Here is a 115,343-nt window from a genome sequence, read left to right as displayed (position 1 = left end):
CCGAGGCATCGGTCGCGGGACGCGTCGAGTCAGCGACCCGAGGCGATGCAAGAATGCCGCCCATGAGCAGCGACGCAACGACGGGTCCCGGTTTCCGCATCGAGCACGACACGATGGGTGAGGTGCGCGTCCCGGCGGACGCGCTGTACCGCGCGCAGACGCAGCGGGCGGTCGAGAACTTCCCCATCTCGGGCACGCGCCTCGAGCGCAGCCACATCGAGGCCCTCGCCCGCATCAAGAAGGCCGCCGCCCTCGCCAACGCCGAGCTCGGGGTCCTGGACGCGAACCTCGCGGCCGCGATCGTCGCCGCCGCAGACGAGGTCGCTGCGGGCCTGCACGACCGCGACTTCCCGATCGACGTCTTCCAGACGGGCTCCGGCACGTCGTCGAACATGAACGCCAACGAGGTCATCGCGACGCTCGCGACCGCGCGCCTGGGCCGCGAGGTCCACCCGAACGACCACGTCAACGCCTCGCAGTCGTCGAACGACGTGTTCCCGACCTCGGTGCACGTCGCCGCGACGGCCGGCGTCGTCCGCGACCTCATCCCGGCGCTGGAGCACCTCGCGGGCGCGCTCGGCGCCAAGTCGACGGAGTTCGCGGAGGTCGTGAAGTCCGGTCGGACGCACCTCATGGACGCGACGCCGGTCACGCTCGGGCAGGAGTTCGGCGGCTACGCGGCGGCCGTCCGCTACGGGATCGAGCGCCTGGAGTCCGCGCTCCCCCGGGCCGCCGAGGTCCCCCTCGGCGGCACGGCCGTCGGCACGGGCATCAACACCCCCGCCGGGTTCCCGCAGCGGGTCATCGCGCTGCTCGTCGAGGACACCGGCCTGCCCCTGACCGAGGCGCGCGACCACTTCGAGGCGCAGAGCGCGCGCGACGGCCTCGTCGAGCTCTCGGGTGCGCTGCGCACGATCGCGGTGAGCCTGACGAAGATCTGCAACGACCTGCGCTGGATGGGCTCGGGCCCCAACACGGGCCTCGGTGAGATCTCGATCCCCGACCTGCAGCCGGGCTCGTCGATCATGCCCGGCAAGGTCAACCCCGTGATCCCCGAGGCCGTGCTCATGGTCGCCGCCCGGGTCGTCGGCAACGACGCGACGGTCGCGTGGGCGGGCGCGAGCGGCTCGTTCGAGCTCAACGTGCAGATCCCCGTCATCGCGCTCGGCGTGCTCGAGTCGATCCGGCTGCTCGCCAGCGCGACGCGGCTGCTCGCCGACAAGACGGTCTCGGGCATCACCGCCAACGTCGAGCGGGCCCGCGCGCTCGCCGAGTCGTCCCCGTCGATCGTCACTCCGCTCAACCGCGTCATCGGCTACGAGGCGGCCGCGAAGATCGCCAAGCACTCCGTGAAGCAGGGCATCACCGTGCGCGAGGCCGTCGTCGACCTCGGCTACGTCGCCCGCGGCGAGGTGACCGAGGCGCAGCTCGACAGCGCCCTGGACGTGCTCAGCATGACGCGCAAGCCGGTCTGAGCCGCTCCCGGCCCCGGCCTGTCAGCGGGAGACGAGCGTGAACTCCTCGACGCCCGCGTTCAGCTCGGTGGCGACCCGGCTCAGCTCCCCGACGACGAGCCGCACCTCGGCGGCGCTGTCGAACGACTGCGACGCGGCCTGAGCGACGGCCCCGGCGCTCTGGGCGATGTCGGTGGAGCTGTCGGCCGCGACGATGAGGTTGCGCTCGATCTCCCCGGTCGTGGCGGTCTGCTGCTCCACGACGACCGACATGGACGACTGGTGCTCGTCGACGGTCGCGATCGACAGCGAGATCCGCTCGACCGCGGACCGGACGTCGGCCGCGTCGCGTGAGACGGCTGCGAGCACCGGCTCGATGGTCCCGATCGCGGCGGACGTCTGCTCGGCCAGCTTCTTGACCTCGCCGGCGACGACGGCGAACCCCCGGCCCGCCGTGCCCGCGCGGGCCGCCTCGATGGTCGCGTTGAGGGCGAGCAGGTGCGTCTGCGTGGCGATCGACGTCACGGTGTCCAGGACGGCGGCTATCTGCGACGAGGAGTCGCCGAGCCGCGCCGCGATGACCGCAGCCTCGGCCGTCGCACCGACCGCGCGGTCCGCCTCGCCCGAGGCCGCGTTGACGTCGTGCGCCACCGACTCGATCGACGCGCGCATCTCGGTCATCGCGGCGGTGACCGCCTGCAGCTCGGAGCTCACGACGGTCGCGCTGCGGGCGGCCTCGTCGGCCTGGGCCACCGTCTGCCCGGCGACCCCCTCGAGGGTGCCGCTCGAGCCCTCGAGCCGACCGGCCGTGGCCTGCATCGCGTCGGCACCGGCCTGCATCCGACCGATCGCGGCGCGCATGCCGTCGATCGCCTCGCCGACGGCGTCGCCCATGACCCCGATCTCGTCGCGACCCTCGCCGCGCACGTCGAAGGACAGGTCACGTGCCGCGACACGACGCAGGGCCTGGGTGAGCCGCCCGACCCGCGCCACGATGCGTCCCGACGTCAGCACCACGACCCCGATCGCCAGCGCGGCGACGATGAACCCGGCGAGGAGCAGCGTGCGCACGAGCTGTGACGTCCCCGCGTCGAGGCGGTCCGGCACGGCCCGGAGGTCCGCGTCGAACCCCCACGCGGCGATGGTCCAGCCCCACGGGGCGTAGCGGCTGACCTCGACCTTCGCGGCACCGCCGGTGGCGAGGTCGACCCGTTCGGCGGCCACGGCGTGGGCGTCGAGCCCGGCTGCGGCGTCGATGAGGCGCTGCGCGAACGGCGTTCCGTCGGCGTCGACCGCGTCGAGCGCCGGACCCTCGCTCGCGCCGGGCGGCGGCACGACCCAGGACCCGTCGGCCGCGAGGACCGTCAGATAGCCGTGGTCGCTGACCTTCACGGTCGCGAGCGCGGTGCGCAGCGGAGCGTCGACGGTCGACTGGGGTGTCCCGACGAACAGCGCGCCGACGACCTTGCTGCCGTCCATGAGGGGCGCGTACGCCGTGACGTACGGCTGCCCGACGACCTGGGCGTTGCCGATGTACGTCGTGCCTGACAGGAGCGCCGCGATGACGGCGTTGGGGGTGCCGTCGGCGGCGACCGGGCTGATGACGGTGCCGATGGCCCGAGCGCCGTCGGCCGTCTTGACGTTCGTCGCGACGCGCAGCATCGTGCCGGCCTCGTCGACGCGCTGGAAGACGGTCGTCGCGGCGCCCAGCAGGTCGGCGATGCCGTCGACGACCGGCGAGAGGGTCGCGGGGTCGGCGTTCTGGCCGAAGCCCACGCCACCGACCAGCATGCGCGGCAGCGCGAGGTCGGAGGTCTCGCCGGTGGTCGCGTTCTTCAGGGACCAGGTCTCGGGCTCACCGAACGTGACGGGCCCGCGCAGCGCGAAGGCGGACTGCGCGACCCGCAGCTGGGACTCCATCCGGTCCTGGACCGTCGCGACCTGCGTCTCGACCAGCGTCATGGCCTGGTCGGACGTCTGGTGCAACGAGGCGGTGGTGAGCTTGTCGATGTCGACGCCCGCGGTCCGGGCCAGGCCGGACACCTGCAGACCCCCGATGGCGGTGAGCAGCACGGCGGTCAGGACGACCGAGCCCGCTCCGGTGGCGACGAGCTGAAGACGCAGGCTGGAGCCCAGCCGAGCTGATCCGCGACGCATGGTCGACTCCTGGTGACGGCGCTGTGACGTGACTGACGATCGCCAACAGCTGCCCTCCGTTGCACCAGCTCCATCGGTCGGCCGGGCCCTATCGTGAGGAGTCCGCCCACGACCGCGCCCGGAAGTCACGAAGCGATAACGATCCCGCGGACGGCCACCTCTCGTCGGTGACGCACCCCCATCAGCGTCGGGGCGCCGTTAGGGTCGAGCGAACCTCCAGGCGGAGGGCGTGACGACGTCGTCGGGGGTCTGGTGTCCTGGTCCGTGCGGATCATGCTGCGCCGAGCGGTCGCGCAGCGCACGATCCTCGCGACCGTGCTCGCCGTGGCCGTGGTCGGCAGCACGCTCCTGGGCGCCTTCGCCCTCCTGCTGTCGTCGAGCGAGCAGCGAGCGCTCGAGGTCACGCTGACGCGCTCCCCGCAGTCGGCCACCGACCTCGAGATCCGGATGTCGATCGGTCGCAACGATCCGAACGTCGCGGTCGCGGCAGCGCGGGCCGCCCTGGCGCAGGTCGCGGGCGACGTGCCGACCACGAGCAGCGAGTGGGTCGTCTCACCGCCCTACGAGCTGCCCGCCGACGGCGGCCCGAGCGTGCCGCTCGGATACGTCGCGGCCGTGCCGGACGTCGACTCCGTCGCCACCCTGCGGGCCGGCCGGTGGCCCGACGCCGCCTCCGACACGGCCGGTCGCGTCGAGGTCGCCGTGCCGAACGTCGCGGCCGAGCACTTCGGCTGGGCCGTCGGGACCGAGGTGCCGCTCGTCAGCACGTCGACGCTCGCACCGGCCGGCGCCGTCGTCGTCGGCGTGTACGACGTCACGAGCGACCGCACGCAGTGGACGCGTGACCTGCTCGCCGGCGCGGGCGTCGACCCCGACTTCCCCGTCCCGGGTTCGTTCGGCTTCCTGCTGACCTCGGCGTACGGGCCGTTCGTCGCCACCCCGGACGCACTGCTCGGCGGCGGCGTCGAGGTGACGAGCGCCGACGTCGTCCTCCACCCCCAGATCGATGGCACGTCGCACGCGGCGCTCGACGCCCTGCGAGCGCGTCTGGACTCGGCCGACCGTGATGTGGCCGTCGCGGTCGACCGGCACGTCACGAGCTCGACGTTCGTGTCCGAGCTCGCCGGGACGATCGACTCGGGGCAGGGCCAGCTGGCGGTGACGCGCGTCAGTCTCGTCGTCGTCGGCCTCATGCTCGCGGTCCTCGCGACCACCGTGCTGCTGCTCGCAGCGCGGCTGCTCGCCGAGCGTCGCGCCACCGAGCAGTCGTTGATGGCCTCCCGCGGTGCGACGGCTCGCCAGGTCCTCGTCCTGGCCGGGCTCGAGGCCGTGCTCGTGGCGGGCCTGACGACGGCAGTGGCGCCGGTGCTCGCCCGGCTGCTGTACAGGCTGACGACCGCGCAGGGCATCTTCCGACGCGCCGGCCTCGACACCGACCCGCACCTCCCGGGCGTCCTGTGGGCGACCTGCGCGGCGGCCTCGATCGCCTTCGCGGCGGTGCTCGTCGGCCCGCTGCTGCGCCGGTCGACGAGCGTCGTGGACGCCGAGCAGCAGCAGGTGCGCCAGGACCGCAGGGGTGCGCTCACCCGGTCGGGCCTGGACCTCGCGCTCGTCGTGCTCGCCGTCGTCGCCTACGGGCAGCTGCGCGAGTACCAGTCACCGGTGCTGGCGAGCGGCGGCCTCGACGTGGTGCTCGTCGCCGGGCCGGCGCTGTTCCTCCTCGCCGGTGCTGCCGTCGCCCTGCGCGCCCTGCCGCTGGTCGCCGCCGTCGCCGAGCGCTTGGCGGACCGGAGCCGACGCCTGGTCCTTCCGCTCGCGGCGTGGGAGGTCGGTCGCCGACCCGGGCGCGCCTCCGGCGCCGTCCTGCTGCTGACCCTCGCCGTGGCCGTCGGACTGTTCTCCCAGTCGTTCCTGGCGACCTGGCGCGCCTCCCAGACCGACCAGGCCGACGTCCAGGTCGGCACCGACGTGCGCATCGACCGGCTCGCCACCACCCCCCTCGAGCAGTCGGCCGCCGTCGCTGCCCTCCCGGGCGTCACGGCGCTCACGCCCGTCGCCACGCGCACCGTCGCCCTCGGTCAGGCTCCCGCGCCGGGCATGCTCGCGAGCGGGTCCACCAACGTCACGATGGTCGCTCTCGACACGCGGGCGGGTGCGGGCCTGCTGCGCGGGAGCGCTCCCGCGGGAACCGACTGGAGCACGCTCCTCGAGTCGATCGCCCCGACCGATGTCGTCACGGGCACCGAGCTGGCCGGCACGCCGACCTCGCTGCGGCTGTCCGTCACAGCGGCCGCGGTCCCCACGGCGCCCACCGTGCGACTCCTCGGGAGCGTCGTCGTGCAGGACGCGCACGGGCTACGCGTCAACTTCCGGCTGCCCACGCTCCCGGTCGACGGCCTCCCGCACGACGTGACGGTCCCGCTCACGACGACGCCCGACGCCCCGCTCGCAGCTCCCCTCTCGGTCGTCGGGTTCCTGTCCCAGCTCATCGACCAGCCCGACCCAGCGGTCGCCTCGACCGTGTCGCTCCCCGACAGGATCAAGTTCCGCGTCGGCATCGCCGACCTGCGCGCCGTCGAGGGTGACACCCAGACGACGTCGCCGCTCGAGCCGTCGGCCTGGCAGGCGCGGTCGCTCGCGTCGCGGTGGCGCCCGTCCGTGCTGGTCGAGGTGACCTCGGGCGACGACCTGGCGCTGAGCACCCTGAGCGACATCGAGAGCGCGGACATCCTGAGCGGCACTGCCGGCCTCACGATGACGTCGTTCACGCAGGACCCCGCGATGCGCATCATCGCGTCGGACGCCCTCCTCGACAAGCTCGCCGTGCAGGTCGGCGACCGGATCCTCGTCGACGTCGGCGGGAGCTCCGTCAGGGCGGAGATCGCCGCCGGCGTGCCCTACCTGCCGTCCATGCCGCGTGGCGCCGGGTTCCTCGTCGACCGGGACCTGCTGACCCGCTCGCTCGTGGCCGCAGCGTGGACCAACCCGCTGCTCGACGAGTGGTGGATCGGCGTCGGCGCCGACCAGGCCCCCACGCTGGCGAGCGTGGCGCGCACCGAGCTCAGCGCCACCGCGACCAGCCGGTACGAGCTCGGCGCGTCGCTCACCGACGGCCCGCTGCGGATCGGGGTCCAGGCCGCGCTGTGGACCGCCACGGCCGCGTCGCTCCTGCTCGCCGTCGCAGGGTTCGCGATGAGCGCGACGATCTCGGTCCGCCTGCGGCGCCTCGAGCTCGCACGGCTCGGGGCGCTCGGGGCGTCCCGACCGGCGCTCCTGCGGGCCGTGCTCGCCGAGCACACGCTGCTCGGGACGCTGGGGGTCGGCGCCGGCGCCGTGCTCGGCGCCCTGCTCGGCCGGCTCGTCGTCCCGCTGCTGACGGTCGCAGCGGACGGTGCACGCCCCGTGCCCGCCGTCGTCGTGCGCTGGCCCTGGCCCGCCGAGGGCGCCCTGCTGGCCCTCATGGTCACGCTGATCTGCATCACGGTGACTTCTGCGACCGTCGCTCTGCTCCGTCCCGCGGCGTCCTCTCTCCTGCGGCTCGGAGACGACCGATGAACCCCCGCGCCCTCGTCGCCGGGTCGGTGCGTGTCGCGTGGCGCCGCGCCGTCACCGATCGCGGGCTCCTGCTCGGCGCGCTGGTGCTGGTCGTGGTCACGGCGTTCCTCGCCCTCACCGGCCCCCGTCTCGTGGGGGAGGCCGCCGACGAGGGGGCGCGCGGGGCGGTGCGGGACGCCGGCGCGCGGGCCGACATCGTGGCCGACCTCGGCTCGACGATCCGCCCGAGCGGCAAGGTGTCGCGCGACGACGCAGCCGCGACGAAGCTGCGCACCGCGGCCACCGACATGCGGGCGCGACTCCCCGAGGAGGTCGGCGCCCTGACCGGCGAGCCGTCGGCCGTGGTGCGCAGCGGGCGCCTGACGCTCCGGTCCGCGGACGCGAGCGCCGTGGCGAGGTTCGCCTGGTTCTGGAGCGCGGCGGGCGCCGGGGTGACCTGGGTCGAGGGCGGGGCGCCGCAGGCCTCGCCGCCGCCGGCGGACGCGTCCGCGACGACCGCGACGACCTCGGACCCCACGCCGCCGCCTGCCCGCCTCGTCGAGGTCGGCCTGACGCGCGTGGTGGCCGACGTGATCGACGCCCACGTCGGCGACCACCTGACCCTCAAGGGTCCGACCCGCGGTCTCGTCCAGGCCGTCGTGAGCGGGATCTACCTCCCGGTCGACCGCACCGACCCGCTGTGGACGACCGTGGACGGCCTCCTCGAACCCACGGCGCCCGGCTCCGCCGTGGTGTCGCTGCCCAGCATCGGGCTGCTGCTGAGCGACGAGTCGCTGCCCGACCTCACGCTCGCGCTCCAGCCCGGCGCGATCACGACGAGCTACCGGTTCCCTGTCGACGGGAGCTCGCTCACGGCGGGCGACGTCGAACGTGTCCGGGCTCGAGTGAGCGCCGTCGTCGCCAACCCGACCCCCCTCACCGTCGCCGGTAGCTCGACGCCAGCCGTGAGGACCGAGCTCAACGCCGTCCTGGGCGACTTCCAGGTGCGGCTGCGCGGCGCCCAGGCGCTGGCCTCGGTGCTGCTCGTCGGCCTCGTCACCGTTGGCGGCCTGGCCCTGCTGCTCGCCGCCCGCCTCGTCGTCGGGCGCCGACAGTCGCTGCTCGCGGCCGAACGGGCACGCGGCTCCTCCGTGGCCTCGGTCGCGCTGCGGCTCGTCCTCGAGTCGGTTCCCCTCGCGGTGACCGGCGTCGGTCTCGGCGCGCTCGGCTCGTGGCTCGTGGACCGCGACGCGCCGTGGACGTGGTGGCCGGGGATCGCCGTGGGACTCGTCGCGGCGATCGCAGTCCCGGTCGGTGGCGCCCGGGTCGCGTCGACGTCGTGGACGGGGCAGCGCTCCCCCGCCAACCGCAAGGACCGCGACCGGCTCCGTGGCCGTCACCGGGCCCGCCGCACCGTCCTCGAGCTTGCCGTCGTCGCGCTCGCGCTCGCCGCCACGTCGGCGGCCCGCGGCCGCGGGTTGCAGCAGACCCAGACCCAGGGCGTGGACCTCCTGCTCGCCGGCACCCCGGTCCTGCTCGCCTGCGCGGCGACCGTCGTCGTCCTGCGCCTGTTCCCGGCGGTGCTCCGAGTGCTGGCGCGGGCGGCCGCACGTCGTCGCGGGCTCATCCCTCTCGTCGCGACGGCGCGCGCGACCCGCACCGGGAGCATCGGGCTCCCGCTCCTGGCCCTGACGATCGCCCTCGGCCTGGTGGTGTTCTCCGGCGTCACCGCCACGAGTGCGCAGCGCGGCGAGGAACGCGCCGCCGTCGAGGCAGTCGGGGCCGACGTGCTCCTCGACGGGGTCGTCCCGCCGGGCGCCCTCGCGACACTGCGGGCCGCCGACGGGGTGACCGCGCTCGCCGCGGGGGCACGGCTCACAGGTCGGACGTTCAACGGCGACTCCGGGCTCAAGGTCACGCTGCTCGTACTCGACGCGGCAGCGTTCGACACCATCGCCGCGGCGCAGGACTCGCGGTACGCAGGTGAGCTCGCAGGCCTCGGCAGCACGACGAGCGCTGCCGCCCCACCCCGAGCCGTCGTCAGCAGGTCGTTGACGGACGAGGTCGCTGCGCGCGGCGCCTCGGTGTCCGTCGGGGGAGCGATCGTCGACCTCGACGTCGTCGGCACGACCGACATCGGTCGCCCCGGTGAGTCGCTCGTGATCGTGGACCGCACCGCGCTGGCTCCGTCGACGCCCGACCCGGTCGAGCCGGACCTGACCTGGCTCGACGGCACCGGGGCGGCGGGGGCGGTCGCCTCGCTGCGTGCCGACGGCGCACTGCCGGGCGTCGTCGTGACGGAGCGCGAGGCCTGGCTCGAGCACCTGCGCGAGTCGCCCCTCGTGCGGTCCGTCGTCGCGCTCCTCGCTGTCGCCGCCCTCGTGCTCGCGCTCTACGCCGCGGTGGCGCTTGTCCTCACCGTCGTCGCCACCTCGACCGAGCGCGGCCGCACCCTGTCGTCGCTGCGCACGCTCGGTCTCGATCGGGGCGACACCTGGCGCATCACGCTCGGCGAGCTGGCGCCGTTGACGACCTCGGGCGTGCTCGCCGGAGCTCTCATCGGGCTCGGCGTCCCCCTGGCCCTCGGCGGCGCGCTGGGCCTCAACCACCTGACGGGCGAGGTCCGCGACGCGACGGTCGCGGTCACTGCCGGGCCGTTCCTGCTCGCGATCGGGGCCAGCCTCGTCGCCCTGGCCGTCAGCGTCGTCGTCGAGGCGGTCGTGCGGCGCCGCGAGAACCTCGGCGAGGTCCTGAGGGTGGGCGAGGGATGACGACTCCCGGCGGCGACCTCCGCACCCCCGCGCACGTGGCGGCCACCGCCCCGCTCGGCTCCCCCGCGCCCCGCACCACCCCACCCCTGCCGCCGCGACCTGCACGACCAGAAGGAGCCCGCCCGTGACGAGCACGTCGACCGACGACCGTGAGGCGCTCGACTCGCTCGAGCGTCGCGCCCGGCAGCGCCGGGGCGAGTACGGCGAGCATGCCCTCATCGCCTGCGACAACCTCGTGCGGATCTACCAGGCCGAGGGCATCGAGGTGCAGGCGCTGCAGGGCCTCGACCTGCTCATCGACTCGGGGGAGCTCGTCGCGATCGTCGGAGCATCCGGCTCGGGGAAGTCGACGTTGCTGTCCGTGCTGTCCGGTCTCGACGTCCCCACGGCGGGCCGCGTCCGCGTCGGCGAGTGGGACCTGATGGCGATGACGGGACGGGAGCGCGTCGCCTACCGGCGCAGCATGGTCGGCTTCGTCTGGCAGCAGACGGCCCGCAACCTCGTGCCGTACCTCACGGCGGTCGAGAACGTCGCGTTCCCGCAGGCGCTCGCCGGCGTCCGCGGCACGGCCCGGCGGCAGCGCTCGACGGAGCTCCTCGATGCGCTCGGCATCGGCCACTGCGCCGACCGACGTCCCGGGCAGATGTCCGGCGGGGAGCAGCAGCGGGTCGCGATCGGCGTGGCCCTCGCCAACTCGCCGCAGATCCTGTTCGCCGACGAGCCGACCGGCGAGCTCGACACGGCGTCGTCGGACGAGGTGCTCGACGCGCTGCGTGCCGCGAACCGCGAGCTGGGCGCGACGGTCGTCATCGTCACGCACGACTCCGGCGTGAGCGAGCACGTCGAGCGCACCGTGGCGATCCGGGACGGCCGGACGAGCTCGGAGGTCGTCCGACGCACGCACACCGACGAGCACGGAGCCGAGCGGGTCGTGGCCGAGGAGTACGCGATGCTCGACCGCGCCGGCCGGGTCCAGCTGCCGCGCGAGTACCTCGAGGTGCTCGAGCTGTCCGGTCGGGTCCGCCTCGCCCTCGAGGCGAGCCACATCGCCGTGTGGCCTGACCGCGCACCGAAGGCCGCACGCCATGCACGGACGGATTCGCCCGATCGCCCGGCCGGTCTCGTCAACGCCTCCGAGGAGCCGTCGTGAGCACCGCTGCTGAGCCCGTGGTCGCCCCCGGCGCCGTACCCCAGGGAACCGTCGTCGACGACCGCGACGTGGTCGACGTTCCACCGATCGTCGTCGTCTCCCACGTCGGCAAGACCTACGGCACCGGCCCCGCGGCGGTGCACGCGGTGCAGGACGTCTCGTTCGCGATCCAGCCGGGGGAGCTCGTCGCGCTCGTCGGGCGCTCGGGCTCCGGCAAGACGACGCTGCTCAACATGATCGGCGGCCTGGACCGGCCGGACGCCGGCACCGTGACCGTCGACGGTCACGAGGTCTCGGCGCTCACGGAGAAGGGCCTGGTCACGCTCCGACGGGACGTCGTCTCGTTCGTGTTCCAGACCTTCGGCCTCGTGCCCGTACTCTCCGCGACCGAGAACGTCGGGATCCCGCTGCGGCTGCGCGCGCTTCCGTCCGACGTGCGGGAGGCCCGGGTCGCCCTCCTGCTCGAGCTCGTCGGGCTGAGTGCGCACGCACGCCAGCGACCCGGCGAGATGTCCGGCGGGCAGCAGCAGCGCGTCGCGATCGCCCGGGCGCTGGCCAACTCGCCGCGGCTGCTCATCGCCGACGAGCCGACCGGCCAGCTCGACACCGAGACCGGGCTCGCGATCATGGCGCTGCTGCGGGCGGTCGTGCAGGCCGAGGGCATGACGGCGATCGTCTCGACGCACGACCCGATCATGATCCAGCTCGCCGACCGGGTCGTCCGGTTGGCGGACGGCCGACTGGTCGACGCCTGACCGGTTGACGCCCGACCGGTCGATGCCGGGCCGCTGCAGGTCTGCGGCGCGGGGCGACCCGCGCCGCCGGCTCCCCGGCGGTCAGACCTCGATGCCCTCGAAGAGCTCGGTCACGAGCGCCGCGACGGGCGACCGCTCGGACCGGGTCAGGGTGACGTGCGCGAACAGCGGGTGACCCTTGAGCGCCTCGATGACCGCCGCGACGCCGTCGTGCCGACCGACCCGGAGGTTGTCCCGCTGGGCCACGTCGTGCGTGAGGACCACGCGTGAGCTCTCCCCGATCCGCGACAGGACCGTGAGGAGCACGTTCCGCTCGAGCGACTGGGCCTCGTCGACGATCACGAACGCGTCGTGCAGCGACCGGCCCCGGATGTGGGTGAGCGGCAGGACCTCGAGGATGTCGCGGTCCATGATCTCCTCGACGACCTCCTTGCTCACCAGGGCCCCGAGCGTGTCGAAGACGGCCTGCGCCCAGGGGTTCATCTTCTCGGCCTCGCTCCCGGGCAGGTAGCCGAGCTCCTGGCCGCCGACCGCGTACAGCGGCCGGAACACCATGACCTTGCGGTGCTGGCGACGCTCGAGGACCGCTTCGAGGCCCGCGCACAGCGCGAGGGCCGACTTGCCGGTCCCGGCACGACCGCCGAGCGAGACGATGCCGATCTCCGGGTCGAGCAGGAGGTCGATCGCGATCCGTTGCTCGGCGCTGCGTCCGTGCAGCCCGAACGCGTCCTGGTCGCCGCGCACGAGCTGCACGTGCTTGTCGGGCGTCACGCGACCCAGCGCCGACCCGCGCGACGAGCGCACGACGAGACCCGTGTGGACGGGCAGCGACCTGCCGCGCAGCGGGCCACCGGGGGCCACGTCGACGCCGATCGCCGGGCTCTCCTCGCTCGTCTCGAGGTCGGCGAGCGCAAGCGACTCGTGCTCCCAGAGCAGGGCCATCTGCTGCTCGGTCACCTCGAGCTCGTCCATCCCGGTCCAGCCCGAGTCGACCGCGAGCTCCGCGCGGTACTCCTCGGCGCGCAGCCCGATGGCGGAGGCCTTCACCCGCATCGGGAGGTCCTTGGACACGACGGTGACGTCCGCCCCGCCGGCCGCGAGGTTCGCCGCGACAGCGAGGATGCGGGTGTCGTTGTCGCCGAGGCGGAACCCCTCGGGCAGTGCGCCCGGGTCGGTCTTGCCCAGCTCGACCCGCAGGGAGCCACCGTCGGTGCCGAGCGGGATCGGCGTGTCGAGACCGCCGTGGGCGATGCGCAGGTCGTCGAGCAGACGCAGGGCCGACCGGGCGAAGTAGCCGAGCTCGGGGTGGTGGCGCTTCGCCTCGAGCTCGGTGATCACGACGATCGGCAGGACGACGTCGTGCTCAGCGAACCGGAAGATCGCCTTCGGGTCCGACAGGAGGACGGACGTGTCGAGGACATGCGTCCTGCGGCCCTCGAGCTCGGGGGCAGGGTCGGGGACTGCGAGCACCTTCGTGACCACGGCTGACTCCCTCCGGCGCCTGCGCGCCGCACCGGCCGCCTCACGTCGCTGCCCCGTGGTGCTGCGGGGTGATGCGGCGCGCGGCGACGAGATGAGGGCGGCCGGCCACGAGGGGCCGGGACCGACCCTCCTCCCGGAGCTGGTGCTCCATGGGCTGGCCTCCCCTGGACGGCGGGCGTGCCGTCCGTTGTCCCAGGACGCTACGCGGCACCGGTGACACGGCAGACCCGACACGCACCGCGACACGCAGAGTTCACGCGCGTTTCACACGACGGACGCGCAGTCAGCGTCCGAGGCGACGCTCGCGCGCGGCGTACGAGCGCACGGCCCGCAGGAAGTCGACCCGGCGGAAGTCCGGCCAGTACGCCTCGCAGAAGTAGAACTCGGAGTGCGCGCTCTGCCACAGCAGGAAGCCGCCCAGCCGCTGCTCGCCCGAGGTGCGGATCACCAGGTCGGGGTCCGGCTGCCCCTTCGTGTAGAGGTGGTCGGCGATGTGCTCGACGTCGAACTCCTCGATGAGGTCGTCGAGGCTCGTGCCCGCCTCGGCGTGCTCGCGCAGCATCGACCGGACGGCGTCGGCGATCTCGCGCCGACCGCCGTACCCGACGGCGACGTTGACGTGCAGGCCGGTGATGTCGCGCGTGCTCTCCTGGGCGGCGAGCAGGGCCGCCGCGGTCTCGGGCGGCAGCAGGTCCAGCGATCCCACGACCTGCACGCACCAGCGGCGCGTGGCGGCGAGGTCGCGGACGGCGTCCTCGATGATGGCCAGCAGCGACTCGAGCTCCTCAGGGGTGCGCGAGAGGTTGTCGGTCGAGAGCATCCACAGCGTGACGACCTCGACGCCGATCTCCTCGCTCCAGGTGAGCAGCTCGGAGATCTTGTCGGCGCCGCGACGATGACCCGTCGCCGCCGACTCCCCGACGTTGCGCGCCCACCGCCGGTTGCCGTCGAGGATCACCCCGACGTGGCGCGGCACCTGCGTCCGGGGCAGCGACGCGGCGAGCCGACGCTCGTAGAGCCCGTACAGCGGGTGGGGCAGACGCACGCTCGAGGCTCCTCTTCCAGGCCATCGCACACCGGTCGCGCCCACGCTACCCGCCGCGGGCACGAGCTTTCCGCGAAGCGCGGGACCTCCTACCTACGCAGCCGTAACCTACGGCCGCGAAGGTTAGTCTTGACGCCAGTCATGCCCGGTCGGTCCGCACCCTGCGCCCACCGGTCGAGCCGTCGAGAAGGAGGACCTTCGTGGCACGGACCAGCCTCTCCCAGCACGCCGCTGCGGCCGCTGCCAACGTCAAGCCTCGTCTGCGCGGCTGGCTCCACGCCGGGATGTTCCCGCTCGCGGTCGCCGGGAGCATCGTCCTGGTCGCGCTCGCGCCCACGCAGAGCGCGCGCATCGCGAACACGGTCTTCGGCCTGACTGCCGCGATGCTCTTCGGGACGAGCGCCGTGTACCACCTCGGGACCTGGTCGCCGCGGGTCACGGGCGTGCTCCGCCGCCTCGACCACTCGAACATCTTCCTCATCATCGCGGGCACCTACACCCCGCTCGCGGTGCTCCTGCTGCCCGCTCACACCGCCACGGTCCTGCTGTGGACCGTCTGGATCGGGGCGGTCATCGGCCTGCTGGCGCGCGTCCTGTGGCTCGGTGCCCCCCGCTGGCTGTACACGCCCCTGTACGTGATCCTCGGGATGGCCGCGCTCGGCTACCTCCCGCAGTTCGCGCGCGCCGCCGCGGGCGGCCCGGTCATCGTCTGGCTCATCGCCGGCTGCGGGGTCGCCTACGTGATCGGCGCGGCCGTCTACGCCACGAAGTGGCCGAACCCGAGCCCGCGCTGGTTCGGGTTCCACGAGGTGTTCCACTCGCTCACGGTCATCGGCTACACGTGCACGTTCGTCGCCGTCGCGATCGCGACCGTCAGCTCGCGGTGACCGCCGGCTCGACCGTCACCTCGCGGTGACCCTCCGGGCCGGGCGGTCGGCCGCTCAGAGCAACGGCGACGTCGTGTAGCGACGGTTCCGGAGCGACGGGTTGCGTTCGCGCTCGCGGGCGATCCGCGCGAGGTCGACGTCGGTGCTGCCGATCTCAGGGGCCGCGCCGAGCTCGAGGTCGACGACACCGTCGGGCCCGACGACGAGCGAGCGTCCCACGACACCGGGACCGGCCTGCCCGACGGCCACCACCGCGCACGTGTTCTCGATCGCGCGCGCAACGGCCAGCGCTCGCCAGTGCAGCTCCTTGCGGTCCCCCGCGGCCCATGCCGCGGGCACGACGAGGACCTGGGCGCCGGCGTCGACCACGCGCCGGGCCGACTCCGGGAAGCGCAGGTCGTAGCACGTCAGCACCCCGAACCGCAGCCCGCCGACGTCCAGGACGAGCGGCGCGGCCTCGGGAGGTCCGGGCTCGAGGCGGTCCGACTCGCGCGTCCCGAACGCGTCGTACAGGTGCACCTTGCGGTAGACGCCGACCAGCTCGCCCGCCGGGTCGACCGCGACGACCGCGTTGACGGCACGCTGCGCCGATGCGCCCGGCAGCGTCGTCCCCGCGATCACCGCGACCCCCGTCCGTGCCGCCTGCGCACGCAGCGTCTCGACGAACGGCCCCGTGAGCGGCTCGGCGTGCTCGGGACCGACACCGTGGGGGTCGTAGGCCGAGGCGTACTCGGGCAGCACGAGCAGGTCCGCACGCTGGCGGGCGGCCGCCGCGAACGCATCGACCACCGACGCGCGGTTCGCGGCGCGGTCGGGCACCACCTGCAGCTGTCCGAGGGTGACGCGCACCGTCGTGACCTGCGCGTCGCCGGAGCTCACCGTGGCCCGGCCCCGGCGTCCCCGGCCCCGTCAGACCCGGCCTCGTCAGACCCGGCCCCGTCGTCCGCGGCCGGCGCAGGCGGCACGACACCCTCCTCGGCGCCCGGTGCGGAAGCGTCCGCCTCGTCCTGCTCCTCGCGCTGACGCGAGCGCCGGTCGACGATGCGCAGGTGGCGCGTGAGGGACAGGAACAACCCGATGAGGGCGACCGCGAGGACGAACGTCACGACGAACCCGGTGATCCCCGGGGAGCCGAGGCTCGTCGCCGCCGCCCCTGTCGCGGACGGCGACGGCGTCGGGGTCACGGCGACGACGAGCCCCGACACCCCGGCCAGCATTGCGGACACGGCGCTCATCGGACCACCTCGCGCAGCCCGGCGAACAGGTCGTCCTCGGGCAGCGTCGTCGGCACGCGTGACTCCGCGAGCTCGTACTCCTCGTGCGTCCAGACCTCGCGCTCGAGCTCGCGCGGCACCGCGAAGAAGAACCCGTCCGGGTCGATCTGCGTGGCGTGCGCGCGCAGGGCCTCGTCGCGGGCGTCGAACCAGTCGGCGCACTCGACGTGCGTCGTGACCTCACGCTCGGGCATCTCGCGGGCTGCCCGCGACTCGACCCACTCGCCGAACGGCGACTCGAGGCCGCGCTCGAGCAGCGCCTCGTGCACCGCGCGGATGCGCGCCATCGAGAAGCCGTGGTTGTAGTACAGCTTGAGCGGCGCCCAGGGCTCGCCCGCTCCCGGGTAGCGCGACGGATCACCCGCCGCGGCGAACGCCTCGACCGACACGTGATGGGTCATGACGTGATCCGGGTGCGGGTAGCCGCCCGTCGGGTCGTACGTCGTCACGACGTGCGGACGGAACTCCCGCATGACGGCCACGAGCGGCGCGGCCGCCTCCTCGAGCGGGACGAGCGCGAAGCAGCCGTCGGGCAGCGGTGGGAGCGGGTCGCCCTCCGGCAGGCCCGAGTCGACGAAGCCGAGCCAGCGGTGCTGCACGCCGAGCGCACGCGCGGACGCTGCCATCTCTCCGCGGCGGATCTCGCGCATCTGCTCGATCCCCCCGGTGACGGGCGGGTAGCTCGGGTTCAGCACGTCACCGCGCTCACCACCCGTGCAGGTCACGACGAGGACGTCGACCCCCTCGGACACGTACCTCGCCATCGACGCGGCGCCCTTGCTCGCCTCGTCGTCCGGGTGCGCGTGCACCGCCAACAGCCGCAGCCGCTCTCCGGTCACGTCAGGCCTCCTGTGGATCGAGACCGGGCACATCAGCACCCGGCACGAGAGACAATGAAACCGCACGCCAGGGCCGGACACCGCATGCACGCCCCCCGGGCACGGACGAGAGCTCGATCCGGGCCCGCCGGCCCGCCATACCCGAAGGACCCGCAGTACCCGAAGGACCCGCCGTACCCGAAGGAGCAGTCCCGTGAGCCAGCCGAGCGTGACCCAGCCGCCTGCTGGTCGTTACGGGCCCGACCGGGCGGCGCGGCGCCCGGCCTGGCTCGTCCCCGCTGCGGTCGTCGCGCTGATCGCGGCGGTCGTCATCGTCTGGCTCGGGGCGAGCGCCCTGCGCGACCCCGTCCAGTGGCAGGACGTCGGCTTCTCGATCGCCGGGCCCGAGCGCATCGACGTGACCTTCGAGGTGACCAAGGACCCCGCGGCGACCGTCCGGTGCGACGTCACGGCGTTGAGCCGGAGCTTCGCGGAGGTGGGCGTCGGGTCCGTCGAGCTCGGGCCGTCGGCCGACCGGGTCCAGCGCGTCACGGTCCCGGTCGCGACGGCGGAGCTTGCCGTCACGGGCACGGTCGACACGTGCGTGGTCGTCGCGGGCAGCTAGTAGCGAGCGAGGCCACCGCCACCACGGAACACCCCGGAAGAAGAACGGCCCCGGCGTCGTTCTGTCCGTGTTGTCCGTACTTGTCCATGCGGCAAAGGCCGTTCCGGTCACACAAGGGGGAGCATTTTGCTAGTCTTGTCGATTCAGCGCCGCCCCCGGCCCGGTGTGACCGCGAGGTCACCGGTCCGTGAGGGAACGGCGGCGTACCCGAGCACCGACCTCGCGTGACCGTGTGCGCATGGAGAGATGCGCGCCGATTGCTGTGAGCGTGATGTGAGCAAGGAAGGAGCGATCGTGAGCGAGACGACCCAGGTGACCTGGTTGACCCAGGAGGCCTTCGACAGGCTCAAGGACGAGCTGGCGCGACTCGAGGGCGAAGGACGCGCCGAGGTCACCGAGCGCATCGCGACGGCCCGCGACGAGGGCGACCTCAAGGAGAACGGCGGCTACCACGCAGCCCGCGAGGAGCAGGCCAAGCAGGAGGCCCGCATCCGCGAGCTCAAGGTGAAGCTGCGCAACGTCCAGGTCGGCGTGCCGCTCGACGACGGCGTCGTCGAGCCCGGCATGGTCGTGACGGCCACGGTCGCCGGTGAGGAGCTCGTGTTCCTGCTCGGCTCCCGCGAGATCGCCGGCTCGGCGGACATCGACGTGTTCTCCCCGACGTCCCCGCTCGGTGCCGCGATCAACGGGTGCACGGTCGGCGACACCGTGACGTACACGACGCCCACCGGCGCCGAGATCACGGTGGTGATCTCGGGCGCGAAGCCGTTCATCGGCTGACGACCCCCCGGTCCGACGCCGCGGCCACCCGCCGCAGCTTCCTGACGCCGCCTCCCGCCCACCCGGTGCGAGGCGGCGTCAGTCGTTGCGGGAGCCGGCGTCAGGCGTTCTGGACCCGGAACCCTGCGCCGCGCAGCTGCTCGAGCACCTGCGTGCAGTGCTCGGGGCCCTTCGTCTCGACCTGCACCTCGATCTCGACCTCGTCGATCGCGAGGTCGGTACCCGTGCGGACGTGCTGCACGTGCGCGACGTTGCCACCCGTGGCCGCCAGCGCCGCGAGCAGGCCGGCGAGCGCACCGGGGGCGTCGGTGATGACGACCCGCAGCTGGAGATACCGCCCCGCCGACGCGAGCCCGTGACGCACGACGCGCAGCAGCACGAGCGGGTCGATGTTGCCGCCGGACAGGACGGCCACGACCGGGCCGGCGAACGCACCTGGCGCCGCCATGAGCGCCGCGACCCCGGCCGCTCCCGACGGCTCGACGAGCAGCTTCGCGCGCTCGGCGACGAGGAGCAGCGCCCGGGAGAGGTCCTCCTCCCCCACCGTCCGGATCTCGCACCCGGTCTGCCGGATCACGTCGAACGGCACGACGCCGGGCATCCCGACGGCGATCCCGTCCGCCATCGTGTGCAGCTCCGTCGCACGCACCGGGTGCCCGGCAGCGAGTGACGGCGGGTAGGCGGCGGCCCGGGCCGCCTGCACGCCGATGACCTTCACGTCCGGGCGAAGCTCGGCGACGGTCGCCGCGATCCCCGCGGCGAGGCCGCCGCCACCCACCGGCACGAGGATGGTCGCGACGTCGGGCACCTGCTCGAGGATCTCGAGTGCGACGGTCCCCTGGCCGGCGACCACGTCGCGGTGGTCGTACGGGTGGATCAGCACGGCGCCGGTGCGCTCGGACTCGGCCAGGGCGGCGGCGAGGGCCTCGTCGACGCTCGTGCCGACGAGCCGCACCTCGGCGCCGTACTCGCGCGTGGCCGCGAGCTTGGGCAGCGCAGCGTCGACCGGCATGTAGACGACCGCGTCGATGCCGAGCAGCCGAGCGGCGAGCGCGACGCCCTGCGCGTGGTTGCCGGCGCTCGCGGCGACGACACCGCGGGCCCGCTCGGCCTGCGTCAGTCGAGCCATCCGCACGTACGCGCCGCGCAGCTTGAACGACCCGGCCCGCTGGAGGTTCTCGCACTTGAGCCAGACCTCGACGCCGGCGATCTGCGAGAGCGCACGCGAGTCCTGCACGGGCGTGCGGGTCGCGACGCCCTCGAGCAGGGCCGCGGCTGCCCGGACCTCAGTCAGCCAGCTCACGCGAGCTCCTCCTTCACGGCGGGGACCTGCCCGCGGATCTGCACGTGGTCCTCGTCGCCGAGGGCGGGGAACTTGTCGTGGCCGTGCAGGTAGAGCACGACGGTGTTGAGGACCGCCGCCACGGGCACCGCGAACAGCGCGCCGACGACGCCGGCCACGAGGGAGCCCGTGGCCACGACGAGCAGGACCGCGACGGGGTGCATCGACACGGCGTGCCCCATGAGGAACGGCTGCAGGACGTGGCCCTCGAGCTGCTGGACGGCCAGCACCACGATGAGCATGAAGACGGCCGCCGCGGGTCCCTGTGCGACGAGCGCGACGAGGATCGCGATCGAACCGGTCAGGACGGCACCCACGATCGGGATGAACGACCCGACGAACACGATGATGCCCAGCGGGAGCGCGAGCGGGACGCGAAGGACCGCGGCCCCGACGCCGATCCCGACCGCGTCGACGAACGCGACGAGGATCTGGGTGCGCGTGTACGCGCCCAGCGTGACGAGCGCCCGACGCCCCGCCTGGTGGACGGGCTCACGCGCGGCCAACGGGAGCAGACCGGCGACCCAGGCCCAGATCGCGCGACCGTCGAGCAGGAAGAAGAACGTGCAGAAGATCGCGATGAGCGTCCCGGCCGCGACGTGCCCGACGGTCGTCGTGACCGACAGCGCCCCCGTGACGAGACCGCCGCTGTCCTTGCTGATCGACGACCCGATCCGGCTGACGTAGTCGTCGACCTGCGCTGCCGACAGGTGCAGCGGGCCCTGCGCGAGCCAGGCCGTCACCTTACCTATGCCCTCGCCGGCCTCCTGCCACAGCTCGGTGATCCCGCTCGCGATCGAGCTGCCCGCGAGCCCGATCAGCAGCCCGACCACGGCGAGCAGGGACAGCAGGGCCACCCCTGACGCTGCCGCGCGAGGGAGGCGGGCGCGGCGCTGCAGCCACCTGACGACGGGTGTGAGCACGATCGTGACGAGCAGCGCGATCGCGACGGGCACGATGACCGTCTTGAGCACCGCGATCACCCAGAACAGCACCGCCACGGCCGCGGCCATCAGCAGCAGCCGCCACGACCACGCAGCCGAGACCCGGACGGGACGGGGGACCGCCGTCGTGACGTCGTCCGTCATGCGAGGGCGCCGGCGAGGTCGGCGATCAGGTCGGCGACGTCCTCGATGCCGACCGACAGCCGGACGAGGTCGTCGGGCACCTCGAGCGCGGTCCCGGCGACCGAGCCGTGCGTCATCCGCGCGGGGTGCTCGATGAGTGACTCGACGCCGCCGAGCGACTCGGCGAGCGTGAAGACGCGGGTCGCGGCGCAGACCGCGAGCGCGCTGTCCACGCTGCCGGTCCGGAACGAGATCATGCCGCCGAACCCGCGCTGCTGGCGCGCCGCGAGCTCGTGGCCGGGGTGGGACTCGAGGCCGGGGTAGATCACCTGCGTCACGCGCGGGTGGCCCGCGAGGAACTCCGCGACCGCCGCGGCGTTGGCGCAGTGCCGGTCCATGCGCACCGCGAGGGTCTTGAGGCCGCGCAGCGTGAGCCACGCGTCGAACGGGCCGGCGACCGCCCCGGACGAGTTCTGGTGGAACCGCACGGCGTCCGCGAGCGACGTCCCACCGGTCGGTCCGTCGAGTCCGACGGGCAGCTGCGCGCCGTCCGCGACGACGAGCGCGCCGCCCACGACGTCGCTGTGACCGCCGATGTACTTGGTCGTCGAGTGCACCACGACGTCGGCGCCGAGCGCGATCGGCTGCTGCAGGTACGGCGTCGCGAACGTGTTGTCGACCGCGAGGACTGCTCCGGCCGAGCGCGCGTGGGCGGCGATCGCGCCGATGTCGGCGATGGTGAGCATCGGGTTCGTGGGCGTCTCGACCCACACGAGCTTGGTCCGGCCGGGCTGGATCGCGTCGAGCACGGCATCGGTGTTCGTGAGGTCGACCGGCGTGTGCTCGATCCCCCACGGCCCGAACACGCGCGCGATCAGCCGGTACGTGCCGCCGTACGCGTCGTTGGGCACGACGACGTGGTCGCCGGGCCGCAGCGTCGCGCGCAGCAGCGTGTCCTCGGCCGCGAGGCCCGAGGCGAACGCGAACCCCGCGGCGCCACCCTCGGCCGCACGCAGGGCCTCCTCGAGCGCGGCGCGCGTCGGGTTGCCCGAGCGCGAGTACTCGTACCCGCCGCGCAGCCCGCCGACGCCGTCCTGCTTGTAGGTCGACACCTGGTAGATGGGCGGCACGACGGCGCCCGTTCCGGCGTCCGGGTCCTGACCGGCGTGGATCGCGCGCGTCGAGAACCCCGCCTCGGACCAGTCGTGGGAGCCGGGCAGATCAGGAGACGTAGTCACGTGCACAGGCTATGCGTCCGCCGGTCCGATGCGGGAACAGGGCGCACCCGCCCGCTGTTCCTCCTGCGTCGAGCAGGGACGCGTCCGGGTCCGTCGGGCGTGCGCGTGCGCGTCGAGAGGTGGTGTCCTGTGGCGGGCTGGCTGTTCGGATCTGCACTGAAGTCGACGATGGTGACGCCCGAGCGCGCCCTGCGCGGTCGCGACGGCTACCCGTACTCCGTCCCGACGACGCACGCCGTCCTCGGGACCCCGCTGCGTGGACCGTGGCCCGAGGGCACGCAGGTGATCTACCTCGCGCTGGGCTGCTTCTGGGGCGCCGAGAAGGAGATGTGGCAGCTGCCCGGGGTCGTCACGACCGCGGTCGGCTACCAGGGCGGCCTCACGCCCTACCCGACGTACGACGAGACGTGCACGGGCATGACCGGGCACGCCGAGACCGTCCTGGTCGCCTACGACCCGACGGTGCTGCCCACGGCCGAGCTGCTGCGCACGTTCTGGACGCTGCACGACCCGACGCAGGGGTTCCGGCAGGGCAACGACGTGGGCACGCAGTACCGCTCCGCGATCTTCACGACGACGCCCGAGCAGGCCGAGGCGGCGGCGGCGACGCGCGCGCTCTACGCCCCCGAGCTCGCCCGCAACGGCTACGGCGAGATCACGACCGAGATCCGCCCCGCCGCGGAGGCCGGGCCGTTCTACTACGCCGAGGAGTACCACCAGCAGTACCTGCACAAGGTCCCGAACGGGTACTGCCCGGTGCACTCGACGGGCGTGGCCTGCCCGGTCGACTGAGGAGCTCAACCGACGGCGTCGAGGTACGCCCAGCGCCCGTGGTCGCGCACGAACCGGCTCACCTCGTGCTGGCTGCCGGCGCCGTCGCCCGAGCGGAAGAAGGCGCGGAACTCGACGGTGCCCGTCGTGTCGCCCGGGCCGCCGAGCGACCCGCCGAGGACGTCGAGCCGGTACCAGCGGACGTCGTCGTCGAGCGCCAGGGTGCCGGGCCGCGTGCTGGGGTGCCACGTCCGCAGCAGGTACGCGGCGTCGCCGACCGCGAAGGCGCTGTAGCGCGAGCGCATCAGGCGCTCGGCGGTCGCCGGTGCCTCGTCGCCGCGGTGGAGCGCCCCGCAGCACTCGTCGTAGGCCTGTCCGCTCAGGCAGGGGCAGCGAGTCGAGGACACGGGCCCAGTATCGGCCCTAGCCTGGCGAGATGAGCCGACGCGACGAGCATCGGGCGGCGCTGCAGTCGCTCAGCCCGGACGAGGTCCCGGGCTACCTGACGGCCCACTCGGGGCTCCCGGGACCGCGTGGCAACCTCGAGCTGCTCGACGCCTTCGGGGACGTGGGCGACGCAGGCCTCGTGCGACGGCTCGCGACGGACCCGGACGAGTACCTGCGGTGCTGCGGCATCGTCGGCCTCGGGCGCCTGCTCACCCAGGGTGCTGCCGAGCTCGGCGGCGAGCTGCGCGAGCATGCGTGCGATCCCTCGTGGCGGGCCCGGGAGGCGGTCGCGATCGCGTTGCAGCGCCTCGGCGACGCCGACCGGGCACGGCTGCGGGCGATCGTGGCCGACTGGGCCGCGGACGAGCGGCCGCTGGTCCGACGCGCGGCGATCGCGGCGATCTGCGAGCCGCGCCTCCTGACGGACCCGACGACTGCGGCCGCAGCGCTCGAGGCGTGCGCGACGGCGACGGCGGGGCTGCTGGCTGTGCCCGCGGACGAGCGTCGTCACACCGACGTGCGGACGCTGCGGCAGGCCCTCGGATACTGCTGGAGCGTCGCGGTCGCGGCCGAGCCGGCCGGCGGGCTCGCGGCGTTCGCGACGCTGCGCGGACAGACCGACCCCGACGTCGTGTGGATCGTCCGGGAGAACCTGCGCAAGGTGCGCCTGCGCCGAGTTCTCGACGACGCTCCCGGCGACGTGCTCGGCGACTGAGGTCGAGCGTGGCTGCTCAGCGCGCCGCGTCGAGCCCTGCGTCGATGAAGCCCAGCGTCGCCGTCGTCGTCTCGTCCAGGTCACGTCCGTGGTCGACGAGCTGCACGGCCGCGGAGATGGCGCCGAACACGATCCCGGTGACCACCTCGGTGTCGCGTACCCCGAAGGCGTCGACCGCTGACCGCAGCGGGGCGACCAGCTCGTCATGCAGCTCGCGGACGCGGGCGACGCACTCGGGCGGCAGGTCGGAGAGCGTCAGCTGGTGGAACGGGCTGTGGTCCCGGGCGGCGAGGCGCAGCGCGTCGCGCACGTACGCATGGATGTGGGACCTGGGGTCGCCCGCCTGCTCGACGCCGGCCGCGAGGGCCGCGCTCGAGTCGGTGAACGTGGCCTCGACCGCGGCGGCCAGCAGCGCGCCGGTCGACGGGAAGTACTGGTAGACGCTCGTGCGGGCCAGACCGGACCGGCCCGCGACCGCCGCAGGAGTGACCGCAGACGCGCCCGCGGTCCCGAGCAGGTCGCGTGCGGCCGCGATGATGGCGTCGCGGCGCATGACGTGGTGCTCGGCCACGGTCGGTGCGTCGATGCGGGGCATGGGGTCCATTGTCACGCACGTCCGGTCGACTGACTAGTTCCCGACGGTTGTGTCGGGATGTTACCGTCAGTTGTGTCGGGTACCTGCCCCGGCCACTCAGCGCTCCGGGCCACCGAGGAGACGCACCATGACCGCTGCCGCACCGATCCCCCGCCGTCACTGGCTCGCGATGGGGACGCTCGCGCTCGGGGTCTCGCTGGTCATCATGGACGCCACGATCGTCAACGTCGCGCTCCCGGTCGTCATCGAGGACCTCGGGCTCGACTCGTCGGGCGCCCAGTGGATGAACGCCATCTACTCACTGGTGTTCGCCTCCCTCATGCTCACGGTCGGCCGGTTCGGCGACCTCTACGGCCGCAAGCGGTTGTTCACCGCCGGGCTCGTCCTGTTCATGGCGGCGAGCCTGTTCGCGGGTGCCTCGGTCAACCCCGCGATGCTCATCGGCTCTCGCCTGGTCCAGGGTCTGGGTGCCGCCATGGTCCTGCCGAGTACGCTCTCGACCCTCAACGCGATGTTCCAGGGCCGCGAGCGCGGTATCGCGTTCGCGATCTGGGGCTCGACGATCGGCGGCATGGCCGCGGTCGGCCCGCTCCTCGGCGGCTGGCTCGCGACCGACGTCAGCTGGCGCTGGGCGTTCTGGCTCAACATCCCGTTCGGTCTGCTCGCGCTCGTCGGCATCGCGCGGTACATCGACGAGACCCGTGACACGACGCTGCGCCGCGGCGCCGACGTGCCCGGCGTGCTCCTGTCGAGCCTCGGGCTCGCCGGCATCGTGTTCGGGCTGATCGAGGGCCAGTACTACGGGTGGTGGCAGCAGGACTCGGGCACGGCCTCACCGGTCCCGTTCGCGCTCATCGGCGGCGTGGGGCTCGTCGCGGCGTTCGTCGTCGTCGAGCGGCGGCGCGTCCTCACCGGCAAGGTCGCCCTCGTCGACCTCGGGCTGCTGCGGATCCGCTCGTTCCGGTTCGGCATCATCGCCGCGCTCATCGTGGCGCTCGGTGAGTTCGGCCTGCTGTTCACCCTGCCGCTCCTGCTGCAGGGCGCGCTCGGCTACTCGGCGCTCGGCACGGGCTTCCTCGTGCTGTGGCTCGCGGTCGGCACGTTCCTCGTCTCGGGGGCGACCCCGCAGCTCACCGCGCGGATCGGTCAGCGGGCCGTGGTGCGCGTCGGCCTGGGGCTCGAGACCGTCGCGATCGCCGGTCTGGCACTCACCCTCAGCACGGCCGTGCCCGGCGTCGTCATCGGCGGGTGGCTGTTCGTGTACGGCGTCGGCGTCGGCATGGCGACCGCGCAGCTCACGAGCGTCATCCTCGTCGAGGTGCCGCTGGCCGAGAGCGGGCAGGCGTCGGGCTTCCAGACCACCGTCCGCCAGCTCGGGTCCGCGCTGGGCGTCGCGCTGCGGTGGACGCCGAGCAGGCGCTCGTGCACGCCAGCAAGATCACGACGGGTATCGCCGCGGGCGTCCTCGCGATCGGCCTGGCCGCGACGCTCGCGCTCCCGCCGCTCCCGCCGCTCCCCGCCGACGCCGCACCGCTCCCCCGCACACCCCGCGACCGCCGCAGGTCCCGCGCGACCGCCCAGCCCTGACCAGCCAACGCCCCGCGAGACTGCACCGATGGCTGGCTCAGGAGCCCGCGGACCGGCCATCGGTGCAGTCTCGGCGGGTTGGGCGGGCTAGGGCGCGGGGGCGGTTCGGGTCTGCGGGCTCGCGGGTTCGCAGATCACGACCGGGATCTGGCGCGGGGTCTTCTCCTGGTAGCGCGCGTAGCCCGGGTTGTTCTTGACGACCGCCGCCCACAGGACGTCCCGCTCGGGGCCGACCGCCACGCGGGTGAGCATGGGCACGGCGCGTCGTCCGCGCTGGACGACGACCTCGGGGTGCGCGGTCAGGTTGAGGTACCACGCGGGGTGGCCCGGTGCGCCGCCGTCCGAGGCCACGAGCACGACGGACGACCCGACGGGTGTCGCGGCGAGCGGGACGGTGCGCGGCGCCCCGGTGCGGCGGCCCGTCGTCGTGAGCAGGACCTGCTCGAGGTGGCCCAGCCGGCCGAGCACGCGCCCGCCGGTCCACCGGTAGACACGCGCGTGGGCGTGGGTGGCGAGGTGCATCAGGCGTCGGGCGAGTCCCATCCGAGCAACCTACGCTCGGGCGCCCTGGCGTGCGCACGCCAGGGACCACGCTCCGGGCCGGGCACGACGAAGGGTCGCGACGAGATTCGTCGCGACCCTTCGCGCATGCGGTCGTGCGAAGCTCAGCCGACGCCGACGATGTCGACGACGAACACGAGCGTGTCGCCGCCCTTGATGCCGGCGGCAGGGACACCGCGGTCGCCGTAGCCCAGGTGCGACGGGATCGAGAGCAGCACGCGCGAGCCGATCTGCTGGCCGACGAGACCCTCGTCCCACCCGGCGATGACCGACCCGACACCGATCGGGAAGTTGATCGACGAGCCGCGGTCGTAGGAGTTGTCGAACACGTGGCCGGCCCAGGTCTGGCCGAGGTAGTGCACGACGAGGTCGTCACCGGCCTCGACGAGGTCGCCGTCGCCGCGGCTGAGCACGAGCACCTCGAGCTCGGCCGGCGCGGCCGCGTCCGGGAACGTCAGGGTGGGCTTCTCGCCGAACGAGCCGGTGGCCTCGGGGAGCTGTGCGGTCATGGGGATGTCTCCTCGGATCGTTGTCAGTACCGGACCATCCTGCCTGAGCCGGGTCGCGGAGCGCGCCTCGAGACCTTGACCGCTCTAGCTAATGGCATTAGCTTTGGCGCATGGACACCATCGACCTGCTCCGAGAAAGTCGGTACCTCACCCGGCCCGAGGGCCGCATCGCCTACGCCGTCGCAGGTGACGGACCACTCGTCGTCCTCGTCCCCGGCATGGGCGACCTCCGCTCGACCTGGCGCGAGCTCGTCGGGCCGCTCAACGGCGCGGGGTACCGCGTCGCCGCGCTCGACCTGCGCGGGCACGGCGGCTCCGACACGACCTTCACCGAGCACGGCGACGTCGTCACGGCCCAGGACCTGCTCGCGCTGATCGAGCACCTCGGCGGCCCGGCCGTCGTGATCGGGAACTCGATGGGCACGAGCGCCGCGGCGTGGGCCGCGTCCGAGCGGCCGGAGCTCGTCAGCGGCCTCGTGCTCGTCTCGCCCATGCTGCGCGAGCCCGGTGCCTCGAGCCGGCTGCGCCCGCTCATCCACCTCCTGTACCGCGTGCTCTTCGCCCGCCCCTGGGGTGTCGCGGTCTGGGCCACCTACTACCGCACGGTCCTGAACAAGGGCGCGAAGGCCCCGTGGCTCGACGAGCACGTGCGGGCCCTCCGCGCGAGCATGCGTCGACCCGGCGGGCTGCGGTCGTTCCGGGAGCTCACGCTCGCGCTCGACCACTCGGTCGCCGAGGTACGGCTCGGCGAGGTCCACGCGCCGGCGCTCGTCGTCGTCGGCGCGCTCGACCCGGACTACCCCGACCCCGCGGCCGAGCTCGACTGGACCACGACAGCCCTGGACGCCCAGGGGGTGCTGCTGCCGGGCGTCGCGCACTACGCGCAGCACCAGGCCCCCGAGGTCACCGTCCCGGCGACGCTCACGTTCCTCGCGGGACTCCCGCGCACCGAGACCTCCTGGGTCGCACCGGCGCCGCACGGTGCCTAGGGCCGGGCTGACGACCGACGTCGTCGTGTCCCTCGCGCTCGACGTCGTCGACGCCGGCGGTCCGCGCGGCTTCGAGGACCTGACCCTCGCCGCGGTCGCGGCCCGCGCCGGCGTGGCCGTGCCGAGCCTCTACAAGCACGTCGGCGGACTGTCAGCCCTGCGGCTCGAGGTCGCGCGCCTCTGCGTCGACGACCTCACGGCGGCACTCGCCGACGCGGGTCGCGGCCTCGCCGGAGCGCCGGCAGTCCGCGCGATCATGCACGCCACGCGCGCCTTCGCCCACGCCCAACCGGGCCGCTACCAGGCCACGCAGGGCGCCTGGGCGCAGGATCCGACGGCGACGGCCGTGCAGGCCGCGGGGGCCCGGACCGTCGCCGTCATCGCCGACGCCGTCACGACCCTCGGCGTCGACCCGGCGCGCACGATCGACGCGGTGCGCGCGTTCCGGTCGACCCTGCACGGCTTCGTCACGCTCGAGCTGGCCGGCGGCTTCGGCATGCCCCGCGACGTCGACGAGAGCTTCGCCTATGCGGTCGAGCTGCTCGTCACGGCTCTGCCCGCACGCCTCACTCCGTGAGCGCGACCCGCGGTGCGAGCCAGGCCAGCTGACGGACGAACTGGTAGCCCTGGCCGCCCTCGTGCTGGTTGAACGGGTAGACCTCGATCTCCTTGTCCGTGACGCCCGCGAGCTCGCCGTAGCGGTTGTAGGCCGCGAAGACCGTCGAGGGCGGGCAGGTGCCGTCCATGAGGGCGGTCGAGAACAGCGCCGGAGCGGTCGCGCGCCGCGCGAAGTGCACGCCGTCGAGGTACGAGAGCGTGCGGAAGACCCGCTCCTCGCTGCCCCGGTGCACCGACAGGTACGTCGTGATCTCGCCGTACGGGAACGAGTCCGTGATCTCGACGGCCCGGCGGTAGTGGCACAGGAACGGCACGTCGGGCATGACCGCGACGAGCCCGTCGACCAGCCCGCCGACCGCGAGCGCGAGGCCCCCGCCCTGGCTGGTCCCGGTGATCGTGACCCGCGCAGGATCGACGCCCGGCAGAGACCGCACGGCCTCGACCGCGCGCACGCCGTCGGTGATGACCCGGCGGTAGAAGTGGTCGGCCGGGTCCTCGATGCCGCGCGTCATGTAGCCGGACGACGCGGGTCCGCTGCCCCCCGGGTCAGCGGTGTGACCGCCTGTGCCCCACCCGGAGCCCTGGCCGCGCGTGTCCATGAGCAGGTGCACGTACCCGGCGGACGCCCAGCCGAGGTGCTCGTGCGCGAACCCTCGCCCCCCGCCGTACCCGATGAACTCCACGACCGCCGGCAGCGGCCCGGTCACGCCCGCGGGGCGGGTCAGCCACGCGTGGATCGGGTGCCCGCCGAAGCCCGCGAACGTGAGGTCGGCCGTCTCGACGAGCGTCAGGCCCTCGTCGACCGGGACGACCGACACGTTCAGGTCGAAGGTGCGGGCCTCGGCCAGGGTCGCGTCCCAGAATGCGTCGAGATCGGACGGCTCGTCGAGCTCGGGGCGGTAGGTGGTGAGCTCGGCGAGGGGCAGGTCGAACAGGGCCATCGTGTTCCTTCTCGGGTGCAGGGTGGGTTGGGTGGGGGCGAGGTTCTGGGCCGGTAGGGACGGGTACGGCGAAAGCTCAGCGGGCCAGGAAGCCCAGGAGGTCGTGCCGGGTGAGGACGCCGACGGGGTTGCCGTCGTCGACCACCATGAGCGCGTCCGACTCCTGCAGGGCCGCGCGGGCCGCCTCGACGCTCTCGCCCGAGCCGATGAGCGGCAGCGGCGGCGACATGTGCCGGTCGATGCGGTCCGCGAGCGCCGCGGCCCCCGAGAACACCGCGTCGAGGAGCACGCGCTCGCTGACCGAGCCGGCGACCTCGCCGATCATGACGGGCGGCTCGGCGACGACGACCGGCATCTGGGAGACGCCGTACTCGCGCAGGATCTCGATCGCGTCGCGGACCGACTCGTTCGGGTGCGTGTGCACGAGCGTCGGCAGCTCTCCGCTCTTGCCGCGCAGCACGTCGGCGACCGACGCCCCCTCCTCGGCCGCCAGGAACCCGTACGAGCGCATCCAGGAGTCGTTGAAGATCTTCGACAGGTAGCCGCGGCCCCCGTCGGGCAGCAGGACCACGATCACGGCCTGCTCGGCGGCCGCAGGGTCCTCGTCCTCGAGCCGCTGCGCGAGCCGGAGCGCCGCGACGACCGCCATGCCGCACGAGCCTCCGACGAGCAGGCCCTCCTCGCGCGCGAGCCGGCGGGTCATCGCGAACGAGTCGGCGTCGGAGACCGCGAGGATCTCGTCGGGCACCGACGGGTCGTACGCCGCGGGCCAGAAGTCCTCCCCGACGCCCTCGACGAGGTACGGACGGCCGTCACCACCTGAGTACACCGAGCCGGCCGGGTCCGCGCCGACGACGACGACGCGCCCGCCGCGCTCCGCGGGACGAGCGGCCGAGGCGTCCTTCAGGAACCGTCCCGTGCCCGTGATGGTGCCGCCCGTGCCGACCCCGGCGACGAGGTGCGTGACGAGCCCGTCGGTGTCGGCCCAGATCTCCGGACCTGTCGTCTCGTAGTGGCTCGCTGGGCCGTTCGGGTTCGCGTACTGGTTCGGCTTCCAGGCGCCCTCGATCTCGCGCGCGAGCCGGTCGGAGACCGCGTAGTACGAGTCGGGGTGGTCCGGCGGGACGGCGGTCGGGGTGACGACGACCTCGGCGCCGTACGCGCGCAGCACGTCACGCTTGTCCTGGCTGACCTTGTCGGGGCAGACGAACACGCAGCGGTAACCCTTGCGCTGCGCGACGAGCGCGAGCCCGACGCCGGTGTTGCCGCTCGTCGGCTCCACGATCGTGCCGCCGGGACGCAGCTCACCGCTCGCCTCGGCCGCCTCGATCATCTTGAGCGCGATCCGGTCCTTGATCGAGCCGCCGGGGTTGAGGTACTCGACCTTGGCGAGGACCGTCGCCGACAGCCCGGCCGTGACCGACGAGAGCTTGACGAGCGGCGTGTTCCCGACGAGGTCCGAGATGTGCTGCGCGTACTTCACGATGCGGGTGCTCCCAGGCGACGACGACGGGCGGTGACGGACGGGCGTGCCGACGTGCCCAGACGCACGACCGCCCGGGTGCGATCATCGCACCCGGGCGGTCGGCACCGCTGACCGTCAGCCCTCCGTGGGCCGACGGTCGGGCGTCAGTTCCTGCCGCTGAACATCGCCGCGAGGCGCAGCAGCTCGAGGTAGAGCCACACGAGCGTCACGATGAGGCCGAACGCCGCCGACCACGCGAACTTGGCGGGCACGCCCTGCTCGACGCCGCGCTTGATGGAGTCGAAGTCGACGATGAGCGACGCAGCGGCGAGCCCGACCGCGACGAGCCCGACGACGACCCCCAGCAGGCCGCCCCGCAGCGGGCCGAAGGCACCGGCGCTGGGCAGCACGAACGACAGGACGAAGTTGAGCAGCGAGAACACCAGGTAGCCGCCCATGGCGATGAGCAGGAACTTCGTGAACTTCGGGGTCACGCGGACGCGGCCCGAGCGGAACAGGAAGAGCGCGACGCCGAAGACCGAGAAGGTCGCGAGGACTGCCTGCGGGACGACGCCGGGGCGGAACGCCTGGGCGTAGAACGCGCTGATGCCGCCGAGGAACACCCCCTGCGCGACCACGTACGCCGTGATCAGCGCGGGGCTCGGGCTCTTCTTGAACGCGTTGACCAGGCCGAGGCCCAGCCCGACGATCGCGCCAAGGATCCACAGACCCGGCGCGAGCTGCCACGTCGCCGCGGCCACGACGACGAGCAGCGCGAGCAGGCCACCCGTCTTGACGATGACGTCGTCGTACGTGAGCCGGCCCGTGTCGCGCGTCGTTGCCGTCGGTCCGCCGTACATCTGCTCGAGCGTCACGGCATCGATGGTCGGGGCACCCGCGGTGCCCGCCTGCGGGTAGCCGCGCAGCACGGTGGCCTGGGGACCGGTGCCCTGCGTGCGGCGCTGCTTGCGCGGGTCGCCGAAGATGACGCTGTTGTCGAAGACTGGGTTGCTCATGGGTGCTCCTGTCGGGGCGATCGGGGAAGGTCCCGGCACCGTCGTCGACGGCTTGCCTCACCCAGGCCAACGTGGTCGGCCCGGGGATCGTTCCCGATGGTGGCCTCGGACGACGAAGACCAGGGGTCTCTTAGGGTCGGCCTCAGGGTCGGGGCCCGGGTCGTCGTCCTTGCGGCGTACGCGGACGCCTCGCACAGATCCACCCGTGGGGCGTTCCCGGTGTCACAGCGGGGGCCTAGGTTCATACCTGTCCACCCCAGCCCACCTGAGGACCGCACCATGATCGAGGCCACCAACCTCACCAAGAAGTACGGGCAGAAGGTCGCCGTCGACGGCGTCTCTTTCACCGTGCAGCCAGGCAAGGTCACGGGCTTCCTGGGCCCCAACGGCGCAGGCAAGTCCACCACGATGCGCATGATCGTCGGGCTCGACCGCCCGACGCACGGCCACGTCACCGTCAACGGCCGGCCCTACGCCCAGCACCGCTCACCCCTCACCGAGGTCGGCGCCCTGCTCGAGGCCAAGGCGGTCCACACGGGCCGCTCGGCGACCAACCACCTGCGGGCCGTCGCGGCGACGCACGGCATCGAGCGCAAGCGTGTCGACGAGGTCATCGAGATGACCGGTCTGCAGACCGTCGCCCGCAAGCGGGTCGGTGGCTTCTCCCTCGGCATGGGTCAGCGGCTCGGCATCGCGGTCGCGCTGCTCGGCGACCCCCGGACGCTCATCCTCGACGAGCCGGTCAACGGTCTCGACCCCGAGGGCGTGCTCTGGGTCCGCACGCTGGTGCGCTACCTCGCATCGGAGGGCCGCACGGTCTTCATCTCGTCGCACCTCATGAGCGAGATGGCCCTCACGGCCGACAACGTCATCGTCATCGGTCGCGGCCGCATCATCGCCGACGCCTCGGTCACCGACATCGTGGCCCGGTCCGCCGGCACGACGGTCGTCGTGCGCAGCCCGCAGGCGACCCAGCTCGTCGAGCTCATGCGCGGCCCGGCCGTCACCGTCACGTCGAGCGAGCCCGGCCTGCTCGAGATCACCGGCACGACCGCGGAGGCGATCGGCGAGGCCGCAGCGGCCGCGCAGATCGTGCTGCACGAGCTCACGCCGGTCAAGGGGTCGCTCGAGGACGCGTACATGTCCCTGACCGCCGACTCGATCGAGTACCACTCCACGTCCGCCGCCGAGCACCCGTTGGCTGCGGCCGGCACCGTCCCCCAGGAGCAGGCACGATGAGCACCCTCACGACCCCCTCGGCGACCTCCTCGGCCTCGGCCACCCAGGCGAGCGTCAGCCCGTACCACGTGACCTTCCCGAACGTCCTGCGCTCGGAGTGGATCAAGTTCTGGACCCTGCGCTCGACGATATGGACGATCGGGTCCGCCATCGTCGTGATGGCCGGGTTCGGCTTCCTGACCGTGTTCTTCACGGCACAGGCGATCTCCCAGAACATCGGCGAGGACCGGGGCGGTCCGCCCGCGGGCATCATCCACGACCCGTCGATCATCCTCGTGGGGTCGATCATGGCGCAGCTCGCCGTGGCCGTCCTGGGCGTCCTGGTCATCACGGGCGAGTACTCGACCGGGATGATCCGCTCGACGCTGACGGCCGTCCCGAAGCGGCTGCCCGCGCTGTGGGCCAAGGCGATCGTGCTCACGGTCGTCACCGCGTTGACCGCGGTCGTCGCGATCGCCCTCTCCTGGGCCGTCACGCTGCCGACCATGCGAGCCAACGACGCCGCGCTCGACCTCGGCGACGCCGAGACCCAGCGCATCCTGTTGGGCGGGGTGCTCTACCTGGTCGGCATCGCGCTGCTCGCCTTCGCGATCGGCGCCCTGCTGCGGCACTCCGCGGCCGCCCTCGCCACCGTCCTCGGGCTGCTCCTCGTCGTCGAGAACGTCTTCGCGGCGATCCCGGCGACGTTCTTCCGGACGGTCAGCCCGTTCCTCCCGTCGACCGCCGGCCAGCGGATCACGTCCACCCAGGCGTCGATCGACCAGGCGCGTGAGGTCGCCACGGCGGCCGGCAGGACGGCAGCCATCCTCGACCCCTGGCAGGGCTACGGCGTCATGATGCTGTGGGTCGTCGTGCTGCTGGCCCTCGCTGCCGTGCTGCTGCGTCGGAGGGACGCCTGAGCGACACGGCGCCACCAGGAGCGCCGGACCGGGTCAGCCCCGGTCCGGCGCTCCCTGCCGTGCGTCCCCTGCCGCCTGCACCCACGGCGTTCAGCGAGCAGGACGCGCGCCGGCTCGGCCCGCTGCGCCTGTGGCTGTGGCGGCACCCGGTCACGATGGACTGGATCGTCGCGCTGCTGTTCGGCGTCCCGGGGGTGATCGGGCTCGCTGTCTCGCGACCCCTGCACCTGCAGCTTCTCCCCGTGGTTGTCGCGACGACGGCCGCCCTCCTTGCCCGACGCCGGGCGCCCCTGGTCGTGCTGGCGTCGGTGACGGCGCTCGCCCTGGTCGCGGTGGCGCTCGGGTCGACCGGGAACGGGTTCGACTTCGCGATCGCCTGCGCGGTCTACGCGGTCGCGACGAACCGGCCCGCACGGGCCACGTGGACCGGGGTGCTCACCGCGACGACGGTGATGGCCGTCGCGATCGTGGTGCGAGCGGGGACCGCGAACACGACCGAACAGCTCTCGAACCTCCTCTTCCTCGTGCTCGTGGCACTTGCGATCGGCATGAACACCCGCAGCCGGCGCGCCCACGTGGCCCAGCTCGTCGAGCGTGCCAACGCGCTCGCACGCGAGACCGAGCAGCGCGCGCAGCTCGCCACGGCGGAGGAGCGGGCGCGGATCGCCCGCGAGATGCACGACGTCGTCGCGCACAGCCTGTCCGTCATGATCGCGCTCGCCGACGGCGCCGGGGCCGCGATCGACCGTTCCCCTGACTCCGCGCGCGCCGCGGTCGACCGGGTCGCGGAGACCGGTCGGGCTGCGCTGGCCGACATGCGCCGCGTCCTGGGTGTGCTCAGCGACGGCGACGCGACGTTCTCACCGCCGCCGGGCGGCCCGGACCTCGACCGCCTCGTGCAGTCGTACCGTTCCGCGGGTCTGCCCGTGACCCTGACCGTCTCGGGGGCGTCGCTGCCGGCGGACGTCGGCCTGCAGCTCAGCGTGTACCGCATCGTGCAGGAGTCGCTCACGAACGCGTTGCGGCACTCGAGCCGTTCCGGACCGGTCACGGTCGAGGTCGCGCGCGAGCCCGGCGGAGTCGGCATCGTCGTCGCGTCGCCGCTCGCCGCGCCGGCGAACCGGCCGCCCCGACCCGGCGGTCGCGGCATCATCGGCATGCGCGAGCGCGCAGCGATCTACGGTGGCTCCGTGGACGCCGGGCCGTCCGCGGGGAGCTGGCGCGTGCGGGCCGACCTGCACTGGGACGAGGAGGACACGTGAGCGAGGTGGCTGCGGCACGGACGAGGGTGCTGCTCGTCGACGACCAGGCGCTGCTGCGCATGGGGTTCCGCCTCGTCCTGCAGGCGGAGGACGACCTCGAGGTGGTCGGCGAGGCGGCCGACGGCGCCGAAGGTGTGCGGCTGGCGGCCGAGCTCGCGCCCGACGTCGTCCTCATGGACGTGCGGATGCCCGGCCTGAACGGGATCGACGCGACCGAGCAGATCGTCGCGTCGGGCTCGGGGGCGCGTGTGCTCATCCTGACGACGTTCGACCTCGACGAGTACGCGTTCGCCGCGCTCCGGGTCGGCGCGAGCGGGTTCCTCCTCAAGGACGCCCGGCCCGCCGAGCTCGTCGGCGCGATCCGGGCCGTCGCGACGGGCGACGCCGTCGTCTCCCCGCGGGTGACCCGTCGCATGCTCGAGCTGTTCTCGGGGAGCCTGCCCGCGGCCGGCGAACCCGCACCGGGCGGGCTCGACCCACGCATCGCGCAGCTCACGCCCCGCGAGGTGGAGGTCCTGCTCGCGGTCGCCGAGGGGCTGTCGAACTGCGAGATCGCCCAGCGCTTCGTGCTCTCGGAGGCCACCGTCAAGACGCACGTCGGGCGCATCCTGGCCAAGCTCGGCGTCCGTGACCGGGTGCAGGCGGTCGTGCTCGCCTACGAGACCGGGCTCGTCGGGAGCTGAGCCGGTCAGGCGCCGGTGAGCGCCTCAGCCGGGACGTCGGCTGCTGCGGCTGCGTCGACCGCGGCGCGTGCCACCGCGGCGTCGGCCCGCGCCGACACCCCTCGCCGCGACCACACGACGTGCTCGCCGAGCTCGGCCGCCATCGCCGACCCCTTCCACGCGAACGTGACGACGCCGATGAGCAGCACCCCGGCGGCCAGCCAGAACGGCGCCCTCGCGCTCGACGGCGCGATCAGCCCGGCGATGACCGGCGCCGGGGCCGCGAAGCCCCACCGCACGAGGTTGAAGGCACCCGTCGTGACGCGGCGGTCCGGCGAACCGAGGCCGAGCGCGAGGTCCGTGAGGTTGGCGTTGTTGATGCCCATGCAGATCCCGGCGAGCACGAGGACCACGACCGACTCGGCCGTGCCGACCGACGTCGCCAGCAGGACGAGTGCGACCACGAGCCCGACGACCGCCAACGCGACCGTCTGCACCGCGCCGAGCCGCAGGGCCATCCGGTGCCCGACGACGAGGATCCCGAACGCCAGCCCGACGCCCCAGGCGGTGAACGTGAACCCGAGCGGGATCACGCCGAGGCCGAGGAACACCGGCGTGTAGCCGAGCACGACGAAGAAGACGAAGTTGTACGTCGCGGTGATGAGGCAGATCGTGCGGAACGCCGGGCGACGGAACAGCGCGAAGACCTCGCCGACCCGCAGCGGCGCGGGCATCTCCTCGGGGTCCTTGAGCCGGGTGAGCGCCACGGCGAGCGCGACGACCATGAGCGCGCCGCACACGAAGAACGGCACCCGCCAGCTGATCTGGCCCAGCAGCCCCCCGATGAGCGGGCCGACCGCGAACCCGAGGCCGAGGCAGGTCTCGAACAGCTCAACCGCCCACTCCCGGTCGGCTGCGAGCGAGATCAGCAGGACCATGGCGGTCGCGAAGAACATCGCGTTGCCGAGCCCCCACAGGCCGCGCAGGGCGGCGAGCTGCCCGATGCCCGTCGACAGCGAGGCGAGGATCGCGGCGACCGCCACGACACTGACGCCGGCGGACAGGACTGCCTTGTAGCCGAACCGTCCGGTCGCGATCACCGCCGGGATCATGCCGAGGGCCATCACCGCGATGTAGGCCGTGAAGAGCAGCTCGATCTGCCAGGTGCTCGCGCCGATCTCCGCGCCGATGACGGGCAGAATGGGGTCGACGACGGCGATACCCGCGATCGCGAAGAAGGCCGTGAACGCGGTCGAGTAGATCGCGGCGCGGTGCGGTTCGGGGCGTGTGCTGGCCATCGGAGTCCTTCGCTGGGAGCTGCGACCTCGCACGGGCCGCGTCGTCGTCCGCCCGATCTATCTGTATCAGGCAGATACTTCGCCTGTATAGTACATACATCAATGACCTGCCCACGGAAGGACGCCCGATGGATGAGACGGCCGCTGCCATCGAGACCGAGGTGGCGATGCTGCTCCGGCTCGCAGGTCGGCCGACGCGGCCGTCGTCCGAGCTCGACGGGACCCTCGACCGCTCGGCGTACCTCATCCTGCGACTGCTCCTGGTCGAGCACAGCGAGAGCGTCAACGCGATCGCCGACCGCCTGCGCCTGGACGCCTCGACCGTGACCCGCCAGGTCATCGCGCTCGAGGCCGCGGGGCACGTGACGCGCCGGCGGTGCACCGACGACGGCAGGTCGACCATCGTCGAACCGACGCCCGCCGGGCTCGCGGCGCTCGCTGCGACCCGTGCCGCCCGCTCGGTCGTCTACGACGACGTCCTCGCCGACTGGACCCCTGCCGACCGGCAGACCCTTGCCGCGCTGCTCGCGCGGCTCAACTCCTCGCTCGACGACCGGGCCCGCCGGGTGAGCGCGCGGTCAGGCCGTCAGTCCGCCCACCTGAGCAACGCGTGACGGCCCCGGCAGCTCGCCCGCCGCGGCCCGCGTCCGGCGCGCTCCGCGGCGTCGTGGTCGCCGCTGAGCGGATCAGCGCGTCCATGGTGCGCGTCGTCGTCGGCGGTGACGGCATGCGCGACTTCGCACCGTCCGAGCACGCCGACTCCTACGTCAAGCTCGTGTTCCTCCCGCCCTCAGCGGGCGACGCCCGCCCCCTGCTCGACGACGGCCGGGTCGACCTCGACGCGATCACCGCCACGCTGGCGCCCGGCGACCAGCTGCGTCGCCGCAGCTACACCGTGCGCGCGTTCGACCCGGCCACGCACCAGATCACGCTCGACCTCGTCGTGCACGGGGACGAGGGGCTCGCGGGTCCGTGGGCCGACCGCGCCGCGCCCGGCGACGAGGTGCTCCTGCTCGGCCCGGGCGGCGACTACTCCCCCGACCCCTCGGCCGACCACCACCTGCTCGTCGGCGACGCGAGCGCGCTGCCCGCGATCGCCGTCGCGCTCGAACGGCTCGCGGCCACCGCTCCGGCCGCCCAGGGCACGGCTGTCATCGAGGTGCACGGTCCCGACGACGAGATCGCGCTCACGGCCCCGGCCGGCCTGAGCGTCCGATGGGTCCACCAGGGCATCGCCGTCGCCGGCCTCGGCCTCGTCGAGGCGGTCCGCGACCTGCCGTGGCCCGCCGGCCGCGTGCACGCGTTCGTGCACGGCGAGGCCGGCGCGGTCAAGGAGCTGCGGCACCTCCTGCGCGTCGATCGGGCGCTGTCCCGCGAGCTGCTGTCGATCTCCGGCTACTGGCGTCTGGGGGCCGACGACGAGGAGTGGCGGGCCGTCAAGCGCGACTGGAACCGGTCGATCGAGCACGACGAGCAGGCCGCGGGCCTGATCTGACCCGGATCGGCGCAAGTCCCTGACACGAGGTGACCGGCTGACGTACGGTTCGAGCTGACGCTGCTCCTGCAGCGCCCGCACATGGACGAGGGAGGCGCCGTGCCCCGCTACCTGGGGGCCCTGCTGGAGATCGGGCTCATCGTGTGGTGCCTGATCGAGGCGATCCAGGCGCCGGAAGGTCACATCCGCAACCTGCCCAAGTGGGCCTGGATCCTGCTCATCCTCTTCATCCCGTACGTGGGTCCGGTCGCCTGGCTCGTCGCCGGTCGCCCGTCCATGACGAGCGCCGGGCGCCAGGTGCCGTGGCCGTCCACGCAGACCGCCGGCTTCCCGGAGTACGAGCGCCCGCGGAGCGTGGCGCCCGACGACGACCCCGAGTTCCTCGCACGTCTCGCCGCCTCCGACTCCTCGGACCGCAGGCTCCTCGCGCAGTGGGAGGCGGACCTCCGCGAGCGCGAGGCGAAGCTGCGCGAGGCCGACGCCGAGCCGGACGACGGCACCGACGCACCGCCACGACCGGCAGCGTCGTAACGCGCGTGCCCCCGGCGGGGTTCGAACCCGCGCTGGACCGGTTTTAAGCCGGTTGCCTCTGCCGGTTGGGCTACGGGGGCCGCGCCCATCCTGCCAGGGCGCGGGTCACCGCGTCGCAGTGACAGCTTCGCCACAGTCACCGCGTCGTCGTCACCCAGCGGCGGGCGGCGCCGGCTCCTCGACGGGTCGGGCCCGAGGCGGCACCGCGGCCGCACGGAACTCCGCCCGCGGGTCGTGCAGCGTGCCCAGCGCGACCACCTCGCGGCGCAGGAGCAGAGCCGCGGTCCAGCCCGCCATGATGCGGATCTTGCGGTTCGGGGTCGGCATCGCGAACACGTGGTACGTGCGGTGCAGCACCCAGGCGAGGAAGCCGCGCACCTTGAACCGGCCGAACATCTGCGCGACGCCCTTGTACATGCCGAGTGACGCGACAGCGCCGACGTTGCGGTGCTTGTAGTCCGTCGGGGGGTCGCTCCGCAGGACCCGTGCGAGGTTGTCGGCCAGGTGCTTGGCCTCACGGATCGCGTGCTGGGCGTTGGGCGGGCAGAACGTGCCTGGGTTGTACAGGTCCGGCACCGCGGCGCAGTCGCCGGCCGCATACGCGTCGGGCACGACGACGCCATCGGCCGTCACGACCTGGAGCGTCGCGAGGCAGGTGACGCGGCCCTGCTTGTCGAGCGGCAGGTCGGAGCTCGCGAGGACCGGGTTGGCCTTGACGCCGGCGGTCCACACGATCGTCTCGGAGTCGAACTCTGTCCCGTCGGAGAGCACGACGTGCCCGTCGACGCACGAGCTGAGGAAGGTCGACAGGTAGATGTCGATGTCCCGCTTCCGGAGCTCCTCGAGCGTGTACTGGCCGAGCTCTGCGTTGACCTCGGGCAGGATGCGCGCCGAGCCCTCGACGAGCACGAACCGCAGCTCCGACTGCTCGATGCCGCCGTAGTACCGGACCGCTGCCCGCGCCATGTCCTCGACCTCGGCGATGGCCTCGACCCCCGCGAAGCCGCCGCCGACGAACGTGAACGTGAGCATCCGCTTGCGCAGGTCCGGGTCCCAGGTGCTCGCGGCGCGGTCGATCCGGCCGAGGACCTGGTTGCGGACCGCGATGGCCTCCTCGATGTTCTTGAACCCGATCCCGACCTCGGCCAGCCCGGGGATGGGCAGCGTACGGGCGACCGAGCCGAGGCCGACGATCAGGTGGTCGTAGGTGACCCAGTACGAGGCACCCTCCTCGGGCGTCACCTGGACGGTGCGCTCGGCGTGGCGGATCTCGGTGACCTTGCCCTGCAGCACGTCGACGTGCTTGAGCGCGCGGCGCAGCGGGGCGACGACGTGGCGGGGGTCGATCGACCCGGCCGCCGCCTCGGGCAGGAACGGCGCGTACGTCATGTAGGCGCGGGGGTCGACGATGACGATCGCGGCCTCGCGCTTGCCGAGCCGCCGGCGCAGCCGGTGGGCCGCGTAGAGACCGACGCTCCCGCCGCCGAGGACGATGATGCGGGGCACCTTGCGGGGCTTGCCCGACGGCGCGGGCGCGGTCACCGCACGGAGCGGCGAGGGCGCGGCGGCGGTCGGCTCGACGACGGGGTCGGCAGCGGAGTCAGGCATGCCTTCACGGTAACCGGACGATCCGGACCCGGCGACGGGGCGGGGCGTGACGGTGGGCACAGGCGACGGTGGGCACCGGGGCGGTCAGTCCAGGCGCAGTCAGAACGGGGCACGGTCGGTCGGCACAGGCACGTGCGCGACTCATTCGCCGGGTGCGACCGCGTTCGCCTCGATCACGCTGCGGTACCACGCGGCGCTGTCCTTCGCGATGCGCTCCTGGGTGTCGAAGTCGACGTGCACGAGCCCCCACCGCTGGGTGTACCCGCGCGCCCACTCGAAGTTGTCCAGCAGCGACCACGCGTAGTAGCCGCGCAGGTCGACGCCGTCGTCGATCGCGCGCGCCGCCTGCTGCAGGTGGGTACGCAGGTACTCGCGCCGCTCGACGTCCGCCAACGTGCCGTCCGGGCCGCGGTCGGGGATGCCGTTCTCGGTGACGACGAGCGGGATCGCGGGGTAGTCGTCCCGGATCCGCGTGAGCGTCTCGTAGAACCCCTCCGCGTGCACCTGCTGCCACGACGCCTCCGACTTCGGGTACATCTCGACGTTCCCGCCTGAGCGGTCCACGGCGGTGACGCCGTAGTACTGCACACCGAGGTGGTCGCACGGCGCCGCGATCGTCGCCAGGTCGCCGTCGTGGACGGCCGTCTCGAGCGCCGCCGGATCCGCGCGGAGCTGGCCCGCCAGCTTCCCGATCGCGTCCGTCGGGTACTCCCCGCGCAGCACGGGGTCGAGGAACAGCCGGTTCTCGACGGCGTCGGCCCTCGTGGCGGCGGCCTCGGCGCCGATCGCCGCGTACACCGGCTGCAGGTTGAGCGCGATGCCGATCCCCGCGTCGGCATCGGCCGCACGCCGTGCCCGGAACGCCTGGACCGCGAGGCCGTGTGCGAGGAGCTGGTGGTGGACCGCGCGCACCGCGGCCTCGGGGTCGGTCAGTCCCGGGGCGTGCGAGCCGTACAGGTACCCGACGTACGCGGTCGTCTTCGGCTCGTTGATCGTGAACCAGTCCGCCGGGCGGTCACCCAGCGCGTCGAAGACGATCGCGGCGTAGTCCGCGAACCGGGCGGCCGTGTCGCGCGCGGGCCAGCCGCCGGCGTCCTGCAGCGGCTGCGGCAGGTCCCAGTGGTAGAGCGTGACGGCCGGATGGATGTTGCGTTCGAGCAGGCCGTCGACGAGGTTCTTGTAGAAGTCGAGCCCGCGGGCGTTCGCGGCTCCCGAACCCGTCGGCTGGACCCGCGGCCACGCGACAGAGAACCGGTACGCACCGAGCCCGAGCGACGACATCAGCTCGAGGTCCGACCGCCAGCGGCGGTAGTGGTCCGCGGCCGGGTCGCCGGTCGCCCCGCCGTCGATCGTCCCGGGCAACGCCGCGAACGTGTCCCAGATCGAGGGTCCCCGCCCGTCGGCCGTCGTGGAGCCCTCGACCTGGAACGCGGACGTCGCAGCACCCCACCGAAAGCCCTCGGGGAAGGCCATCGGCTCGCTCGGAGGCGCCCAGGGTGCGGTCGCCGCGCCCCCTGCGGTCGCCGTCGTACCGGTCGTCGGGGAGGGCGAAGGCGTCCGCGTGCAGCCCGCAGCGAGAGCGAGGCCCGATGCGCCGACGATCCAGCCGCCGGCCTGCAGCAGGGTGCGCCGGTCGAGGCTCATGGCGGACGGGTCCGCGGGTCGCCGGGCAGCGGCCTCGGTGGGCCGTGCGTGGTGGGACATCCCAGCTCCTCCTCGGGCGGCGCGCTCAGGCACCGCCGATCCTGTCATCAGGCGCGCTCACCCCGCCGACGAATGGACGGCCTGGATGAGGACGCCCCACGCGAGGGCGCCCTGGGTCTTCGCGGCCCGGGCGCGCGGACCCGTCAGTCGGTCCAGTCCAGCTGGTGGGCGGGCACTCCCACGCTCGCGCCGTACGCGACGACCTCGGCGCGAGCCTCCGCATCGCCGCGGCGGTACCGGAAGATGCGGCCCGCGAAGACGACCACATGATCGCCGCCGACAGAGAAGTCGGCGTACCAGCCACCCTCGGTCAGCAGCGCACCCGCGAGCGCCTCGGCGAGCGGCCCGGCCAGGTCGTCGTCGCCCTCCAGCTCGACGAACGTCCACACGTCCGGTTGGGTCGCCAGGACGCTCGTCGACACGTCCACGCGACTCAGCCGCGCGAGCCGGAGGCCCGGCACGACCAGGTCTGCCCCGACGCGCAGGCTCTCCGCCAGGAGAGTTCCCTTCAGCATGGCGTCAGCGTAGGAGCGTCCACCCACATCTCGGGGTCATGGCGTGCTCGTCGGGGCAGGCGACGCCGCGTCGGGCACTGCTGCGGCCGGGCCGTTCGTCGCGCCGACCGTCGGGCCGGTCGTCGCGCCGGGAGTCGTGACCGTTGTCGCGCCGGCAGTCGCGCCGGACGTGGTGGAACCCGGGAGCGTGACCGCGGGCGCCTTGGCGAACGGGCGCGGCGGGGTCCGCGGCGCGACGCCGCCCGGCAGGACGCGCTGACCGAGCTCGTCGTTCCACTCGAACGACGCGACGGCCCACCCAGCAGCGGGTAGACGTTCCAGAGCTGGCGGCCGTCCACGTCCTGCGCGCTGACGAACGCCCACGGGTCCGCGACACCCGGGAGCGACCAGTCGCCGCGCCCCTCGTCAGCGGTCGTGCGGACGGGTCGGCCACGGTCGTCGAAGATCTGCACACCTTCGATCGGGTTGCCCGCCGCGTCGTACGCGAACAGGTTGCTCACCGCCATGCCGCCGACGACCACGCCGTCCTGCGGCACCTCGGGCGTGTACACCGTCTGGTACTCGACCCGGACGCCCGAGGGTCGCGCGTCGTGCTCCGCGACGGCCACGAAGACCGGTAGCGCTGCCACGACCGCGACCAGAGTCGCCGCGCGACGGGCACGTCGCGACCAGCGACCGTCCTGCCAGCGTCCGCGGCCCCACTGGACGCTCACGACGCACAGGCCGATCAGCAGCAGCCAGTCGAGGAACGTCGTGGGAAGCCACGCGCCGCCCGCACCGCCGTCCGGGACGAGTGCGCGCAGCACGGCCGACACCACCTTGGCGACGAGCCAGCCCCGCAGGAGCCAGGCGGCGGGAGCAAGGGTCACCAGGAACTCCTCGACCGGCGGCCACCACGGCCGCTCCCGCAGCCGGTCCAGGGCGCTGCGCGCTGCGCCGGCAACGGTACGGAAGGGCGCGGCAAGCAGGCCGCGCACGCGGTGCCGCTCGACCGGCGGCCCGGCGTCCGGCAGCCCGGCGGCCGCCCGCAGCTCCTGCGCGTACGTGGCCGGCGAGCCGAAGCGCGCAGTCAGGTCGGCGCCGTCCGCAGAGGCGGTCGGGCTGCCGAGCGGGCTCCCGAGCGGGTCCGCGAGCGCGTCGGCCAGGTCCGCCTCGAGCCCGTCGGTGAGGTCGTCGACCTGCTCGGCGGACAGCCCCACGAGATGGCGCCGCACGGCAGCCGCGTAGGACGCCACGTCGGCGAGGTGGTGCTGCCCGGTCGGCGTCGTCGTGCTCATCGCGCGTCCTCCGTCTCGAGCAGGCCCGCCATGGTGCCTGCGAACTCGTGCCAGTCCTTGCGCTGCGCCGCGAGCATCGCCCGGCCCTGCGCGTTGATCCCGTAGTACTTGCGGTGCGGCCCCTCGTCGCTCGGCACGACGTACGACGTGAGCGCGCCCGACGAGTAGAGGCGCCGCAACGTGCCGTACACCGACGCGTCACCGACCTCCTCGAGGCCCGCTGCGCGCAGCCGCCGGACGACGTCGTAGCCGTAGCCGTCCTCGTGCGCGACGACCGCCAGCACGGCGGCGTCGAGGACTCCCTTCAACAGCTGGGTCGTGTCCATCGGCTCTCCTCCGGGTGCGGCTGACGTCTGGCGCGGGAGCCGGCCCTCCGCGCGGCTCCCGCAGTCAGCACAGTACTACCGAATGCGCACTACCTGTCAGAACGGGATAGTGCGTGTCGCGCGCGGGCTCAGCGCTCGGCCGCGCTCCAGGCGATGCCGTCGAGGATGTCGTGCTCGGACGTCACGACCTCGGTCAGCTCGCCACCTGCTGCGGCGACCGCGTCCCGCACACGCGCCACGACGTCGTGCCACACGAGCGCGCCCGCGCCGATGACGTCGACCCGGCCGGGGTGCATGAACCCGAGCGCGGCGCGCTCGGCATGCGTGCGGCCCAGCAGGTCGTCGCACGCGGAGAGCACCGCGTCGATGGGCTGGACGGCGCCGTCGATGCGCGCCGGGTCGTAGGCGGCCAGGCCGAGGACGTGCGCCGTGACGGTCGTGACCGTCCCCGCGAGACCCACCAGGGTCGTGGCCCGACCGAGCGGGACGACCCGCGCCGCGTCATCCAGGGCCGCGGCGACGTCGGCGTGCGCCGCGGCGATCTCGTCGGCCGTCGGCGGGTCGCTGAGCAGGTGTCGCTCGGTCATCCGCACGCAGCCGACGTCCATCGAGTACGCCGCCTCGGGGGTGGCGGTGCCGAGCACCAGCTCGGTCGACCCGCCGCCCAGGTCCACGACCAGGAACGGCCCGGTGTGCTGGACGCCGAGCACCCGCGTCGCACCGCGGAAGGAGAGGGCGGCCTCCTCGTCGCCACCGATCACCTCGGGCTCGACCCCGAGCGCGTCGCGCACCCCGTCGACGAAGTCCTGGCGGTTCTCGGCGTCGCGCGATGCGCTCGTCGCGACGAACCTGATCTTCTCGACCCCGAGCTCCGCACAGATCGTCGCGTACCGGCGCGTGGCGTCCAAGGTCCGCTCGAGAGCCTCCGGGGCGATCCGCCCGGTCCGGTCGACGCCCTGCCCGAGCCGCACGACCTCCATGCGCCGGTCGAGGTCCGTGAGCACCCCGCGCTCGAGGTCGACGTCGGCGACGAGCAGCCGGATCGAGTTGGTCCCGCAGTCGATCCCTGCCACCCGAGTCATCCGGACATCCTCGCTGCTCACCTGTGGGGATGTCATATCCGGCCGCCCCGACGTCGTGCGGCCGCCGGCGGACCCTGGACGCGGGTCAGCACGTGCAGCGGGTCGGCGCCCAGACCGGCGCCACCTCGGCGAGCACGAGGTCACCGATCGGGTTGACGCCGGGACCCGCCGCGAGCGCGTGACCCACGAGGACGTGCAGGCACTTGACCCGCGTCGGCATCCCGCCCGCCGAGACCCCCGCGATCTCCTCGACGTGACCCAGCTCCTCGCGATCAGCGAGGTAGGCCTCGTGGGCGCGACGGTAGGCGGCCGCGAGCTCGGCGTCGTCCGCGAGGCGAGCCGTGAGCTCCTTCATCAGGCCGCTCGCCTCGAGCGTGCTGACGGCGGCCACGGCAGGCGGGCACGTCAGGTAGTACGTGGTGGGGAACGGCGTCCCGTCATCGAGACGCGGCGCCGTCCGCACGACCAGCGGGCGGCCGCACACGCACCGCGCGGCGATCCCGACGACCCCGCGCGGCACCCGGCCGAGCTGTTCGGCCAGGACCTCGAGGTCGCGACCCGTCACCGTCGCGGAGTCAGCGCCCGCGTCGGACCGTGCGTCGGTGCGGGCGTCGGTGCGGGACTCGGTGCCCGAGCTCACGCGTGCGTCCGCTCGCGCATCAGCGCGTGCGTCGGTGGTCCCGGAGGTGTCGGTCACAGCTGGTCCGTTCAGGTCGAGCGTCAGGGAGCGGTGGGCTCGCCCGCGGGCGTGCTCGAGCCGTCCGTGGGGGCCGGACCATTCTCCCCCGAGGTGGCGTCGCCGTTCGACGTGCTACCCGCGACCAGCACCGATCCCCAGATCACCTGGTACCAGGGCTCCGTCGTGTTCGCGGCACCCAGGGCGGCGCCCGACGCGGCAGCCGCCGCGGCCGACGACGTCGCAGCCGGGACGTCGGCCACCGACCCGGGGTCCTGGACCCGGTACGCCGTCTCGCCCGGCAGGACGAACGCGAGGCGCTCGCGGGCCTGCGCCACGACGAAGGCCGGGTCGTCCCACCGCTTGAGCCTGTTCGTGAGGTCGTCGTTGCCCGCCCGCGCGACCGCGACCTCCGCGGCCAGCTGCCGGAGCTCCTCGCGCTGCTGGAGGTAGGACCGCAGTGTCGGGAACACCAGGACGAAGGCCAGCAGCGTCACGACGCCCATCACCATGACGCGCACCGTGAACAGCCGCGGGATGCGCACCTGCACGGTCTCGGCGCGGGGCACGCCGCGGCTCGGCGTGGACGCGGACGGGCCGCGGGACGACGGTCGGGATGCTGCGGGGCGGGTCGCGGCCGAGGCGCGGGCCGGGCGGGCCGTCGTGGAGCGGGGAGCCGCGGTGCGCGCTGGCGTCGCACGCCCGGTCGACGGCCGTGGTGTCGCGGCGCGCGGACTCGCGGGGCGGCCCGGGGCGCCGTCCCGCTCCCCCGAGGCCGACGTCCGGCCACCGGCCGACCCCGACCCAGCACGCGGGTCTGCCGGGCGGCGGGACGGGGACATGGCTCGATTGTGCCTTCCCGGGCGCGCGCGCCGGGGCCGGGCACGCCGAAGGCCGGCGACCCACTCGGGTCACCGGCCTCCGGTCCGTGCGATCGGGACGCTCGCGCGTCCGGCGACTGCCGGTCGTGCTACCTCAGCGCTGCTTCCACCGCGGGAATGCGCTCGCACCGGCGTAACGGCCGGCGTCGTCCAGTTCCTCCTCGATGCGGAGCAGCTGGTTGTACTTGTTGATCCGCTCGCCGCGCGCCGGGGCGCCCGTCTTGATCTGACCGCCGTTGATGGCCACGGACAGGTCCGCGATCGTCGTGTCCTCGGTCTCACCGGAACGGTGCGAGACCATCGCGGTGTAGCCGTTGCGCTGCGCGAGCGTCACGGCGTCGAGGGTCTCGGTCAGCGTGCCGATCTGGTTGAGCTTGACGAGCAGCGAGTTCGCCGACTTGAGCTCGATGCCCTTGGCCAGGCGGATCGGGTTCGTGACGAACAGGTCGTCACCGACGATCTGCACCTTGTCGCCGACCTCGGAGACCAGGCGGGTCCAGGCGGACCACTCGTCCTCGGACAGCGGGTCCTCGATCGAGACCAGCGGGTAGTCGGCGACGAGCTGCGCGTAGTACGCGATGAGCTCGTCGGTCGACGTCGCCTTGCCCTCGAACTGGTAGGCACCGTCCTTGAAGAACTCCGTGGCCGCGACGTCGAGCGCGAGCCCGACGTCCTTGCCCGGGGTGAAGCCGGCCTTCTCGATCGCGACGAGGATCAGGTCCAGCGCCGCGCGGTTGCTCGACAGGTTGGGGGCGAAGCCGCCCTCGTCGCCGAGACCGGTGCTCAGGCCCTGGGCCTTGAGCACGGACTTCAGGGAGTGGTAGACCTCGGCGCCGGTACGCAGCGCCTCACGGAACGACGTGGCACCGATCGGGGCGACCATGAACTCCTGGATGTCGACGTTGGAGTCGGCGTGCGACCCACCGTTGAGGATGTTCATCATCGGGACGGGCAGGACGTGCGCGTTCGGTCCGCCGATGTAGCGGAAGAGCGGCAGGTCGACCGAGTCGGCCGCAGCCTTCGCGACAGCGAGCGAGACACCGAGGATCGCGTTGGCGCCGAGCTTGCCCTTGTTGGGGGTCGCGTCGAGCTCGATCAGCGCCTGGTCGACGAGCCGCTGCTCGGTCGCCTCGAAGCCGACGAGCTCGGGGGCGATCTCGTCGATGACGGCGTTGACCGCGTCCTCGACGCCCTTGCCCAGGTAGCGGGACTTGTCGCCGTCACGACGCTCGACGGCTTCGAATGCTCCGGTCGACGCGCCCGAGGGGACGGCCGCGCGGGCGATGGTGCCGTCGTCGAGTGCTACCTCGACCTCGACAGTGGGGTTGCCGCGAGAATCCAAGATCTCGCGGGCGCCGACGGCCTCGATGCTGGCCATGGTGCTCCTTCGACAGGCGGGTGGGTTTGCGTCCTCAGCCTAACCGTGTGCGGATGAGGACGTGGTGGGACCTTTGGCAGAGGACGTCAGCCGACGTAGGACTTGACCCCGGCAAGGATCTGCGCGAGGCCCTTCTTGGCGTCCGCGAGGAACATGCCAGTCTTCGGGTCGCCGTACAGCTCGTTGTCGAGACCCGCGTAGCCGTGGCCCAGCGAGCGCTTGATCACGATGATCGAGCGCGCGTGGTCGACGTCGAGGATCGGCATGCCCGAGATGGCGTTGCCGGTCCGGCGGGCCGCCGGGTTGGTCACGTCGTTCGCGCCCACGACGAGGGCGACGTCGGCCGTGTCGAACTCCGGGTTGACCTCGTCCATCTCCTTGAGCTGGTCGTACGGCACGTCGGCCTCCGCGAGGAGCACGTTCATGTGCCCCGGCATGCGGCCCGCGACCGGGTGGATCGCGTAGTAGACGGTGATCCCGCGGTCGGTGAGCAGCTTGCCGAGCTCACCGCACTCGCGCTGCGCCTGGGCGGCCGCGAGGCCGTACCCGGGCACGATGATGACCTTCTGGGCGTAGGCGAGCTGGATGGCCACGTCGTCCGCGCTGACCTTGCGGACCTCGACCCCGGCCATCGCGTTGCTCGCGCCGGCGTCTGCCGCGCTCGTGTCCCCGGTGCCGAAGCCGCCGACCATGATCGACATGACCGAGCGGTTCATGGCCTCGGCCATCTGCTGGGTCAGGATCGTTCCGGAGGCACCCACGAGGGCGCCCGCGATGATCATGATCTGGTTGTCGACCACGAAGCCGGCCATCGCGACCGCGAGGCCCGTGAACGCGTTGAGCAGCGAGACCACGACGGGCATGTCCGCGCCGCCGATCGGCAGCACCATCAGCACGCCGAACGCGAGAGCCGCGACCACGACGAGCCACAGCAGCCACGCGCTGGGGTTCGCGATGACGACGACGCCACCGACCACCGCGACGACGGCCGCGACGATGCTCGCCAGACGCGACCCCGCGAACGTGATCGGCGCACCGGAGACCCAGCCCTGGAGCTTGCCCGCCGCGATGAGCGACCCGGAGAACGTCACCGAGCCGATGATCACGTCGAGCACGACGGGCACCGAGACGCCCGCTGTGAGCGCGCCCTCGGCGTTCAGGCGCACGAAGTCCACGACGCCCACGACCGCGGCCGCGCCGCCGCCGACGGCGTTGAACAGCGAGACGAGCTGCGGGATAGCCGTCATCTTGACGCGACGCGCGCCGATCATCCCACCGGCCGACCCGGCAGCCGTGCCGATGACCAGGGCGACCGCCGCGATCGGGACGATGCGTCCGTGGCCCTCTCCCGCGAGGATGAGCACGACGGTCGCGAGGACCGCGCACGCCATCCCGGAGGCGGAGAGCAGGTTGCCGCGTCGCGCCGTCACGGGCGAACGCATGAAGTGCAGGCCGAGGACGAACGTGACGGCTGCGAGCAGGTAGACGACCCGGATGACCGTGTCGAGGAGGGGAAGGGTGTCGCCGCTCATCGCACGTCTCCGTCGTTGGTCGCCGCAGCAGGAGCGGCCACGGGGGCCGGCTTCGGCTTCGTCCTGAACATCTCGAGCATCCGGTCCGTGACCACGTAGCCCCCCACGACGTTCATGGCAGCGAAGGCCGCCGCGACGAAGGTCAGGACGTACGCGGCGGGTGTGTCGGCGACGGCGGCGATGAGGATCGCACCGACGAGGACGACGCCGTGGATCGAGTTGGCGCCCGACATCATCGGCGTGTGCAGGGTCGCGGGGATCTTGCTGATGACCTCGAACCCGACGAGCAGAGCGAGGACGAACAGAGCCAGGTTGCTGAGCAGCTGGGCGCTCATCTCACTCCCCTTCCGGAAGGGTCTCGGGTGCGGCGTCCGCAGCGGCCTCGGCCTCGGCGACGACCTCGGTAGGGGCGACCACCGCGGGAGCGACCTCGGCCGGACGCACCCACACCGCGTCCACGACCTCGTCGGTGGGGTCGAGGTCCACGGCGCCGTCCTTCACGACGGCCGTCAGCAGCGCTGCGACGTTGCGTGCGTAGGCGGCCGACGCGCCGGTGGCCATCTGCGTGGGCAGGTTGCCCGCGCCGATGACCGTGACGCCGTTGGCGGTGACGATGCGCTCGTCGGGGACCGAGCCGTCGACGTTGCCGCCGAGCGAGCTCGCACCGAGGTCGACGACGACGGAGCCGGGAGCCATCCCGGCGAGCGTCTCGGCGGTGACGAGCACCGGCGGGCGAGCGCCCGGGACCTGCGCGGTCGTGATGACGATGTCGAACGCGCGCATCTTCGCCGAGAGCTCGGCCTGCTGGGCGGCCTGCTCCTCGGGGGTCAGCGCACGGGCGTAGCCGCCCTCGGACGCCACGTTCACCGTGGTGGCCAGGAAGCTCGCACCGAGCGACGTGACCTCCTCGCGTGCGGCCTCACGGACGTCGTAGCCGGTCACCTGCGCGCCGAGCCGGCGCGCGGTGCCGATGGCCTGAAGCCCGGCGACACCGGCCCCGAGCACGAGGACCTTGGCGGGACGTGCCGTTCCGGCCGCGGTGATCATCATCGGGAAGTACCGGGCGAACGCCTCAGCCGCGACGATCGCTGCGCGATAGCCCGCCACGGACGCCTGCGAGCTGAGTGCGTCCATCGTCTGGGCGCGCGACAGGGTGCGCGGCAGGAGGTCGAGCGAAAGGACGACGACACCGCGCGCCACGAGCTCGTCGAGCCCGGCGCGTCCCGTGCCGCGGGCGTCGAGCAGGCCGACGAGCACCTGTCCGGGCCGCAGGCGAGCGAGGATCTCCGGTTCGGGTCGGCGGACCGCCAGGAGGACGTCAGCGGCGTCGAGCACGGACTCGAGGGTGTCGGTCTTCGCGCCGGCGGCGACGTACTCGTCGTCCGGGTGGAAGGCGCCTGCCCCGGCTCCGGCCTCGATCAGCACCGCGAACCCGCCTGCGACGAGTCGCGTGACGGTGTCGGGGACGAGTGCGACGCGTCTCTCCCCGAGCCCCCTCTCGGTGAGCGCTGCAACCGTCAGTGTGGCCGTCATCGGTCCTCGCTTCCTCGCTCGGTCCTCGGAGCAGCCGTCGGCTCTCCAGGTGAAATGGTGACGATGCCGGGGGGTCGATTTGCCGGACCTTGGTCCCGAGCGTCCTGTTCAGCGACGCGGACGTCCGCCTCGACGGCCCGCACGGCGTTGCGCAGCGCCGACTCGGCGTCGACACCGACCTCGTCGGCCGCTGCCACGAGCTCGAGCAGCCGCCTTCCGACCTCGGCCTCGGTCCACGCCACGGCACCCCCGCCGTCGGGACCATCCGTGCCGTCGGGACCATCCGTGCCGTCCGGCCCCCGGGGCGGTGCCACCTGCGTGAGGTCACCACTCGACTGGAGGCCGGCCCGCCGTGCCCGCGCGAGCACCTTCTGCCCGCGCGCGAGCGCACTCTGGGCGGCCGGGATCCCGTCGAGCACCGACTCGCGCTGCTTCTCGTGACCCTTGATCCGGTCCCACTGCACGTGCAGGTCCTCGAGGTCCGCACCGGTCGCGTCGACCGAGGGCGCGCCGCCGGCCCCGGACACCACGCGCTCGAACACGTGCGGGTGCCGGCGCACGAGCTTCGCGGTGATCGCGCGCGCCACGTCGTCGAGGTCGAACGGGTCGGTCGGGGACTCCTGGGCGATCCGCGCGTGGAACACGACCTGCAGCAGGAGGTCGCCGAGCTCCTCGCGCATGGCGGAGCGGTCGCCGGACTCGATCGCCTCGGCGACCTCGTACGCCTCCTCGAGCGCGTACGGCACGAGCGAGGCGTGCGTCTGGCGCGCGTCCCACGGGCACCCACCGGGCGACCGCAGGCGGTCCATGACCTCGACGAGAGCCTGGATGCCCTCGCCGGGAATGGTCGTCGCCGGGCTCAACCGGCCGTCGGTGCGACGAGCCACGGGTGGACCGTGTCGGTGATCGTGGCGCCGTCGGCGAGCGTCCCGAACCGCGGGCTGATCTCGACCTTCTGCGCCGCGATCCGCTCCTGCAGCTCCGTGCCGATCGCGTCGGCCGTCTCGAGACCCTGCAGCAGCGTGTTGGCCATGAGGTAGCGCTCGACCGCGAGCGTCGGGGCGGAGTAGGTCCGCTCGCCGACCGCCGGCAGCTGGGCGCCGATGGCGTTGAGAGCGTCGGCGGCCTGCTGGTCGTTCACCCCGACGCCCTGCTCGGACGCCACAGCCGTCGTCGCGCGCTCGTGGACGAGGACCTGCAGCACCGCTGCCGGCGTCACACCCTGGTAGAGCGGCGCGAGCTCGGTCGTCGCGGTCTGCACGTCGGCCACCGAGATCGCCGTCCCGTCCACGAGCGCTGCGGCGCCGGGCTGACCCGAGCACCCGGCCAGCACCGTGACCGCCACGAGGGCACCGCCGACGACGAGTCCACGCACCTGACCCTGCCTACCTGTACGCCACCGCACCACCGACACCTGCGACCTCCCGCGTCATCGCTTCGAGCACTGCGCCCATCGTAGGCGCATCGGTCACCGGTTCCCGGCGGGCGTACCGGCGCGGGCACCGGTGCCGACCTGCGCGGCGGCCGACACGTCGCCGAGGACGACCGCGTCGATCAGCTGCCGCGCCCACGCGAGCAGCTGCGCGCCGTGCAGAGCCGTGCCACCGATGCGTGCCGTCGTGGGGAACGGCACGAGCATCGTGCGGATCGCCGGCTTGAGGACGGTTCCCGGGTAGAGCCGCTTGAGCCGCAGCTGCGCCGACTCGGGCAGGTCGACCGGCGCGAACCGCACGAACTTGCCCTGGGCCGTCACATCGGTGAGCCCTGCCGAGCGGACGTGGATCCTGAACTCGGCGACCTCGAAGAGGTTCGACACCGCGTCGGGCACCGGGCCGTACCGGTCGACGAGCTCGGCATGGACCTCTCGGAGCACCGCGGCGTCGGGCGCTGCGGCGATCTTGCGGTACGCCTCGAGGCGCAGCCGCTCGTGCGCGATGTAGTCGTGCGGCAGGTGGGCGTCGACGGGGAGCTCGATCGTGACGTCGGGCAGCTCCTCGGGCGTCTCGCCGCGGAAGTTCAGCACCGCCTCGCCGACCATCCGGATGTACAGGTCGAACCCGACCCCCTCGATGTGCCCCGACTGCTCGCCGCCGAGCAGGTTGCCCGCGCCGCGGATCTCGAGGTCCTTCATCGCGATCGCCATGCCCGCGCCGAGGTCGGTGTTGGCGGCCATCGTCGCGAGCCGGTCGTGCGCGGTCTCGGTCAGCGGCCGCTCGGGCGGGTAGAGGAAGTACGCGTACGCGCGCTCACGACCGCGACCCACGCGTCCGCGCAGCTGGTGCAGCTGGGACAGTCCGAGCAGGTCGGCACGCTCGAGGATCAGGGTGTTGGCGTTGGAGATGTCGAGGCCCGTCTCGACGATCGTCGTGCAGACCAGCACGTCGAACCGCTTCTCCCAGAAGTCACCGATGACCCGCTCGAGCTGGTGCTCGGGCATCTTGCCGTGGCCGACGGCGATCCGCGCCTCCGGGACGAGCTCCGCGAGCCGCCCCGCGACGCGCTCGATCGACTCGACCCGGTTGTGCACGTAGAACACCTGGCCCTCGCGCAGCAGCTCACGCCGGATGGCCGCGGTGATCTGCCGCTCCTCGTACGGGCCGACGAACGTGAGCACCGGGTGGCGCTCCTCGGGCGGCGTCGCGAGCGTCGACATCTCGCGGATGCCCGTGACCGCCATCTCGAGCGTGCGCGGGATGGGCGTCGCACTCATCGCGAGGACGTCGACGTTGGTCCGCAGCGCCTTGAGCGTCTCCTTGTGCTCGACGCCGAACCGCTGCTCCTCGTCGATCACCACGAGGCCGAGGTCCTTGAAGTGCACGTCACCGGTGATGAGCCGGTGCGTGCCGATGACGACGTCGATGCTGCCGTCCGCGAGCCCCGCCGCGACCTCCTTGCTCTCGGCCGGGGACTGGAACCGGGACAGCGCCTTGACGCTCACGGGGAACGCCGCGTAGCGGTCGCTGAACGTGTCGAGGTGCTGCTGGACGAGCAGCGTGGTGGGCACGAGCACCGCGACCTGCTTGCCGTCCTGGACGGCCTTGAACGCCGCGCGCACGGCGATCTCGGTCTTGCCGTACCCGACGTCGCCGCAGATCAGCCGGTCCATCGGGATCGGCTTCTCCATGTCGGCCTTGACCTCGTCGATCGTGGCCAGCTGGTCGGGCGTCTCGACGAACGCGAACGCGTCCTCCAGCTCGCGCTGCCACGGCGTGTCGGCCGAGAACGCGTAGCCGGGGGTCGCCATGCGCGCGGAGTACAGCCGGATGAGCTCGGCCGCGATCTCCTTGACGGCCTTCTGGGCGCGACCCTTCGTCTTGGCCCAGTCGCCGCCGCCCATGCGGTTGAGGCTCGGCGCCTCGCCTCCGACGTACTTGGTGACCTGGTCGAGCTGGTCGGTCGGCACGTAGAGCCGGTCCCCCGGCTGGCCGCGCTTGGACGACGCGTACTCGATGACGAGGTACTCGCGCGTCGCCGCGGACGCGCCCGAGCCGATCGTGCGGGACGCGAGCTCGACGAACCGGCCCACGCCGTGCTGCTCGTGCACGACGAAGTCGCCGGGGCGCAGCGCGAGGGGGTCCACGACGTTGCGCCGCCGGCTCGGCATCGTGCGCATGTCGCGCGTCGACGAGCCGGCCCGTCCCGTGATGTCGGACTCCGAGAACACCGCGAGCTGCAGGCCCTCCGCGACGAAGCCGGGGCCGACCGCACCGGGCACGACGAGGACGACGCCGCCCTCGAGCTCCCCGTGGAGCGACGTGATCAGGCGCGCCGGCACGTCGGCGGCCTTGAGCTGCTCGGTCATGCGCTGGGCCGGGCCGTGGCCCTCGGTCGCGAGCACGAGCCGCCACCCCGCCCGCTGCAGCGCCCGCACGTCCGTGATTGCCCGGGCGACCTCGCCGCGGTACCGCTCGACGTCGCGCGCGGTGACCACGAGCGTCTCGACGTCCCCCGACACGTGCCCGACGACCTCGCCGGAGCCCGTCACGTCGGTGCCCTCGACGGCGTCCGCGTCGAGCGTGAACGGGCTGAGCGTCCACCAGCCGAGCCCCTGCACCGCCGCGAGCGCCCGCACCTCCGCGAACGAGGCGAACGACGCCGCGGACAGGTCGATGGGCGTCGACCCCCCGGCCGCGGCGGACGTCCAGGCCGCCGCGAGGAACTCCTCGGTCGTGGCGACGAGGTCGTGCGCGCGGCGCCGCACCCGTTCGGGATCGACCAGGACGAGGACCGAGTCCGGACGCACGAGGTCGAGCACCGGGACCATCTCGTCGACGAGCGCCGGCGCGAGCGACTCCATGCCCTCGACCGCGATGCCCACGCTCATCTTGTCGAGCATCTCGACCGCGCCGGGCAGCTGGGCGACGAGATCGGCGGCCCTCTCGCGCACCGCATCGGTCAGCAGCAGCTCGCGGCACGGCGGCGCCCACAGCCCGTGCGTCGCGACCTCGAGGCTCCGCTGGTCCGCGACCGAGAACCACCGGATCTCCTCGACGTCCTCGCCCCAGAACTCGATCCGCAGCGGGTGGTCCTCGATCGGCGGGAACACGTCGAGGATGCCGCCGCGCACCGCGAACTCCCCCCGCTTCTCGACCATGTCCACGCGCGAGTACGCGGCCGCGACCAGCCGGTCCGCGACCTCGGTCAGGTCGACCCGGTCACCGACCGCGAGCGCGACCGGTTCGAGCTCGCCGAGCCCACCGACGACCGGCTGCAGCAGCGCGCGGACCGGCATCACGAGCACGCGGATCTCGCCCGTCATGCCGGCGTCGGCCGTCGGGTGCGCGAGGCGGCGGAACACCGCGAGCCGGCGCGCGACGGTGTCGCTGCGCGGGGACAGCCGCTCGTGCGGGAGCGTCTCCCAGGACGGCAGGACCGCGACCGAGTCGTCGGGCACGTAGCCGCGCAGCGCGGCCGCGAGCTCGTCCGCGTCGCGTCCGGTCGCGGTCACCACCACGAGCGGGCGACGGGCTGACAGCGCGGCGAGCAGCGGTGGGCGCACCCCGGCGGGCCCGACGACGTCGACCTCGCCGCCCGAGCGCACGAGCTCGACCGCGCGGGCCGCGGCGGGGTCGGCGAGCAGGGCGGGCACGAGTCCGGTGAGGTCCATGGTGTCCTTCGGGGCGTCGACGGCAGCACGAGAGCCCCGAGTCCAGCAGGACCCGGGGTGCACCGAGAAGTCTACGAGGCTGCGACCGTCAGGGCCGCGGCGGAGCGACGTCGGCCGATTCCCAGCCTCGGGTCCAGCTGCGATCTGCCCACGTCGGGAGCCACGCGGGCTCCGGCTTCCCCCGCAGTCGCTCGCCGAGGGCGCGCAGGCCTGTGCCGGCGACCAAGAAGAGCACTCCGAGCCGGGCCCGGCCCGGTGCCCAGTGCTTGCGCGCCAACGTCGCCTTCGCTGTCATCAGCATGCGGACCTTGTCGGGCCCCTGGCCGGAGGACGCCCCAGCGGCGTGGATCGCCACCGCGTCCGGGGTGATGGACGGGTGCATGCCGAGCTGGGCGGCCCGCAAGGACAGGTCCGCGTCCTCGCCGTACATGAAGTAGTCGAGGTCGAACCCTCCGAGCCGGTCCCAGGTCGAACGGCGCAGCATGAGGAGGCAGCCCGTCACGACGTCCACCCGTCGTGGGGTGTCCCGGTCCCACCGACCCAACGACTCGGGGTCGAAGAGGCGGGAGCGGCGGAACGTCGTGCTCAGACCCGTCGCGAAGCAGAACCAGCTCCAGAGCGTCGGGGCACCCCAGCAGGAGCTCGGGTCCACGGTCCCGTCAGGGCGCAAGGTCCGTCCGCCCACCAGCCCGGCGTCCGGGTCGCTGTCGAGGAAGCGCACCAACGCGTCGACGCACCGCGGCTGGACGACGGCATCGGGGTTGAGCAGCAGGATGCGCGCGCCGGTGGCGAGCTGCACGCCCCAGCTGCAGCCCGCAGCGAACCCGATGTTGCGCTCGGACAGCCGCAGGACCAGGCGGTCCGACCAGCGCTCGAGCAGGTCCACGGTCGGTCGCCCCGAACCGCTGTCGATGACGACGACCTCGAACGAGACGACCGGGCGAGCCTCGTCGAGCAGCGCACGCAGGCACCGCTCGACCCAGACCGGGCTGTTGTGGGTCACGATGACGACCGAGACCTCGGGCCCGGGGCTCATCGCACCTCCCTCGAGGTGAGGTCCGTCGACCATGTCGCGTCGCGGCGCACACGCCGGACCACGGCTGCCGCACGGCCGGCCACCGTGAGGGCACCGAAGACCATCACGTCCACCGGGCGCACGCGGCCAACCCGGAGCTGGCGCAGCACCTCGGCCGTGCGACGCGGCGGTTCGTCGCCGAGGCCCAGCTCACGGCTCAGGGCGCGGTTGCCGTTGATGATCCGGGCACGGCGGGCGACGAGGGCCCGCGCGGTCCGGGCCGCAAACACCGTGACCTCCTCGGGAACGACGACGCGGCGCTCCGGCGGGAAGGACAGTCGCACCCACCCGTCGTCGTTGACCACGTCCGGCAGCTCGCCGAGCTGGGCGAGCGCTGGACCGTTGAGCGCGAAGACACCCGACCCCACCATCGAGGCCGTGACATAGGACAACGAGGTCCACACCCTGTAGTAGCGCTGCACCGCCCACGACGACGACTCCGTGTCGAGCCGAAGCGTCGGGTAGGCCACGATCGCGAGCGGTGTGTCCAGCACGTCCGCCAACGCGCGCACCGCACTCGTCGGCAGCTCGACGTCGGCGTCCAGGACGATGACGGGACCGGCGGCCGCCAGGCTCATCCCCGCGCGGACGGCTGCGGCCTTGGACGGCTCCGGGAGGTCGAGCACCTGGTCCGACCCGGCCCGGCCGGCCAGGCTCGACAGTGCACGCGCCACGGTCTGGTCCGTCGACCCGTTGCTCACGACGAGCACCCTGAGGCCATGGGACAGCGCGTCGGAGGGGTCGGGCCGGGCGTCTGCGAGCAGGGCAGCAAGGCAACGCCCGATCACGGCCTCCTCGTTGTGGGCGGGGATGACGACCGTGATGGTTCGGCGCGCCTCAGCCACGGGTCGACCACCGGTTCGGCGCATCGTCCACGTCGATCGGTCCGGACAGCCGTCCGCCGGCCGCCATGCGACCCGCGGCCACGGGGACAGGCCGACCGCGGATCCGTTCGATCGCACTGGGGATCGGCACGCCGTCGTCGACACCCTGGCGCCACAGCGCCCCCGCGACGCCGGCGAGCACGAACGTCAGCACCGTCACCTGAGCGAAGCTGAACAGGTCGAAGAACAGCCCAGAGACACCGATCGCCAGGACGGCAGCCATGACGGCCTGGGCCCGGGAGGCATCCGCGGCGCGCGCGGCTCTCAGGCTCGCACCACGGCACGACGCGATGGCGAGCAGGAAGAAGAGGATGATCGCAGCGACAAGAACGATCCCGCCCTCGACCAGGGCGAGCAGGTACTGGTTGTCGAGGAAGAAGTAGTCCTCCGGGCGGAACGTGCCCAGACCACGCCCGAGGATCGGGGTCTGGCGGAAGAACTCGTCGATCTGCGCGTAGTCCTCGGTCCGGCCGCTGACGCTGTTGTCGGTCGAGGCATGCGTGAAGAAGCTCGTCACGGTGCCCAGCAGGCCAGGGATTGCAGCGCGCATCACCATCCCAGCGCCGAGACCGAGGATGAGCAGGGAGATCCTCTGCCGGACCGACAGCACGACGGCGTAGACGATGAGCGCGACCAGCACGACGAGGATGCCCGATCGCGAGACGCCCATCGGGATGGCGAGAAGGAGGCACACGGTCGCGACCGCCGCCAGGATGCGCCTGTTGTGGGTGCGGCCGAACCTCACGAAGTGCATGCCGAGCGGCACGAGCGCCCCACAGATCACGCCGAACTCGATGGGATGCCCCGCGGCGCCCTTGACCCGGAAGAACCCCCCGCGCGACCCCATCCCGCCGAGCTGCCGCGCGGTCATGCCAGGCAGGCGGAGCACGGCGGCGAGGTCGAACGGCTTCATGAACTGCAGGACCCCGACCAGCGCGCTCACCGTGGCCCCGATGAGGATCGCCGCGAGGAACGCGTCGGTCCGGGGCCGGTCGGCCGTGGTAGAGATCCCGAGGGCGACGATCGCGAGCGGGAACATCACGAGCGCGGCGCGCATGACCCCGCTCGACTCGGACTCGGTGAGGGTGCGCAGGCCGCTGGCTGCGACCGACGTCGCCAGCGCCCCGATCAGCAACCAGAGACCGATCTCTGCGGGCGACGACCGACGCGGCCGACGCACCCGCGCGACCCAGCCGACGATCACCGCGGCGGCGATCCAGAAGACGAGAAGACGGCCGACCCACCCGTTGGACTCCAACGGTCCGGAGAACACCAGCGCGGCCGGGACCGTGAGCGCCACGACCGGCAGGACGCCGATGGCGAACCACGGCCCCTGGGGCCTCGGCTCGCGATGCCGGGCGAGCTGGTCACCCCCGACCGGTTGCGTCCGGCCACTAGGCATCGGCGACCTCGGGCCTACGACCAGAGCCACGGGACGCGCCGTGGGACACCGTCTCGGCCAGATCTGCAGGCCCCACCTCGTCGGTGGGCACGTCGGCCGACGTCGTGCGAGGTTCACGCCCGCGGAGCCGGCGTCGCGCCTTCACCTGCGCAGCCCGGTCGCTGCTCCTGACGACCTCGTCCGGGTCGGCCTCCATCGTCGGGTCCGGGTCGGTCGGGAGCCCACCGCGCCAGCGCCGCAGTGCACTGTCGAGCGAGGTGGCGAACACGACGGCGATCGCGGCGCCGAGGACGAGGATGGCGCCAGCAGAACGCCACCGGCTTGGGGTGACGTCCTGCACCCGGTCCGCCGGGACCGCGGGAGCGATGCGATACAGCTTGATCTCCGGCGCGCCCGCTGCCGTCTGGAAGTTCGCGAGCACGACGCTCGCCTCGGTCGTCACGGCCTCGAGCGTCGACGTCACGACCTCGGGCGTGGGCCCGGTCGCGTCGATCCTGATGATGGGCTGGTCGGCGGACGCCGTCGCGGAGAACGTGACGTCAGAGGCGTCACCCAGCCCGACCAGGTTGCGGTAGTCCCGGGAGTTGATGTTTCGCGCCAGCACCGCAGCGGCGAACCGTGGGCCGCCGGACCCGGAGTAGGGGTTGTCAGGAACAGGGGTCTCCACCGTGCCTTCGACGGCCTGCGGCGTGCTGTTCGGGAGCACCACGATCGACACGGCACTGCTGTAGACCGAGGGCACAGACTGGTAGGCCTGAAAGGACATCCACGCCGTGAGAGCGACGATCGGCACCGTGACGTACCAGCGTCGCAGGCAGGTGCCGATGATCGTGAACAGGTCCATGCCGTTACCTCGGTTTTCCCCCGGATTGTCCCGAACGCCACAATATGCCACCTTCGACAAGGTGCTCGATGCCCCCGGAACCAGGGGCAGCCAAGTTCACCCGACCGGCGGCAAGCCCGAGGCAGGAGCCACCCGTCCGTGGCAACACTGCCCGGTAACGTCAGAAGGTCCCTCAGGAGGCTCGCATGACCGGTGTGGTCGACATCTTGATGATCACCTACAACAGCCCGGAGCACGTCAAGGTGTCGCTCCCGCACCTGCTGTCGACGTGCGACGAGCACTCCCGCGTCTGGCTGTGGCACAACGGAACCGACGAGGAGACCCTCAGCGCCGTGCGTGAGCACTCCGCCGACCCTCGGGTCCACCGATTCCACCACAGCCCGGAGAACGTCCGACTGACGGCGCCCACGAACTGGCTGTGGGCCGAGGCCGATGGCGACTACGTCTCCAAGGTCGATGACGACTGCCTGCCCGAGGACGGCTGGGTCGGCCGCCTGCGCAGCATGCACGAGTCGAACCCCGAGTTCGGGGCGATCGGCTGCTGGCGCTTCCTGGACGAGGACTTCATGCCGGAGCTGGCTGCCAAGAAGATCGTCGAGTACCGGGCCGGCTACAGCCTCCTGCGCAACCACTGGGTCCAGGGGAGCGGGTACCTGCTGCCGCGCGCCATGGTCGAGCGCACCGGCCCCCTGGCTCAAGGCCAGTCCTTCTCGCAGTACTGCATCGCCCTCGCGCGCCTCGGAGCGGTGAACGGCTGGGCCTACCCGTTCATCCACGAGGACAACATGGACGACCCTCGCTCACCCCACACGCTGTTCCGTACGGATGCCGACCTCCTGCGTCGGATGCCCCTGACGGCGCGGAAGCTCGGCATCCGTACGGTCGAGGCCTGGGCGGAGCAGGAGCACGAGTCGGCAGTCGCCGTCCAGCGGGCGACGCTCGACCTGCGCCAGTACGCCGGCTGGCGGGCCAAGGCGCACAACGTCCGGCGTCGGCTGCAGCAGATCGTCCGGGGTCGCGGCTCCTGGTAGCGAGAGGTCCGTGCGTTCGGGCTATGCCTCGTGCGATGCGGCACCCTGCCTACGGGTGATCTCACTGACGTCGCGGAAGAAGTCGTTCGTCGCAAGCAGCTCCGACGGGCGGTCGATCGCCTGGAGCCGGCCGTCGACCACCACCATGACGCGGTCGCAGATCGACAACGTCGACAGCCGGTGCGCGACGAGGAACAGGATCAGATCGCCCTTGAGCCGGCTCAGCGACTCCTGCACGAGCTCCTCCGAGCGGACGTCCAACGCGCTGGTGGGCTCGTCGAGGATCAGGACGTCGGGCTGCGCCGCCAGCGCGCGCGCGAGGCACAGCCGCTGTCGCTGACCGCCCGACACCGCCGACGCACGCTGACCGATGACGGTGTCATAGCCCTCGGGCCACGACTCGATCTCGCTGTGGATGTGCGCTCGGCGGGCGGCGGTCTGGATGTCGTCGTCCGTCAGCTCGGGCCGGTAGAACCTGATGTTGTCCCACACGGTCCCCCAGATGAGCTGAGGCGTCTGCGGGACGTACGCGACGTGGCGCTGCCAGTCCGACCGCTGCAGCTCGCGCGCGTCGCGGCCGTTGATCACGACCTCGCCCTGCTCCGGGTCACGCAGCCGGAGGAGGAGCTGCACGATGGACGACTTGCCGGCCCCCGAGGGACCGACGATGCCCACCGCCTCGCCTCGCCGCACGTCGAAGCTGATGCCGTGCAGGACGTCCTTCCCGGGGACGTAGGAGAAGTGCACGCCACTCATCCCCATGCGCTCGACCGTCGGCAGCGGCAAGGGGCCGTCCTGCTGGGGGTTGTCGGTGTACCGCTCGATCGCGTCGGCGAGGCGGTTCATGAACGGCGACGCCTCGTCGAGGTTCGTCACAGCTGTCTGGATCTGCTGGCCGTAGCTGAGTGACCGCACGAGCAGGAGCACGACGGAGCCGAGCGCGGCGATCTTGCTCGCGTCCACGAGCGAGACGGCGACCAGCGCCAGCACCATCACCAGCAGGGCGACGCTCTGGTAGAGGGCCGGGACGGCGCCGGCCAAGAACCGGGTCCGGAGCATCGGAGCCCGCACGTGCTCGATGCGCGCGTAGAAGGTCTCCCGGTAGTTGGTGGAGGCGCCGAACACCTGGGCCTCCTCGGCCATCAGGACGACCTCCTGGACGCCCTTGGAGTACTCGATGTTTTCGGTGCTCAACGCCTTCGCGTGACGTCGGAGCCGCCGCGCCAGCGGACGCAAGGACAGGAACAGCCCCAGGGAGGCGACGCTGAGGATGACGGCAGCCACGGGGCTCAGCACGAGCGCCGAGACCAGGAGGGTCAGGAACATCAGGGCCGAGGTGATCCCGGTGCCCAGGGTGATGATCGCCTGGCTCGTGGTCGTGATGTGCAGGTTCATGAGCGACTGGAACTGTCCGTCGCGCTCGGACGACTTGATCGCCCACGAGGCTCCGTGGAACGCGTCGAACAGCTGGCGCCGGAGCTGCGCCATGGCGTGCGCGCTCATTGCTGCGGGAAGGTACGCCAACCACACCTGCAGCCCGCCGCGCAGGACGGCGAGGCCCAGGGCGACGCCGAACATCGTGGGGAGCCCGGCGTTCACGGTCGCCGGTCCGACGTGCGCCGTCACGTCGGTGCGGCCCTGCGACAGCGCCGTCGCGACCGTGGCGATCAGGGCAAGGAGGGTCGCCTCGGCGAGACCCGCGACCACGGCGACGACCGAGAGGATCGCGAGGCGGTTGCGCGAGCCGCGAAAGAAGGAAGAGATCCGACGCCAGGCGGCCCATGCGCGCCGGAAGGCCGACACCAGGTTCGGTCGACCGACCGGCGATGGGGCCGGCGGGTCAGGGCTCGGCACGGATGCGTTCAACGGTGTCGTCCTCGCTCTCGACGGCGGCGGGAGGAGCGCGGCCACGAACACCGTACCGCCCGCCGAACATTCCACCCATTTTGGACGTACATGACCGTATGGCCGGGGGCCAGTCGGGTGAAAGGTCGGACAGACCGCCCAGACGGTCACAAAAGCGCCCTAAAGTTCTCAGGGTGGACCTCCTCTCGCTCCTGCCACCCGAGAGCCGCGTCATCGACGTGGGAGCCACGAACGCGGACCTCGCACGGACCCTCGCCGCCGCGGGACTGACCCGCTACCTCGGGCTGGTCCCGGCTGAGCAGCTCGATCAGGCCCGCACCAGTGCGGGCGCCATCGGGTCTCGCCTCTGGCCGCTGAACGCACCGGCCCAGGCGTTGCGCGCCAGCTGCGACGTGCTGGTCCTCCGGTCGCCCTTCGCTCGGCTGCTGTGGGTGGTGCGCGACCTGAGAGACGTCAGGTTCGTCGCTGTCGAGCACTCCCTGGTGCCGTCTCCACGGGGCGTGGAGGCCGACGTCGCACGGTTCGTGAGCCGGCTCCGCGGAGCGGCGTCGGCACGCGGTCGCTGGACCGCCGGCGGCACCCGCTTCGCGGTGCTCGAGCTCACCCCCAAGCACCGGGCGCAGCCCCGACCGCGCCACTACCTCTCCCCCGTTGTGGGAGTCGATGGCCTGGCCCAACAGCTCGAGCGCGAAGGCGTGCGGTACGCGGCCCTGCGATGGTTCGAGACCCTGCCCGAGCTCGCGCCCGGAGAGGACCTGGACCTCCTGGTCGCAGACGTCGACCTCGCCACCGTGCATCGGGTCCTCGCGGAGGAGCCTGGGACCATCCCTGTCGACGTCTACAGCGAGACCGGGCTCGAAGGTGCCGACTTCCAGAACGCCGCCTACTACCCCCCAGGCCTCGCGCGGCAGATGCTCGACCATGCCGTGACGCACAGCAGCGGAACCCGGGTGCCGTGCCCGACCGACCACCTGCACTCGATGGCGTACCACGCGGTGTACCACAAGGGCCTGCGATCCGGCCTACCCTCTACCGACAGCGCCCGCGGCACCGGGAGCGACGCCGCGGGCGACCCTCCGGAGCACGACTACACCTCGGTCCTGCGCGACCTGGCGCAGGCCGTGGGCGTCGCGCTGCCGGGCACCCTCGAAGAGATCGACGGCTACCTGGCGAGCGTCGGGTGGCGGCCGCCCCCGGACACCGTGCGCCGTCTTGCGACCGTCAACCCCTGGGTCCGCGAGCACGTCGTCCCCGAGACGGCGGCCGGACCCGAGCAGACCCCCGAGATCTCCGTGTTCTTCGTCCGCGAACGCGCCCTCACGGTCATCGGCCTGGACGACGTCACCGCCGTCCTTGACCATTTCGGGTTCGAGGTCCTCGAGGCGCGCGAGCTCGACGACGAGGCGCGGAGCCGGTGCACGAGCGAGGCGCGCGGTGGGAACTGGGGGCGTGGCCCGTTCCCCGAGAGCGGGGGCGGCCCTGCCGCCGTCATCGTCGCTCTCCACCACGCACGGCAGCCGGTCGTCGGCGCTGTCAAGGTGCGGTACCCGCAGCTCACCAACGCGGAGGTCTACTTCGCCAAACGCCGCATCCGCGAGCTCGTCGACGCACGCGTACCGACCGGCGAGCGCTTCAACCCTGTGCACTCCTCCGACGACGTCGTCGATGCCTGGCACTACATCGAGCTGGCGATGCCCGAGCAGATCGACGCGTTGCACGCCGAGGCAGATCGCCGCGCGGAGGCGTTCCTACCGACCGCGCCCGTGGTGGCTGAGCTCAGCCGTGGTCGCCGCGCGAGGGTCCAGGTCGTGCAGAGCCCGCAGGGACCCGTCGTGCGCAAGACGTACGCCGAGGGCTTCCGTCGTTTCCTCGACCGCGAGGTCGCGGCCATCCGCGAGCTGGGTCCGCTGGTCGACGCCGTGCCACCACTCGTCGAGGTCGGACCGAACTGGTTCAGCTGTCCGCTCTACGAGGACACCCTGCCGCCGATGGGGTCGCTGCCCGGCGGCCGGCTCGTGCCGTTGCCGGTACTGCGGCAGATGGTCACGGTGCTCCGCCAGATCCACGACCTGGGGTACGACCTGGTCGACGCCAAGCCGCAGAACTTCGTGCTGGACGCCCGGATCGGTCTGAAGATCCTGGACTTCGAGTTCGCGTACCGATACCCCGAGGGGCAGGTCCCGCCGTTCGCGAGGAGCTACAACTTCGTCGGCCCTCCGCCGGGCTTCGCCGGCGACGTCCCCGTCGGGCCGACGACCTACGACCATCGCTGGCGCGGGCACACGGGCCTGCCGCTCGACGTGCTCGTCGACGGCTCTCCTGCGTCGCAGCACCTGCATCGAGCCCTGTTCCGGATGCAGCGGATGCTCGCAGGACCGTACTCACCGGCGCGACGAGGGGCACGCGTCGCCCGCCGCGTGCTCGTCCGCGCGCGGTCCAGGGCGAGTCGGACCTTCACCGCATGGACGCGGCACCGGGCCGAGGTGGCGGCGCGATGAAGAGCGAGTCCGGCCCCGGGAGCGCGCCCATGGTCTCCGTCGTCGTGCCGGTGTACAACGACGTCGATCGCCTTCGGCTCTGCCTGGACGCCCTGGCTGCGCAGCAGTACCCGCACGACAGGCTCGAGGTCGTGGTCGTGGACAACAGCTCGACCGAGGACCTGCGGCCCGCTCTGCCGGACGACGACCGGTTCCGGCTCGTCGCCGAGCAGCGGCGGGGCTCGTACGCCGCCCGGAACACGGGCGTCAGCGTCGCGACCGGGACCGTCCTCGCGTTCACGGACGCGGACTGCCGGCCGCACCCGGACTGGCTGGCGAACGCGGTCGCCCGCCTCGAAACCGCCGACCGACCCGATGCGGTCGGCGGCGCGATCCACCTGGTGTTCCGGCACGGGTCGGCCGCCACCAGCGGACCCGAGCTGTACGAGCTCCTGCACGGGTTCCAGCAGGCGAGATACATCGAGAAGTTCTCGTTCGCCGCCACCGCCAACCTCGTCGTGCAGGCCGCCGCGTTCCGACGTGTCGGCAACTTCGACGCGAGCCTGAAGTCGGGCGGCGACCTCAACTGGGGAACCCGGCTCGCCGCCTCCGGGGGCACCCTCGTCTTCAGCGAGCACGCCGTTGTCGACCACCCGTCCCGTCCGAGCTGGCGCGACCTCGCCCAGAAGTCCCTGCGAGTGGCGACCGGATTGGCTGACGGGTCGGGCCCGACGACTCGCCGCGAGCTCCTCGCGTCGGCTCGGCACGAGGCACGCACGGCCGCGTCCGTCTGGCTCAGGGTCTGGAGCCAGGAGCTCCCGGCAAGCCTGCCGGCCAAGGTGCGCTACGCCGCGGCGTTCACGCTCGTCCGGCTGGTCCGCTGCGGTGTCGCGCTCCGGCGGGCAGCCGCGTCACATCCTGGGCGTCGTGGTCCGAGCTAGTGGGGGGTCGAGCTGGTCGCGGCTCGATCTGGTCGCGGCTCGAGCTAGAGGTACCGCACGCGGAACCGCACGCTGCCGACCACTCGACCCGCCGCGCCGGCAGCCTCGGTCACCCACTGCCACCGCCTGCGCGCGGAGAACGGTGCCAGCGGAGCGGTCACGACGAGGCGAGCCCACCTCCACCCGACCCCGACGAGGCGCGGCCGGGGCATGCCGTGCGGACCGAAGTCCCGGAAGAGCCTCCCCCGCGAACGGGCGGTGCGGTACGACTTGACCGCCGCGGCCCGCAGCGAGCTCCGGTGCCGGTAGGCGACCACGGCGTCCTCGGCGTAACCGATCTGGTATCCGGCCAGCTGGAGCCGCCAGCAGAACTCCGTGTCGGTGCAGCCGTACTCGTAGTCCTCGGCAAACCCACCGACCGCGCTCCAGGCTGACCGGCGCACGCCGAGGTTCGCGGTGATGGCTCGGGGCAGGAAGCCCGCGGCCACGGGAACACCGTCGGGATGGCGCTCCATCGTGCTGCCGAACGCATCGTTGTCGATGCGCCCGCCGACGACGTCCGTCTGCTCCAAGGCGCGGGCCATCGCGTCGAGCCAGCCCGGCGCCACACGGTCGTCGGCATCGCAGTACAGCAGGAGCTCGCCGGACCCTGACCGCGCGCCGAGGTTGCGTGCGGCGTTCGCGCCCGGGCGGGAGCAGCTCACGACCACCAGTCGGGGCAGCCTGTCCCTGAACGACTCCGCGACGGTGACGGTGCCGTCGGTCGATCCGTTGTCGACGACAACGAGCTCCCACGGGACGTTCGTCTGCTGCGCGGCGAGCGCCTCGAGCTGCTCCCCGATCGTGCCGACCGCGTTGAGCGCGGGCATCACGACCGTGACAATTGCGACATTCACAATCGGGATTTTATGCGGTATGTCCGAGTTTGTCCAGGGCGTTTGCCATGCCATATCAAATTCCCCTAACTTGGTGGACATGTTACGCCGAACGGGTGAACGACCCGGACAAGCCACCCCCTCGTCGCCTCGCGGCCTCCGCCGCCTGTCGACTGCCCGGAGCGTGCGAGCCAGCCTGTTGGCTGCGCTCGTGCTGGGTGCGACCGCAACGGTCGTCGGCAGCGCTTCCGCCCACCCCGAACCAGAAGCTGTCGCGGAGCCTGTGGCCGTCGCGACGCCGAGCAGCGCAGCGATCCTGAAGGACGACCTCGACCTGGTCGATGCTCGCCGAGCCGAGGCATGGCACGCGTCGCGGAGCGAGGCTCGCAGCCTCCTGGAGCTGCGGTCTCACAAGCGCACGTCGACAGCGACCGCGACGCCCGCCCCGACAACCACCCCCACGGCCACCCCCACCCCTGCACCCACGGCCACGGCCACGGCCACAGCAACCCCTGCACCGACAGCGACCGCCACCCCGACCCCGGTCGCCACGTCGACGGCCACCCAGCCGGTGAGCGCTCCAGTGGTCGCCGCATCGTCGACCGGCTTCCCGAACGCCTCGACGACCGGCGTCCCTGCCGGCGTCACGCTGACGCCGTCCGGCTCGATCACGATCTCTCAGGACGGCACGGTCATCGACGGCCTGCAGATCACCGGGACCGTGACGGTCAACGCCAACAACGTCACCGTCCGACGGACGCTGATCAAGAACACCGGCAGCATCCCGGTCAGGGTCAACGGCAAGGCCTTCGTCATGGAGGACAGCGAGATCGACGGCCAGGGCGGTGGCAACCCTGCGGTCGCCTACAGCAACTACACGCTGCGCCGGGTGAACATCCATGACGTCGCGGAGGGCCCGCGGATCTCGGGTGGGAATGTCACGATCGAGGCGTCGTACATCCACAACCTCCTGCAGGTGGGGAGCAACCACACCGATGCCGTCCAGTCGACCGGTGGCTCGAACATCGTGCTGCGCGGCAACACCATCCAGGTGAACAACCCGCAGACCAGTACGTACGGAAATGCTGGCTTCCAGTACGGCGAAGAGAACAGCCAGATCCGCAACTGCACCGTGGACGGAAACCTTTTCGACGGAGGCAATTACACGATCAATGGCGGCGGCGGCGGCACGACCGGCGCTGCGTGCACATTCCTGAACAACCAGTTCCAGCGGGACTTCCGGTACGGACCTCGGGGCAACCTCGGGCCGAACACGGTCTGGGACAGCGCCTCGAACGTCTGGTTCGACACGAAGGTCAGTCTCGGCTGATCCGGAACATGAGGATCGTGGCCGCCCGGGCGATGTCGCCCCGGACCCGGATGGCCATACCTTAGGCGCGTGGGGCACCTCGACCGCGCGCGTCCCCGACGACGTCGGGACACCACGGTGGCGTCCAGCACCCGGTCAACGGGTCGCTGGACGCCACTGCGGCGTGCAGCCGCGGCCGGGATCGGCGTCGGCCTCCTCGCCGCTGCCCTGCTGCTGGCTCCGGGCCCGCGACCGACAGACCCAGGCGGCGATGGCGCACCTGCTCCGCGGACCTTCCCCGACGGCAGCACCACCGGAGTCCCCTCGGGGACGGTCCTCCGGCCGTCCTCGTCGATCACGGTGAGCAAGGACGGCGCCGTCATCGACGGGCTCGACATCGCGGGCACGGTGACAGTGACGGCCGACGACGTCGTCATCCGCAACACACGCATCCGGAACACCGGGCATTATCCCGTGCGCCTCCTCGGCGCCGCGAACCTGCTGATCGAAGACAGCGAGATCGACGGGCAGGGCAAGGGCGACGCGGCCGTGGCGTTCAACCACTACACCCTTCGCCGCGTCAACATCCACGACGTGGTGGACGGTCCGCGCATCGCCGGCGACGACGTCACCATCGAAGACTCGTACGTCCACGCGCTGGTCGGGGTCAACGGCTCCCACACCGACGCCCTGCAGATCGTCGGCGGTCGACGGATCGTGGTGCGCGGCAACAACCTCCAGGCGTACGACGACCAGACCGGACAGTCCAACGCCGCGGTGATGCTCGGCGAGGAGGACTCGCCCGTCCGGGACTGCCTGATCGAGGACAACCTGCTGAACGGCGGCAACTACACCGTCAACGCGGGCGGGGGCGGCACGCGAGGAGCGCAATGCGTGTTCCGCGACAACCGGTTCGGTCGGGACGCACGGTACGGCGCACGGGCGAACCTCGGACCGGCGATCGTCTGGGACCGCTCGAACGCGTGGCTGGACTCCGGTCGACCGATCAGCTGACCGGACCGCGCGGGGCGTCCGGTCGTGCGGCTCGGCGCGGCACTGCCGGGCGCGGCACCGCTCGACGCCCCGCTGCCGGGCGCGGCACTGCTCGGCGCGGCGCGAGCCGCCGGAACACCTCGAGGTACACCGGCTCCTGCTTGCTCCAGCGCAGCGAGTCCTCGACGCGCTTGCGGCCGATCGCCCCCATGCGCGCACGCCGCTCGGGATCGTCGAGGAGCTCGGCGATCGCCTTGCCCAGGGCGGCGTCGTCGTCCTTCGTCACGTACGAGCCCGCGTCGCCGGCCGAGCGGCGGTTCTCCACGAGGTCAAAGCCCACGACGGGCAGCTCGAAGGACATGTACTCGAGCGTCTTGTTCATCGTCGACTTGTCGTTGAACTCGTTCTTGGGGTCCGGGGTCACCCCGAGGGACGCCGACGACAGCCATCGGGTGATCTCCTCCGGACCGACCTTGCCCGTGAACGTGACGACGTCGTCGAGACCGCGCGTCCGGGACTCGACGCGCAGCGCGTCGAGGCAGTCGCCGAACCCGAGCAGGCCGAAGTGCGCATCGGTACGGCCCATGACGTGGACGTAGTGGTCGATCGCGCCCAGCAGCCGATCGACGCCGTCCTGCGGGCCCATGATCCCCAGGTAGCACACGAGGTGGTCGCGGCCGTGCCTGAGCGCAGGGTCGCCATCGGTGCGACGCATGGCATCGGGGTCCGGGGCACTCAGGACGATGCTCGTCCGCTCGACCGGGACACGTCCCCGCCGCAGGGCGATCTCCTGGTACGAGGGATTCGTCGAGATGACCTGGTCTGCCGTCGCGTAGGTGGCACGTTCGAGCAGAAGAAGGCCTCGGTGCAGCAGCCCGGCCCGACCGAACCGTGCCGAGTAGACCTCGGGGCACAGGTCGTGCTGGTCATAGACGAAGCGCTTGCCGCCGAACACCTTGTACAGGAGCCCGAGCAGCCAGTAGGTGTCCGGCGGGTTGCAGGCCTGGAGGACGTCGAAGCCCTCACGGCGGGCGACGCCGACCGACAGCAGCGCGGTGCGGAGCCAGCAGTAGAGGAACTCGACGACGTACCCACCGACACCCGACCGCGGGCGCGGCGGGGCGTAGGTGTGGATCCTGACCCCGTCGAGCGTCCGGTGCGCCGGCTGCCCGTCGTCGCGCGGGCAGATGACCGAGACCTGGTGGCCGGCACCGACGAGGGTCTGGCACTCGAGCCACACACGGCGATCGAGAGGGACCGACAGGTTCTGCACGACGATCAAGACCCGGGCCAGAGGTGGGCTCCCGGCAGCCCCGTCCGGAGCCGTGCCGGTGGCTGCCGTCGTGCTGGCACGCCCGGCTCGTGGCGAGCTGCCACGGTCGACCGTCGCCATCAGTACGCTCCCGCTCCCCGCAGCACGACACGGAACGTCTTCCACAGGATGAACAGGTCCATGGTGACCGACCAGTTGTCGACGTACCGCAGGTCGAGCCGGATCGACTCCTCCCAGCTGAGGTCCGCCCTGCCACTGACCTGCCACAGGCCCGTCAGCCCGGGCCGCACCCGCAGGCGACGGTTGACCGCGTCGCGGTAGGCGTCCACCTCTTCGGGAAGCGGCGGTCGAGGACCGACGAGTGACATGTCGCCGCGCAGGACGTTCCACAGCTGTGGCAGCTCGTCGAGCGAGTATCGGCGCAGCACGCGGCCCACCGGCGTGACGCGCGGGTCGTCGTGCATCTTGAACATCAGGCCGTCGCGGTCGCTGTGCTCCAGGAGGAGCGCCCTGCGGGCATCTGCGTCCTGGTACATGCTCCGCAGCTTCCACATCGTGAACTCTCGCCCGTCGATGCCGATGCGGCGCTGGCGGTAGAACGGCACGCCCGGGCTCGTCACCGCCACGGCAACTGCTGAACCCGCGATCACGGGAAGTGCCGCAGCCAGCAGGCACGCCCCAATCGTCCGGTCGAGCGCGGCCTTCGCGAGCCTCCGCGACCGCGGGGAGCTCGTCTCGACCTCGAGCAAGGTCAGACCGGCGGTCGGCCGCAGCTGGATGCGCGGGCCGAGGACCTCCACGAGCCCCGGCGCGACCACGAGCGCGGCGCCGGAGCGACCCAGCGCCCAGGACAACCGCCGCAGCGCCTCACCGGCGAGCTGGCTCCCGGTCACGATGACGACGTCGATGTGGTGGTCGAAGGCGACCTGCGGGATGTCAGCGAGCGCGCCCAGGACAGGGACGGCGTCCTGGGTCGGCTTGTCGGTGACAGCAGGTAGGCACAGGCCGACGATCTGGTAACCGTGATGGGGGGCCGCGCGCAAGTCGGTGACGACCTGGTGGACGGAGAGGGCGTCACCCACGACGAGCGTCCGCGACATGGCCTCGCCACGAGCGCGTCGCCGGTGGAGGTTTCGGCGCAGCGCGTATCGACCGACCGCCACCGTCGGGACGATGGTCAGGATGGTGCCCCCGACCAGCTCGCGCGGCATGTCCCAGGCGACCGCGACGCTCGTCAGACCCACAGCCGCCACCGCGCCGACACCGGCCCTCATCACGGCACGGAACTCCTCGGGTCCGTCGCCGACGGACCGGCGGTCGTAGCCGCCGAACGCCACCAGGAACGCCAGGAAGACGAGCGCGACAGCGATCGGCCAGAGGCCCCGACGACCTCTCGCGCCGTGCGCCAGGAGGAGGACGCTCAGGACGACGGCCGTCGACGTCACGACGTCGGAGCACAGCACGCGGATGAGGTAGCTCCTCGCCACCGTCCGCCAGCCGTCGTGGTCGGTCTCGGCGACCGGGTGCTCGGCGGCGCGGGTACCGACGCGGAAGGGCTGAGTGGACGCCCAGGAGGCCCTGGGCCCCGCGGCCAGCCGACGGCGGTCCACCTGGAGGTCCGCCGGCGCGAGGCTGAGAGCCGCCCCGAGGACTCTCTTGTCGTCCAATATCGTCATGTCTCCCCCTTCGACGAGAGTGTCGTCAACCAGGAGGCTATGGCGCCCGTTGTGATACCGATAGACCCTTATGTCCGATTTCACCCGTGTGGAGGCTATGCTTCACCCGTTCACGGGCCTAGAGCACCCACCCAGGGCCGGCGGCGGGCAGGCTCAGGACTTCGTGTGGTACTTCAGTTGCGCCTTCTCGAGCCCCTCGGTCACGACCATCTCGACGGCGTCCGCCGCCGCGTCGACGAGCCACGCGAGATCCTTGCGCTCGGCGGCTGTGAAGTCCCGGAGCACGTAGTCGGCTGCCTCCATGCGGCCCGGCGGTCGCCCGACCCCGACCCGGACCCGCACGTAGTCCTTCGTGCCGAGCGCCTTGGTGGTGTCCCGCAGACCGTTGTGGCCGCCCTCGCCGCCACCGATCTTGAGCTTGATGTCCCCGAACGGGATGTCCAGGTCGTCGTGCACCATGACGACCCGCTCAGCCGGCACGTCGTGGTACTGCGCGAGCGCGGACACCGGCCCGCCCGAGACGTTCATGAAGGTGCTCGGCTTGGCAAGCACGACGCGCGGACCCGGCACCCCGCCGGGGAGCACACCGATCCTTGCCTCGGCAACGGCTGCCTTCGGGCGCCGTGACAGCATCCCGCCGCGGGAGCCGAGGACGGCACCCGTCCGCCGCGCGAGCTCGTCCAGGACCATCGCCCCCACGTTGTGCCGGTTGCCGGCGTACTGGGCCCCGGGGTTGCCGAGCCCGACGACGAGCCAGGGGCCCTCGGTCATGTCGATCCTTCCGTTCGCCCCGCGACGGTGGGGAACGCGAGCGCGCCCGGCACCGTCGAACGGTACCGGGCGCGATCGCGTGCGCAGGTCAGCGGCCCGAGGCCGCGACCCGTGGGGTTGCTCAGGCCTCGGCGGCCGCGGCGGACTTCGCGGACTGCGAGGCGGCCAGGTCGGCGACGGCGGCGTCGGCCGCGATGTCGGCGGCAGAGGTCTGCGGAGCCGAGATCGTCAGGACCGTCGCCTCGGGGTCCGTGATGAGCGTCGCGCCGGCCGGCAGGGTGATCGCACCGGCGGTGATGAGGTCACCGGCGACGAGGCCCTCGATCGAGACCTCGACGTGGCGCGGCAGGTTGGTCGCCTCGGCCTCGAGCTCGAGCGTCTGCAGCTCGACGATGTGGATCGTGCCCGGGTAGGACTCGCCGACGACGACGACGGGGATCTCGACGTCGACCTTCTCGCCCTTCGTGACGATCAGGAGGTCGACGTGCTCGATGACGTTCTTGACCGGCTCGCGCTGGACGTCCTTCGTGATGGCCAGCGTCGTCTTGCCGTCGATCTCGATCGCGAAGAGGGCGTTCGCCTGCTTGAGCGCGAGGAACGTCTCGTGACCCGGGAGCGACACGTGCAGCGGGTCCGAGCCGTGCCCGTACAGCACGGCGGGGATACGACCGGCGCGGCGCGTGCGGCGGGCCGCACCCTTGCCGAAGTCGGTGCGGGTGGTGGCGACGAGCTTGACCTCGGACACGGGGACTCCAGATGTGGACGACGACAGATGGGGGCCTGCAGTGGTGGTGGCCTCGACGCGGGACGCAGGACGGGCACGCGGAGGCGTCCTGCCCAGTCGATCACGGAGTTGGTGGTCCGGTCCGATCTGCGGAGATCCCGCAGCCCTGACCGTCCGACGTCCCTCGCCGAGGCAACCTGACGATCTTACTCGCCGCGGCGCTCATTCCCAACCTGGGTTGGGCCGCCCGTTCCCGACCTTGGCGGGACTCGGGCGTGGGACTCAGGCCTGGCCGTCGAAGAGCGACGTCACCGAGCCGTCGTCGAACACCTCGCGGATCGCGCGGGCCAGCAGGGGTGCGATCGAGAGCACAGTGAGCTGCGGGAACCGGCGGTCCTCGGGGATCGGCAGCGTGTCGGTGACGACGACCTCGCGCGCCCCGCACTGCATGAGGCGGTCGACGGCCGGGTCGGACAGCACGCCGTGCGTGGCGGCGACGATCACGTCCTTGGCACCGGCCTCCATGAGGACCCGTACCGCCCCCGTGATGGTCCCGGCGGTGTCGATGAGGTCGTCGACCAGCACGCAGCTGCGGCCCTCGACGTCACCCACGACGCGGTTGGCGACGGTGCGGTTCGGGCGGCTGATGTCGCGCGTCTTGTGGATGAACGCGAGGGGTCCGCCGCCGAGCTTGGCGGCCCACTGCTCCGCGACCCGGATGCGACCCGCGTCGGGCGAGACGACCGTCACGTTCGTGGTGTCGACGCGGGTCCGGACGTACTCGACGAGGATCGGCATCGCCCAGAGGTGGTCGACGGGTCCGTCGAAGAATCCCTGGATCTGTGCGGCGTGCAGGTCGACGCTCATCAGCCGGTCGGCGCCCGCGGTCTTGAACAGGTCGGACATGAGCCGCGCCGAGATCGGCTCCCGCCCGCGGTGCTTCTTGTCCTGGCGCGCGTAGCCGTAGAACGGCGCGACGACCGTGATCGTCTTCGCAGACGCCCGCTTGAGGGCGTCGACCATGAGCAGCTGCTCCATGATCCACTGGTTGATGGGCGCCGCATGGCTCTGCAGCACGAACGCGTCAGCACCGCGGATCGACTCCCCGAAGCGGACGTAGATCTCGCCGTTGGCGAAGTCGTAGGCCGTGGTCGGGACGAGGGTGCTGCCGAGCGACTCCGAGACGGCGACCGCCAGGTCGGGGTGCGCCCGCCCCGAGATCAGCACCAGCCGTCGTTCTCCGTCGTTCGAGATGATGCCGGTGTTCACACGTCGTCCTTCGTGGTCGGCTGGGCATCGCGCAACGGTGCCGGGGGCGCTGGGAGGTCCGGTGGGGGGTCGGTGCGGTGCCCCCGGCGGCGAGCTGGGCGCGGTCGCGCTCCGCCCGGGCCTGCGGCGAGAGGTCCTCGGCGGCGATCGCGGCCAGGGCGCGTGCTGCTGCATCGGCGGCCGGGGTGCCGGCGCGTGCCCGCAGGACCCAGCCGTCGATGTTGCGCTGCGTCCCGCTGCTCACGGCGAGCGCGCCCGGCGGCACGTCCTGCTTGATGACGCTGCCCGCACCGGTGTACGCGCCGTCGCCGACCGTGACCGGTGCGATGAACTTGGTGTCGGAGCCGGTCCGGGCGTACGAGCCGATCGTCGTGTGGTGCTTGCGGACGCCGTCGTAGTTGACGAAGACCGAGGACGCCCCGATGTTCGTCTGCTCGCCGATCGTCGCGTCGCCGACGTAGCTCAGGTGCGGGACCTTCGAGCCGGCACCGATCTGCGCGTTCTTCGTCTCGACGAACGTGCCGATCTTGCCGTCCTCGCCGAGCACCGTGCCGGGACGCAGGTACGCGAACGGGCCCACGGTCGCGCGCGCCCCGATGACGGCGAGCGATCCGTGCGTGCGGACGACTGTCGCGCCGGGACCGACCTCGACGTCGGTGAGCGTCGTGTCGGGTCCGACCGTCGCGCCCTCGGCGACGACCGTCGCTCCGTGCAGCTGCGTGCCGGGCAGCAGCGTGACGTCGCGGGCCAGCTCGACGTCGACGTCGACCCACGTGGTCGCGGGGTCGACGACCGTGACGCCGGCGACCATCCAGTCCTCGAGGATGCGCCGGTTGAGCTCCGCGCGCAGCGCGGCGAGCTGGACGCGGTCGTTGACGCCCTGGACGAGCAGCGGGTCGTCGGTGCGCAGCGCGCGGACGCGGCCGCCGGCGGTCCGTGCGATCGCCAGCACGTCGGTCAGGTAGACCTCGCCCTGCGCGTTGTCACGGCCGAGGCTGCCCAGCGCGTCGCGCAGGACACCCGCGTCGAACACGTAGACCGAGGAGTTGACCTCCTGGACCGCGCGCTGGTCGGGGTCGGCGTCCCGCTCCTCGACGATCCCGAGCACGTCGCCCGAGTCCGCGTCGCGCAGGACGCGTCCGTAGCCGGTGGGGTCGTCGAGCTCGGTCGTCAGCACGGTGACCGCGTTGCCGTCGACCGTGTGGGCCGCGAGCAGCTCCGCGAGCGTGCCGCCGTCGAGCAGCGGGATGTCGCCCGCGAGGACCACGACCGCGCCCTCGAGCCGCGCATGCGTGGCGACGCCGGGGACACCGGGACCGTCGCCCGCGCTCGCGCCGGCGACGGTGGCCTGGGCGGCCGCATCGAGCACGGACAGGCCGATCTGGACGGCGCGGCCCGTGCCGGGCACCTCGTCCTGGTCGGCGAGCAGGACCTCGGGGTCGAGCTCGAGGGCGTGCGCGGCGACGGCGTCCCGGCCGTGCCGCACGACGACCGCGAGGCGGCCGGGCTCGAGCGAACGGGCTGCGACGAGGGCGTGGCCGAGCATGCTGCGGCCCGCGAGGGTGTGCAGGACTTTCGGTGTCGCCGAGCGCATCCGTGTGCCTTCACCTGCGGCGAGGACGATGACGGCGGCTGGGCGGGGGGTGGTCACCTGCGTGTGCTCCCGTCGGAACTGCCCGATGCCCGGGCGAAGGATCTGGCGCACGTGCACTCTACCGCCGCTCGCGGGTCGTCCCGTGCCGCCGGCGGTCCGGACGGGGGTCCGCACGGGCGGCCGAGAGGCCCCGGCGCGGGCTGCCAGGGTCCGGGCGCGCCGGACAGGTGGCTCCGCCCCCAGGATTCGAACCCGGACCGCAAGGCACCAAAGGCCTGCGTGCTGCCATTACACCAGGGCGGACCGGCGGCCGGACCGGGTCGCCCCGGCACCGCACGCCGTCGGCGGACCAGTCTGCCAGTCTCCGCACGGCATGATGGGCGCGTGACCTCCGACACCAGGCGACCTCCCCGGTCCCGCATGACCGGTTCACAGCGCCGGGAGCAGCTCCTCACCGTCAGTCGCCGCCTCTTCGCGGAGAAGGGCTTCGACGGGACGAGCGTCGAGGAGATCGCCGCGCGGGCCCAGGTCTCCAAGCCTGTCGTCTACGAGCACTTCGGGGGCAAGGAGGGCGTGTACGCCGTCGTCGTCGACCGCGAGACCCGTGCGCTGACGGACGCGCTGACGGCCGCGCTCGAGGAGGGCGGGCACCCGAAGATGCTCGTCGAGCGGACCGCGCTCGCGCTCCTCACGTACATCGAGACCTCGACGGACGGCTTCCAGATCCTCGTGCGGGACTCACCCGTCGCGCAGGCCACCGGGACGTTCTCGAGCCTCATCGGTGACGTCGCGACGCAGGTCGAGCACCTGCTCGCCGACCAGTTCACGCGTCAGGGCCTCGACCCGAAGACGGCGCCGATCTACGCCCAGATGCTCGTGGGCATGGTCGCCCTCACCGGCCAGTACTGGCTCGACGCACGCAGCCCCGACAAGCACGAGGTCGCCGCGCACCTCGTGAACCTTGCCTGGAACGGCCTGTCAGGCCTCGAGCGCCACCCGACGCTGATCACCCCGCTCAACGCCTGACGCGAAAGTATCTCGACGTCAAGTAAACTCGGGCCATGACGGCTGACAGCACCGGGGACCGAGGCGCGGACGCCGCCCTCGAGCACCCGCGGGACGAGGTCGACCGCATCGTCGCGGCGTGGGCGCGGGAGCGTCCCGACCTCGACGTGACACCCTTGACCGTCCTGTCCCGTGTGACGCGGCTCGCGCGCTACCTCGACCTCGCGCGGCGCGGATCGTTCGCCCGGCACGGGCTCGAGACGTGGGAGTTCGACGTGCTCTCCGCACTGCGCCGCGCAGGCGCGCCGTACCGCCTCTCCCCCGGTGCGCTGCTGACCCAGACCCTCGTGACGAGCGGCACGATGACGAACCGCATCGACCGCCTGACCGAGCGAGGGCTCGTCGAGCGCGGGCCGTCGCCCGACGACCGGCGCGGGGTGCTCGTGGAGCTGACGCCGCTCGGGCGCGCCCGGGTCGACGACGCGATGGCTGACCTGCTGATGGTCGAGCGCGGGCTGCTCGGCGACCTGGCCGACGCGGACCGGTTGCGGCTCGCCGACCTGCTGCGCGACCTCGTCGCACCGTTCGACGCCCCCTGAGCTGACCCAGCGGCCGGCACCACCGACAGGTCAGCCGACGCCGACGACCGGGTCCGTGCGGCGCCAGACCTGCACGCTGCCCGTCGTCGGACCTGCGACGAAGTGCCGCCTGAGGTAGCGGCGCGCGACAGGCCCGAGGTCCCTGCGGGGTGCGCTGGCCAGCAGGAAGGCCACGTCGCTCTGGGCGAGCTGCTGCGCGATCTCGCTGTCCAGGGCCGCGAGCGCCGCGGCCGGGTCCGGCTCGGAGTACGTCGCCATCGTCAGGCCGAAGAGGTCGGGCTGCCCGGGGCACCCCTGCTCGATCTGCTTCCGGGACAGGTCCGCGACGATCAGGAACTGGACCTCGCGCACCCAGACGCAGCCGTGCGCCTCGCGGGCGAGGACCGTCGCCGACACCGCTGCACCGGGGCTCAGCGCCGGCAGGGTCGCCACGAGCGTCACGAGGACCGCGACGGCGACGGCACCGAGCCGGACCGTCGAGGCCCGTCCCGCGACGCGCCGAGCACCCCAGGCGGCGCCCGCACCCACGACCAGCGCGAGCGGCACGGTGAGGAACGCGTCGTAGTGGAGGTAGTGCGACGGTGCCACCACCAGCGCCGCGAGGTGCGCTATTCCGACGACGAGCCACCAGACCGGGTCGGGCCACTGGCTCAGCGGTGTCCGGACCCTCCGCGCGAGGGCGACCACCAGTCCGACGACGACCAGCGCCGCCACCCCGACGACGAGTGCGTGGAGCGACTCGCCTGGCGGACGCGGACGGTGCAGCTGCGCGCCGACGACGTCGTGCCACATCGGCCCGGGCGCGACCAGCGCGAACGGACCGACGACGACGACCAGGGCCGCGGCGCACCCCGCGACCCAGCGCCAGGCCGGCCGGCCGTGGCGCACAGCCACGATCGCGACGAGCAGCACCACGTCGACCAGGGCCCAGACCTTGACCGACGCGGCGAGCCCGATCGCGGCGCCGCCCAGGACGAGCGCGCGCCGCGAGCGGTCCGACAGGGGGGACGTCGCTGCCCGGGTCGCAGCCACCGACGCGTCGAGCCCCGGCCCCTGCCCCGCGGACGGCGTCCGACCTGGACGCCCGACGGCGGTCAGCGCGGTCAGCGCGACGACGAGCCCGAGGGAGAGCGCTCCCTCGAGGAGCGCGACCCGGTCGGCCGCCACGGCGGGGCCGAACATCGCCGCCACCGCACCGCCGATCCCCCCGGCGAGGAGACCCCGCGGCAGCAGGAGCCGGGCGACCAGCACGGCCGTGAGGGCACCGATCCCCGCGGCGAGGCAGCGGCTGACCGCGAGCGCGCTCGGCTCGCCGACGAGCTGGCCGAGCCACGCGATCGGGACCTGCGCGAGCACCACGCCGGGCGGGTGCACGAACAGGACGTCGCGGTAGGTCACCTGCCCGGCGAGCAGCCGCTGCGCGACCTGCAGGTGCACACCCTCGTCGTAGGACATCGCCCCCCGGAGCAGCCCGGCGGCGACGACAGGTCCGATCCGGACGACGAACGCGAGCAACCCCGTCGCGACCAGCAGCACCCGGGCCGCGGACGCAGGGGTCAGTCCTCCTCCGCGACCTCGAGCCATCTCTCCTCCAGGGTCGACCGCTCGTCGTGGACGGCGCGCAGCTCGACCTCGAGAGCACCGAGCTTCACGTAGTCGTCGGCGACCCCGACCATGCGCTCGTGGAGGCCGGTCTCCTTGCGGGCGAGCAGCTCGAGGCGGCGCTCGATCTTCTGGAGCTCCTTCCGGCTCGCGCGGGCGTCGGCGGCGCTCACGGGGCCTGCGTCGCCCGACCGGTCGTCGACCGCCGCCGGTCGGCCCGACGCGCTCGACGTCGCGGCTGCCTTCGCGGCACCGGCCTCGTCGGCCGTCGCCGTCCGGCGCAGCTCGAGGTACTGCTCCACGCCGCCAGGCAGGTCCCGGATCGTGCCGTCCCCGAGCAGCGCGACCTGGCGGTCGCACACGCGCTCGAGCAGGTACCGGTCGTGCGAGACGACGATCAGCGTCCCGGGCCAGCCGTCGAGCAGGTCCTCGAGCGCGGCGAGGGTGTCGGTGTCGAGGTCGTTGGTCGGCTCGTCGAGGAGCAGCACGTTCGGCTCGCCGACGAGCAGCCGCAGGAGCTGCAGGCGCCGCCGCTCACCGCCCGACAGGTCCCGCACCGGCGTGCGGGCGCGGTCCTTGGTGAAGCCGAGGCGTTCGACGAGCTGCGCGGCCGTGAGCTCCTTGCCGCCCGCGACGACCGTCCGCTTCTCGCGCTCGACGACCTCGACGACGCGCAGGTCCGCGAGCTCGTCGAGGTCCTCGACGTCCTGCGTGAGCTCGGCGGTCTGGACCGTCTTGCCGCGCTTGACCCGGCCCGACGTCGGGTCCTGCGTCCCGGACAGCAGGCGCAGCAGGGTCGTCTTGCCGGCGCCGTTCACGCCGACGACGCCGTACCGGTCCCCCGGGCCGAGCCGCCACGTGACGTGGTCGAGCAGCGGCGGTGCGTCGCCGAACCGCATCGTGACGTCCTCGAGGTCGAGCACGTCCTTGCCGAGCCGGCTCGTGGCCATCCGGGTCAGCTCGAGGCGGTCACGGGGCTCCGGCTCGTCGGCGATGAGCGCGGTGGCCGCGTCGATCCGGAACTTGGGCTTGGACGTGCGCGCGGGCGCCCCGCGGCGCAGCCATGCGAGCTCCTTGCGCAGGAGGTTCTGGCGCTTGTCCTCGGTGACCGACGCCGACCGGGCGCGCTCGGCCCGGGCCAGCACGTACGCGGCGTAGCCGCCCTCGTACGCCTCGACACCGCCGTCGTTGACCTCCCACATCCGCGTGCAGACCGCGTCGAGGAACCAGCGGTCGTGCGTGACCACCACGAGCGCGCCGTTGCTGCGCGCATACCGGGCCGCGAGGTGCTCGGCGAGCCACGCGACCCCCTCGACGTCGAGGTGGTTGGTCGGCTCGTCGAGGAGCAGGATCTCGTCGTCGCGCACGAGCAGCGCCGCGAGGGCGACCCGCCGGCGCTGGCCACCCGACAGCGTCGCCACGTCGTCCGTCAGCTCGAGGTCCCGCAGCAGACCGGCGTGCACCTCGCGGATCCGCGGGTCCGTCGCCCAGGTGTGCTGCTCGGCATCGCCGTGCACGAGGTCGCCGACCGTCGATCCGGCGGGCAGCTCGTCGCGCTGGTCGAGCAGCGCGACACGGACGCCTCCGGCACGCGTGACACGGCCGGAGTCGGGCTCGCGAAGCCCGGCCAGGACACGCAGCAGGGTCGACTTCCCGGCACCGTTCGGGCCGACGACGCCCGTCCGGATGCCGTCGTCGATGCCGAGGCTCACGTCGTCGAGCAGCGTGCGGGTACCGAGCGTCAGGGAGACGCTGTCCGCGCCGAGCAGGTGGGCCATCGAGCTCTTTCCGTACGAGGGGACTGCGAGGGGACACAGGGGGCGTGCTGGGCCGAGCAGGGACGCTACTCGTGCCCGCTCTGGATGATGCGTGCGCCGGCGACCGGCCCGACAGCGGTGAGCACCGAGTCGGCCACCCCGGCGGCGGTGAAGGCTGCGGCGAGGAGCAGCGCGTGCTGGCGGCTGCGCGCGAGCGCGGCGACCGTCGGGCCTGAGCCGGAGACGATGGCTCCCAGCGCACCGGCGTCGTGCGCCACGGCGATCGCCTCCGCGAGCCCGGGTGCGAGCTCGAGCGCGGCCTCCTGAAGGTCGTTGTGCAGCGCGAGGCCCACAGCGTGCGGGTCGCCCGCCCGCAGGGCCTGCAGCAGCGCGACGTCGGACCCCGGAACCGCACGCACCGTCGGGTGCAGGTCGTCGAACGCGGCGTACACCCGCGGCGTCGACAGCCCCTCGGCCTGGAGCGCGAACGCCCAGTGGTACTCGCCGCGACTCAGGGCCGGGGCCAGCTGGTCGCCGCGGCCCGTGCCGATCGCCGTGTGCCCGAGGAGACCGAACGGCACGTCCGACCCGAGCGCTGCGGCGAGCTCGTGAAGGACCTCGCGCGGCAGGCCGGTGCGCCAGAGCGTGTCGCACGCGAGGAGGGTCGCGGCCGCGTCGGCCGACCCGCCCGCCATGCCACCGGCGACCGGGACCTCCTTGTGGATGTGCAGGTGCACGTCGGCGTCGAGACCGACGTGGTCGGCCAGCGCGCGCGCGGCACGTGCCGCCAGGTTCGTCTCGTCCGTCGGGACACGGTCGGCCTGCGCGCCCGTGACCGTCAGGGTCAGCCCGGTGCCGGCGCTCGCCACGACGTCTTCGTAGACCGAGACGGCCTGGAAGACGGTCGACAGCGGGTGGTACCCGTCGGGCTCCCGGCGTCCGACGCGCAGCGAGAGGTTGATCTTGCCGGGCGCCCGCACGCGGACCTCACGCTCGGAGCGGGCCTCGGGCCTGATCAGGCTCACCGGTCCGCCGTCCCGGGTGCAGCCGACGCCTCGGCGGGACTCTGCGGGGCTGGCACCGCCTGCGCCGCCAACGCGGTCGCGATGCGCGCGAAGCCGTCGATGTCGATGCGCTCCCCGCGTGACTGCGGGTCGACGCCGGCCGCCTCGAGCGCACGCACCGCGGCATCCGGCGAGCCGGCGAGCGGCGCGAGCGCCGAGCGGAGCATCTTGCGCCGCTGCGCGAACGCCGAGTCGACGACCGCGAAGACCTGCTCCCGCGTCGCGACGGTCACGGGCGGCTCGCGCCGGTCGAGCCGGACGAGGGCCGAGTCCACGTTCGGGACGGGCCAGAAGACCGAACGGCCGACGGTCGACGTACGACGGGCCGACGCGTACCAGGCGACCTTGGCCGACGGGACGCCGTACACCCGGCCGCCGGGCGGTGCAGCCAGTCGGTCGGCGACCTCCGCCTGGACCATGACCAGGACACGTTCGAGCGTCGCGAACCGTTCCAGGAACGTCAGGAGGACCGGCACCGACACGTTGTAGGGCAGGTTCGCCACGAGCGCCGTCGGCGGCGGGCCCGGCAGCTCGCGGACGTCGAGCGCGTCGGCGCCCACGACCGTGAGCCGGGAGGCCGCGTCCGGCTGGTGGGCGGCGACGGTCGAGGGCAGCAGCCGGGCGAGCACAGGGTCGATCTCGACCGCGACGACACTCGCGCCGGCCTCGAGCAGACCCAGCGTGAGCGACCCGAGGCCCGGTCCGACCTCGACGACCCGCTCGCCCGGCTCGATCTGCGCCTGCCGGACGATCTTGCGCACGGTGCCGCCGTCGAGCACGAAGTTCTGCCCGAGCGTCTTGGTGGGCCGCAGGCCCGCACGCTCGGCGAGCTGCCGGATCTCCGCGGGCCCGAGCAGGGGTCCGGGGTTCTCGGTCATGCGCCCGAGCCTACGGCCCCCCGGACCCACCTCGCCTCAGCTGAAGAGGTTCTTCCCGCAGACCGGCCACTGGCCCGCGCCCGAGCGGTTGTAGAGCATCTTCGCGCGAGCGGTCTGCTCGTCGGCCGAGGCCTGGGACGGGAGCCCGGCACCGCCGACGCCCTGCCAGGTGCCGACCGAGAACTGGTACAGGCCGTAGTACAGCCCGTTGCTCGAGACGATGGTCGGGTTCCCGCCCGACTCGCACCGCGCGAGAGCGGCCCAGTTCAGCGAGTCCGCGCTGCCGCCTGCGGCGACCGGCGTCCCGGCTGCCGCTGCCACCTTCGGCGCCGCGGTGACGACAGGCTTGGGCTTGGTCCCGACATGCACGACCTCGTCGACCGGGGCCTGGCTGACCACGTCGGACACGGGCACGCGCGAGGTCTCGACGCCATCGACGGTCGTCACGGTCTCGACGACGGTACGCACGCCGGCGACACCCTGCGTCGTGACGCGCTTCTTGCCGACGACGAGCGCCGGGTCGTCCTGCGTCACGGTCGCTGCGGGGATCTCGGTGGTCGTCGTCACGTCCTGCACGACGACGCGGCTGACGACGACGAGCACGCCGTCGGACGCGGGCTTGACGGCCACGGTGTCGAGGTCGCCGAGCGTGATCCCGAGCTGGTCGAGCACCTGGGCGACGGTCGTCGACCCGTCCGCCGCGGTGAGCGTGGTCCCGTCGACCTGCACGTGCGCGGGCCCGTCGATCGTGAGCTCGAGCGCGAGGAAGGGGCTGCGCCGCTCGGTCGACCGGGAGGCCACGAGCTGGACGTCCGCGCCGCGGGCGCTGAGCGTGTCGAGCGCCTCGGCCGCGGTCAGGGCGGTGGTCCAGACGGTCTGCTCGACCCCGTCGGTCATGACGGTCACCTCGTGCGCGTGGCGCACGACGATCGCGGCGCCTTCGCGGAGCGCTCCGGCGGGGGCGACCGTGTCGCGTTCGCCGAGGGTGATGCCGTTCTGGGCGAGGAGCCCGTCGACGGAGCCCGAGTAGGTCGTGACGGTGGAGGCGACGCCGTCGACGTCGAGCGTGACGGTCTTGTTCGCCTGGGCGTAGACGGCGGTGCCGGTCGCGAGGACGGTGATCGCGGCGAGGCCGGCGATCAGTCGGACGCGGCCACTGCCGGTCTCGCGGGAGGTCTCGCGGGAGGAGAGGCGTGCGCGGAGGGTGGACAGCGGGGCGGTGGCTCGCTCGGCGTGGCCGGCGGGACGAGTCGTACGGTTCACGTGGTTCCAGACGTCGCGGGGTCCGGGCACGGGGTGCGGGATGCGCCGCATGCGGCGCCCGACGGCTCGACGCCACGAGGTGGCGCCATGCGGAGCGGGTCCTGGAGGGAGGACTCGCCCGTCGGTCCCGGATCCTCGATCCGGCCGTCACGACCCGGTCGGCGAGAGCCTCTGGGCCGGTCGCACGGAGATCGTCGGGCCGCGGACGGCGGGTGACGATCGACTATGCGACACGGAACCGTAACTGATTGACGCTCGAGTTTCCCAGCGATGTGACAAGGTTCACCCGGTCCCGCGGCGCGTCGCTCCCCAATTCCGGGTAGGCATCGTGCGCCGCCGCAGGGTCACGGCAGGGTCGCCGCAGGGGTCAGTACCAGCCCTTGGCCTGGAACGACGACCACGCGCCGCAGGGGTCGCCGTAGCGCCCGCCGATGTAGTTCAGGCCCCAGGTGATCTGCGTCGCGGGGTTCGTCCGCCAGTCGTCGGCGACGCTCGCCATCTTCGATCCGGGCAGCGCCTGCGGGATGCCGTAGGCGCCCGACGACGTGTTCTCCGCGTTGACCCGCCAGCCGCTCTCGTGGCTCCACAGCGGCAGCAGGCACGCGAACTGGTCGTCGCCCCAGCCACGGGCGGCCGCGAGCTGCTTGCCGATCTCCTGGGCACTGCCGGGCGCGACCGCGACGACCGCCGGGTCGGGGAGCGCCTTGGTGCCGACCCGGACGACCTGGGTCACGGGGACGACCGTCAGGGTCGAGGCCACCACGCTCCGGTCGACCACGGCGCCGCCGACGATCGACGTCGAGTAGGTCGTCGTGCGGAGGCCGGCCCTGCCGCGCGTCTTGATGACCTTGTTCCCGGTGACGAGCGTGGGGTCGTCCACCTCGGTGGTGTCGAACGGCACGGCCTCGGTCACGGTCTGGCCGCCCTGGTGGGCCCGCGTGACGAGCACGACCAGCCCGTCCACCGCGGTCGCGTCGAGCGGGACCGAGACCTCGTCGCCCTCGTCGAGAACCAGGCCGATCTCGCGCAGCGCCTCGCGGACCGTCGCCGCGCTGCTGACGCCGTCGATGATCTGCCCGTCGACCACGAGGTGGATCGTCTTCTGGGTCGAGACGCGCAGGACCTCACGACCGAGCGAGGCCGAGCGCGAGGCCGAGAGCAGCGTCTGACCGCCACGCAGGTCGAGACCCTCGACCGCCTCACCGACGGTCAGGGCCGTGGTCCACACCGTCTGGGGCTTGCCGTCGACCTCGACGGCGATCTCGTGGGCGTGGCGGACGACGACCTGGGAACCCGAGCTGATCGGCTCGCTGAGACCCGGCGCGACCAGGTCGCGGTCGCCGACGCGGATCTTGCTGTCCGCCAGGACGTCGCCGACCGTGCGACCGAACGCGCTGAGCTGCACGGTCGCCCCGTCGACGTCGACGGTCACGGACTTGTGCAGGACGGTGAAGGCGCTCGTGGCACCGACGACGAGGGCCAGCACGACCGCCTGCGCGCCCAGCCGGGCCGTCCGGCCGAGCGGTGCGGAGCGTGCGGCCTGGGCCTGTTCTGCGCGTGCTCGTTCACGTCGCGTCTGCGGCGGATCGAGCGGTGGCACAGAGGACTCCTCGTGGATCGTGCAGGCGTTCTGACTCGTCATCGGGTCGGACCCGACCCGTCCGGCGCTCCCGGCGGCCGACCCGACCGTAACCGATCCGTGACCCGGACCGGAAGTCGCCCCTGGACATCTGCCCGACTTCTCACCCTTGTCTCATCCGCTTCGCCCGGTTTGCCACCGTCCGTAGACCGACTCGGACGTTGCGACGAGCGTCCGGCACAGGTCGTCGACCTCGAGGTCGAGCTCCGCCGCGATCCGTCGGACCGTGTGCGGCAGCAGGTACGGCGCGTTCGGCCGCCCGCGGTACGGGTGCGGCGTGAGGTAGGGCGCGTCCGTCTCGACGAGGACCTGGCTGAGCGGGACGGACCGCAGCGCCTCGCGCAGGTCCTCGTTCGCGCCGAACGTCACCGGCCCGGCGAACGACAGGTACCACCCGCGACCTGCGCAGTGCCGGGCCATCGCGGCGTCCCCCGAGAAGCAGTGGAAGACCGTGCGGTCCGGTGCGCCGTCCCGCTCGAGCACCTCGATGACCTGCTCGTGGGCGTCACGGTCGTGGATCTGCAGCGCGAGGCCGAGGTCCTTCGCGAGCGCGATGTGGGCGCGGAACGCCTCGAGCTGGACCGCGCGTCCTCGCGGGCCGGCGCGGAAGTGGTCGAGCCCGGTCTCGCCGATGGCGCGCACCCGGACGTTGCCGCGGGCGAGCGCCTCGATCGTGGCGATCGCGTCGTCGAGGCCGACGTCGTGGCGCGCGGCCGACGACGGCTCGAGACCGTCGGGCGCGATCTCCCGGACCCCCGCGTGCAGCACGGCCTCGTTCGGGTGGATCGCGACGGCGCCGAGCAGCGTGACCGCCAAGCCGCTCGGGTCCCCGGCCGACGACGACGCGCGAAGCAGACGGTCGGTCCACGCCGCCGCGTCGAGGTCGCAGCCGACCTGCACGGCTCGCGTCACCCCGACGGCCGCGGCGCGCTCCAGGTGGTCGCCGAGCGTGCGCGGTCCCTCGGGGTCCTCGACCGGGAAGTCGAGCAGCGACTCCAGGTGCGTGTGGTTGTCGACGACCGGCGACCCGAGCGGCTCGGGGTCCGGCGGCCAGCCCCGCTCGCGCGTCCGGGACCGGCTCACGACGCGGCCGGCTCCTCGATCCGCGGGAACAGCGATGCGCCCTTGGTGACGACGGTCCCGGCGGGCAGCTGCCCGAACCGGCCCGCGTCGGCGACCGGCTGCGCGGCGAGCGGGCCGAGCACGGGCTCGGCCCCGAGGGACTCCCACAGCGCCTCGGCGGCCTTCGGGATCACGGGTGCCAGCAGCACCGCGAGCGCCCGGAGCGCCTCGGCGGCCGTCACCAGGATCGTCGCGAGCCGGCCGCCCGGCACGCTCGCACCGGCGGCGTCGACCTCGGCCGGGTCCTTCGCGACCTTCCAGGGCTCCTGCTCGGTGAGGTAGCCGTTCGTGGTCTCGACGAGCGTCCAGATCGCGGCGATGGCCTCGTTGAGCGCGAGCCGGTCGATGGCCGCCTCGGCGTCGACGGCCGCGCGCGCGGCGACGGCCGCCACGTGCTCCTCGGCCGGGGTCAGCGGGCCCGCGTCGGGCAGCGTCCCGCCGAAGTACTTGCCGATCATCGCCGCGACGCGCGACGCGAGGTTGCCGAAGCCGTTCGCGAGCTCGGCGGTGTAGCGCGCGTGCAGGTCCTCCCACGAGAACGAGCCGTCCTGGCCGAAGACGATCGCGCGCAGGAAGTAGAAGCGGAACGCGTCCGAGCCGAACGTGTCGATGATCGAGCTCGGTGCGATGCCCGTGAGCTTCGACTTGCTCATCTTCTCGCCGCCGACGAGCAGCCAGCCGTGCGCGAACACCTGGCCCGGCAGCGGCAGGCCCGCGGCCATCAGCATCGCGGGCCAGATCACCGCGTGGAACCGCAGGATGTCCTTGCCGACGAGGTGCACGCTCGGGGGCCAGGTCCGCGCGAACTGCTCCTTGTCCGCCGGGTCGTCGGAGTCGAGCCCGACGGCCGTCGCGTAGTTGAGCAGCGCGTCGAACCACACGTACAGGACGTGGCTCGTGTCCCACGGGATCGGGATGCCCCAGTCGAACGTGTTCCGGGAGATCGACAGGTCCTGGAGGCCCTGCTTGACGAACGAGATCACCTCGTTGCGCGCGCTCGGGGGCTGCACGAACGTCGGGTTCGCCTCGTAGAAGTCGAGCAGGCGCTGCGTGTAGGCGCTCATCCGGAAGAAGTAGTTCTCCTCGGAGAGCATCTCGACGGGGATCCCGTGGATCGCGCAGACCTTGATCCCCTCGTACTCCCCCGTGCCGTCCACGAGGTCGCCGGGCAGCTTGTACTCCTCGCAGCCGACGCAGTAGGGGCCCTCGTAGGAGCCCGCGTAGATCTCGCCCTTGTCGTACAAGTCCTGGATGAAGGCCTGTACGCGCGTCTCGTGGCGCTCCTGCGTCGTCCGGATGAAGTCGTCGTTGCGCACGTCGAGCGTCTTCAGGACAGGCTTCCAGGCGGTCTCGACGAGACGATCCGCCCACTCCTGCGGGCTCGTCCCGTTCGCCTCGGCCGTGCGCATGACCTTCTGGCCGTGCTCGTCCGTCCCGGTGAGGAACCACACCGGCTCCTGGCGCTGACGGTGCCAGCGCGTGATGACGTCGGCCGCGACCGTCGTGTACGCGTGCCCGATGTGGGGGGCGTCGTTCACGTAGTAGATCGGCGTCGTCAGGTAGAACGTGGGGGTGGCCTCAGGCATGGCGCCATCGTAGGCGTGAGCAGGGGTGGGAGTCGTCGGCGTTCCGTGCCAGGCAGCTCGCGTCAGACGATGGTGACGCGCAGCAGCCGGTCGTCGCCCGCGCGCACGGTGCCGCGCCCGTCGGTGTTCCCCGTGAGCACCCACAGCGACCCGTCGGGCGCGACGGTGACGTTCCGCAGCCGCCCGTACGCCCCGACCAGCAACGGCAGCGGCGCGCCCACGGTTCCCGGAAGCAGAGGGACGCGCCAGAGCCGCTCCCCGCGCAGGGCCGCGAGGTAGACACCCTCGGACGTCACCGCGAGCCCGCTCGGTGACGCGTCATGGGTCGCCCACGTGGCGACCGGGCGGACGAACCCGTCTGCCGCCGAGCCCGGGTCGCCCTCGACCACCGGCCAGCCGTAGTTGCCGCCGGGCACGATGACGTTGAGCTCGTCCCACGTGTCCTGCCCGAACTCGGACGCGAACATCCGGCCGTCGGCCGCCCATCCGATGCCCTGCACGTTGCGGTGCCCGAGGCTCCACACGGGCGAGCCGGCCGTCGGGTTGCCGGGGGCCGGTGCGCCATCGGTCGTGATCCGCAGGATCTTGCCGCCGAGGCTGGCCGGGTCCTGGGCGAGCGCCCGGTTGCCGGTCTCGCCCGTCGTGACGTACAGGTACCCGTCCGGGCCGAACGCGAGGCGGCCGCCGTCGTGGTTCGACCCCTTCGGGATCCCCGCGAGCACCACGGTGGTCTCCCCGAGGCTCGCGCCGTCGAGCCGGGCGCTGAGCACCTCGTTGTCCCGCTCGGTCGTGACGTAGACGAACACGTGCACGGTGCCGTCCGCGTCCGGCCGCACCGCGATCCCGAGCAGCCCGCCCTCGCCCTGGGCCGCGGTCGCTGCGCGGATCGTCGCCGCGCCCGGCCCCCCGAGCGCGCTCACCGTCGCGGGGCCTGCTCCCCGGGCGTCGACCGCGACGATGCTGCCCGTGCCCCGCTGCGTCACGAGCGCGCGGCCGTCCGGGAGGAACGCCAGGCCCCACGGGACGTCGAGCCCCGTGGCCAGCTCGCGGACGTCGCCGATCTCGCCGCGCACGGCCACCGGGGTGGCGGACGGGGTCGCGGGGACCGGGGTCGCGATGGGACCTGCCGTCGTCGTGACCGGCGTCGGCACCGCAGCCGAGGAGACACCGGGCGACGGGTTGCCCGCCGTGCAGGCCGTGACGCCCGCGAGCGCGACCAGACACGCGGCGGCTCGCAGAGTCGGACGACGATCCCGCGAACGCATCGGTCCTCCCCGCCGGACAGGTCGGGCCTGTCCTGTGCTTCGTCAGAGCGTGCCGTCAGAGCCGGGTGAGCCCCCGGCGCAGCCCGCGGATCGCCTGGGCGATGCGCTGCTCGTTCTCGATCAGCGCGAACCGGACGTGCCCGTCCCCACCGGGTCCGAACCCGATCCCGGGCGACACGGCGACGTCGCAGTCGCGCACGAGCAGCTCGGCGAACTCGATCGAGCCCAGGTCCGCGTAGGGCTCGGGGATCTTGGCCCAGGCGAACATCGTGCCTCGGGGCTTGATGATGTCCCAGCCGATGCGACCGAGCCCGTCGACGAGCGCATTGCGCCGCGACTCGTAGACGGCGCTGAGCTCGGTCGGGTAGTCGACGGCCTCGTTGAGGGTCACGGTCGCCGCGATCTGGATCGGCTGGAACGTGCCGTAGTCGAGGTAGCTCTTGAGCTTCGCGAGCGCGCCGACGACGTCGGGCCGACCGACCAGGAACGCGACGCGCCAGCCGGCCATCGAGAACGACTTCGTCATCGAGTACAGCTCGACCGCGACCTCCTTGCCGCCCACGCACTGGAGGATCGACGGCGGCGTCCACCCGTCGAAGCACATGTCGGCGTACGCCAGGTCGTGGACGAGGACGACGTCGCGCTCGCGCGCCCAGTCGACGAGCCGCTGGAGGTCCGGCAGGTCGACGGTCGTCGTCGTGGGGTTGTGCGGGAAGGAGAGCACCACGACGCGCGGCTTCGGCCAGCCGAGCTCCCACGCCTCCATGACCCGGTCGATGTAGCCGGACCCGTCGTCGCCGTCGCCGATCGGCACCTGCCGCGCGTCGGCGCCCGCGAAGTACGGGCCCCAGATGTGGATCGGGTAGCTGGGGGTCGGCACGATCGCCGCGTCACCGGGCTGCAGCAGCACCCACATGAGGTGGCTGAACCCCTCCTTGGCGCCGATCGTCGAGATGATCTCCGTCTCGGGGTCGAGCGTGACGCCGAACCGGCGCAGGTACAGGTCCGCGACCGCCTGGCGCAGCTTGGGGATGCCGCGCGAGGACGAGTACCGGTGGTTCTTCGCGAGCTGGGCCGCCTCGACGAGCTTGTCGACGGCGATCGGCGGGCTCGGCAGGTCGGGGTTGCCGAAGCCGAGGTCGATCACGTCGCGCCCCGCGCGCCGGGCGTCCAGCTTGAGGGCCTCGATGATGGTGAACACGTAGGGCGGCAGGCCGGGGATGTGACGGAACTCCATAGACGCACGCTAGCGCCCGATGGCGACGCCGCGCGGATCTGAGAAGGTGGGAACGCCCAGCCGCACGACGACCCGCGGGAGGACCTGCGATGACCACGACGCACCCGACCACAGCCGACGACGGCACGACCCACGACGTCCGCCGCGCCCTGCTCGTCGTCGACGTCCAGCCCACGTTCTGCGAGGGCGGTGCGCTCGCGGTCGTCGGCGGCAATGCGGTCGCCGGCGCCATCGCGGCCTACGCCGCGGCGCACCGGGACCGCTACGACGCCGTCGTGACGACCCAGGACTGGCACGTCGACCCGGGCGCCCACTTCAGCGACGCACCGGACTACGTCGACACCTGGCCGCCGCACGGTGTCGCCGGGACGGCCGAGGCCGAGCTGCACCCCGCCCTCGCCGACCTCCACCCGGACGCGAGCGTCCGCAAGGGCGCGTACGCCGCCGCGTACTCGGGCTTCGAGGGGACGGACCCGCAGGGCCGCACGCTCGAGACGGTCCTGCGTGACGCGGGGATCGCGGCGGTCGACGTCGTCGGCATCGCCGAGTCGCACTGCGTCAAGGCCACGGCCCTGGACGCCCACGCGCTCGGCCTGGCGACCCGGGTGCTCACCGACCTGACGGTGCCCGTCACGCCCGAGCAGGGCGCCGCCGCGCGCACCGAGCTCGCCGCGGCCGGGGTCGAGCTGGTCCCCTCGTCCGCCGTGTGATCCGGACGGCTCAGCGCGCCTGGGCGCCCGGTGCCTGCAGCGCCGAGTAGGGCCCGTCGGCCGCCATGAGCTCGGCGTGCGACCCGATCTCCACGAGCCGTCCCGCCCGCATGACGACGATCCGGTCGGCGCCCTGGATCGTCGACAGCCGATGCGCGACGACGAACGTCGTCCGTCCGTGCATGAGCCGCGCGAGGGCCTCCTGGACGAGCCGCTCGGATGCGGTGTCGAGGGCCGAGGTCGCCTCGTCGAGCACGAGCACGCGCGGGTTGCGAACGAGGGCCCGGGCGATCGCGATCCGCTGGCGCTGACCGCCCGAGAGCCGGGCGCCACGCTCACCGATGACGGCGTCGAGCCCGCCCATCTGCTCGACGAAGTCCAGCGCGTTGGCGTCACGCAGCGCGGCGCGCACGGCGTCGTCGGTCAGCTCGGGGCTGCCGTACGTGACGTTCGCGCGCACGCTGCCCTCGAACAGCAGCGACTCCTGCGGCACGACCGCGAGGTGCCTCCGATAGCTGCGCAGGTCGAGCCCGGTCACGTCGCGCCCGTCGAGCAGAATCCGGCCCGACGTCGGCTTGAGGAACCCGATGACCAGGTTGAGCACCGTCGACTTGCCCGACCCCGACGGCCCGACCAGCGCGACTGTCTCCCCCGGCACGACGTCGAGGCTGAAGTCCTCGATCGCGTGCTCGTCGGGCGCGTCGTCGTACGCGAAACCGACGTGCTCGAACCGGACCGCCCCGGCGACCTCGCTGACCAGGGCCTTGCCGGCGTTGCGCTCGAGGTCGGGCTCGGTGAGGACCTCGCCCATCGACCGCACCGACTCGAGCCCCTTCGTGACGACGGGCGCCAGGCCGAGCAGCGCGGTCACCGACCCCGTGAGCGCCATGAAGTAGCTCGACAGCATGACGACGTCGCCCGCGCTCACGTCGAACCTGCCGGTCCACGCGACCCACGCCGCCCCGACGAGGCAGCCGACGCTCAGCAGCTGGAACGTGATCCAGGCGAGGGCGCCGAACCGCCCGTTGACGACGTCGAGGCGGATGCCCGCCTCGCGCACGCCCACGAGCGACGACCCCATCCGGTCGAGCTCGTCTTGCTCGAGCGCGTGCGCGCGCGTGATGGGGATGAGGTGCGTCATCTCGCTCACGCGCGCGGACATCCGCTCGACCTGGACGCGGAACGCGGCGTTGCGGGCGACCATCCGGCGGCGCATCGCCGTGACGAGCAGCGCCGAGACCGGGACGGCGACGACGAACACCGGCAGGAACTCCGGGACCCGCACCGCGGTGATGACGATCGCCCCCGCGAGCGTCGTGGTCGCCGCCATGCCGGAGTCGAATGTCTGCCGGGTGGTCTCCACGACGTTCTCGACGTCACGGACGATCTTGGCCTGCAGCACCCCGGCGCTGATCCGACGGTGGTACCCGATCGAGAGCTCCTGCAGCCGGCGCGCCAACGCCATCCGCAGGTTGGTCTCGACGGTCCGCACCGACACGGAGAGCTGACGCGTGTACACCCAGGTCAGCGGGTAGTTCTGCGCGATGAAGACCGACATGAGGACCGCCGACCACCACAGGTCACGCAGCGGGCGGTGCTGCACGACGATGTCGATGACCTCGGCCGTGAGCAGCGGCATGATCCACACGGGCGAGTGCTTGAGCGCGAACGCGAACGCCGCGAGCGCGATGCGCCAGCGCTGGCCGGCGAACAGGTGCACGAGGGTGCGCACCGGCCGGGCGCCGTCGTAGTCCTCCTCGAGCCGATCGCAGGTCATGGCTGCCATCGTAACGATTCGACCCTGGTCAGCGGGTGCGCGCCGCAAGGGCCGCCGCGTACAGCTCGCGCTTGGGGACGCGGGCCGTCTCCGCGACGTCGGCCACGGCGTCCTTGAGCCGCTCGCCGGCGTCGGCGCGCGCCAGCACCTCCGCGACGAGGTCGGCCGTCGTGGCCACGGGGTGCCCGACGTCGCCGCCGACCACGATCGCGATCTCGCCGCGCACCTCGCCCGCGACAGCCCAGGCCACGAGGTCGACCAGCGGGCCGCGCACGACCTCCTCGTACGTCTTGGTCAGCTCGCGGCACACCGCGGCGGGGCGCTGCGGACCGAACGCGTCGGCCATCGCCGCGAGGGTCTGGCCGAGGCGGTGGGGCGCCTCGAAGAAGACCAACGTCCGGCGCTCGGTCGCGAGCTCGGCGAGAGCTCGTGCGCGCTCGCCCGGCTTGCGCGGCGGGAACCCCTCGAAGCAGAACCGGTCGGTCGGCAGGCCGGACAGGGCGAGCGCCGTGAGGACCGCGCTCGGTCCGGGCGCCGCAGTCACCGGCACGCCCGCCTCGACGGCCGCCGCGACGACCCGGAACCCTGGGTCCGAGACGGACGGCATGCCGGCATCAGTCACGACCACGACGGTGCCGCCGCCGCGGACGACGTCGAGCAGCTCGCCCGCCCGCTCGCCCTCGTTGTGCTCGTGGTAGCTGACGACCCGGCCGCCGATCGTCACGCCCATCCGGGCAGCGAGCGCACGCAGCCGGCGCGTGTCCTCGGCGGCGACCACCTCGGACTCCGCGAGGAGCCGGCGCAGCCGCGGCGAAGCGTCCTCGACGTTGCCGATGGGCGTCGCCGCGAGGACGAGACGGCCGGTCGGCGGGGCGTCGGGGTGGGTCACGTCCGCAAGCCTGCCACCTCGCCGGCGACCTGCCCCGCACGCCTGCACCCGTCGCGAGCGGTCGGGCCGTTCCCAGCCCTCGGCTCAGCGCGTCCCCCTACGATGACCGGGTGCCGCGCACCCCTGACGACGACGACGCAGCCGTGCTCGGCGACCTCGTCCCCGCCTCGCCGTACGGTCCGGTCGAGGAGGCTCTGGGCGAGCCCATCGTGCCGACCGAGACCCGCCTCCTGCGTCGCCTGCTCGGCGAGCGCACGCTCGCGCTCGACAGCACCCCGCGCGCGCGCCTCCTCGGCTGGCTCTGGCCGCTCGCCGTGACCGCCCTCGCCGCGATCGTGCGGCTGTGGGACCTCGGCCGGCCGCACGTCCTGGTGTTCGACGAGACGTACTACGTCAAGGAGGCGTACTCGCTGCTGGTCCGCGGCTACGAGGCCGGGTGGGGCGACGACCCGAACCCCCGGTTCGAGGCGGGCGACGTCAGCATGCTCGGGATCAGCCCCGAGTACGTCGTGCACCCGCCCGTCGGCAAGTGGATGATCGCGCTCGGGATCCAGCTCGGCGGCGGCGTCACGAGCTCGGCGGCCTGGCGGCTCGGGCCGGCCGTCGCCGGGATCATCGCCGTCCTCCTGGTCGCCCGCATCGCGCGCCGGATGTTCGCCTCGACAGCGCTGGGCACGACCGCGGGTCTCCTCCTCGCGGTCGACGGCGAGGCGATCGTGCACTCGCGCATCGGGCTCCTCGACAGCTTCCTGATGTTCTTCGCGCTCGCTGCGTTCGGCGCGCTGGTCATCGACCGTGAACAGGCCCGGCGGCGCCTCGCGCGACGCGCCGCCGCGGTCCTCGACTCGGGGGCGGACCTCGGCTGGGGCCCGCGACTGGGGTGGCGGTGGTGGCGGCTTGCCGCCGGGGTCCTGCTCGGGCTGTGCATCGGGACCAAGTGGTCGGGGCTCTACTTCCTCGCGGTGTTCGGCCTGCTCAGCGTCCTCTGGGACGCGACCGCCCGTCGCGCCGTCGGCGTGCGTCCGTGGCACGTCTCGGCGCTGGTGCGCGACGCGATCCCCGCCGGGATCGCGATGGTCGCGCTCGCGTTCGCCACGTACCTCGGGTCGTGGTTCTCGTGGTTCCGGACGTCGGGCGGCTACATGCGCCACTGGGCCGAGCAGAACCCTGACCAGGGCGTCACCTGGCTGCCCACGGCGCTGCGTTCGCTGTGGAAGTACCACACCGACATGTGGTACTTCCACAACCACCTGGTCACCCCGCACTCGTACGCCGCGGCGCCGCTCGGGTGGATCGTGCAGTGGCGCCCGACGTCGTACTTCTACCCGTCCTCGATCTCAGGCCTCACAGGGGACGCCGCCCAGCAGGCCTGCGGTGCGAGCTCGTGCTCGCAGGCCATCACGTCGCTCGGCAACCCGCTGCTGTGGTGGAGCGCCGCGGCGGCCGTCCTGGTGGCCCTGGCCTACCTCGTGCTGAACCGCGACTGGCGTGCGGGCGCGGTGCTGTCGGGGATCGCTGCCGGCTGGCTGCCCTGGTTCGCGTACTCCCACCGGACGATCTTCACGTTCTACTCGATCGCGTTCACACCGTGGGTCGTCCTGACCCTGACGTACGTGCTGGGGCTCGTCGTCGGGCCGCGCGAGGGTCAGGACCCGGTCCGCCGCCGTCATGCGATCGCGTGGGTGGGCGCCTTCGTGGCGCTGATCGTGGTGGTCAGCGCGTTCTTCTACCCGATCTGGACGGCCTGGGTCGTGCCGTACTCGTTCTGGCACATGCACATGTGGCTGCCCAGCTGGATCTGACCGTCAGCTGGATCTGACCGTCAGGCCGGGCCGGCGACCCAGTCGACCTGCGGGCTCGCGTACCAGGCGAACCCCGCGCGGTCCCACACCGCCCCGTGCTGCGCGACGCGCACGCGGAAGTCCGCCCAGTCGCGGTCCTCGGGCGCCGACCAGGCGACCTCGGCGAGCGCGGCGAGCCGCGGCAGCAGCATGGTGGTGAGCTCGTCGAGGCTGCGGATGGTCTCGGTCCACACGGCTGCCTCGACGCCCTCGATCGCGTCGGCCGGGACGCCGGCGAGGAACGTCGACGGCTCCCACTCGTACGCGTCGCGCAGCTCGATGTGCCCCGCCCACTCCAGGCCGAGCGGGGTCGACGCGTCGTACTTCATGTCGAGGTAGGCGTGCGGGCCGGGCGACAGCAGCACGCGGGCACCCGCCCGCACCGCCGAGATCACGTCGGTCGGGTCCAGCCGGTGGTCCCAGACCTGCACGAGGCTCCCGGGTGAGAGCGACACCGACGCGACCTCCTGCCAGCCGACCACGCGCTTGCCCGCTGCGTGCACCGCGGCCGCGGCGATCCCGACGAGCCGCGCGTACTCCTCGGCCGACATCTCGGTCACCTCGTCGCCGCCGATGTGGACGTACCGGCCCGGCGTCAGCGCGGCGACATCGGTGAAGACGTCGCGCAGGAACGCCTCCGTCGCGGGGACGTCGGCGCTCAGGCGGCTGAACCCGACGTCGATGCCGGTGTAGACGCCCGTGGGCCGCCCCGACGGGGTGAGCTCGCCATACGCGTGCAGGGCCGCGTTGACGTGCCCCGGGATGTCGATCTCCGGGACGACCGTCACACCACGGGCCGCGGCGAACTCGACGAGCTCGGTGTACTCGACGGTGCGCAGGAAACCGCCCGGGTCGCCGCCCACGGCGCTGCCCGCCGAGCGCTCCGTGAGCAACGGACGCGACGGCACGTCGAGACGCCACCCCTGGTCGTCCGTGAGGTGCAGGTGCAGGACGTTGAGCTTGTAGCGGGTCAGGAGCGTCACGAGGACCTTGAGCTCGTCCAGGCCGAAGAAGTGCCGGGCGACGTCGACCGACAGCCCGCGCCACCGGTAGCGCGGCGCGTCCTCGATGTGGACCGCGGGGGCGACGAGCCGTCGGCCCGCGCCAGTTCCGACCGGGCGCAGGAGCTGGCGGAGGGTCGCCAGGCCGTGCACGAGCCCCGTCCGCCTCGGCGCGTCGATCACGACGCGAGACGCCGTCACGGTCAGCGTGTAGCGCTCGTCGTCGGCGGGGCTGCCGTCGGGCGTCAGGTGCAGCGCGATGACTCCGGCGCTGCCGTCGTCGACGTACCGGATCTCGACGGGCGACCCCGCGCCGCTGCTGAGCAGGTCGGCGGCGACGACGGCCAGCGTGATCTCCTCGGGGGTCGGACGGACCACGATGGCCGTGCTCGCCGTGACCTCGAACGGCGCCCCGCCGCCCGGCTCGCACACGTGCGGACGCGGGATCACGCCGATCACCTCGGGCACTGCGGTCCTCCCGGTCTCATCCGTGCACACTCGTCCGTGCGTGCGCGTCCGTGCGCGGCACGCCGAGCCTCCGTGCACACTACGGCAGGGCGGACGGCCTCGATCAGGTGTCGGAGCCGTCACGATCGGGTCACTTCGGCACGGGGCGCACCCCCGAGCCCTACGGTCGCAGCATGAGGAACTTCGTGAGGCTCCGCGGTGCCGCTGTCGTGGCTGTCGTCCTGGTCGGTCTGCTCGCCGGCTGCTCCGCGGACCGGAGCGGCAGCTCGACGTCGGCGGTCGACAGCAACGCTGGCAAGGACGGTGGCGCACTGTCGGGTGCCGCGCCGCAGGCAGGAGCGGCTGCCGAGCAGGGCACCTCCGACGCAGCCGGGCGCCAGGTCATCACGACGGGCACAGCTCAGCTCACCGTCGACGACCCGCGCAAGGCAGCCAGCGCCGTGGTGGCACTCGTCGAGGGCCTGGGCGGCCGCGTCGATGCCCGTCAGGAGCAGAGCGCGGCCGAGGGCAGGGACGCCTACGCGCAGCTGACGGTCCGCATCCCGTCCGACGACCTGACGTCGACGCTCACCAAGCTCGAGGACATCGGCCACGTCGATCGCGTGAACCTGTCCGCCCAGGACGTCACCGGCACCGCGGAGGACCTCGACGCGCGGATCCGGGCCCTGAAGCTGTCGGTGGCGCGCATGGAGGAGCTGCTCTCGCGCGCGACGTCGAACGCTGACCTGATCGCCGCCGAGAACGCCCTGACGGAGCGTCAGTCGAACCTCGAGAGCCTGCAGTCGCAGCGCGCCCGCCTCGCGGAGCAGGTCGCGCTGTCGACGCTCGACATCACCCTGTCGACACCGGGCAACGCCCCGGAACCGACCACCCATGGGTTCCTCGGAGGGCTCGCGGCGGGGTGGGACGCGCTCGTGGGGATGCTCAGCACCCTCGTGCTCGTCGTGGGGGTCCTGCTGCCGTGGCTCGCGTTCGCCGGCGTGATCACCCTCGCCGTCCTGGCCTCGCTGCGGTGGGCGCGTCGCCGTCGGGCAGGCGCGTCCGTGGTCGGACCGGTGGCGACCTCGTCGTACGGGCCCGCGTCAGCGCCGAGCACGCAGTCCGGGCCCGGGCCGGCCGTTCAGTCGGGGCCTGCGCCCGCCGCGCAGTCCGGGTCCGCGCAGTCAGGGATCGCATCGCCGGAGGTCGCGCCGCCCGCGCTCTGACGCGCCGCGCCCCGTCAGGGGGGACATGCCACAGGGCGGCCGTCCCGCGTCTCCGCGGGGCGACCGCCCTGGTGAGGGTGGAGCTGAGGGGACTCGAACCCCTGACCTCCTCGATGCGAACGAGGCGCGCTACCAGCTGCGCCACAGCCCCTCAAGCGGGCAACACACTAACACCCAGAGCCGGTCCGTCACGAAATCGTGGCGGTCACTCCCCTGCTGCTCGGCGACGTGCCAGCACCTCGTCGAGGTTGATCGAGCCGGTGGTCCCCGCGGGCGGCTCGACGACCGCAGCGGGGGCCTCGGCGGGAGCGCGCATCTCCGTCGAACCTTCGACCTCGCCGAGCGGCGCGGGCTCGCGGCGCGGCGCGGGCGACTTGAGCGTGTACGTGGGACGCGGCACCGGGACGGGCGACCACTCGTCCTCGGCGCTCTCGCCGTCGGCCTGCGCGCCCTGGCGGGTGCTGCGACGGACCACGGTGCTCGCGTCGCTGGTCGCTGCCGAGGGGACCCCGTCCACCTGGTCGAGGATGCGGGCGAAGACCTCGGTGTGCGAGTCCGACGGGCGCACCGCACGACCGGTCACGGCCGGCGCGTGCGCGCTGGCTCGCGCCGGCGCGAGGGCGTGCTCCCGACGGCGACGTTCCCACTCGACGTCCGCGGCATGGCCGGCGACGACCGCGCGGCGCCCGAGCACGAGCACGCCGACGAACAGCACGCTCGGCACGATCCCGGCGGCGACAGTCACCGCGGTCAGGCCTGTGACGGCCCACCCGGCGATGCTCGCGACGAGCAGCGTGACGGCGAGGACGGCACGGCGGCGGGCGGCCGCACCGCGGCGTGCCACAGCAGCCACCTGGGCAGCGCGTTGCTGCGCCGCGCGTCTGGCCGCGTCGGCGCTCAGCCTGTCCTGCGTTCCGTGCGGTCGATCCACGGCACTGCCTCCGTTCGCACCACCGATCGCCACGAGCGGGACCCCCGGCTCGGGGTGAGCAGCCCGACGCGCTTGTCCGCTGTCGCGGCGCAGTCCGGTGTGGCGCCTGACCGGGCCCGGGAGTCGCTCACCCGTGTGTTCCGACCGGTGCGGTCGGTCACGGCGAGCACACGCAGGGCCCCGGAGAAGCGATCATCAGTCCGCGACTCGAGCAGCTGTTGACGGTGCCGCAGCTTCTGCGGCACCAGGTATGCGACCCACAGGCCCGCCACCGCGAGGGTGACGACACCGGCGGGACTGTTGTTCACGTCATGACGGTAGGTGCAGGGTACCCATGCCCCAGGGACCGCCGGCGGCGTGTCGCCCGCGACCGACCAGATCTACGTCGCGAGCGATCGCCCGCGCCAGCGGTTGAGGAGGCCGCCCGGGACGTCCTCGGTCGTCAGGGCGAACGACCTGTGGTCGCACCACTCGTCGCCGATGTGCAGGTACCGCTCCCGCAGGCCCTCGTCGCGGAAGCCGAGCTTCGCCACGACGCGCAACGACGGCGCGTTCTCGGGGCGGATGTTGACCTCGACGCGGTGCAGGCCGAGCACCTCGAAGCAGTGGTCCGTCGCGAGCGCGACCGCGGTCGGGATGATGCCGCGTCCGGCGACGTGCTGGGACACCCAGTAGCCGATCGAGCCCGACCGCAACGACCCGTACATGATGCCCGTGACGGTCAGCTGGCCGACGAGCAGCCCCTCGTAGTCGACCGCGAACGGCAACGACCCGCCCGATCGAGCCTGCGAGCTCAGCGACCGCACGAACTCGCCGAACGACGGGCGCGGGCCGCGGACCGGGACCGGGGAGGTCGCATCCCAGGGCTCGAGCCATGCGGCGTTCTGCGCACGCAGCGCCATCCACGTGCGCTGGTCCGACCGTCGCAACGGTCGCAGACGAACGTCGCCGGCCGTCAGTGCCACCGGCCACCCCACCGCCATCAGCCCTCCAGCACGAGGCAGTGCACGCGCTGGCCGGGGTGGACGACGACGTCCTGCTCCCCGACGACGGCGAGCGCGTTGGCGCGCGACAGTGCCGTGACGGATGCCGCGGCGGGGTCGCCGACCGGCGTCACCTGGTACCCCTCGGCGGGCGAGCCGACGACGAACGCGGGAACGAACTGGCGGAGTCCGGGCGGCGACGACCAGCCGACCGTCGCGTCCGCCGTCACGGACGGGCGGAACAGGTCCGTGTGACCGGCCATGGCGCGCAGCGCGGGGCGGACGAAGACCTCGAACGACACCTGGGCCGCGACGGGGTGGCCCTGCAGCGCGAAGATCGGCACCGCGCCGTCCCGCAGGCCGCCGCCGATCGTCCCGAACCCCTGCCGGTGCCCGGGCGACATCGCGACGTGGTCGAACCGGACGGTGCCCAGCGGCGCGAGGACGTCCTTGATGGTGTCGCGCGCGAGCTCGCTCAGGCCACCGGTCGTGAGCACGAGGTCGGCGCGGACGAGCTGGTCCTCGAGCGCCTCCCGCAGGATCGCGCGATCGTCCGACACGATGCCCACCCGCACGGCGGCCGCCCCCGCGTCCCGGACGGCGGTCTCGAGCGCGTGACCGTCCGCCTCGTACACGGCACCGTCGCGCCGGGGCGAGCCTGGTTCGATGAGCTCGTCGCCGATCGACATGATGACCACCCGCGCCTTGGGGAAGACGCGCAGCCGGCCGCGACCGAGAGCTGCGGCGAGGGCGAGCTGACGGGCACCGAGCCGGGTGCCCGCCTCGAGCACGACCTCGCCCGCACGCGCGTCGGATCCCGCGGTGCGCACGTGCTGACCCGGAACGGCTGGTCGCTGCAACGAGACCCGCACCGAGCCGCGGTCGGTCTCCTCGATGGGGACGACGGCGTCGGCACCCACCGGCATCGGCGCCCCCGACGCGATGCGGACGGCCTGCCCCGGCGCCAGACGCAGCGGGGCGACGGCACCAGCGAGCACGTCGTGGGCCACGGGCAGCGACCGCCCGCCGGCGAACCCCGCGTCGGCCGTCTCGTGGGCCGCCACGGCGTAGCCGTCACGTGCGGCCACCGGCAGCGAAGGGACGTCGGACCCGACGGTGACGTCGGCCGCGAGGATGCAGCCGACGGCGTCCGCCAGCACGACGTCGAGCGGCGGGACGGGGCCGACTGCGGCGAGCACGCCCGCCAGGTGGTCCTGGACGGATCTCATGCCCGCATTGTGCCCCGGGTCGGGTCACGGACGGTGCTGGTGCGGGGCGGGTCCGGCGTTTGAGAGACTGGTACCCATGCGCATCGATGCCCAGCCGTACCCGCACGTCAGCGACGATTCGGACATCGAGGACTTCAAGGAGTCGCTGCGCAGCGCGATCCGCGAGGCTCGCCAGCTGCGCTCACCGCGTCGACGGGCCGAGGCCGGCCAGGGCCTCGCCCATGTCATCGAGACGATCCCGGACGTGGCGAGCGCGCGCTGCGTGTCGCTGTACGCGTCGCGCCCGGGCGAGCCGGACACGAGCTGGCTGCTCGACCGGCTCGCGGCACGCGGCGTGCGCGTCCTGATGCCGATCCTCGGCGCCGGCCTCCAGCGCGACTGGGCCGAGTACGCGGGCGCCGGCGACCTGCGGCAGCGCGCACCCGGTCGCCCGCCCGAGCCGGGCACGCCGACGCTCGGCGCCGAGGCCCTCGCGGAGGCGGACGTCGTGATCGCACCTGCGCTTGCGATCGACACGCATGGGACCCGGCTCGGGCAGGGCGGCGGCTGGTACGACCGCGCGCTCGAGAACCTACGACCCGGCGTGCGCGTCATCGGGGTCGTGTTCCCCGTGGAGCTGTACGACGCCGAGGTCCGCCCGCTGCCCCGCCAGTCGCACGACCGCCCCGTCGACGCCGTCGCGACGCCGCAGGAGTGGCACGAGCTGCTCAGCCGCCCGACGACGGCCTGAGCGTCAGCCTGTCGCGGACGCCGGTCTCGACCGCGGTCGGCGTGAACGGCCAGGAGAAGGTGCGCCCGGTCGCCCAGGCGTCGAACTGGTCGGTGTAGTGGACGCTCGCCGGGTGTCCCGACGTCCCGGTGAAACTGACCCAGGTCGAGCCGTCGAGGTTGCCGAGGTCGACGACCATGCGCATCGACGGCGCGCTCGTGACCGTGAAGGAGTCCGCTGACGCGTCCCAGCTCGTCGCGTCGACGAGAGCGGATCCGCCCGCGACCCCGAGCGGGCTCGGGTTCACGAGGCGCCGGACGAGGGCCGGGAGCGACGGACCTCCGAGGACCGGGTGCTGCGGCGCAGCGGTGTGCAGCGCGCCCCATCGCCACTCGTTCGCATTCTTGCCGAGCGACGCGGTGAGCTCGCTTCGCGCCGACACCAGCGCGCGCGTGAGGATCTCGTCGCGTCCCTCGACCACGCCCACGGTGGAGTGGCCGTCCCACCACGGCGAGTCGGGCTGGTCGAGCAGGGTGCGGACGACCTCGAGCCACCGGTCGCCACCGTCGGGCTCGTAGCCGTCGGGCATCTCGTCCCAGAACGTCAGCCGCAGGAGCGTCTTCCAGACCGCGGCGAAGTAGGCGGCCGCGGCCGAGTCCGTCCCTGAGCGGCGGTCCCAGGTGCGCAGGAGCTGCTGGCCGTCGTCGTCGAACGAGTCGGCGATGTGGACGCTGAGCAGCGCGGGCACCAGCACATCGGCGAACGGGTTGTGGTCGTCCAGCTGGAGACTGCCCGCACTCGCCACGTCGAGGGGGGTGCCGGCCTCGATGTCGCGGGTGAGGATGTCGCGGATGCGCTGCGACCGGTAGCCGTAGTCCCAGTCCGAGGTCAGGTACGGACCGACGCCGGCGGGGGTCACCGCCTGGTTCGCCGCGACGATGAAACCCGCCGCAGGGTCCTCGACCGCGGGCATCTGCGCCGCATCGACGTAGCCCGTCCAGTCGTAGGCGCTGTCCCAGCCCGGCCGCGGCCAGGAGCCGTCCGACGGGAGCGGTGCGCCCGCGACGTCCGCCCGCACCGGGATCCGCCCCGGCGCCTGGTAGCCGATGTGACCGTCGGTCGTGGCGTACACGATGTTCTGGGACGGCACGTCGAAGAGGGCGGCGCTCCGCGCGACGTCGGCGGGGGTCGCGGCGACGTCGAGGCCGAGGATCGCGTCGGCGGTACGCCCCGGGCTCAGCGCGGTCCACTCGAGCGCGACCTCGTAACGCCCGGCCGGCGACCCGTCGGGCATGGGGACCGTTCCCGCGTCCCCGACCCCGAGGACCTCGGACACCAGCGGGCCGTGGCTCGTCGAACGCACGATCAGCTCGACGTCGGCACCGCCGTTGACCTTGATCGTCTCGGTCCGCGTCGTCAGCGGCACCCGCTCGCCGTCGCGCAGCGACCACCCGTCGATGACCTTCTCGAGCACGAAGTCGGTCACGTCCGCGCCGAGGTTGGTCAGGCCCCACGCGAGCTGGGCGTTGTGCCCGATGATCACGCCGGGAAGTCCGGCGAACGAGAAGCCCGCGACGTCGTAGGGGCACGCGGCGGTGACCTCGCGGCAGGTCAGAGCGACCTGCGACCAGATGCCCGGAGCCGAGATCGACAGGTGCGGGTCGTTGGCGAGCAGCGGCTTGCCGGACGCCGTGTGCGCGCCGCTGACGACCCACGAGTTCGAGCCGATGCCCTCCCCCGAGCCGAGCAGGTGCGGGACGGCCGCGAGGGCCGCGTCGACCGCGGTCAGCGCCTGCTGCACGCCCGAGTCGGCCAGGTCGAGGACGGACGACGTGGTGGTCGCGACGGGGGTCTGCACGCTCGCGGCGTCGAGGATGGGGCTGTGCAGGTCCTGCGGGTAGGGCGGGAAGAGCTCGTCGACCCGTTGGACGTCGCGGACCGCGGAGTAGGTCAGCCCGCGGGCGAGCTCCTCGTCGTAGTTGCCGCGCAGGTCCCAGGCCATCGCCTTGAGCCACGCGAGCGAGTCGACCGGGCTCCACGGCTCGGGCTGCGCGACGTCGACCTGCAGGCCGAGGATCGTGTACTCGACGGCGAGCGACGACGGGTCCCGCTGAGCGAGGTAGGCGTTCACGCCGTCCGCGTAGGCCTGCAGGGCGTCGCGCGTGGCGGGAGCCAGCAGCGGCAGCTCCTGCTCGGCCACCCGGCGCCACCCGAGTGTGCGGATGACCTTGTCGGCCTCGAGCGCGTCCGCGTTCTCACCGACGAGCTCGGACAGCCGGCCCGCGGTGACGTGGCGGCGGTAGTCCATCTCGAAGAACCGGTCCTGCGCGTGCACGTAGCCCTGGGCCCGGAACAGGTCCGCGGAGCTGTCGGCCGTGATGTGCGCCACGCCCTGGGCGTCGCGCGTGACGGCGACCTCGGCGGCGAGGCCCGGCAGCTGGACCGATCCCGTGACCTGCGGCAGCGGTCGCCGGATCACGGCGAAGGTCAGGACCGTGGCGGCCACCAGGACGACCACGAGCAGCGCGGCGACGACCACGAGCGACAGACGGACAGCACGACGACGAGGCACGTTGGGAGGGTAGCCCGAACGGGCGCAGCCCACCCGGCTTGCGCACGCGAGTAACATTGGCACTCGGACCTGGAGAGTGCTAGCACGGCCCCTTGCGACGGGGACCCGGCAGTGCCGCTCCGCTCGACGTCACGGGAGACCTCAGTGCCCATCTACGCCTATACCTGCACAGTCTGCGGCCACAGCTTCGACATCCAGCAGTCGTTCACCGACTCCTCGCTGACGGTGTGTCCGGTGTGCGACGGTCTGCTGCGCAAGGTGTTCTCGCCCGTCGGCGTCGTGTTCAAGGGGTCGGGCTTCTACCGCAACGACTCGCGCTCGAAGTCGAAGTCGACGGTGTCGGCGGGGACGTCGTCCTCGGCCTCGACGTCGACCCCGGCCGCGTCGTCGAGCGACTCCTCGTCCTCCCCGACGACGACCGCCCCGGCGAAGGCTGCCGCCGGCGCGACGTCCAACACCTCGTCCAGCTCCTCGAGCTCCGCCTCCGCCGCGACGAGCTGACCCACCCCCAGCTCAGCCCCGCGCTGCTGCAGCAACCGCACGTGCTCCGGTCGCGCCGCACCGAGGCCGGTCGCTCCTAACGTCGCGGCGTGCACTCCCCCGACGACCTCGACCTTCGCCGCGCGCCCCTCGACCGCAGCGCCGGTCGTCGGCGTCTGCCTCCCCTGCGTGTGTTGCTGTGGCGCGCTCGCCTGCCGGTGACGGCCCTGCTGCTCGGGATCGCGTGCGCCGTCGTCGTCGGTGAGCTGCGTCCCCCACCTGCTCAGACGTCCTCTGTGCCTGTCGCGTCACACCCGCTGTCCGCCGGGCACGTCCTCGTCGCGTCCGACCTCGACCTCGCCGAGATGCCGAGCGGTCTCGTACCGTCCGGGGCGCCGACCTCGGCCGAGCCGCTCGTCGGGGCCTCGCTCGCGGTCGAGGTGCCCGCCGGCCTCCCGATGGTCGACGGACTTCTCGTGCACGACCTGGTCACGGCGCCTCCCGGCACCGTCGTGGCCGCGGTGCGGCTCGCCGACCCGGCCGTCGCTGCCCTCCTCGCGACGGGGACGCGCGTCGACGTCCTCGCGGCGACCGACGACGGCACGACGGGCCGACCGCTCGCTCGCGGGGCGCTCGTCGTCGCCTCAGGCGATCGCGCGGGTCGCAATGCCGATGACAGCGCGCCCCCGCTGCTGCTCGCCGTCGCACCCGCTGAAGCAGCGGCACTCGCAGGGGCTGGCCCGTCGGCCCTGCTGAGTGCGGTCATTGTGGAATGATTCGGGCGTCATCACCGTCACTTGAGGGAGTGCCATGAAGAACATTCTCAATGGATTCAAGGACTTCATCTCTCGCGGCAACGCGATCGACCTCGCCGTCGCCGTCGTTCTCGGTGCCGCGTTCGGAGCCGTCGTCACAGCCATCGTCACCGGCATCGTCACTCCGCTGATCGCCGCGATCTTCGGCCAGCCGGACCTCACGGCCGTCGGGAACTTCACGCTCAACCACGCGGACTTCTCGATCGGCCTTGTCCTGGACGGTCTTCTGAAGTTCCTGCTCATTGCGGCGGCCGTCTACTTCCTCATCGTTCTCCCGATCAACTCCCTCGCCGAGCGCCGCAAGAAGGGCCTCGTCGAGGAGCCGTCCGCACCGTCCGAGGACATCCTCCTGCTGCAGGAGATCCGCGATCTGCTCGCCGGGCAGTCCAGCCCCGCGATTCGCAACGACGCCACCCCCGGCACCGGTCCGGGGACGCCCCCGGTGGTCTGAGACCCTCGGTCAGACACTCGACAGCGACGCCCACGTCCGTTCGGGGCCGTGGGCGTCGCTGTCTTGTCCTCACCAGTGCGGGGGGACGTCCCGCAGCAGTCGCTCGTCGTTCGAGTCCGCACCCTCGTGCCAGCCCGTGTCGGAGTCGTCGGCGCTGCGGTCGGGGATGAGCGGAGTGTCGTCGATCACGCGGGGCACGACGGGTGCCGTCGCCGCGGGCGCAGCCGTGCTCGCCGGGCTCGGCTCGTTCGAGGCGATCGGGGTGGTGGGCTCGGTCGGAACGGTCACGGCTCCATGATCCCACCGCGTCGTCCGGTAGCCCGGAACGCCCGGGTCGTCCCGCCGATGCTCAGCGGGTCGCGCGACGGACAGCGGCGGCCACGACGGCGTCCACCCGCGAGCTGCGCCGCGTCATCCCGAGCTCCTCGCGTACGCGGGCAGCGAGCTCCTCGCGGTTGCGCTCCGAGCCGTCAGACGTGATCCACGTGATGATCTCGTCGAGCTCGTCGTCGCTGTAGGCGCTGACCGGCAGCCCGGATCGCACGTGGGGCCGGGGACCGGTCGGCACGGCCAGGGTCGGCTGCTCGACGTGCAGGACCGGGGCGGCCGGCGTGGCGGCCGGCACGGCGTCCGCGACGACGTGCAGCCCGGCGACCTCGGCAGCGGCCTGCGGGACCGAGTCGATGATCGGCTGCTCGGGTGCGGGTGCGGGTGCGGGTGCCACAGCGGGCGCCGGGATGAACGCCGCGGCGACCGGCCGGGCCGGGAGGTCCGTGAGGCCCGGCGCCACCACCCCGATCCCGTCGATCGGCGTCTCGGTCGCGACCGGCAGCAGGTCGTCGTCGCTCACCGTCGGGGTCACCATCAGAGGGGCGACCGCCCGCGGCGACGCGAGCATGGTGGCGTGCACGGCGCGCCGGATCCGGTCGACCTCGGCCTGGGGGTCGAGGAAGGCGGCGGCAGACCACACCCGCACGACGCTCCAGCCGAGACGGTCGAGACGGTCGGCGACCTGGCGGTCGCGGACGCGGATGCTGGGCTCGGAGACGTACGCCTCGTCGTCGGTCAGGACGGCGACCAGGAGGCGTCCCGGGAGGTCCGGGTGGCCCACGGCGAGCGGGATGCGCGTGCCGCCGGGCAGTCCGTGGTCGATCTCGACGACGAGCCCGTGGCGCCACAGCCGCTCGGCCAGGTCGACGACGAGACGGTCGGGCTCCGCGTGGTCCGCGGTCGCGATCGTCTGCTCACCGGCGCCGGACTCGATCGGCTCGTCATCGACAGGTGCGGCGTCGGCGACTGCGTCGGAACCGGACGCGCCGTCCGCCAGGTCGGAGCCGGACGCGCCGTCCGCCAGGTCGGAGCCGGTCGATTCGTCGCCCGCGTCGTCGGTCATCGGGGGCTCGGGGACGGCCGGCTCGGGAACGGCGACCCTCGTCAGCGCATCCGTCGTCGCACCCTGCCCGCGACGCTCGGCAAAGGCCAGCAGGTCGGCGAGCAGTCGTGCGCCCGGACCGCGCAGCCGGGCGGGGTCGAGGTCCGCCGCGGCGAAGCTCGCGACCATGTCGAGACGGTGCCGGGTCGCGCCGAGCGCGTCGAGCAGGCGGGCGTCACCGCCAGGATCGCCGATCGGGCCGAAGCGGTGCAGCACCCGACCGTGCGGAGTGCGTCCGTAGCCGAGCGTGAAGATGACGGCGTCGCGGCGGAGCCCGGCGACCCCCGTGAGGTCGGCGACGACGAAGGGTTCGACGCGGCCCGAGTCGAAGAACACGGCGAGGCTCGGGTTGGCGCGCACCTCGGCGAGCACCGCCTCGCGCAGGAGGTCGGCGTGGACGATCGACGGCGTGAGCACAGCGAGCGACTCGTCCGGGCGGGTCAGCGCGTGCGTCAGGACGAGCTCGACGACGTGCTCGACCTCGGCGCGCGGACCCTCGACGGTCCCGCTGGTGGCGTCGGGCATGCCGGTGCCGTCGACGACGTCGAGCCGCACGAGCGGTGAGTTCTCGGGGAGCGGGGTCGGGCTGAGAACACCCTCGTAGCCGTGCGCCGCGAGGAACGCGGTCAGGTACGGGTCGCGGCGGGACGCGTCGGCACGCAGCGCGACCACCGGCAGGACGTCGGCGAGGTCACGCACGGCGGTGCCGGACGCGCAGCGCGCATCGCCGACGACGACGACCTGCCGACCCCGGGCGATGACCGCGACGGCGACCTCGACGGGCAGCTGGGCAGCCGCGTCGATGACGACGACGTCGACCGTGCGCGACGCGGGCAGCAGCTGCGGCACGAGCATCGGTGAGGCGGCGAGCACAGGGCGCAGCCGCCGGGTGACGTCGGGGTACCGGGCGACCGTCTCGCGCACGGAAGTCATGCGGTCCTCGACGAGCTCGCCGAACAGCGCCTCGGCCTGGTCGCGGTGCATGCGCAAGGCCGTGCCGATGTGGCCGACGACCGCGTTGCGCACCGGCGTCGACAGGCTCGCGACGTGCTCACGGTCGAAGGCGGCGTACTCCGCAGAGAGCTGCCCGAGCGTCGCGCCGTCGTACCCCGCGAGGGCCGGGTCGGCGGTGAGGATCTGCTCGAACACCGTGCTCCACCACGCCAGCTCGAGCTCGGCACCCACCAGCTCGGCGTCGACACGACGACGCGCGAGGTCGGCGAGGAGGTCGCCGAGACCCGCGGCGGTCAGCGAACGCTCGAGAGCGGTCCGCGCGGGCAGCGTCTCGAGCGCGGCGCGGTCGGTGACCAGCCGGGCGAGCCGGGCGGTGAGCTCGGGCAGGGGCACCTCGAACAGGCCGGCTCCCCCGGGTGTCCCGGTGAGCGCTGCGTCGAGCTCGTCAAGGTCGGCGCTCAGGTCGCGGAACTCGTCCTCGATCGTGGCGAGCCCCTCGGGCAGCTGCGGCCAGCCGCCCGCAGGGCAGTGCGCCTGCCAGATCTGGCGCTGCTTCTGCACCTCGATGAGCGCGCTGTGAAGGTCGGCGACGGGGCGACCCGGGCGGACCATGTCCTTGGCCTGCTTGCGCAGGCGACGACGGAGCCAGTAGCCCATGGGCAGGTCGTGCTGCTCGCGCCACTCCTTGGTGCCCGTCGCGGCGACGAGGTCGGCGGCGGTCCGCTCGAAGATCATCGGCTGGAACAGGTCGAGCGCACCGCGGATGCCGCCGAGCATGACGAGCTGCTCACCCCAGGCGGCGACGGTCGTGGCGGGGACCAGTCCGGTCGCTGCCGAGACCTCCGCGACCCGCTCGGTGAGGCGTGGCAGTCCGTAGCCGAGCACGCGTCCGAGCGTCTCGAGCGCACTGTGCGCGGCGGAGTCGGTCAGCAGGTCGGCACCGAACCAGGGGGTGTCCGACGGCTGGAGCGTGAACGCGCCGAGCTCGCACACCCGGGCCAGGTCGGCCGCGAGCGCGGTGCGCCGCTCGGCGTCGAGCACGCGCGCGACGTCGACGCCGAGCCGGACGGTCGTGCGAGGGGCGGGGCGGGCGGCGGTGAGCCGCGCGAGCGCCTGCAGCGCGTCGTACGCAGAGACCCCCCACGGCTCGCGCTCGGCGTGCAGCCCCGCGACGTAGGCACGCAGCTGCTCGCGCCGCTTGACGAGGTCCCGGCGCACACCGTCGATGCGGGTGTGCTCGGGCGGCCGCACCTCGAGCGTCATCGCACCGAGCAGCCGACGGCCCACGGCGGTGCGCCAGCCGGCCTCGGGCGCCACGTCGAGGAGGAGGTCGTCGAGACCGAGCTGCTCGAGCCGAGCCTTGAGCGCCGAGGACGCCCGCCGGTGCCCGGGGACGTACAGGACGGTGCGCCCCGACGCTGCCGCGTCGGCCACGACGGCAGCGAGCATGCCGGTGACGTCGCTCCCGGTCGGCGCGTCGACGAACAGGTGCTCACCGGTCGCGATCACGTCCAGGACATGCTGCTGAGCGGCGTCGAGGTCCCCGACGCCACGTTCGAGATCGGGGTCCCGGTCGCCGCGGACCGGGGCGGGCACCGGGCGCCGCAGACCCGCGCGCGCTTCCTCGACGCCCGCGAGCGCTGCGACGACCTCGTGCCGGTCGAGCGTGCCGGACAGCGCGTCCAGGTCGTCGACGAGGACCTGTCCGGGGTGCACGAACGTTCCGACGACGATGCGCTCGACGAGCTCGAAGTCCTCGAGCACGGCGGCGCCGAGCGACGTGAGCCGGTCGAGCGCGGGCCGCGGGTCGAACCCGGTGCCGGTGAATGCTCCGCGTGCCACCGCACCCGGGTCGAGCAGCGCGCCGCGGCTGCGCAGCGCGCGCGCCAGGATCGGGTTGACCTCGAGCGACGGCTCGAGCGCGAGCTCGTAGTCGCTCTCGCCGCTTCCCCGGGCTCGCAGCGACACCGGCCGCAGGAGCACCGGCGCACGCACCGTGCGGGGCTCAGCGGGCGTGTGCGTCCCGCCGTCGGCGTCGACGTCGTAGGCCGATGCGGCGCGCTGGACCCGGGCCGCGCGCGTGACCGCGGCGAGGGCCGCGACGTCGTCGGACGCGACGTCCGGCGTCGTCCGCTCGGTCCAGGTCGCCACGCCGATCGCGAGGTAGGTCGGGGCGATGCCGTAGCGCTGCGCGTAGCTCTCGGCGCGCGACCCGACGCTCCGGGCCCGGCGCTTCGCGGTCGCGAGGGAGCCACCCTCGCGCACGAGGTTGGACAGGCGGGTCTCGCGGCCCGCGAAGAGCTGCGCGATGCCCGACGGGTGCGCCGCCGACAGGTCCAGCGCGGCGTCACCGAGGAGATCGACGTTGGACAGGGTCGACCCACCGGCGGCCTCGACCAGCGCACCGCGCCAGGTCGCGACCGCACCGGCCACGAGCTCGTCGGCGGACGGCGAGGAGACGAGGACCGGCGCCGACGACGAGGCCGTCGGGTCGACAGAGGTGGTCGCGTCGGACTCGGGTGCCATTCCGGGTCCCGAGCCGGACGTGCGCGCAGGGACGGTCACGTGGGGAACGCTAACCGCACGGCTCGCGGACGGACGCGTGGCACGCCGATGGCCCGGCGATCAGGGGGGTGGCGAAGAGGGTGATCGTGCGGATCTGCCTCGACCCGCGCGGTGGCGGGGAGCTGTCCGGATGGTCCGTTCCGGGTGATCGGGCGAGCCCCGCGAGGAGGCCCGCCCGACACCGGACGTGAACAGTGCGCACCGCGCAGGGGGCAGGCGATGCGCACTGTCAAAGCAATTGTGGATCCTCGGAGGGTTCCTGGTCAAACGTCCAACGGAGCGAGAACGGGTGAACTCCCCAGGCCCCCGACGGTGCCTCCGCTGCCTCGCAGAACGCCGGTGTTCGCGTCTACTCTGGATCCGAGGTGAGCGACGATGCATGCTTCCGTAGGCGACGAGATCATCATCCACGGCCGGGTCCTCGGGACCCCGTCACGGCGGGGCGAGGTGCTCGAGGCGCACGGCCCCGACGGCACTCCGCCGTACCTGGTGAAGTTCGACGACGGCCACGAGACCCTGGTCTTCCCGGGCCCCGACGTCGAGATCGTCACCCTGACCCACGAACCGACGCCCTGACCCCTCGTCACCGAGAGGTCAGCGCGTCGGACCATCCGTGGCCGGGGCGTAGGCCGGGGCGCGCGCCGGGGTCGGTCCCGGGTCGGCGTAGGCGATGACCTCGGTGGCCTTGGCGGTCAGCCAGACCGGCTGACCC

At 72.8% G+C, this 115,343-nt stretch carries 100 protein-coding genes, 3 tRNA genes and 1 pseudogene (1 of these 104 cut by a window edge); 35 read left to right on the top strand and 69 right to left on the bottom strand.

Annotation, left to right across the window (positions count from 1 at the left end):
* Positions 1 to 62 precede the first annotated feature (62 nt).
* Positions 63 to 1,475 (top strand): class II fumarate hydratase, encoded by a 1,413-nt coding sequence (locus DDP54_RS11705; RefSeq protein WP_109131879.1) that lies wholly within the window; start codon positions 63 to 65, stop codon positions 1,473 to 1,475.
* Between the two features lie 21 nt (positions 1,476 to 1,496).
* Here DDP54_RS11705 and DDP54_RS11700 read toward each other — a convergent pair whose 3' ends face one another.
* Complete coding sequence (locus DDP54_RS11700; protein WP_109131878.1) at positions 1,497 to 3,611, bottom strand: methyl-accepting chemotaxis protein; 2,115 nt, start codon at positions 3,609 to 3,611, stop codon at positions 1,497 to 1,499.
* Between the two features lie 252 nt (positions 3,612 to 3,863).
* Between DDP54_RS11700 and DDP54_RS11695 the strand changes: the two genes are divergently transcribed.
* The 4 genes from DDP54_RS11695 to DDP54_RS11680 all read left to right on the top strand — a co-directional run bounded on the left by DDP54_RS11695 (position 3,864) and on the right by DDP54_RS11680 (position 11,821).
* Entirely contained in the window at positions 3,864 to 7,166 is a 3,303-nt protein-coding gene (locus tag DDP54_RS11695) for an FtsX-like permease family protein (RefSeq protein ID WP_109131877.1), read from the top strand.
* A complete protein-coding gene (locus tag DDP54_RS11690; RefSeq protein WP_109131876.1) occupies positions 7,163 to 9,916 on the top strand; it encodes an FtsX-like permease family protein in 2,754 nt (917 codons plus the stop codon). Before DDP54_RS11695 ends, DDP54_RS11690 begins: the two co-directional genes overlap by 4 nt.
* A gap of 217 nt (positions 9,917 to 10,133) precedes the next feature.
* The gene (locus tag DDP54_RS11685; RefSeq protein ID WP_242448463.1) at positions 10,134 to 11,066 is read left to right on the top strand and encodes an ABC transporter ATP-binding protein; all 933 of its coding nucleotides are present in this window, start codon (positions 10,134 to 10,136) and stop codon (positions 11,064 to 11,066) included.
* 68 nt (positions 11,067 to 11,134) lie between these two features.
* On the top strand, positions 11,135 to 11,821 hold the full coding sequence (locus DDP54_RS11680) for an ABC transporter ATP-binding protein (protein ID WP_109132557.1): 687 nt from the start codon (positions 11,135 to 11,137) through the stop codon (positions 11,819 to 11,821).
* A gap of 81 nt (positions 11,822 to 11,902) precedes the next feature.
* Here DDP54_RS11680 and DDP54_RS11675 read toward each other — a convergent pair whose 3' ends face one another.
* Both DDP54_RS11675 and DDP54_RS11670 read right to left on the bottom strand, forming a co-directional pair.
* Positions 11,903 to 13,291, bottom strand: a complete 1,389-nt coding sequence (locus DDP54_RS11675; RefSeq protein WP_242448462.1) for a PhoH family protein — start codon at positions 13,289 to 13,291, stop codon at positions 11,903 to 11,905.
* A gap of 295 nt (positions 13,292 to 13,586) precedes the next feature.
* Positions 13,587 to 14,348 carry an isoprenyl transferase gene (locus DDP54_RS11670; RefSeq protein ID WP_109131873.1) on the bottom strand — a complete coding sequence of 254 codons (762 nt, stop codon included), beginning with the start codon at positions 14,346 to 14,348 and terminating at the stop codon, positions 13,587 to 13,589.
* Positions 14,349 to 14,548: 200 nt separating this feature from the next.
* On the opposite strand from DDP54_RS11670, the gene DDP54_RS11665 reads away from it, so the two are divergent.
* On the top strand, positions 14,549 to 15,235 hold the full coding sequence (locus DDP54_RS11665; RefSeq protein WP_242448371.1) for a hemolysin III family protein: 687 nt from the start codon (positions 14,549 to 14,551) through the stop codon (positions 15,233 to 15,235).
* A 54-nt stretch (positions 15,236 to 15,289) separates the two neighbouring features.
* On the opposite strand, the gene DDP54_RS11660 is transcribed toward DDP54_RS11665, so the two are convergent.
* From DDP54_RS11660 to mca, 3 genes are read right to left on the bottom strand one after another with little or no spacing between them, the layout of a single operon-like run.
* Positions 15,290 to 16,114, bottom strand: a complete 825-nt coding sequence (locus tag DDP54_RS11660) for a carbon-nitrogen hydrolase family protein (protein ID WP_242448370.1) — start codon at positions 16,112 to 16,114, stop codon at positions 15,290 to 15,292.
* A complete protein-coding gene (locus tag DDP54_RS11655; RefSeq protein ID WP_146192420.1) occupies positions 16,111 to 16,470 on the bottom strand; it encodes a hypothetical protein in 360 nt (119 codons plus the stop codon). Before DDP54_RS11655 ends, DDP54_RS11660 begins: the two co-directional genes overlap by 4 nt.
* A complete protein-coding gene (gene mca, locus DDP54_RS11650; RefSeq protein ID WP_242448369.1) occupies positions 16,467 to 17,348 on the bottom strand; it encodes a mycothiol conjugate amidase Mca in 882 nt (293 codons plus the stop codon). The genes DDP54_RS11655 and mca overlap by 4 nt, the downstream gene beginning before the upstream one ends.
* Before the next feature lie 193 nt (positions 17,349 to 17,541).
* Here mca and DDP54_RS11645 point away from each other — a divergent pair, with 193 nt between their 5' ends.
* Both DDP54_RS11645 and greA read left to right on the top strand, forming a co-directional pair.
* On the top strand, positions 17,542 to 17,952 hold the full coding sequence (locus tag DDP54_RS11645) for a DUF4307 domain-containing protein (protein WP_109131871.1): 411 nt from the start codon (positions 17,542 to 17,544) through the stop codon (positions 17,950 to 17,952).
* 294 nt (positions 17,953 to 18,246) lie between these two features.
* Positions 18,247 to 18,732, top strand: coding sequence for a transcription elongation factor GreA (gene greA / locus DDP54_RS11640; protein ID WP_109132553.1), 486 nt, complete (start codon positions 18,247 to 18,249; stop codon positions 18,730 to 18,732).
* A 100-nt stretch (positions 18,733 to 18,832) separates the two neighbouring features.
* Here greA and ilvA read toward each other — a convergent pair whose 3' ends face one another.
* From ilvA to DDP54_RS11625, 3 genes are read right to left on the bottom strand one after another with little or no spacing between them, the layout of a single operon-like run.
* Positions 18,833 to 20,035 carry a threonine ammonia-lyase gene (gene ilvA / locus DDP54_RS11635; RefSeq protein WP_109131870.1) on the bottom strand — a complete coding sequence of 401 codons (1,203 nt, stop codon included), beginning with the start codon at positions 20,033 to 20,035 and terminating at the stop codon, positions 18,833 to 18,835.
* A complete protein-coding gene (locus tag DDP54_RS11630) occupies positions 20,032 to 21,162 on the bottom strand; it encodes an AI-2E family transporter (protein ID WP_109131869.1) in 1,131 nt (376 codons plus the stop codon). The genes ilvA and DDP54_RS11630 overlap by 4 nt, the downstream gene beginning before the upstream one ends.
* Positions 21,159 to 22,379 (bottom strand): cystathionine gamma-synthase, encoded by a 1,221-nt coding sequence (locus DDP54_RS11625; RefSeq protein ID WP_242448368.1) that lies wholly within the window; start codon positions 22,377 to 22,379, stop codon positions 21,159 to 21,161. Before DDP54_RS11625 ends, DDP54_RS11630 begins: the two co-directional genes overlap by 4 nt.
* A 168-nt stretch (positions 22,380 to 22,547) precedes the next feature.
* On the opposite strand from DDP54_RS11625, the gene msrA reads away from it, so the two are divergent.
* Positions 22,548 to 23,171: a peptide-methionine (S)-S-oxide reductase MsrA gene (msrA, locus tag DDP54_RS11620; RefSeq protein WP_109132551.1), complete on the top strand. Its 624-nt coding sequence runs from the start codon at positions 22,548 to 22,550 to the stop codon at positions 23,169 to 23,171.
* Positions 23,172 to 23,176: 5 nt separating this feature from the next.
* Here the strand turns inward: msrA and DDP54_RS11615 are convergent, their stop codons facing one another.
* A complete protein-coding gene (locus tag DDP54_RS11615) occupies positions 23,177 to 23,557 on the bottom strand; it encodes a YchJ family protein (protein ID WP_109131868.1) in 381 nt (126 codons plus the stop codon).
* Between the two features lie 29 nt (positions 23,558 to 23,586).
* On the opposite strand from DDP54_RS11615, the gene DDP54_RS11610 reads away from it, so the two are divergent.
* Positions 23,587 to 24,312, top strand: coding sequence for a HEAT repeat domain-containing protein (locus DDP54_RS11610; protein WP_109131867.1), 726 nt, complete (start codon positions 23,587 to 23,589; stop codon positions 24,310 to 24,312).
* A gap of 16 nt (positions 24,313 to 24,328) precedes the next feature.
* Here DDP54_RS11610 and DDP54_RS11605 read toward each other — a convergent pair whose 3' ends face one another.
* A complete protein-coding gene (locus DDP54_RS11605) occupies positions 24,329 to 24,907 on the bottom strand; it encodes a TetR/AcrR family transcriptional regulator (RefSeq protein WP_158274517.1) in 579 nt (192 codons plus the stop codon).
* Positions 24,908 to 25,034: 127 nt separating this feature from the next.
* Between DDP54_RS11605 and DDP54_RS11600 the strand changes: the two genes are divergently transcribed.
* Positions 25,035 to 26,585, top strand: a complete 1,551-nt coding sequence (locus tag DDP54_RS11600; protein WP_197711381.1) for an MFS transporter — start codon at positions 25,035 to 25,037, stop codon at positions 26,583 to 26,585.
* Here DDP54_RS11600 and DDP54_RS11595 read toward each other — a convergent pair.
* Positions 26,582 to 27,037, bottom strand: a complete 456-nt coding sequence (locus tag DDP54_RS11595) for a nitroreductase family deazaflavin-dependent oxidoreductase (protein ID WP_109131865.1) — start codon at positions 27,035 to 27,037, stop codon at positions 26,582 to 26,584. The two genes, DDP54_RS11600 and DDP54_RS11595, sit on opposite strands and share 4 nt — an antisense overlap.
* Before the next feature lie 122 nt (positions 27,038 to 27,159).
* Positions 27,160 to 27,564 (bottom strand): FKBP-type peptidyl-prolyl cis-trans isomerase, encoded by a 405-nt coding sequence (locus tag DDP54_RS11590; protein WP_109131864.1) that lies wholly within the window; start codon positions 27,562 to 27,564, stop codon positions 27,160 to 27,162.
* 110 nt (positions 27,565 to 27,674) lie between these two features.
* Between DDP54_RS11590 and DDP54_RS11585 the strand changes: the two genes are divergently transcribed.
* Both DDP54_RS11585 and DDP54_RS11580 read left to right on the top strand, forming a co-directional pair.
* The gene (locus DDP54_RS11585) at positions 27,675 to 28,553 is read left to right on the top strand and encodes an alpha/beta hydrolase (RefSeq protein WP_109131863.1); all 879 of its coding nucleotides are present in this window, start codon (positions 27,675 to 27,677) and stop codon (positions 28,551 to 28,553) included.
* The gene (locus DDP54_RS11580) at positions 28,546 to 29,130 is read left to right on the top strand and encodes a TetR-like C-terminal domain-containing protein (RefSeq protein WP_197711380.1); all 585 of its coding nucleotides are present in this window, start codon (positions 28,546 to 28,548) and stop codon (positions 29,128 to 29,130) included. The genes DDP54_RS11585 and DDP54_RS11580 overlap by 8 nt, the downstream gene beginning before the upstream one ends.
* On the opposite strand, the gene DDP54_RS11575 is transcribed toward DDP54_RS11580, so the two are convergent.
* The 3 genes from DDP54_RS11575 to DDP54_RS11565 all read right to left on the bottom strand — a co-directional run bounded on the left by DDP54_RS11575 (position 29,120) and on the right by DDP54_RS11565 (position 32,593).
* The gene (locus tag DDP54_RS11575) at positions 29,120 to 30,112 is read right to left on the bottom strand and encodes an acetylxylan esterase (protein ID WP_109131862.1); all 993 of its coding nucleotides are present in this window, start codon (positions 30,110 to 30,112) and stop codon (positions 29,120 to 29,122) included. The genes DDP54_RS11580 and DDP54_RS11575 overlap by 11 nt on opposite strands.
* A gap of 76 nt (positions 30,113 to 30,188) precedes the next feature.
* On the bottom strand, positions 30,189 to 31,595 hold the full coding sequence (locus tag DDP54_RS11570) for a cystathionine beta-synthase (RefSeq protein WP_109131861.1): 1,407 nt from the start codon (positions 31,593 to 31,595) through the stop codon (positions 30,189 to 30,191).
* Positions 31,596 to 31,741: 146 nt separating this feature from the next.
* Entirely contained in the window at positions 31,742 to 32,593 is an 852-nt protein-coding gene (locus tag DDP54_RS11565; protein ID WP_109131860.1) for a Bax inhibitor-1/YccA family protein, read from the bottom strand.
* Positions 32,594 to 32,872: 279 nt separating this feature from the next.
* Here DDP54_RS11565 and DDP54_RS11560 point away from each other — a divergent pair, with 279 nt between their 5' ends.
* From DDP54_RS11560 to DDP54_RS11545, 4 genes are read left to right on the top strand one after another with little or no spacing between them, the layout of a single operon-like run.
* Positions 32,873 to 33,832, top strand: coding sequence for an ATP-binding cassette domain-containing protein (locus DDP54_RS11560; protein ID WP_109131859.1), 960 nt, complete (start codon positions 32,873 to 32,875; stop codon positions 33,830 to 33,832).
* Complete coding sequence (locus DDP54_RS11555; RefSeq protein WP_109131858.1) at positions 33,829 to 34,731, top strand: ABC transporter permease subunit; 903 nt, start codon at positions 33,829 to 33,831, stop codon at positions 34,729 to 34,731. The genes DDP54_RS11560 and DDP54_RS11555 overlap by 4 nt, the downstream gene beginning before the upstream one ends.
* Positions 34,732 to 34,790: 59 nt before the next feature.
* A complete protein-coding gene (locus tag DDP54_RS11550) occupies positions 34,791 to 35,993 on the top strand; it encodes a histidine kinase (RefSeq protein ID WP_109131857.1) in 1,203 nt (400 codons plus the stop codon).
* Positions 35,990 to 36,676, top strand: a complete 687-nt coding sequence (locus DDP54_RS11545) for a response regulator transcription factor (protein ID WP_277949593.1) — start codon at positions 35,990 to 35,992, stop codon at positions 36,674 to 36,676. Before DDP54_RS11550 ends, DDP54_RS11545 begins: the two co-directional genes overlap by 4 nt.
* Before the next feature lie 5 nt (positions 36,677 to 36,681).
* On the opposite strand, the gene DDP54_RS11540 is transcribed toward DDP54_RS11545, so the two are convergent.
* Complete coding sequence (locus DDP54_RS11540) at positions 36,682 to 37,953, bottom strand: MFS transporter (RefSeq protein ID WP_109131856.1); 1,272 nt, start codon at positions 37,951 to 37,953, stop codon at positions 36,682 to 36,684.
* Between the two features lie 128 nt (positions 37,954 to 38,081).
* Between DDP54_RS11540 and DDP54_RS11535 the strand changes: the two genes are divergently transcribed.
* The 3 genes from DDP54_RS11535 (at position 38,082) to DDP54_RS11525 (ending at position 39,979) form a co-directional block, all read left to right on the top strand.
* A complete protein-coding gene (locus DDP54_RS11535) occupies positions 38,082 to 38,567 on the top strand; it encodes a MarR family transcriptional regulator (RefSeq protein WP_109131855.1) in 486 nt (161 codons plus the stop codon).
* On the top strand, positions 38,564 to 39,448 hold the full coding sequence (locus DDP54_RS11530) for a siderophore-interacting protein (protein ID WP_242448367.1): 885 nt from the start codon (positions 38,564 to 38,566) through the stop codon (positions 39,446 to 39,448). Before DDP54_RS11535 ends, DDP54_RS11530 begins: the two co-directional genes overlap by 4 nt.
* Positions 39,449 to 39,529: 81 nt before the next feature.
* Entirely contained in the window at positions 39,530 to 39,979 is a 450-nt protein-coding gene (locus DDP54_RS11525; protein WP_242448366.1) for a PLD nuclease N-terminal domain-containing protein, read from the top strand.
* Positions 39,980 to 39,985: 6 nt separating this feature from the next.
* Here the strand turns inward: DDP54_RS11525 and DDP54_RS11520 are convergent.
* The 20 genes from DDP54_RS11520 to DDP54_RS11425 all read right to left on the bottom strand — a co-directional run bounded on the left by DDP54_RS11520 (position 39,986) and on the right by DDP54_RS11425 (position 61,803).
* Positions 39,986 to 40,059, bottom strand: a tRNA-Leu gene (locus DDP54_RS11520).
* 70 nt (positions 40,060 to 40,129) lie between these two features.
* Positions 40,130 to 41,587: an NAD(P)/FAD-dependent oxidoreductase gene (locus DDP54_RS11515; protein ID WP_109131854.1), complete on the bottom strand. Its 1,458-nt coding sequence runs from the start codon at positions 41,585 to 41,587 to the stop codon at positions 40,130 to 40,132.
* A gap of 141 nt (positions 41,588 to 41,728) precedes the next feature.
* On the bottom strand, positions 41,729 to 43,291 hold the full coding sequence (locus DDP54_RS11510; RefSeq protein WP_242448365.1) for a GH1 family beta-glucosidase: 1,563 nt from the start codon (positions 43,289 to 43,291) through the stop codon (positions 41,729 to 41,731).
* 143 nt (positions 43,292 to 43,434) lie between these two features.
* Entirely contained in the window at positions 43,435 to 43,806 is a 372-nt protein-coding gene (locus DDP54_RS11505; RefSeq protein WP_109131853.1) for a hypothetical protein, read from the bottom strand.
* The gene (locus DDP54_RS11500; RefSeq protein ID WP_109131852.1) at positions 43,800 to 45,083 is read right to left on the bottom strand and encodes a hypothetical protein; all 1,284 of its coding nucleotides are present in this window, start codon (positions 45,081 to 45,083) and stop codon (positions 43,800 to 43,802) included. Before DDP54_RS11500 ends, DDP54_RS11505 begins: the two co-directional genes overlap by 7 nt.
* Positions 45,080 to 45,409, bottom strand: coding sequence for a PadR family transcriptional regulator (locus tag DDP54_RS11495; protein ID WP_109131851.1), 330 nt, complete (start codon positions 45,407 to 45,409; stop codon positions 45,080 to 45,082). Before DDP54_RS11495 ends, DDP54_RS11500 begins: the two co-directional genes overlap by 4 nt.
* Positions 45,410 to 45,537: 128 nt before the next feature.
* Positions 45,538 to 46,491 carry a Ppx/GppA phosphatase family protein gene (locus DDP54_RS11490; RefSeq protein WP_109131850.1) on the bottom strand — a complete coding sequence of 318 codons (954 nt, stop codon included), beginning with the start codon at positions 46,489 to 46,491 and terminating at the stop codon, positions 45,538 to 45,540.
* A gap of 85 nt (positions 46,492 to 46,576) precedes the next feature.
* On the bottom strand, positions 46,577 to 47,056 hold the full coding sequence (locus DDP54_RS11485; RefSeq protein WP_109132545.1) for a DUF501 domain-containing protein: 480 nt from the start codon (positions 47,054 to 47,056) through the stop codon (positions 46,577 to 46,579).
* Positions 47,057 to 47,211: 155 nt separating this feature from the next.
* Positions 47,212 to 47,736, bottom strand: coding sequence for a septum formation initiator family protein (locus DDP54_RS11480; RefSeq protein WP_242448364.1), 525 nt, complete (start codon positions 47,734 to 47,736; stop codon positions 47,212 to 47,214).
* A gap of 406 nt (positions 47,737 to 48,142) precedes the next feature.
* On the bottom strand, positions 48,143 to 49,426 hold the full coding sequence (eno, locus tag DDP54_RS11475) for a phosphopyruvate hydratase (RefSeq protein ID WP_109131849.1): 1,284 nt from the start codon (positions 49,424 to 49,426) through the stop codon (positions 48,143 to 48,145).
* Positions 49,427 to 49,512: 86 nt separating this feature from the next.
* Positions 49,513 to 50,958 (bottom strand): NAD(P)(+) transhydrogenase (Re/Si-specific) subunit beta, encoded by a 1,446-nt coding sequence (locus DDP54_RS11470; RefSeq protein ID WP_109131848.1) that lies wholly within the window; start codon positions 50,956 to 50,958, stop codon positions 49,513 to 49,515.
* Positions 50,955 to 51,293 (bottom strand): NAD(P) transhydrogenase subunit alpha, encoded by a 339-nt coding sequence (locus DDP54_RS11465; protein ID WP_109131847.1) that lies wholly within the window; start codon positions 51,291 to 51,293, stop codon positions 50,955 to 50,957. The genes DDP54_RS11470 and DDP54_RS11465 overlap by 4 nt, the downstream gene beginning before the upstream one ends.
* A gap of 1 nt (position 51,294) precedes the next feature.
* Positions 51,295 to 52,491 carry an NAD(P) transhydrogenase subunit alpha gene (locus DDP54_RS11460; protein WP_109131846.1) on the bottom strand — a complete coding sequence of 399 codons (1,197 nt, stop codon included), beginning with the start codon at positions 52,489 to 52,491 and terminating at the stop codon, positions 51,295 to 51,297.
* On the bottom strand, positions 52,488 to 53,378 hold the full coding sequence (locus DDP54_RS11455; protein ID WP_242448363.1) for a MazG family protein: 891 nt from the start codon (positions 53,376 to 53,378) through the stop codon (positions 52,488 to 52,490). The genes DDP54_RS11460 and DDP54_RS11455 overlap by 4 nt, the downstream gene beginning before the upstream one ends.
* Positions 53,351 to 53,866: a hypothetical protein gene (locus DDP54_RS11450; RefSeq protein ID WP_109131845.1), complete on the bottom strand. Its 516-nt coding sequence runs from the start codon at positions 53,864 to 53,866 to the stop codon at positions 53,351 to 53,353. Before DDP54_RS11450 ends, DDP54_RS11455 begins: the two co-directional genes overlap by 28 nt.
* A gap of 93 nt (positions 53,867 to 53,959) precedes the next feature.
* Positions 53,960 to 57,598 carry a transcription-repair coupling factor gene (mfd, locus tag DDP54_RS11445; protein WP_109131844.1) on the bottom strand — a complete coding sequence of 1,213 codons (3,639 nt, stop codon included), beginning with the start codon at positions 57,596 to 57,598 and terminating at the stop codon, positions 53,960 to 53,962.
* 88 nt (positions 57,599 to 57,686) lie between these two features.
* The gene (locus tag DDP54_RS11440) at positions 57,687 to 58,634 is read right to left on the bottom strand and encodes a glycosyltransferase family 2 protein (protein WP_158274516.1); all 948 of its coding nucleotides are present in this window, start codon (positions 58,632 to 58,634) and stop codon (positions 57,687 to 57,689) included.
* Entirely contained in the window at positions 58,631 to 59,518 is an 888-nt protein-coding gene (locus DDP54_RS11435) for a glycosyltransferase (protein ID WP_158274515.1), read from the bottom strand. Before DDP54_RS11435 ends, DDP54_RS11440 begins: the two co-directional genes overlap by 4 nt.
* Complete coding sequence (locus DDP54_RS11430) at positions 59,511 to 60,959, bottom strand: O-antigen ligase family protein (RefSeq protein WP_109131841.1); 1,449 nt, start codon at positions 60,957 to 60,959, stop codon at positions 59,511 to 59,513. The genes DDP54_RS11435 and DDP54_RS11430 overlap by 8 nt, the downstream gene beginning before the upstream one ends.
* On the bottom strand, positions 60,952 to 61,803 hold the full coding sequence (locus tag DDP54_RS11425) for a hypothetical protein (RefSeq protein WP_109131840.1): 852 nt from the start codon (positions 61,801 to 61,803) through the stop codon (positions 60,952 to 60,954). The genes DDP54_RS11430 and DDP54_RS11425 overlap by 8 nt, the downstream gene beginning before the upstream one ends.
* Before the next feature lie 185 nt (positions 61,804 to 61,988).
* On the opposite strand from DDP54_RS11425, the gene DDP54_RS11420 reads away from it, so the two are divergent.
* The gene (locus DDP54_RS11420) at positions 61,989 to 62,834 is read left to right on the top strand and encodes a glycosyltransferase family 2 protein (RefSeq protein ID WP_109131839.1); all 846 of its coding nucleotides are present in this window, start codon (positions 61,989 to 61,991) and stop codon (positions 62,832 to 62,834) included.
* Between the two features lie 21 nt (positions 62,835 to 62,855).
* On the opposite strand, the gene DDP54_RS11415 is transcribed toward DDP54_RS11420, so the two are convergent.
* Positions 62,856 to 64,637 carry an ABC transporter ATP-binding protein gene (locus DDP54_RS11415; protein WP_242448362.1) on the bottom strand — a complete coding sequence of 594 codons (1,782 nt, stop codon included), beginning with the start codon at positions 64,635 to 64,637 and terminating at the stop codon, positions 62,856 to 62,858.
* A 236-nt stretch (positions 64,638 to 64,873) separates the two neighbouring features.
* Here DDP54_RS11415 and DDP54_RS11410 point away from each other — a divergent pair, with 236 nt between their 5' ends.
* Both DDP54_RS11410 and DDP54_RS11405 read left to right on the top strand, forming a co-directional pair.
* Positions 64,874 to 67,198: a hypothetical protein gene (locus DDP54_RS11410; RefSeq protein ID WP_109131837.1), complete on the top strand. Its 2,325-nt coding sequence runs from the start codon at positions 64,874 to 64,876 to the stop codon at positions 67,196 to 67,198.
* On the top strand, positions 67,195 to 68,118 hold the full coding sequence (locus DDP54_RS11405) for a glycosyltransferase family A protein (protein WP_158274514.1): 924 nt from the start codon (positions 67,195 to 67,197) through the stop codon (positions 68,116 to 68,118). The genes DDP54_RS11410 and DDP54_RS11405 overlap by 4 nt, the downstream gene beginning before the upstream one ends.
* A gap of 44 nt (positions 68,119 to 68,162) precedes the next feature.
* On the opposite strand, the gene DDP54_RS11400 is transcribed toward DDP54_RS11405, so the two are convergent.
* Positions 68,163 to 69,014, bottom strand: a complete 852-nt coding sequence (locus tag DDP54_RS11400) for a glycosyltransferase (RefSeq protein WP_158274513.1) — start codon at positions 69,012 to 69,014, stop codon at positions 68,163 to 68,165.
* A gap of 163 nt (positions 69,015 to 69,177) precedes the next feature.
* Between DDP54_RS11400 and DDP54_RS18200 the strand changes: the two genes are divergently transcribed.
* The gene (locus DDP54_RS18200; protein ID WP_158274512.1) at positions 69,178 to 70,323 is read left to right on the top strand and encodes a right-handed parallel beta-helix repeat-containing protein; all 1,146 of its coding nucleotides are present in this window, start codon (positions 69,178 to 69,180) and stop codon (positions 70,321 to 70,323) included.
* 339 nt (positions 70,324 to 70,662) lie between these two features.
* The gene (locus DDP54_RS11385) at positions 70,663 to 71,316 is read left to right on the top strand and encodes a right-handed parallel beta-helix repeat-containing protein (RefSeq protein ID WP_158274511.1); all 654 of its coding nucleotides are present in this window, start codon (positions 70,663 to 70,665) and stop codon (positions 71,314 to 71,316) included.
* Here DDP54_RS11385 and DDP54_RS11380 read toward each other — a convergent pair.
* The 7 genes from DDP54_RS11380 to DDP54_RS11350 form a co-directional block, all read right to left on the bottom strand.
* Entirely contained in the window at positions 71,309 to 72,688 is a 1,380-nt protein-coding gene (locus DDP54_RS11380; RefSeq protein ID WP_242448361.1) for a glycosyltransferase family 4 protein, read from the bottom strand. The genes DDP54_RS11385 and DDP54_RS11380 overlap by 8 nt on opposite strands.
* Positions 72,688 to 74,244 carry a sugar transferase gene (locus DDP54_RS11375; protein ID WP_109131831.1) on the bottom strand — a complete coding sequence of 519 codons (1,557 nt, stop codon included), beginning with the start codon at positions 74,242 to 74,244 and terminating at the stop codon, positions 72,688 to 72,690. Before DDP54_RS11375 ends, DDP54_RS11380 begins: the two co-directional genes overlap by 1 nt.
* Before the next feature lie 153 nt (positions 74,245 to 74,397).
* Positions 74,398 to 75,015: an aminoacyl-tRNA hydrolase gene (pth, locus tag DDP54_RS11370; protein ID WP_109131830.1), complete on the bottom strand. Its 618-nt coding sequence runs from the start codon at positions 75,013 to 75,015 to the stop codon at positions 74,398 to 74,400.
* A gap of 121 nt (positions 75,016 to 75,136) precedes the next feature.
* Positions 75,137 to 75,760, bottom strand: a complete 624-nt coding sequence (locus DDP54_RS11365) for a 50S ribosomal protein L25/general stress protein Ctc (protein WP_109131829.1) — start codon at positions 75,758 to 75,760, stop codon at positions 75,137 to 75,139.
* A gap of 261 nt (positions 75,761 to 76,021) precedes the next feature.
* Positions 76,022 to 76,936 (bottom strand): ribose-phosphate diphosphokinase, encoded by a 915-nt coding sequence (locus DDP54_RS11360; protein ID WP_277949605.1) that lies wholly within the window; start codon positions 76,934 to 76,936, stop codon positions 76,022 to 76,024.
* A complete protein-coding gene (gene glmU / locus DDP54_RS11355) occupies positions 76,824 to 78,602 on the bottom strand; it encodes a bifunctional UDP-N-acetylglucosamine diphosphorylase/glucosamine-1-phosphate N-acetyltransferase GlmU (RefSeq protein ID WP_277949604.1) in 1,779 nt (592 codons plus the stop codon). Before glmU ends, DDP54_RS11360 begins: the two co-directional genes overlap by 113 nt.
* Positions 78,603 to 78,830: 228 nt before the next feature.
* Positions 78,831 to 78,905: transfer RNA gene (locus DDP54_RS11350), tRNA-Gln, on the bottom strand.
* A 117-nt stretch (positions 78,906 to 79,022) separates the two neighbouring features.
* Between DDP54_RS11350 and DDP54_RS11345 the strand changes: the two genes are divergently transcribed.
* Both DDP54_RS11345 and DDP54_RS11340 read left to right on the top strand, forming a co-directional pair.
* On the top strand, positions 79,023 to 79,628 hold the full coding sequence (locus tag DDP54_RS11345) for a TetR/AcrR family transcriptional regulator (RefSeq protein ID WP_109131828.1): 606 nt from the start codon (positions 79,023 to 79,025) through the stop codon (positions 79,626 to 79,628).
* 35 nt (positions 79,629 to 79,663) lie between these two features.
* Positions 79,664 to 80,206 carry a MarR family transcriptional regulator gene (locus DDP54_RS11340; protein WP_109131827.1) on the top strand — a complete coding sequence of 181 codons (543 nt, stop codon included), beginning with the start codon at positions 79,664 to 79,666 and terminating at the stop codon, positions 80,204 to 80,206.
* 30 nt (positions 80,207 to 80,236) lie between these two features.
* On the opposite strand, the gene DDP54_RS11335 is transcribed toward DDP54_RS11340, so the two are convergent.
* The 10 genes from DDP54_RS11335 to DDP54_RS11290 form a co-directional block, all read right to left on the bottom strand.
* The gene (locus DDP54_RS11335) at positions 80,237 to 81,790 is read right to left on the bottom strand and encodes a hypothetical protein (RefSeq protein ID WP_146192416.1); all 1,554 of its coding nucleotides are present in this window, start codon (positions 81,788 to 81,790) and stop codon (positions 80,237 to 80,239) included.
* On the bottom strand, positions 81,763 to 83,586 hold the full coding sequence (locus DDP54_RS11330) for an ABC-F family ATP-binding cassette domain-containing protein (RefSeq protein WP_109131825.1): 1,824 nt from the start codon (positions 83,584 to 83,586) through the stop codon (positions 81,763 to 81,765). Before DDP54_RS11330 ends, DDP54_RS11335 begins: the two co-directional genes overlap by 28 nt.
* A 65-nt stretch (positions 83,587 to 83,651) precedes the next feature.
* Positions 83,652 to 84,590 (bottom strand): 4-(cytidine 5'-diphospho)-2-C-methyl-D-erythritol kinase, encoded by a 939-nt coding sequence (locus DDP54_RS11325; RefSeq protein ID WP_242448360.1) that lies wholly within the window; start codon positions 84,588 to 84,590, stop codon positions 83,652 to 83,654.
* Positions 84,587 to 85,507 carry a 16S rRNA (adenine(1518)-N(6)/adenine(1519)-N(6))-dimethyltransferase RsmA gene (gene rsmA / locus DDP54_RS11320; RefSeq protein WP_109131824.1) on the bottom strand — a complete coding sequence of 307 codons (921 nt, stop codon included), beginning with the start codon at positions 85,505 to 85,507 and terminating at the stop codon, positions 84,587 to 84,589. The genes DDP54_RS11325 and rsmA overlap by 4 nt, the downstream gene beginning before the upstream one ends.
* A gap of 36 nt (positions 85,508 to 85,543) precedes the next feature.
* Positions 85,544 to 86,770 carry a resuscitation-promoting factor gene (locus tag DDP54_RS11315; RefSeq protein ID WP_277949592.1) on the bottom strand — a complete coding sequence of 409 codons (1,227 nt, stop codon included), beginning with the start codon at positions 86,768 to 86,770 and terminating at the stop codon, positions 85,544 to 85,546.
* Between the two features lie 367 nt (positions 86,771 to 87,137).
* On the bottom strand, positions 87,138 to 88,370 hold the full coding sequence (locus tag DDP54_RS11310) for a ubiquitin-like domain-containing protein (protein WP_242448359.1): 1,233 nt from the start codon (positions 88,368 to 88,370) through the stop codon (positions 87,138 to 87,140).
* A gap of 153 nt (positions 88,371 to 88,523) precedes the next feature.
* Entirely contained in the window at positions 88,524 to 89,492 is a 969-nt protein-coding gene (locus DDP54_RS11305; RefSeq protein ID WP_109131821.1) for a TatD family hydrolase, read from the bottom strand.
* Complete coding sequence (gene metG / locus DDP54_RS11300; RefSeq protein WP_109131820.1) at positions 89,489 to 91,117, bottom strand: methionine--tRNA ligase; 1,629 nt, start codon at positions 91,115 to 91,117, stop codon at positions 89,489 to 89,491. The genes DDP54_RS11305 and metG overlap by 4 nt, the downstream gene beginning before the upstream one ends.
* 62 nt (positions 91,118 to 91,179) lie before the next feature.
* Positions 91,180 to 92,382, bottom strand: coding sequence for a PQQ-dependent sugar dehydrogenase (locus tag DDP54_RS11295; RefSeq protein ID WP_109131819.1), 1,203 nt, complete (start codon positions 92,380 to 92,382; stop codon positions 91,180 to 91,182).
* Between the two features lie 55 nt (positions 92,383 to 92,437).
* Complete coding sequence (locus DDP54_RS11290; protein ID WP_109131818.1) at positions 92,438 to 93,619, bottom strand: aminotransferase class I/II-fold pyridoxal phosphate-dependent enzyme; 1,182 nt, start codon at positions 93,617 to 93,619, stop codon at positions 92,438 to 92,440.
* An 89-nt stretch (positions 93,620 to 93,708) separates the two neighbouring features.
* Here DDP54_RS11290 and DDP54_RS11285 point away from each other — a divergent pair, with 89 nt between their 5' ends.
* Complete coding sequence (locus tag DDP54_RS11285) at positions 93,709 to 94,329, top strand: isochorismatase family protein (RefSeq protein WP_109131817.1); 621 nt, start codon at positions 93,709 to 93,711, stop codon at positions 94,327 to 94,329.
* Positions 94,330 to 94,339: 10 nt separating this feature from the next.
* On the opposite strand, the gene DDP54_RS11280 is transcribed toward DDP54_RS11285, so the two are convergent.
* Together DDP54_RS11280 and rsmI are read right to left on the bottom strand one after the other, a co-directional pair.
* A complete protein-coding gene (locus DDP54_RS11280) occupies positions 94,340 to 96,106 on the bottom strand; it encodes an ABC transporter ATP-binding protein (protein ID WP_109131816.1) in 1,767 nt (588 codons plus the stop codon).
* Between the two features lie 28 nt (positions 96,107 to 96,134).
* Positions 96,135 to 96,995, bottom strand: coding sequence for a 16S rRNA (cytidine(1402)-2'-O)-methyltransferase (gene rsmI, locus DDP54_RS11275; protein ID WP_109131815.1), 861 nt, complete (start codon positions 96,993 to 96,995; stop codon positions 96,135 to 96,137).
* Between the two features lie 110 nt (positions 96,996 to 97,105).
* Between rsmI and DDP54_RS11270 the strand changes: the two genes are divergently transcribed.
* The gene (locus DDP54_RS11270; protein WP_109131814.1) at positions 97,106 to 98,797 is read left to right on the top strand and encodes a phospholipid carrier-dependent glycosyltransferase; all 1,692 of its coding nucleotides are present in this window, start codon (positions 97,106 to 97,108) and stop codon (positions 98,795 to 98,797) included.
* A 20-nt stretch (positions 98,798 to 98,817) separates the two neighbouring features.
* Here the strand turns inward: DDP54_RS11270 and DDP54_RS11265 are convergent, their stop codons facing one another.
* Positions 98,818 to 100,287, bottom strand: coding sequence for a family 20 glycosylhydrolase (locus DDP54_RS11265; RefSeq protein WP_242448358.1), 1,470 nt, complete (start codon positions 100,285 to 100,287; stop codon positions 98,818 to 98,820).
* Positions 100,288 to 100,478: 191 nt separating this feature from the next.
* On the opposite strand from DDP54_RS11265, the gene DDP54_RS11260 reads away from it, so the two are divergent.
* On the top strand, positions 100,479 to 101,510 hold the full coding sequence (locus DDP54_RS11260; RefSeq protein WP_146192415.1) for a DUF4349 domain-containing protein: 1,032 nt from the start codon (positions 100,479 to 100,481) through the stop codon (positions 101,508 to 101,510).
* 78 nt (positions 101,511 to 101,588) lie between these two features.
* Here the strand turns inward: DDP54_RS11260 and DDP54_RS11255 are convergent.
* From DDP54_RS11255 to glp, 5 genes are all read right to left on the bottom strand, one after another.
* Positions 101,589 to 101,661: transfer RNA gene (locus DDP54_RS11255), tRNA-Ala, on the bottom strand.
* Between the two features lie 54 nt (positions 101,662 to 101,715).
* A complete protein-coding gene (locus tag DDP54_RS18655; protein WP_242448357.1) occupies positions 101,716 to 102,354 on the bottom strand; it encodes a hypothetical protein in 639 nt (212 codons plus the stop codon).
* Between the two features lie 53 nt (positions 102,355 to 102,407).
* Positions 102,408 to 102,749 (bottom strand): hypothetical protein, encoded by a 342-nt coding sequence (locus DDP54_RS18650; RefSeq protein ID WP_242448356.1) that lies wholly within the window; start codon positions 102,747 to 102,749, stop codon positions 102,408 to 102,410.
* A gap of 72 nt (positions 102,750 to 102,821) precedes the next feature.
* Entirely contained in the window at positions 102,822 to 103,424 is a 603-nt protein-coding gene (locus DDP54_RS11245; RefSeq protein WP_109131811.1) for a GNAT family protein, read from the bottom strand.
* Positions 103,424 to 104,653, bottom strand: coding sequence for a gephyrin-like molybdotransferase Glp (gene glp, locus DDP54_RS11240; RefSeq protein WP_109131810.1), 1,230 nt, complete (start codon positions 104,651 to 104,653; stop codon positions 103,424 to 103,426). The genes DDP54_RS11245 and glp overlap by 1 nt, the downstream gene beginning before the upstream one ends.
* A gap of 76 nt (positions 104,654 to 104,729) precedes the next feature.
* Between glp and DDP54_RS11235 the strand changes: the two genes are divergently transcribed.
* A complete protein-coding gene (locus DDP54_RS11235) occupies positions 104,730 to 105,383 on the top strand; it encodes a 5-formyltetrahydrofolate cyclo-ligase (protein ID WP_109131809.1) in 654 nt (217 codons plus the stop codon).
* On the opposite strand, the gene DDP54_RS11230 is transcribed toward DDP54_RS11235, so the two are convergent.
* Complete coding sequence (locus tag DDP54_RS11230) at positions 105,361 to 107,934, bottom strand: penicillin acylase family protein (protein ID WP_242448355.1); 2,574 nt, start codon at positions 107,932 to 107,934, stop codon at positions 105,361 to 105,363. The two genes, DDP54_RS11235 and DDP54_RS11230, sit on opposite strands and share 23 nt — an antisense overlap.
* 111 nt (positions 107,935 to 108,045) lie before the next feature.
* Here DDP54_RS11230 and DDP54_RS18920 point away from each other — a divergent pair.
* A pseudogene (locus DDP54_RS18920) lies at positions 108,046 to 108,219 on the top strand (FmdB family zinc ribbon protein); the annotation flags it as partial.
* A 14-nt stretch (positions 108,220 to 108,233) separates the two neighbouring features.
* Here the strand turns inward: DDP54_RS18920 and DDP54_RS18915 are convergent.
* The gene (locus DDP54_RS18915; protein WP_347338535.1) at positions 108,234 to 108,530 is read right to left on the bottom strand and encodes a hypothetical protein; all 297 of its coding nucleotides are present in this window, start codon (positions 108,528 to 108,530) and stop codon (positions 108,234 to 108,236) included.
* Here DDP54_RS18915 and DDP54_RS11220 point away from each other — a divergent pair.
* Positions 108,525 to 109,190 carry an SAF domain-containing protein gene (locus tag DDP54_RS11220; protein WP_242448354.1) on the top strand — a complete coding sequence of 222 codons (666 nt, stop codon included), beginning with the start codon at positions 108,525 to 108,527 and terminating at the stop codon, positions 109,188 to 109,190. The two genes, DDP54_RS18915 and DDP54_RS11220, sit on opposite strands and share 6 nt — an antisense overlap.
* Before the next feature lie 34 nt (positions 109,191 to 109,224).
* On the top strand, positions 109,225 to 109,680 hold the full coding sequence (mscL, locus tag DDP54_RS11215) for a large conductance mechanosensitive channel protein MscL (protein WP_109131806.1): 456 nt from the start codon (positions 109,225 to 109,227) through the stop codon (positions 109,678 to 109,680).
* A 69-nt stretch (positions 109,681 to 109,749) separates the two neighbouring features.
* Here the strand turns inward: mscL and DDP54_RS11210 are convergent, their stop codons facing one another.
* On the bottom strand, positions 109,750 to 109,968 hold the full coding sequence (locus tag DDP54_RS11210) for a hypothetical protein (RefSeq protein ID WP_109131805.1): 219 nt from the start codon (positions 109,966 to 109,968) through the stop codon (positions 109,750 to 109,752).
* Between the two features lie 61 nt (positions 109,969 to 110,029).
* A complete protein-coding gene (locus DDP54_RS11205; RefSeq protein ID WP_109131804.1) occupies positions 110,030 to 114,631 on the bottom strand; it encodes an ATP-binding protein in 4,602 nt (1,533 codons plus the stop codon).
* A gap of 375 nt (positions 114,632 to 115,006) precedes the next feature.
* On the opposite strand from DDP54_RS11205, the gene DDP54_RS11200 reads away from it, so the two are divergent.
* Entirely contained in the window at positions 115,007 to 115,207 is a 201-nt protein-coding gene (locus DDP54_RS11200; RefSeq protein WP_109131803.1) for a DUF1918 domain-containing protein, read from the top strand.
* Positions 115,208 to 115,225: 18 nt separating this feature from the next.
* On the opposite strand, the gene DDP54_RS11195 is transcribed toward DDP54_RS11200, so the two are convergent.
* Positions 115,226 to 115,343, bottom strand: the final stretch of a protein-coding gene (locus tag DDP54_RS11195) for an ABC transporter ATP-binding protein (protein ID WP_109131802.1). The gene runs 1,073 nt beyond the window's last position; 118 of the gene's 1,191 nt are visible here — the last part of the coding sequence; its start codon lies beyond the right edge, outside the window; the stop codon is at positions 115,226 to 115,228.

It is taken from the genome of Cellulomonas sp. WB94 (genome assembly GCF_003115775.1).
Classification (GTDB): domain Bacteria; phylum Actinomycetota; class Actinomycetes; order Actinomycetales; family Cellulomonadaceae; genus Cellulomonas_A.
The sequence above is the reverse complement of the archived record's forward strand: the minus strand, read 5'-3'. Positions and strand labels throughout refer to the sequence as shown.

Coding starts and splice junctions, on each gene's coding strand:
- DDP54_RS11705 (WP_109131879.1), top strand. CDS start 63: ATGAGCAGCGACGCAACGACGGGTCCCGGTTTCCGCATCGAGCACGAC.
- DDP54_RS11700 (WP_109131878.1), bottom strand. CDS start 3,611: ATGCGTCGCGGATCAGCTCGGCTGGGCTCCAGCCTGCGTCTTCAGCTC.
- DDP54_RS11690 (WP_109131876.1), top strand. CDS start 7,163: ATGAACCCCCGCGCCCTCGTCGCCGGGTCGGTGCGTGTCGCGTGGCGC.
- DDP54_RS11655 (WP_146192420.1), bottom strand. CDS start 16,470: ATGAGCGCCGTGTCCGCAATGCTGGCCGGGGTGTCGGGGCTCGTCGTC.
- DDP54_RS11630 (WP_109131869.1), bottom strand. CDS start 21,162: ATGACGGACGACGTCACGACGGCGGTCCCCCGTCCCGTCCGGGTCTCG.
- msrA (WP_109132551.1), top strand. CDS start 22,548: ATGGTGACGCCCGAGCGCGCCCTGCGCGGTCGCGACGGCTACCCGTAC.
- DDP54_RS11610 (WP_109131867.1), top strand. CDS start 23,587: ATGAGCCGACGCGACGAGCATCGGGCGGCGCTGCAGTCGCTCAGCCCG.
- DDP54_RS11605 (WP_158274517.1), bottom strand. CDS start 24,907: ATGCCCCGCATCGACGCACCGACCGTGGCCGAGCACCACGTCATGCGC.
- DDP54_RS11600 (WP_197711381.1), top strand. CDS start 25,035: ATGACCGCTGCCGCACCGATCCCCCGCCGTCACTGGCTCGCGATGGGG.
- DDP54_RS11595 (WP_109131865.1), bottom strand. CDS start 27,037: ATGGGACTCGCCCGACGCCTGATGCACCTCGCCACCCACGCCCACGCG.
- DDP54_RS11590 (WP_109131864.1), bottom strand. CDS start 27,564: ATGACCGCACAGCTCCCCGAGGCCACCGGCTCGTTCGGCGAGAAGCCC.
- DDP54_RS11585 (WP_109131863.1), top strand. CDS start 27,675: ATGGACACCATCGACCTGCTCCGAGAAAGTCGGTACCTCACCCGGCCC.
- DDP54_RS11575 (WP_109131862.1), bottom strand. CDS start 30,112: ATGGCCCTGTTCGACCTGCCCCTCGCCGAGCTCACCACCTACCGCCCC.
- DDP54_RS11565 (WP_109131860.1), bottom strand. CDS start 32,593: ATGAGCAACCCAGTCTTCGACAACAGCGTCATCTTCGGCGACCCGCGC.
- DDP54_RS11560 (WP_109131859.1), top strand. CDS start 32,873: ATGATCGAGGCCACCAACCTCACCAAGAAGTACGGGCAGAAGGTCGCC.
- DDP54_RS11555 (WP_109131858.1), top strand. CDS start 33,829: ATGAGCACCCTCACGACCCCCTCGGCGACCTCCTCGGCCTCGGCCACC.
- DDP54_RS11540 (WP_109131856.1), bottom strand. CDS start 37,953: ATGGCCAGCACACGCCCCGAACCGCACCGCGCCGCGATCTACTCGACC.
- DDP54_RS11535 (WP_109131855.1), top strand. CDS start 38,082: ATGGATGAGACGGCCGCTGCCATCGAGACCGAGGTGGCGATGCTGCTC.
- DDP54_RS11525 (WP_242448366.1), top strand. CDS start 39,530: ATGGACGAGGGAGGCGCCGTGCCCCGCTACCTGGGGGCCCTGCTGGAG.
- DDP54_RS11515 (WP_109131854.1), bottom strand. CDS start 41,587: ATGCCTGACTCCGCTGCCGACCCCGTCGTCGAGCCGACCGCCGCCGCG.
- DDP54_RS11510 (WP_242448365.1), bottom strand. CDS start 43,291: ATGTCCCACCACGCACGGCCCACCGAGGCCGCTGCCCGGCGACCCGCG.
- DDP54_RS11505 (WP_109131853.1), bottom strand. CDS start 43,806: ATGCTGAAGGGAACTCTCCTGGCGGAGAGCCTGCGCGTCGGGGCAGAC.
- DDP54_RS11500 (WP_109131852.1), bottom strand. CDS start 45,083: ATGAGCACGACGACGCCGACCGGGCAGCACCACCTCGCCGACGTGGCG.
- DDP54_RS11495 (WP_109131851.1), bottom strand. CDS start 45,409: ATGGACACGACCCAGCTGTTGAAGGGAGTCCTCGACGCCGCCGTGCTG.
- DDP54_RS11490 (WP_109131850.1), bottom strand. CDS start 46,491: ATGACTCGGGTGGCAGGGATCGACTGCGGGACCAACTCGATCCGGCTG.
- eno (WP_109131849.1), bottom strand. CDS start 49,426: ATGGCCAGCATCGAGGCCGTCGGCGCCCGCGAGATCTTGGATTCTCGC.
- DDP54_RS11470 (WP_109131848.1), bottom strand. CDS start 50,958: ATGAGCGGCGACACCCTTCCCCTCCTCGACACGGTCATCCGGGTCGTC.
- DDP54_RS11465 (WP_109131847.1), bottom strand. CDS start 51,293: ATGAGCGCCCAGCTGCTCAGCAACCTGGCTCTGTTCGTCCTCGCTCTG.
- DDP54_RS11460 (WP_109131846.1), bottom strand. CDS start 52,491: ATGACGGCCACACTGACGGTTGCAGCGCTCACCGAGAGGGGGCTCGGG.
- mfd (WP_109131844.1), bottom strand. CDS start 57,598: ATGGACCTCACCGGACTCGTGCCCGCCCTGCTCGCCGACCCCGCCGCG.
- DDP54_RS11440 (WP_158274516.1), bottom strand. CDS start 58,634: ATGAGCCCCGGGCCCGAGGTCTCGGTCGTCATCGTGACCCACAACAGC.
- DDP54_RS11430 (WP_109131841.1), bottom strand. CDS start 60,959: ATGCCTAGTGGCCGGACGCAACCGGTCGGGGGTGACCAGCTCGCCCGG.
- DDP54_RS11425 (WP_109131840.1), bottom strand. CDS start 61,803: ATGGACCTGTTCACGATCATCGGCACCTGCCTGCGACGCTGGTACGTC.
- DDP54_RS11420 (WP_109131839.1), top strand. CDS start 61,989: ATGACCGGTGTGGTCGACATCTTGATGATCACCTACAACAGCCCGGAG.
- DDP54_RS11405 (WP_158274514.1), top strand. CDS start 67,195: ATGAAGAGCGAGTCCGGCCCCGGGAGCGCGCCCATGGTCTCCGTCGTC.
- DDP54_RS11380 (WP_242448361.1), bottom strand. CDS start 72,688: ATGGCGACGGTCGACCGTGGCAGCTCGCCACGAGCCGGGCGTGCCAGC.
- DDP54_RS11375 (WP_109131831.1), bottom strand. CDS start 74,244: ATGACGATATTGGACGACAAGAGAGTCCTCGGGGCGGCTCTCAGCCTC.
- pth (WP_109131830.1), bottom strand. CDS start 75,015: ATGACCGAGGGCCCCTGGCTCGTCGTCGGGCTCGGCAACCCCGGGGCC.
- glmU (WP_277949604.1), bottom strand. CDS start 78,602: ATGCGCTCGGCGACACCGAAAGTCCTGCACACCCTCGCGGGCCGCAGC.
- DDP54_RS11345 (WP_109131828.1), top strand. CDS start 79,023: ATGACCGGTTCACAGCGCCGGGAGCAGCTCCTCACCGTCAGTCGCCGC.
- DDP54_RS11340 (WP_109131827.1), top strand. CDS start 79,664: ATGACGGCTGACAGCACCGGGGACCGAGGCGCGGACGCCGCCCTCGAG.
- DDP54_RS11335 (WP_146192416.1), bottom strand. CDS start 81,790: ATGGCTCGAGGTCGCGGAGGAGGACTGACCCCTGCGTCCGCGGCCCGG.
- DDP54_RS11330 (WP_109131825.1), bottom strand. CDS start 83,586: ATGGCCCACCTGCTCGGCGCGGACAGCGTCTCCCTGACGCTCGGTACC.
- rsmA (WP_109131824.1), bottom strand. CDS start 85,507: ATGACCGAGAACCCCGGACCCCTGCTCGGGCCCGCGGAGATCCGGCAG.
- metG (WP_109131820.1), bottom strand. CDS start 91,117: ATGCCTGAGGCCACCCCCACGTTCTACCTGACGACGCCGATCTACTAC.
- DDP54_RS11295 (WP_109131819.1), bottom strand. CDS start 92,382: ATGCGTTCGCGGGATCGTCGTCCGACTCTGCGAGCCGCCGCGTGTCTG.
- DDP54_RS11290 (WP_109131818.1), bottom strand. CDS start 93,619: ATGGAGTTCCGTCACATCCCCGGCCTGCCGCCCTACGTGTTCACCATC.
- DDP54_RS11285 (WP_109131817.1), top strand. CDS start 93,709: ATGACCACGACGCACCCGACCACAGCCGACGACGGCACGACCCACGAC.
- DDP54_RS11280 (WP_109131816.1), bottom strand. CDS start 96,106: ATGACCTGCGATCGGCTCGAGGAGGACTACGACGGCGCCCGGCCGGTG.
- DDP54_RS11260 (WP_146192415.1), top strand. CDS start 100,479: ATGAGGAACTTCGTGAGGCTCCGCGGTGCCGCTGTCGTGGCTGTCGTC.
- DDP54_RS11245 (WP_109131811.1), bottom strand. CDS start 103,424: ATGGCGGTGGGGTGGCCGGTGGCACTGACGGCCGGCGACGTTCGTCTG.
- glp (WP_109131810.1), bottom strand. CDS start 104,653: ATGAGATCCGTCCAGGACCACCTGGCGGGCGTGCTCGCCGCAGTCGGC.
- DDP54_RS11235 (WP_109131809.1), top strand. CDS start 104,730: ATGCGCATCGATGCCCAGCCGTACCCGCACGTCAGCGACGATTCGGAC.
- mscL (WP_109131806.1), top strand. CDS start 109,225: ATGAAGAACATTCTCAATGGATTCAAGGACTTCATCTCTCGCGGCAAC.
- DDP54_RS11200 (WP_109131803.1), top strand. CDS start 115,007: ATGCATGCTTCCGTAGGCGACGAGATCATCATCCACGGCCGGGTCCTC.